This window comes from Lysobacter humi (ex Lee et al. 2017) (assembly GCF_054781815.1).
This window is the reverse complement of record NZ_BAAGTR010000005.1, coordinates 224,727-335,790: the sequence shown is the minus strand read 5'-3', so window position 1 is coordinate 335,790 and position 111,064 is coordinate 224,727. Positions and strand designations below refer to the sequence as shown.

At 71.0% G+C, this 111,064-nt stretch carries 106 protein-coding genes and 1 tRNA gene (2 of these 107 only partly in view); 61 read left to right on the top strand and 46 right to left on the bottom strand.

Annotated features, from left to right (window positions below):
* The 15 genes from ACYVJJ_RS05245 to ACYVJJ_RS05175 all read left to right on the top strand — a co-directional run.
* A protein-coding gene (locus tag ACYVJJ_RS05245) for a biotin--[acetyl-CoA-carboxylase] ligase (RefSeq protein ID WP_460831695.1) crosses the window boundary here: on the top strand, positions 1–241 show its 3' portion. 737 nt of this gene lie to the left of the window's left edge; the window shows 241 of its 978 coding nt (coding positions 738–978); the start codon falls outside the window, past its left edge; its stop codon occupies positions 239–241.
* Entirely contained in the window at positions 238–972 is a 735-nt protein-coding gene (locus ACYVJJ_RS05240; RefSeq protein WP_460831693.1) for a type III pantothenate kinase, read from the top strand. Before ACYVJJ_RS05245 ends, ACYVJJ_RS05240 begins: the two co-directional genes overlap by 4 nt.
* Before the next feature lie 70 nt (positions 973–1,042).
* Complete coding sequence (locus ACYVJJ_RS05235) at positions 1,043–1,693, top strand: hypothetical protein (protein WP_460831692.1); 651 nt, start codon at positions 1,043–1,045, stop codon at positions 1,691–1,693.
* Positions 1,684–1,759, top strand: a tRNA-Thr gene (locus ACYVJJ_RS05230). Before ACYVJJ_RS05235 ends, ACYVJJ_RS05230 begins: the two co-directional genes overlap by 10 nt.
* Positions 1,760–1,838: 79 nt before the next feature.
* The gene (locus ACYVJJ_RS05225; protein WP_460831690.1) at positions 1,839–2,876 is read left to right on the top strand and encodes an ABC transporter substrate-binding protein; all 1,038 of its coding nucleotides are present in this window, start codon (positions 1,839–1,841) and stop codon (positions 2,874–2,876) included.
* Between the two features lie 7 nt (positions 2,877–2,883).
* Positions 2,884–3,483 carry an SCO family protein gene (locus ACYVJJ_RS05220; protein WP_460831689.1) on the top strand — a complete coding sequence of 200 codons (600 nt, stop codon included), beginning with the start codon at positions 2,884–2,886 and terminating at the stop codon, positions 3,481–3,483.
* The gene (locus ACYVJJ_RS05215) at positions 3,480–4,004 is read left to right on the top strand and encodes a cupredoxin domain-containing protein (RefSeq protein ID WP_460831687.1); all 525 of its coding nucleotides are present in this window, start codon (positions 3,480–3,482) and stop codon (positions 4,002–4,004) included. The genes ACYVJJ_RS05220 and ACYVJJ_RS05215 overlap by 4 nt, the downstream gene beginning before the upstream one ends.
* Positions 4,001–4,759: an ABC transporter permease gene (locus ACYVJJ_RS05210; RefSeq protein WP_460831685.1), complete on the top strand. Its 759-nt coding sequence runs from the start codon at positions 4,001–4,003 to the stop codon at positions 4,757–4,759. Before ACYVJJ_RS05215 ends, ACYVJJ_RS05210 begins: the two co-directional genes overlap by 4 nt.
* Complete coding sequence (locus ACYVJJ_RS05205) at positions 4,749–5,528, top strand: ABC transporter ATP-binding protein (protein WP_460831684.1); 780 nt, start codon at positions 4,749–4,751, stop codon at positions 5,526–5,528. Before ACYVJJ_RS05210 ends, ACYVJJ_RS05205 begins: the two co-directional genes overlap by 11 nt.
* Positions 5,529–5,619: 91 nt before the next feature.
* The gene (locus ACYVJJ_RS05200) at positions 5,620–6,381 is read left to right on the top strand and encodes an SIMPL domain-containing protein (protein ID WP_460831682.1); all 762 of its coding nucleotides are present in this window, start codon (positions 5,620–5,622) and stop codon (positions 6,379–6,381) included.
* Positions 6,382–6,450: 69 nt separating this feature from the next.
* Positions 6,451–6,699 carry a hypothetical protein gene (locus ACYVJJ_RS05195; protein ID WP_460831680.1) on the top strand — a complete coding sequence of 83 codons (249 nt, stop codon included), beginning with the start codon at positions 6,451–6,453 and terminating at the stop codon, positions 6,697–6,699.
* A gap of 187 nt (positions 6,700–6,886) precedes the next feature.
* The gene (gene rocF / locus ACYVJJ_RS05190; protein ID WP_460831678.1) at positions 6,887–7,810 is read left to right on the top strand and encodes an arginase; all 924 of its coding nucleotides are present in this window, start codon (positions 6,887–6,889) and stop codon (positions 7,808–7,810) included.
* Positions 7,811–7,907: 97 nt separating this feature from the next.
* Entirely contained in the window at positions 7,908–8,750 is an 843-nt protein-coding gene (locus ACYVJJ_RS05185; RefSeq protein WP_460831676.1) for an ABC transporter ATP-binding protein, read from the top strand.
* A 1-nt stretch (position 8,751) separates the two neighbouring features.
* Positions 8,752–10,005: an ABC transporter permease gene (locus ACYVJJ_RS05180; RefSeq protein ID WP_460831674.1), complete on the top strand. Its 1,254-nt coding sequence runs from the start codon at positions 8,752–8,754 to the stop codon at positions 10,003–10,005.
* Between the two features lie 137 nt (positions 10,006–10,142).
* On the top strand, positions 10,143–10,295 hold the full coding sequence (locus ACYVJJ_RS05175) for an entericidin A/B family lipoprotein (RefSeq protein WP_460831672.1): 153 nt from the start codon (positions 10,143–10,145) through the stop codon (positions 10,293–10,295).
* A gap of 103 nt (positions 10,296–10,398) precedes the next feature.
* Here the strand turns inward: ACYVJJ_RS05175 and ACYVJJ_RS05170 are convergent, their stop codons facing one another.
* Positions 10,399–11,205, bottom strand: coding sequence for a hypothetical protein (locus ACYVJJ_RS05170; RefSeq protein ID WP_460831670.1), 807 nt, complete (start codon positions 11,203–11,205; stop codon positions 10,399–10,401).
* 113 nt (positions 11,206–11,318) lie between these two features.
* Between ACYVJJ_RS05170 and ACYVJJ_RS05165 the strand changes: the two genes are divergently transcribed.
* The 5 genes from ACYVJJ_RS05165 (at position 11,319) to ACYVJJ_RS05145 (ending at position 15,066) form a co-directional block, all read left to right on the top strand.
* A complete protein-coding gene (locus ACYVJJ_RS05165) occupies positions 11,319–12,605 on the top strand; it encodes a tryptophan--tRNA ligase (RefSeq protein WP_460831668.1) in 1,287 nt (428 codons plus the stop codon).
* The gene (locus ACYVJJ_RS05160; protein WP_460831666.1) at positions 12,602–12,919 is read left to right on the top strand and encodes a hypothetical protein; all 318 of its coding nucleotides are present in this window, start codon (positions 12,602–12,604) and stop codon (positions 12,917–12,919) included. Before ACYVJJ_RS05165 ends, ACYVJJ_RS05160 begins: the two co-directional genes overlap by 4 nt.
* Before the next feature lie 61 nt (positions 12,920–12,980).
* On the top strand, positions 12,981–13,742 hold the full coding sequence (gene modA, locus ACYVJJ_RS05155; protein WP_460831664.1) for a molybdate ABC transporter substrate-binding protein: 762 nt from the start codon (positions 12,981–12,983) through the stop codon (positions 13,740–13,742).
* Between the two features lie 2 nt (positions 13,743–13,744).
* On the top strand, positions 13,745–14,431 hold the full coding sequence (gene modB / locus ACYVJJ_RS05150) for a molybdate ABC transporter permease subunit (protein ID WP_460831662.1): 687 nt from the start codon (positions 13,745–13,747) through the stop codon (positions 14,429–14,431).
* A complete protein-coding gene (locus ACYVJJ_RS05145; RefSeq protein ID WP_460831660.1) occupies positions 14,428–15,066 on the top strand; it encodes an ATP-binding cassette domain-containing protein in 639 nt (212 codons plus the stop codon). Before modB ends, ACYVJJ_RS05145 begins: the two co-directional genes overlap by 4 nt.
* Here ACYVJJ_RS05145 and ACYVJJ_RS05140 read toward each other — a convergent pair.
* Complete coding sequence (locus ACYVJJ_RS05140) at positions 15,044–15,541, bottom strand: TspO/MBR family protein (RefSeq protein WP_460831658.1); 498 nt, start codon at positions 15,539–15,541, stop codon at positions 15,044–15,046. The two genes, ACYVJJ_RS05145 and ACYVJJ_RS05140, sit on opposite strands and share 23 nt — an antisense overlap.
* 303 nt (positions 15,542–15,844) lie before the next feature.
* On the opposite strand from ACYVJJ_RS05140, the gene ACYVJJ_RS05135 reads away from it, so the two are divergent.
* Complete coding sequence (locus tag ACYVJJ_RS05135) at positions 15,845–16,072, top strand: DUF378 domain-containing protein (RefSeq protein ID WP_460831657.1); 228 nt, start codon at positions 15,845–15,847, stop codon at positions 16,070–16,072.
* Positions 16,073–16,108: 36 nt separating this feature from the next.
* Here the strand turns inward: ACYVJJ_RS05135 and ACYVJJ_RS05130 are convergent, their stop codons facing one another.
* Together ACYVJJ_RS05130 and ACYVJJ_RS05125 are read right to left on the bottom strand one after the other, a co-directional pair.
* Complete coding sequence (locus tag ACYVJJ_RS05130) at positions 16,109–16,789, bottom strand: Dph6-related ATP pyrophosphatase (RefSeq protein WP_460831656.1); 681 nt, start codon at positions 16,787–16,789, stop codon at positions 16,109–16,111.
* A 48-nt stretch (positions 16,790–16,837) separates the two neighbouring features.
* A complete protein-coding gene (locus ACYVJJ_RS05125) occupies positions 16,838–17,182 on the bottom strand; it encodes a hypothetical protein (protein WP_460831787.1) in 345 nt (114 codons plus the stop codon).
* Between the two features lie 128 nt (positions 17,183–17,310).
* On the opposite strand from ACYVJJ_RS05125, the gene ACYVJJ_RS05120 reads away from it, so the two are divergent.
* Entirely contained in the window at positions 17,311–17,844 is a 534-nt protein-coding gene (locus ACYVJJ_RS05120) for a hypothetical protein (RefSeq protein ID WP_460831655.1), read from the top strand.
* Between the two features lie 63 nt (positions 17,845–17,907).
* Here the strand turns inward: ACYVJJ_RS05120 and ACYVJJ_RS05115 are convergent, their stop codons facing one another.
* From ACYVJJ_RS05115 to ACYVJJ_RS05095, 5 genes are all read right to left on the bottom strand, one after another.
* The gene (locus tag ACYVJJ_RS05115) at positions 17,908–21,315 is read right to left on the bottom strand and encodes an amidohydrolase family protein (RefSeq protein ID WP_460831654.1); all 3,408 of its coding nucleotides are present in this window, start codon (positions 21,313–21,315) and stop codon (positions 17,908–17,910) included.
* A 113-nt stretch (positions 21,316–21,428) separates the two neighbouring features.
* Positions 21,429–22,373, bottom strand: coding sequence for a DegV family protein (locus ACYVJJ_RS05110; protein ID WP_460831652.1), 945 nt, complete (start codon positions 22,371–22,373; stop codon positions 21,429–21,431).
* 104 nt (positions 22,374–22,477) lie between these two features.
* Positions 22,478–23,200, bottom strand: coding sequence for a hypothetical protein (locus ACYVJJ_RS05105; protein WP_460831651.1), 723 nt, complete (start codon positions 23,198–23,200; stop codon positions 22,478–22,480).
* A 61-nt stretch (positions 23,201–23,261) separates the two neighbouring features.
* Complete coding sequence (locus ACYVJJ_RS05100) at positions 23,262–24,554, bottom strand: amidohydrolase family protein (protein WP_460831649.1); 1,293 nt, start codon at positions 24,552–24,554, stop codon at positions 23,262–23,264.
* Positions 24,551–25,999 carry an amidohydrolase gene (locus tag ACYVJJ_RS05095; RefSeq protein WP_460831647.1) on the bottom strand — a complete coding sequence of 483 codons (1,449 nt, stop codon included), beginning with the start codon at positions 25,997–25,999 and terminating at the stop codon, positions 24,551–24,553. Before ACYVJJ_RS05095 ends, ACYVJJ_RS05100 begins: the two co-directional genes overlap by 4 nt.
* A gap of 114 nt (positions 26,000–26,113) precedes the next feature.
* On the opposite strand from ACYVJJ_RS05095, the gene ACYVJJ_RS05090 reads away from it, so the two are divergent.
* From ACYVJJ_RS05090 to ACYVJJ_RS05075, 4 genes are all read left to right on the top strand, one after another.
* A complete protein-coding gene (locus tag ACYVJJ_RS05090) occupies positions 26,114–26,890 on the top strand; it encodes an AMP nucleosidase (RefSeq protein WP_460831645.1) in 777 nt (258 codons plus the stop codon).
* Positions 26,891–27,047: 157 nt separating this feature from the next.
* A complete protein-coding gene (locus ACYVJJ_RS05085) occupies positions 27,048–27,617 on the top strand; it encodes a lysozyme inhibitor LprI family protein (RefSeq protein ID WP_460831643.1) in 570 nt (189 codons plus the stop codon).
* On the top strand, positions 27,610–28,155 hold the full coding sequence (locus ACYVJJ_RS05080; protein ID WP_460831642.1) for a DUF924 family protein: 546 nt from the start codon (positions 27,610–27,612) through the stop codon (positions 28,153–28,155). The genes ACYVJJ_RS05085 and ACYVJJ_RS05080 overlap by 8 nt, the downstream gene beginning before the upstream one ends.
* A 60-nt stretch (positions 28,156–28,215) precedes the next feature.
* Complete coding sequence (locus ACYVJJ_RS05075; protein WP_460831640.1) at positions 28,216–29,964, top strand: tetratricopeptide repeat protein; 1,749 nt, start codon at positions 28,216–28,218, stop codon at positions 29,962–29,964.
* Between the two features lie 21 nt (positions 29,965–29,985).
* Here the strand turns inward: ACYVJJ_RS05075 and grxD are convergent, their stop codons facing one another.
* The gene (gene grxD, locus ACYVJJ_RS05070) at positions 29,986–30,915 is read right to left on the bottom strand and encodes a Grx4 family monothiol glutaredoxin (protein ID WP_460831638.1); all 930 of its coding nucleotides are present in this window, start codon (positions 30,913–30,915) and stop codon (positions 29,986–29,988) included.
* 74 nt (positions 30,916–30,989) lie between these two features.
* Between grxD and ACYVJJ_RS05065 the strand changes: the two genes are divergently transcribed.
* Positions 30,990–31,823, top strand: a complete 834-nt coding sequence (locus ACYVJJ_RS05065) for a polysaccharide deacetylase family protein (protein WP_460831636.1) — start codon at positions 30,990–30,992, stop codon at positions 31,821–31,823.
* A gap of 252 nt (positions 31,824–32,075) precedes the next feature.
* Here ACYVJJ_RS05065 and ACYVJJ_RS05060 read toward each other — a convergent pair whose 3' ends face one another.
* The 4 genes from ACYVJJ_RS05060 to ACYVJJ_RS05045 are packed head-to-tail and all read right to left on the bottom strand — an operon-like array spanning position 32,076 to position 35,095.
* Positions 32,076–32,528, bottom strand: a complete 453-nt coding sequence (locus ACYVJJ_RS05060) for a hypothetical protein (RefSeq protein ID WP_460831635.1) — start codon at positions 32,526–32,528, stop codon at positions 32,076–32,078.
* 13 nt (positions 32,529–32,541) lie between these two features.
* Complete coding sequence (locus ACYVJJ_RS05055; RefSeq protein ID WP_460831633.1) at positions 32,542–33,234, bottom strand: methyltransferase domain-containing protein; 693 nt, start codon at positions 33,232–33,234, stop codon at positions 32,542–32,544.
* Complete coding sequence (locus ACYVJJ_RS05050) at positions 33,231–33,848, bottom strand: SGNH/GDSL hydrolase family protein (protein ID WP_460831631.1); 618 nt, start codon at positions 33,846–33,848, stop codon at positions 33,231–33,233. Before ACYVJJ_RS05050 ends, ACYVJJ_RS05055 begins: the two co-directional genes overlap by 4 nt.
* The gene (locus ACYVJJ_RS05045) at positions 33,848–35,095 is read right to left on the bottom strand and encodes an aminotransferase class I/II-fold pyridoxal phosphate-dependent enzyme (RefSeq protein ID WP_460831630.1); all 1,248 of its coding nucleotides are present in this window, start codon (positions 35,093–35,095) and stop codon (positions 33,848–33,850) included. The genes ACYVJJ_RS05050 and ACYVJJ_RS05045 overlap by 1 nt, the downstream gene beginning before the upstream one ends.
* A 97-nt stretch (positions 35,096–35,192) precedes the next feature.
* Between ACYVJJ_RS05045 and rsgA the strand changes: the two genes are divergently transcribed.
* From rsgA to ACYVJJ_RS05010, 7 genes are all read left to right on the top strand, one after another.
* The gene (gene rsgA, locus ACYVJJ_RS05040) at positions 35,193–36,347 is read left to right on the top strand and encodes a ribosome small subunit-dependent GTPase A (RefSeq protein ID WP_460831628.1); all 1,155 of its coding nucleotides are present in this window, start codon (positions 35,193–35,195) and stop codon (positions 36,345–36,347) included.
* 60 nt (positions 36,348–36,407) lie between these two features.
* Positions 36,408–37,622: a flavohemoglobin expression-modulating QEGLA motif protein gene (locus tag ACYVJJ_RS05035; protein WP_460831786.1), complete on the top strand. Its 1,215-nt coding sequence runs from the start codon at positions 36,408–36,410 to the stop codon at positions 37,620–37,622.
* A 119-nt stretch (positions 37,623–37,741) separates the two neighbouring features.
* Positions 37,742–40,051, top strand: coding sequence for an NADP-dependent malic enzyme (locus ACYVJJ_RS05030; protein WP_460831627.1), 2,310 nt, complete (start codon positions 37,742–37,744; stop codon positions 40,049–40,051).
* Positions 40,048–40,767, top strand: coding sequence for a DapH/DapD/GlmU-related protein (locus ACYVJJ_RS05025; protein WP_460831625.1), 720 nt, complete (start codon positions 40,048–40,050; stop codon positions 40,765–40,767). Before ACYVJJ_RS05030 ends, ACYVJJ_RS05025 begins: the two co-directional genes overlap by 4 nt.
* Complete coding sequence (locus tag ACYVJJ_RS05020) at positions 40,764–41,183, top strand: sugar 3,4-ketoisomerase (protein WP_460831624.1); 420 nt, start codon at positions 40,764–40,766, stop codon at positions 41,181–41,183. The genes ACYVJJ_RS05025 and ACYVJJ_RS05020 overlap by 4 nt, the downstream gene beginning before the upstream one ends.
* Complete coding sequence (locus tag ACYVJJ_RS05015) at positions 41,180–42,304, top strand: DegT/DnrJ/EryC1/StrS family aminotransferase (RefSeq protein WP_460831622.1); 1,125 nt, start codon at positions 41,180–41,182, stop codon at positions 42,302–42,304. The genes ACYVJJ_RS05020 and ACYVJJ_RS05015 overlap by 4 nt, the downstream gene beginning before the upstream one ends.
* The gene (locus tag ACYVJJ_RS05010) at positions 42,301–43,272 is read left to right on the top strand and encodes a glycosyltransferase family 2 protein (protein WP_460831621.1); all 972 of its coding nucleotides are present in this window, start codon (positions 42,301–42,303) and stop codon (positions 43,270–43,272) included. Before ACYVJJ_RS05015 ends, ACYVJJ_RS05010 begins: the two co-directional genes overlap by 4 nt.
* Before the next feature lie 111 nt (positions 43,273–43,383).
* On the opposite strand, the gene ACYVJJ_RS05005 is transcribed toward ACYVJJ_RS05010, so the two are convergent.
* From ACYVJJ_RS05005 to ACYVJJ_RS04990, 4 genes are all read right to left on the bottom strand, one after another.
* Complete coding sequence (locus ACYVJJ_RS05005) at positions 43,384–43,569, bottom strand: hypothetical protein (protein ID WP_460831619.1); 186 nt, start codon at positions 43,567–43,569, stop codon at positions 43,384–43,386.
* Positions 43,570–43,755: 186 nt separating this feature from the next.
* Positions 43,756–44,850, bottom strand: a complete 1,095-nt coding sequence (locus tag ACYVJJ_RS05000) for a S41 family peptidase (protein ID WP_460831618.1) — start codon at positions 44,848–44,850, stop codon at positions 43,756–43,758.
* A 48-nt stretch (positions 44,851–44,898) separates the two neighbouring features.
* On the bottom strand, positions 44,899–46,467 hold the full coding sequence (locus ACYVJJ_RS04995) for a M56 family metallopeptidase (RefSeq protein WP_460831616.1): 1,569 nt from the start codon (positions 46,465–46,467) through the stop codon (positions 44,899–44,901).
* Positions 46,467–46,856 carry a BlaI/MecI/CopY family transcriptional regulator gene (locus ACYVJJ_RS04990; protein ID WP_460831614.1) on the bottom strand — a complete coding sequence of 130 codons (390 nt, stop codon included), beginning with the start codon at positions 46,854–46,856 and terminating at the stop codon, positions 46,467–46,469. The genes ACYVJJ_RS04995 and ACYVJJ_RS04990 overlap by 1 nt, the downstream gene beginning before the upstream one ends.
* A gap of 265 nt (positions 46,857–47,121) precedes the next feature.
* Here ACYVJJ_RS04990 and aceE point away from each other — a divergent pair, with 265 nt between their 5' ends.
* Both aceE and ACYVJJ_RS04980 read left to right on the top strand, forming a co-directional pair.
* Positions 47,122–49,791: a pyruvate dehydrogenase (acetyl-transferring), homodimeric type gene (gene aceE, locus ACYVJJ_RS04985; protein WP_460831784.1), complete on the top strand. Its 2,670-nt coding sequence runs from the start codon at positions 47,122–47,124 to the stop codon at positions 49,789–49,791.
* 106 nt (positions 49,792–49,897) lie between these two features.
* On the top strand, positions 49,898–51,907 hold the full coding sequence (locus ACYVJJ_RS04980) for a DUF2075 domain-containing protein (RefSeq protein ID WP_460831612.1): 2,010 nt from the start codon (positions 49,898–49,900) through the stop codon (positions 51,905–51,907).
* A gap of 52 nt (positions 51,908–51,959) precedes the next feature.
* On the opposite strand, the gene ACYVJJ_RS04975 is transcribed toward ACYVJJ_RS04980, so the two are convergent.
* From ACYVJJ_RS04975 to ACYVJJ_RS04965, 3 genes are all read right to left on the bottom strand, one after another.
* Entirely contained in the window at positions 51,960–52,664 is a 705-nt protein-coding gene (locus ACYVJJ_RS04975; protein WP_460831611.1) for a transposase, read from the bottom strand.
* A gap of 781 nt (positions 52,665–53,445) precedes the next feature.
* Positions 53,446–55,917, bottom strand: coding sequence for a hypothetical protein (locus ACYVJJ_RS04970; protein WP_460831609.1), 2,472 nt, complete (start codon positions 55,915–55,917; stop codon positions 53,446–53,448).
* Positions 55,914–56,252 (bottom strand): hypothetical protein, encoded by a 339-nt coding sequence (locus ACYVJJ_RS04965; RefSeq protein ID WP_460831608.1) that lies wholly within the window; start codon positions 56,250–56,252, stop codon positions 55,914–55,916. The genes ACYVJJ_RS04970 and ACYVJJ_RS04965 overlap by 4 nt, the downstream gene beginning before the upstream one ends.
* A 313-nt stretch (positions 56,253–56,565) precedes the next feature.
* Here ACYVJJ_RS04965 and ACYVJJ_RS04960 point away from each other — a divergent pair, with 313 nt between their 5' ends.
* The 6 genes from ACYVJJ_RS04960 to ACYVJJ_RS04935 all read left to right on the top strand — a co-directional run bounded on the left by ACYVJJ_RS04960 (position 56,566) and on the right by ACYVJJ_RS04935 (position 63,544).
* The gene (locus ACYVJJ_RS04960; RefSeq protein ID WP_460831607.1) at positions 56,566–57,885 is read left to right on the top strand and encodes a M48 family metallopeptidase; all 1,320 of its coding nucleotides are present in this window, start codon (positions 56,566–56,568) and stop codon (positions 57,883–57,885) included.
* A gap of 242 nt (positions 57,886–58,127) precedes the next feature.
* A complete protein-coding gene (locus ACYVJJ_RS04955; RefSeq protein WP_460831605.1) occupies positions 58,128–59,120 on the top strand; it encodes an LLM class flavin-dependent oxidoreductase in 993 nt (330 codons plus the stop codon).
* A gap of 189 nt (positions 59,121–59,309) precedes the next feature.
* Positions 59,310–60,635 carry a hypothetical protein gene (locus ACYVJJ_RS04950; RefSeq protein ID WP_460831603.1) on the top strand — a complete coding sequence of 442 codons (1,326 nt, stop codon included), beginning with the start codon at positions 59,310–59,312 and terminating at the stop codon, positions 60,633–60,635.
* 224 nt (positions 60,636–60,859) lie between these two features.
* On the top strand, positions 60,860–61,591 hold the full coding sequence (gntA, locus tag ACYVJJ_RS04945; RefSeq protein ID WP_460831601.1) for a guanitoxin biosynthesis heme-dependent pre-guanitoxin N-hydroxylase GntA: 732 nt from the start codon (positions 60,860–60,862) through the stop codon (positions 61,589–61,591).
* The gene (locus tag ACYVJJ_RS04940) at positions 61,591–62,211 is read left to right on the top strand and encodes a DUF1989 domain-containing protein (RefSeq protein WP_460831599.1); all 621 of its coding nucleotides are present in this window, start codon (positions 61,591–61,593) and stop codon (positions 62,209–62,211) included. Before gntA ends, ACYVJJ_RS04940 begins: the two co-directional genes overlap by 1 nt.
* 241 nt (positions 62,212–62,452) lie before the next feature.
* On the top strand, positions 62,453–63,544 hold the full coding sequence (locus ACYVJJ_RS04935) for a serine hydrolase domain-containing protein (protein ID WP_460831597.1): 1,092 nt from the start codon (positions 62,453–62,455) through the stop codon (positions 63,542–63,544).
* Positions 63,545–63,618: 74 nt separating this feature from the next.
* Here the strand turns inward: ACYVJJ_RS04935 and ACYVJJ_RS04930 are convergent, their stop codons facing one another.
* From ACYVJJ_RS04930 to ACYVJJ_RS04895, 8 genes are all read right to left on the bottom strand, one after another.
* On the bottom strand, positions 63,619–64,167 hold the full coding sequence (locus ACYVJJ_RS04930; protein WP_460831595.1) for a DUF805 domain-containing protein: 549 nt from the start codon (positions 64,165–64,167) through the stop codon (positions 63,619–63,621).
* A gap of 312 nt (positions 64,168–64,479) precedes the next feature.
* Entirely contained in the window at positions 64,480–65,310 is an 831-nt protein-coding gene (locus ACYVJJ_RS04925; RefSeq protein WP_460831593.1) for an SPFH domain-containing protein, read from the bottom strand.
* A 5-nt stretch (positions 65,311–65,315) separates the two neighbouring features.
* Complete coding sequence (locus ACYVJJ_RS04920) at positions 65,316–65,510, bottom strand: hypothetical protein (RefSeq protein WP_460831592.1); 195 nt, start codon at positions 65,508–65,510, stop codon at positions 65,316–65,318.
* A gap of 243 nt (positions 65,511–65,753) precedes the next feature.
* Positions 65,754–66,473, bottom strand: a complete 720-nt coding sequence (locus tag ACYVJJ_RS04915; RefSeq protein WP_460831591.1) for a helix-turn-helix transcriptional regulator — start codon at positions 66,471–66,473, stop codon at positions 65,754–65,756.
* A gap of 26 nt (positions 66,474–66,499) precedes the next feature.
* The gene (locus ACYVJJ_RS04910) at positions 66,500–67,126 is read right to left on the bottom strand and encodes a glutathione S-transferase family protein (RefSeq protein WP_460831589.1); all 627 of its coding nucleotides are present in this window, start codon (positions 67,124–67,126) and stop codon (positions 66,500–66,502) included.
* A 205-nt stretch (positions 67,127–67,331) separates the two neighbouring features.
* Entirely contained in the window at positions 67,332–68,582 is a 1,251-nt protein-coding gene (locus ACYVJJ_RS04905; RefSeq protein WP_460831587.1) for an NAD(P)/FAD-dependent oxidoreductase, read from the bottom strand.
* Positions 68,583–68,748: 166 nt separating this feature from the next.
* Positions 68,749–69,561 (bottom strand): hypothetical protein, encoded by an 813-nt coding sequence (locus ACYVJJ_RS04900; protein ID WP_460831585.1) that lies wholly within the window; start codon positions 69,559–69,561, stop codon positions 68,749–68,751.
* Between the two features lie 95 nt (positions 69,562–69,656).
* Positions 69,657–70,187: a hypothetical protein gene (locus tag ACYVJJ_RS04895; RefSeq protein WP_460831583.1), complete on the bottom strand. Its 531-nt coding sequence runs from the start codon at positions 70,185–70,187 to the stop codon at positions 69,657–69,659.
* A 217-nt stretch (positions 70,188–70,404) separates the two neighbouring features.
* Here ACYVJJ_RS04895 and ACYVJJ_RS04890 point away from each other — a divergent pair, with 217 nt between their 5' ends.
* Positions 70,405–71,583 (top strand): ATP-binding protein, encoded by a 1,179-nt coding sequence (locus ACYVJJ_RS04890; RefSeq protein ID WP_460831581.1) that lies wholly within the window; start codon positions 70,405–70,407, stop codon positions 71,581–71,583.
* A 98-nt stretch (positions 71,584–71,681) separates the two neighbouring features.
* Here ACYVJJ_RS04890 and ACYVJJ_RS04885 read toward each other — a convergent pair whose 3' ends face one another.
* Positions 71,682–72,974, bottom strand: coding sequence for a diguanylate cyclase domain-containing protein (locus ACYVJJ_RS04885; RefSeq protein WP_460831579.1), 1,293 nt, complete (start codon positions 72,972–72,974; stop codon positions 71,682–71,684).
* Between the two features lie 719 nt (positions 72,975–73,693).
* Between ACYVJJ_RS04885 and ACYVJJ_RS04880 the strand changes: the two genes are divergently transcribed.
* Both ACYVJJ_RS04880 and ACYVJJ_RS04875 read left to right on the top strand, forming a co-directional pair.
* Positions 73,694–73,927: a hypothetical protein gene (locus ACYVJJ_RS04880; RefSeq protein ID WP_460831577.1), complete on the top strand. Its 234-nt coding sequence runs from the start codon at positions 73,694–73,696 to the stop codon at positions 73,925–73,927.
* Positions 73,928–74,269: 342 nt separating this feature from the next.
* Entirely contained in the window at positions 74,270–75,343 is a 1,074-nt protein-coding gene (locus ACYVJJ_RS04875) for a hypothetical protein (RefSeq protein WP_460831575.1), read from the top strand.
* Positions 75,344–75,368: 25 nt separating this feature from the next.
* Here ACYVJJ_RS04875 and ACYVJJ_RS04870 read toward each other — a convergent pair whose 3' ends face one another.
* Together ACYVJJ_RS04870 and ACYVJJ_RS04865 are read right to left on the bottom strand one after the other, a co-directional pair.
* Positions 75,369–76,106: a LytR/AlgR family response regulator transcription factor gene (locus ACYVJJ_RS04870; protein WP_460831573.1), complete on the bottom strand. Its 738-nt coding sequence runs from the start codon at positions 76,104–76,106 to the stop codon at positions 75,369–75,371.
* The gene (locus ACYVJJ_RS04865; protein WP_460831572.1) at positions 76,099–77,166 is read right to left on the bottom strand and encodes a sensor histidine kinase; all 1,068 of its coding nucleotides are present in this window, start codon (positions 77,164–77,166) and stop codon (positions 76,099–76,101) included. Before ACYVJJ_RS04865 ends, ACYVJJ_RS04870 begins: the two co-directional genes overlap by 8 nt.
* A gap of 296 nt (positions 77,167–77,462) precedes the next feature.
* Between ACYVJJ_RS04865 and ACYVJJ_RS04860 the strand changes: the two genes are divergently transcribed.
* The 3 genes from ACYVJJ_RS04860 (at position 77,463) to ACYVJJ_RS04850 (ending at position 81,022) form a co-directional block, all read left to right on the top strand.
* Positions 77,463–79,556 carry a protein-disulfide reductase DsbD family protein gene (locus ACYVJJ_RS04860; protein ID WP_460831570.1) on the top strand — a complete coding sequence of 698 codons (2,094 nt, stop codon included), beginning with the start codon at positions 77,463–77,465 and terminating at the stop codon, positions 79,554–79,556.
* Positions 79,557–79,578: 22 nt separating this feature from the next.
* Entirely contained in the window at positions 79,579–80,199 is a 621-nt protein-coding gene (locus tag ACYVJJ_RS04855) for a thioredoxin family protein (RefSeq protein ID WP_460831568.1), read from the top strand.
* A 532-nt stretch (positions 80,200–80,731) separates the two neighbouring features.
* Complete coding sequence (locus ACYVJJ_RS04850; RefSeq protein ID WP_460831566.1) at positions 80,732–81,022, top strand: hypothetical protein; 291 nt, start codon at positions 80,732–80,734, stop codon at positions 81,020–81,022.
* A gap of 84 nt (positions 81,023–81,106) precedes the next feature.
* Here ACYVJJ_RS04850 and ACYVJJ_RS04845 read toward each other — a convergent pair whose 3' ends face one another.
* The 3 genes from ACYVJJ_RS04845 to ACYVJJ_RS04835 all read right to left on the bottom strand — a co-directional run bounded on the left by ACYVJJ_RS04845 (position 81,107) and on the right by ACYVJJ_RS04835 (position 83,583).
* The gene (locus ACYVJJ_RS04845; protein WP_460831564.1) at positions 81,107–81,985 is read right to left on the bottom strand and encodes an MBL fold metallo-hydrolase; all 879 of its coding nucleotides are present in this window, start codon (positions 81,983–81,985) and stop codon (positions 81,107–81,109) included.
* A 201-nt stretch (positions 81,986–82,186) separates the two neighbouring features.
* Positions 82,187–83,053: a hypothetical protein gene (locus ACYVJJ_RS04840; RefSeq protein ID WP_460831563.1), complete on the bottom strand. Its 867-nt coding sequence runs from the start codon at positions 83,051–83,053 to the stop codon at positions 82,187–82,189.
* Positions 83,054–83,169: 116 nt separating this feature from the next.
* The gene (locus ACYVJJ_RS04835; RefSeq protein ID WP_460831561.1) at positions 83,170–83,583 is read right to left on the bottom strand and encodes a hypothetical protein; all 414 of its coding nucleotides are present in this window, start codon (positions 83,581–83,583) and stop codon (positions 83,170–83,172) included.
* 227 nt (positions 83,584–83,810) lie between these two features.
* Here ACYVJJ_RS04835 and ACYVJJ_RS04830 point away from each other — a divergent pair, with 227 nt between their 5' ends.
* The 3 genes from ACYVJJ_RS04830 (at position 83,811) to ACYVJJ_RS04820 (ending at position 86,458) form a co-directional block, all read left to right on the top strand.
* Positions 83,811–85,004, top strand: a complete 1,194-nt coding sequence (locus ACYVJJ_RS04830; RefSeq protein ID WP_460831560.1) for a S1 family peptidase — start codon at positions 83,811–83,813, stop codon at positions 85,002–85,004.
* A 139-nt stretch (positions 85,005–85,143) separates the two neighbouring features.
* On the top strand, positions 85,144–85,326 hold the full coding sequence (locus tag ACYVJJ_RS04825; RefSeq protein ID WP_460831559.1) for an oxidoreductase-like domain-containing protein: 183 nt from the start codon (positions 85,144–85,146) through the stop codon (positions 85,324–85,326).
* Positions 85,327–85,573: 247 nt separating this feature from the next.
* Complete coding sequence (locus tag ACYVJJ_RS04820) at positions 85,574–86,458, top strand: ATP-grasp domain-containing protein (RefSeq protein ID WP_460831557.1); 885 nt, start codon at positions 85,574–85,576, stop codon at positions 86,456–86,458.
* Positions 86,459–86,650: 192 nt separating this feature from the next.
* On the opposite strand, the gene ACYVJJ_RS04815 is transcribed toward ACYVJJ_RS04820, so the two are convergent.
* Positions 86,651–87,874 (bottom strand): hypothetical protein, encoded by a 1,224-nt coding sequence (locus ACYVJJ_RS04815; protein WP_460831555.1) that lies wholly within the window; start codon positions 87,872–87,874, stop codon positions 86,651–86,653.
* 203 nt (positions 87,875–88,077) lie between these two features.
* Here ACYVJJ_RS04815 and ACYVJJ_RS04810 point away from each other — a divergent pair, with 203 nt between their 5' ends.
* Both ACYVJJ_RS04810 and ACYVJJ_RS04805 read left to right on the top strand, forming a co-directional pair.
* Complete coding sequence (locus ACYVJJ_RS04810; protein ID WP_460831553.1) at positions 88,078–89,949, top strand: DUF885 domain-containing protein; 1,872 nt, start codon at positions 88,078–88,080, stop codon at positions 89,947–89,949.
* A 92-nt stretch (positions 89,950–90,041) separates the two neighbouring features.
* Positions 90,042–90,581 carry a DUF2058 domain-containing protein gene (locus ACYVJJ_RS04805; RefSeq protein WP_460831551.1) on the top strand — a complete coding sequence of 180 codons (540 nt, stop codon included), beginning with the start codon at positions 90,042–90,044 and terminating at the stop codon, positions 90,579–90,581.
* A gap of 21 nt (positions 90,582–90,602) precedes the next feature.
* On the opposite strand, the gene ACYVJJ_RS04800 is transcribed toward ACYVJJ_RS04805, so the two are convergent.
* Complete coding sequence (locus ACYVJJ_RS04800; RefSeq protein WP_460831549.1) at positions 90,603–91,157, bottom strand: hypothetical protein; 555 nt, start codon at positions 91,155–91,157, stop codon at positions 90,603–90,605.
* A 311-nt stretch (positions 91,158–91,468) separates the two neighbouring features.
* Entirely contained in the window at positions 91,469–92,713 is a 1,245-nt protein-coding gene (locus ACYVJJ_RS04795; RefSeq protein ID WP_460831547.1) for a glycoside hydrolase family 1 protein, read from the bottom strand.
* Between the two features lie 158 nt (positions 92,714–92,871).
* On the opposite strand from ACYVJJ_RS04795, the gene ACYVJJ_RS04790 reads away from it, so the two are divergent.
* The 6 genes from ACYVJJ_RS04790 (at position 92,872) to ACYVJJ_RS04765 (ending at position 99,491) form a co-directional block, all read left to right on the top strand.
* Positions 92,872–94,074, top strand: coding sequence for a sensor domain-containing phosphodiesterase (locus ACYVJJ_RS04790; protein WP_460831545.1), 1,203 nt, complete (start codon positions 92,872–92,874; stop codon positions 94,072–94,074).
* Positions 94,075–94,206: 132 nt separating this feature from the next.
* Positions 94,207–94,818 carry a TetR/AcrR family transcriptional regulator gene (locus ACYVJJ_RS04785; RefSeq protein ID WP_460831543.1) on the top strand — a complete coding sequence of 204 codons (612 nt, stop codon included), beginning with the start codon at positions 94,207–94,209 and terminating at the stop codon, positions 94,816–94,818.
* A 64-nt stretch (positions 94,819–94,882) separates the two neighbouring features.
* Entirely contained in the window at positions 94,883–95,755 is an 873-nt protein-coding gene (locus ACYVJJ_RS04780; protein ID WP_460831541.1) for an alpha/beta hydrolase, read from the top strand.
* A gap of 306 nt (positions 95,756–96,061) precedes the next feature.
* Positions 96,062–98,245 (top strand): catalase/peroxidase HPI, encoded by a 2,184-nt coding sequence (gene katG, locus ACYVJJ_RS04775; protein WP_460831540.1) that lies wholly within the window; start codon positions 96,062–96,064, stop codon positions 98,243–98,245.
* A gap of 129 nt (positions 98,246–98,374) precedes the next feature.
* Positions 98,375–98,809: a DUF488 domain-containing protein gene (locus tag ACYVJJ_RS04770; protein ID WP_460831538.1), complete on the top strand. Its 435-nt coding sequence runs from the start codon at positions 98,375–98,377 to the stop codon at positions 98,807–98,809.
* A 130-nt stretch (positions 98,810–98,939) separates the two neighbouring features.
* Positions 98,940–99,491 carry a YaeQ family protein gene (locus ACYVJJ_RS04765; RefSeq protein WP_460831537.1) on the top strand — a complete coding sequence of 184 codons (552 nt, stop codon included), beginning with the start codon at positions 98,940–98,942 and terminating at the stop codon, positions 99,489–99,491.
* Positions 99,492–99,582: 91 nt separating this feature from the next.
* Here ACYVJJ_RS04765 and ACYVJJ_RS04760 read toward each other — a convergent pair whose 3' ends face one another.
* From ACYVJJ_RS04760 to ACYVJJ_RS04745, 4 genes are all read right to left on the bottom strand, one after another.
* Positions 99,583–100,113 (bottom strand): fasciclin domain-containing protein, encoded by a 531-nt coding sequence (locus ACYVJJ_RS04760; protein WP_460831783.1) that lies wholly within the window; start codon positions 100,111–100,113, stop codon positions 99,583–99,585.
* 212 nt (positions 100,114–100,325) lie between these two features.
* Entirely contained in the window at positions 100,326–100,709 is a 384-nt protein-coding gene (locus ACYVJJ_RS04755; RefSeq protein WP_460831536.1) for a hypothetical protein, read from the bottom strand.
* A 58-nt stretch (positions 100,710–100,767) separates the two neighbouring features.
* Entirely contained in the window at positions 100,768–101,382 is a 615-nt protein-coding gene (locus tag ACYVJJ_RS04750; protein WP_460831534.1) for an acyl carrier protein phosphodiesterase, read from the bottom strand.
* A gap of 66 nt (positions 101,383–101,448) precedes the next feature.
* Positions 101,449–104,346: a sensor domain-containing protein gene (locus ACYVJJ_RS04745; RefSeq protein ID WP_460831533.1), complete on the bottom strand. Its 2,898-nt coding sequence runs from the start codon at positions 104,344–104,346 to the stop codon at positions 101,449–101,451.
* Between the two features lie 370 nt (positions 104,347–104,716).
* Here ACYVJJ_RS04745 and ACYVJJ_RS04740 point away from each other — a divergent pair, with 370 nt between their 5' ends.
* The gene (locus ACYVJJ_RS04740) at positions 104,717–105,031 is read left to right on the top strand and encodes a hypothetical protein (protein ID WP_460831531.1); all 315 of its coding nucleotides are present in this window, start codon (positions 104,717–104,719) and stop codon (positions 105,029–105,031) included.
* A gap of 12 nt (positions 105,032–105,043) precedes the next feature.
* Positions 105,044–105,778, top strand: coding sequence for a hypothetical protein (locus ACYVJJ_RS04735; RefSeq protein WP_460831530.1), 735 nt, complete (start codon positions 105,044–105,046; stop codon positions 105,776–105,778).
* 152 nt (positions 105,779–105,930) lie between these two features.
* Here ACYVJJ_RS04735 and prpF read toward each other — a convergent pair whose 3' ends face one another.
* The 4 genes from prpF to ACYVJJ_RS04715 all read right to left on the bottom strand — a co-directional run.
* Positions 105,931–107,133, bottom strand: coding sequence for a 2-methylaconitate cis-trans isomerase PrpF (gene prpF, locus ACYVJJ_RS04730; RefSeq protein WP_460831528.1), 1,203 nt, complete (start codon positions 107,131–107,133; stop codon positions 105,931–105,933).
* 46 nt (positions 107,134–107,179) lie between these two features.
* Positions 107,180–107,626: an SRPBCC family protein gene (locus ACYVJJ_RS04725; protein ID WP_460831526.1), complete on the bottom strand. Its 447-nt coding sequence runs from the start codon at positions 107,624–107,626 to the stop codon at positions 107,180–107,182.
* Between the two features lie 80 nt (positions 107,627–107,706).
* Positions 107,707–110,322 (bottom strand): Fe/S-dependent 2-methylisocitrate dehydratase AcnD, encoded by a 2,616-nt coding sequence (gene acnD / locus ACYVJJ_RS04720; protein WP_460831524.1) that lies wholly within the window; start codon positions 110,320–110,322, stop codon positions 107,707–107,709.
* 383 nt (positions 110,323–110,705) lie between these two features.
* Positions 110,706–111,064: the 3' portion of an ABC transporter ATP-binding protein gene (locus tag ACYVJJ_RS04715; protein WP_460831522.1), read on the bottom strand. Its footprint extends 1,504 nt past the window's final position; the window shows 359 of its 1,863 coding nt (coding positions 1,505–1,863); its start codon lies beyond the right edge, outside the window; the stop codon is at positions 110,706–110,708.

The window sequence follows — 111,064 nt, the reverse complement described above, 5'->3', positions numbered from 1 at the left end:
GCTCGCCGCGCTGCTGCCGGCGCTCGACGCCTTCGATCGCGACGGCTTGGCGCCGGTGCTCGCGCGGTGGCCGGAGTTCGACGCGCTCGCCGGCCGCGCCGTGCACCTCCACGGCGCCGACGGCGTGCACGAGGCGCAGGCGCTCGGCCTCGCCGACGACGGCGCGCTGCGCGTGCGCCATGCCGACGGCCGCGAGGCGGTCGTGCATGCCGGCGAAGTCTCGCTGAGGCCCGCATCGTGAGCGCCTGGCTGTTCGACCTCGGCAACACGCGACTGAAATGCGCGCCGCTCGAAGGCATGCGCCCCGGCCGCGTGCATGCACTGGCGCACGCGACCGGCACGATCGCGGATGCACTCGACGCCGTGCTGCCGCCACGGATCGAGGTCGCGCATGTCGCGAGCGTCGCCGGCGAGGCGCTTCGCGTCGAACTGCTCGACGCGCTCGCACGCCGCTGCGCGCGCATCGAACTCGCCCGCACGCAGGCCGCATGGGCGGGCGTGCGCATCGCCTATGCCGCGCCCGCGCGGCTCGGCGTCGACCGGTTCCTCGCGATGCTCGGCGCACGCGCGCGCATCGACGGCGCGGTGCTGCTCGTCGGCGTCGGCACCGCGGTGACGATCGACCTGCTCGACGCCGATGGCCTGCACCGTGGCGGCCACATCGCACCGTCGCCGGAACTGATGCGCGAGGCCCTGCACGCGCGCGCGCCGCACCTGCCCGCGCAGGGCGGCGCGCGGGTCGACTGGGCGCTCGACACCGACGATGCCCTGGAATCGGGCTGCCATGGCGCGCTGCTCGGCCTGGTCCGCGAATCGCTGGCACGTACCCGCATGCTGCTCGGCGAGGTGACGCTCTGCCTGCACGGTGGTGGCATCGAGCCGCTGCGCGACGCATGGCCGGAGGCGCGGTGCGAGCCGTCGCTGGTGCTGGACGGCCTCGCGCGCTGGGCGACGCCGGACGGCGCGCGATGAGGCGCAGCTCCGCGCATGCACTGCGCGCTGCGGCACGGAGCGCGGCGCGGCCGCCGGCTAGAATCGATCGATGCTGATCCGTGCGCTGCTCGTGCTGCTGCTCGTGCTCAACGCAGGCGTCGCCGCGTGGTGGGCCTGGCACGTCCCGCGCCCGCCGGGCGAGGTTGCCATGGCCACCGGCGTTCCCGCGCTCGACCTCGTCTCGCCACCGCGCGCCACGGTGACGGCGCACGCGGCGCCCTCGCGCTGCTACCGCTACGGCCCCTTCAGCGACCCGGCCGCCTTCGAGGCCGCCCGCACCGCGATCGCGCCGTCGGTGGCCTGGACCGCGACCGCCGAGCAGCCGGTCAGCCCGCCGCGCGCTTGGCGGGTGCTGCTGCCGCAGCCCGACCGCGCCACCGCGCAGGCCACCGCGGCGCGCATCGGGGCCGCCGGGTTCGCGGATTTCCTCGTACTGCCCGACGGCCGACCCGATGCCCACAGCATCGCGCTCGGCCGCTATCGCAGCGAGTCCGCCGCCCGCGAGCGCGTGCGGAGCCTCGCGGCCGCGGGTTTCCCCGCGGTCGCCGAGCCGGTCGGCGGGCGGCGCGTGCTGTGGCTCGACGTGGCCGCCGACGGCCGCTTCGAGCCGGCCTCCCCCGTGCTCGGCCTGACCGGGCAGGCGGTCGACTGCGCGGGCGTGCCCCGCGACGGGCGCTACACTATCGACGCGCCGGCTTAGCTCAGTTGGTAGAGCAACTGATTTGTAATCAGTAGGTCGTCGGTTCGATTCCGACAGCCGGCACCACGAGGGGGTTCGTGGCGTCCGACAGCGACCTGCGCGTACCGACACCGCTTCCGCCGCACCGCCAGGCCGAGATCCGACGATGGACACCGCGTACACCCAGCAGAGGCGCCAGCTCCTCCAGGCCATGATGGCGGCCGCCGTGCCGGCCGCGCTCGCGGGCTGCGGCGGCGGGGACGGCGCGGGCGGCGCCGATGCGCTGGTCGTCGGCGGCCTGCCGGTGACGTGCAACCTCACGCTGCCGGTCGCCTGCGTCGCGCATGCGAAGGCCCAGGCCGCAAGGGCCGCGCCGGGCCGCGGCTTCACCTTCAGCAAGTACAGCGGCTGGCCGGAGATCAAGGAATCGCTGATGGCCGGCCGCATCCAGGCGGCCTACATGCTCGCGCCGCTGGTGATGGACCTCGCCGACAAGAAGATCCCGGTCAAGATCGTCTCGCTCGGGCACCGCTCGGGCGCGGTGATCATGGTGCGCAAGGATTCGCCCTACCAGACCTTCCGGCAGCTCGCCGGCAAGCGCATCGCGATCCCCAGCCGCTTCGCGGTGGACTTCCTGTTCCTGCGCCGCATGCTCAAGCAGGAAGGCATGACGCCCGACGACATCGAGATCATGGAGATGCCGCCGCCGGACATGCCCGCCGCGCTCTATGCGAACGCGGTCGATGCCTACTGCACCGGCGAGCCCTTCGGCGCCGCCGCGCAGCACGCGGGCTATGGGCGCCCCTTGCGCATGACGCGCGACGAATGGCGCAACTACATCTGCTGCTGCCTCACCGTGCGCGAGGAGCTGATTGAGTCCGACCGCCCGCTGGTGCAGGAGCTCGTGAACTACGTGCAGGCCGCGGGCCGGTGGCTCGATGCGCAGCAGGCCAATCGCGAGAAGGCCGTGGCCATCGCCGCGGGGCGCAAGTACTTCAACCAGGATCCCAATATCATCCGCTTCGTCATGGAGAACCCGACGGACCGCGTGACCTACGGCGACCTGCGGATGATCCGCCCCGAGTTCGAGGAGCTCATGCAGCTCTCGATCGAGGCCGGCACGATCAAGAAGCCGATCGCCTACGAGACGTACATGGACGAGAGCTTCGCGCGTGCGGCGAAGCCGGTGTCGATCGCGGTCTGAGGCGGCGATGCACAGCACGATGCTCCGCCGGATCCTGCGCGGCGCGGTCGCCGCGCTGATGGTCGCCGTCTTCGCGACGCCCGTCGCCGCAGGACGGGCGACGCTCAAGGCCGGTGCCTTCGACCCGCCCGCGCCCGCGCCCGAGCTGTCGCTGCTGTCGTCGCAGGGCGGGGCGCTGTCGCTCGCGCGACATCGCGGCAAGGTGGTGCTGCTCGAATTCGGCTTCACGAACTGCCCGCAGGTCTGCCCGATGACGCTCGCCACGCTCGCGCAGGTGCGAAAGAAGCTCGGCGCGCATGCGGCACGGCTGCAGGTGGTGTTCGTCACCGTCGACCCCGAGCGCGACGATGCGGCGCGGCTGCGCGCCTATCTCAAGGGCTTCGATCCGTCGTTCGTCGGCGGCACCGGCACCACCGCGCAACTCGCGGCGGTGCGTGCGCGCTACGGCGCCACCGCGCAGCGCAAGGCGGTGGGCGACAGCTACACCGTCGGTCATTCGTCCTCGGTCTATGTCATCGACACGAAGGGCCGGCTGCGCGGAATGATGCCGTACGGCCGCCCGGCCGAGGATTACGTCCACGACGTGCGGGCGCTGCTGGCCGAATGAGCGCGTCGACCGTTCCCGCCGCGCGCCCCGCGGGGCGCGCCGCACTGCGGCGCCTCCGGGCCGCCGCGCTCGCGCTGCTGCTCGCGCTCGTTGCGATCGCCGGCTGGGCGGCGTTCGCACCGCTGCCACGGCCGGCCACGCGCGAGGCCGCATTCGTCATCCCCGAAGGCACCTGGCGGCGACGCATGGCCGGCGAGCCCGTCGAGATCCTGCCGCAGCGCATCGAGCTCACGCTCGGCCTGAGCGACGTGCTGCGACTGGAAAACCGCGACACCGTGCCGCAGACGTTCGGCCCCGCGCTGCTGATGCCGGGGCAGACCTTCCGCCTGCCGTTCGAGCAGGCCGCGGATTACGAATTCGCCTGCAGCGCGCACGCGAGCGGGCAGATGGTGGTCGCGGTCGCGCCGTTCCCCGGCACGCCGTGGGCGCGGCTGCGCTGGCGCCTGGCGCGCTTTGCCGACGCGTTCGACATCCCACGACAGACACCGGCCTCCACGGCCGTACGAGGCTCCCACGCATGAACAGGCTTCGGCAGTCACTGCCGGGAATCGTCATCATCCTCGCGCTGCTGGCCGCCTGGTGGGCAATGGTGCGGGCGACGCAGAGCGTGATCTTCCCCACGCCGTGGCAGGTCGTCACCGGCACCCTGGAGCTCGCGGCCGACGGCACGCTGTGGGAGCACATCGGCGCCTCGCTGGCCCGCGTGGGCGCCGGCTTCGCGCTCGCGGTGCTCGTCGGCGTGCCGCTCGGGCTGTGGATGGGCTGGGTGCGCGGCGCCTACGCCACGCTCAATCCACTGTTCCAGATCCTGCGCCCGATCTCGCCGATCGCGTGGATCCCAATCGCGATCCTGTGGTTCGGCGTGGGCAATGCCTCGCCGATCTACCTGATCTTCATCTCCTCGGTCTTCCCGATGGTGCTGCAGACGGTGGCGGGCGTGCACACCATCGAGAAACGCTACCTGCGCGCGGCGGAGAACTTCGGCGTCTCGCGGCGCACGCTGTTCACGCGCGTGGTGATCCCCGCCACGCTGCCGCAGATCATCGTCGGCATGCGCATCGGCCTGGGCGTGGCGTGGCTGGTCGTGGTCGCCGCGGAGATGATCGCCCTGCGCTCCGGGCTCGGGTATCTCATCATCGATTCGCGCAATGCCGGCAACCGCTACGACCTGGTGATCGCCGGCATGGTCATCATCGGCCTGATCGGGCTCCTGCTCGATGGCCTCATGCGCCTGCTCGAAGGCGCCAAGATCGTGAGGTGGCGCTATGCGCACTAAGATCGACGCGGTCGCCCTGCGCAAGGGCTTCGCCACCGACAAGGGCCCGCTGCAGGTCGTCGACGACGTCGGCTTCCGGGTTGGTGACGGCGAGTTCGTCGCGATCGTCGGCCCGTCGGGCTGCGGCAAGTCGACGCTGATGCGCATGATCGCCGGCTTCATCACGCCGGATTCGGGCCGCGTGGACATCGACGGCGTCACCCGCCATCGCCCGAGCCCCGAGGGCATCCTCATTTCGCAGCATGGCTCCGTGTTCCCGTGGCTCACCGTCCGGCAGAACCTGATGTTCGGCCTGAACGACGAGAAGCACGCGGGCGACAAGGCCGCGATCGCCGACCACTACGCGGACATCGTCGGCCTCAAGGGGTTCGAGCACAGCTATCCGCACGAGCTCTCGGGCGGCATGCTCAAGCGCGTGGAGATCGCGCGCGCGCTCGCGGTGAAGCCCGACATCCTCTACATGGATGAGCCGTTCTCCGCGCTCGACGCGCTCACCAGCCTGCGCATGCGCAACGAGCTGCTGCGCATCCTCGCCAAGGAGCGCCACACGGTGATCCTGATCACCCACGACGTCGAAGAGGCGATCCACCTCGCCGACCGGATCCTGGTGCTCTCCAACCGCCCCACGCGGATCCAGAAGACGTTCGAGGTCGGGCTCGCGCATCCGCGGCAGCTCACCAGCCCCGAGGTGCAGCAGATGCGCATGGCGATCCTGCGCGAGCTGGGCGTGCATGCGGACGCGCCAGCGCTCGTCGACGCCGGGGGCTGAGGCGCCGGGACGCTGAACGCCGTGCATCGATCGTCGACCCCGGACTCACGCGCCGGGCGTTGAATCACGGGACTTCCGACCCGTGACCGCCATGCCCCCGACCTATCTTTACCGCCCGAGCCGCGTGCTCGCCCCCGTCCTGCTCGGCCTCGCCGCGCTCACTGCAGGCTGCGATCGCGGCGGCGGCGCGCTCGACGCGCCGACCGACGCCACGCTGGTCACCGTCTCGGCGAGTGCCGAAGCGCGGCGCGCGCCCGACATGGCGACCCTGTCCACCGGCGTCGTCTCGCTTGCCTCCGACGCCAACAGCGCGATCCGCCGCAATGCCGAGCAGATGGCCAAGGTGGTCGCGTCGATCCGTGCCGCCGGCATCGAGGCGCGCGACGTGCAGACCAGCGGGGTCAGCCTGAACCCGGACTACCTCTACCAGCAGAACCGCCCGCCGCGCATCAAGGGCTACTACGCCTCGAACAACGTCAACGTGACCGTGCGCGACATCGGCCGGCTCGGCGCGATCCTCGATGCGCTGGTGGCCACCGGCGCGAACCAGATCAACGGGCCGATGTTCGACATCGAGGACAAGGATGCCGTGCTCGACGAGGCCCGCGACAAGGCGATGAAGAAGGCGCGCCAGCGTGCCGACCGCTACGCGCAGCGGCTCGGCCTGCGGGTGCGGCGCATCGTGAGCATCGACGAGACCGGCGGCCGCGGCGGCGGTCCGCGACCGGTGTACGGGCGCGGCGTCGCGGTCGAGCAGGCCTCGGCGGCCGATGCAAGCGCGAACGCACCGATCGCGCCGGGCGAGAACGTGCTCGGGCTGACGCTGGATGTCGTCTACGAGCTCGGCAAGTAGGCGCCCGGCCGCCTTGTCGCACGGCTCACGGTGCGCGTCGCACTGTCGGGGCGACAGCAGGAGACCGACATGGCACGAGACAACCACGACACGGGCGAGACGCTGCGCGGCGGCGACCCGGCGCCCGGCGGCAGCTCGCTCGGGGCATCGCGGCAGGACACGCCCGTCGCCACGCGACAGGCCGTCGAAGGGCGCGAGAACGACGACCTCGCCGCCGCGAGCGAGCAGGAGGCCTTCATCCGCGGCGCACGCAGCACGCCGCCGATGGGCGACGTGCGCAGCGACGACATGGGCGCGCCGAACGGCGAGCCGCTCTGACGCCCCCTCGCGGACCGCGTCGCGCGTGAGCCGGCACGACGGCCGGAGGCCGGTCGTCGTGGCGGCCCGCGGTAGGGCGCGCGCAGGCGGGCAGGCCGGGTCGTCCCGCGCCTGCCGGCTACACTAGGCGGGCCCGGCGACTGCACGGAGCGCGCGATCCCGCGGCGCCGCATCGCGCGGCGATCGCATGTCGAACCGATCCCTTCCCGTCAGCCTCATCGGCGCGCCCACCGACGTCGGCGCCGGCCACCGCGGCGCGCGCCTCGGGCCCGAGGCCCTGCGCATCGCCGGCCTCGGCGAGGCCCTGCTCGCACGCGGCCTCGAGGTGCTCGACCGCGGCAACCTCGAAGGGCCGCGCAATCCCTGGGCCGACGCGGTCGAGGGCTATCGGCACATCGCCGAGGTCACCGAGTGGAACCGCATCGTGATGGAGGCGATGTACACCGAGCTCAGCGGCGGCCGCATGCCGATCATGCTCGGCGGCGACCACTGCCTCGGCCTCGGCTCGATCACCGGCGTCGCGCGCTGGTGCCGCGAGAACGGCAAGAAGCTGCGCGTGCTGTGGCTCGACGCGCACGCCGACTTCAACACGAGCGACGTCACGCCGTCGGGCAACATCCACGGCATGCCCGTCGCCTGCCTGTGCGGCCTCGGGCCCGAGGCGCTCACGCATCTCGGCGGCAGCGCGCCCGCCGTGCGCGCGGAGGACGTGCGCCAGATCGGCATCCGCTCGGTCGACGAGGGCGAGCGCCGGCTGATCCGCCAGTACGGGCTCGACGTCTACGACATGCGCTACATCGACGAGGTCGGCATGCGCACCGCGATGGCCGAGGCACTCGACGGCATGGACGAGGACACGCACCTGCACGTCTCGTTCGACGTCGACTTCCTCGATCCCTCCATCGCGCCCGGTGTCGGCACCACCGTGATGGGCGGCCCGACGTACCGCGAGGCGCAGCTGTGCATGGAGATGATCTGCGACACCGGGCGCATGGGCTCGCTCGACATCGTCGAGCTCAATCCACTGATCGACGACCACAACCGCACCGCGATCCTCGCCGTGGATCTCGTCGAGAGCCTGTTCGGCAAGTCGACGCTGATGCGCGAGTGAGCCGCCGGTCGGCGGTGGCGCCGAAAGTGCCTTCCGGCACCTGACGCCAGCGCGGCGCGCGTCGATCCTTGCGCCCGGGATCGACGGGGAACGCGCCATGCTGGACGTGCAGGACGTACGCAAGGCCTACGGGCCGACCGTCGCGCTCGACGGGCTGTCGCTCGCTGTGCGCGAGGGCGAGATCTTCGGCCTGCTCGGGCCCAACGGCGCAGGCAAGTCGACGCTGATGTCGCTGGTGGCCGGCCTGTTGCGGCCGGACGCCGGGCAGGTGCAGGTCGGCGGCGCCGCGCCGGCCGAGCCCGCCACGCGCCGGCACATCGGCCTCGCCCCGCAGGCGCTCGCGCTCTACGACACGCTCACCGGCCGCGAGAACCTCGAGTTCTTCGGGCGGCTGCACGACCTCGGCGGCGCGCGGCTGCGCGCGCGCGTCGACGCCGCACTGGGCTTCGTCGCGCTTGCCGACCGCCAGCACGATCGCGCGGGCGGCTACTCGGGCGGCATGAAGCGCCGCCTCAACCTCGCTGCCGCGCTGCTGCACGAGCCTGCAATGGTGCTGCTCGACGAGCCGACCGCGGGCGTCGATCCACAGTCGCGCAATGCGCTGTTCGACAACGTCGAGGCGCTGCGCGCGCAGGGGCGCACCGTGGTCTACACCACGCATTACATGGAAGAAGTCGAGCGACTGTGCGACCGCATCGCGATCGTCGATCGCGGGCGCGTGCTCGCGGTGGGCACGCTCGCGGAGCTGCTCGCGGCGCACGGCGGGGCGCCGCAGCTCGTCGTGCGACGTGGCGATCGCGAATGGCGCGAGGCCGTCGACGATCCACTCGCACGCCTGAATGCGATCGCGCAGGACGGCCCGGTCGACGATTTCCGCGTGGAGCGACCGCGCCTGGAGCAGGTCTTCCTGCATCTCACCGGCCGCCAGTTGAGGGACTGACATGCGCATGCTCTGGGCCATCGTCCGCAAGGACTTCCTGCAGCTGCGGCGCGATCCCGCCGCGCTGTTCTTCACGCTCGGCTGGCCGCTGATCGTCGCCGTCGCGTTCGGACTCGTCTTCGGCGGCGGGGGCGCGAGCACGCCGCCGAAGGTCGCGATCGTCGACCTCGACCGCAGCGCCGCCTCGCAGTCGTTCGTGCGCAGCCTGCGTGCGACGCCCGAACTGGCGACCGACCTGCAGGCGCTCGATGCCGCGCGCGATGCGGTGCGGCGCGGGCAACGGGTCGCCGCGGTCGTGCTGCCTGCAGGCTGGGGCGCCTCGCGCGGGCTGGGATTCTCGCCGGGTGCGATGCCCGCGCAGGTCTGGGTCGATCCGAGCCGCAAGGCCGAGCAGGCGATGCTGCAGGGCCTGCTAGTGAAGGCGGCGATGCAGGACCTGATGACCGGGCCGCAGGACGCCGCCGCGCGTGCATCGATGCTGGCACGCTCGAAGGCGCAGCTCGCCGGGGCCGACCCCGCGACGCGTGCGCGCCTGGAGGCCTTCTACGACTCGCTCGACGGCATGCTCGCGGCGTCCTCGCCGGCGCAGGCCCATGCGCCCGCCGACTTCTCGCCGCTGCCGATCGAGACGCACTCGGTCGAGGCACGTCGCAAGGGCCCGGCGAACGCCCATGCGGTGACCTTCCCGCAGGGCATGTTCTGGGCCGTGCTCGGCTGCCTGATGAGCTTCGCGACGTCGCTCGCGACCGAGCGCAGCGAGGGCACGTGGCTGCGCCTGCGCACCGCGCCGGCCGCGCCGTGGCGCCTGCTCGCCGGCAAGGGGCTGGCCTGTGGGCTCGCGATGCTGCTCGCGCTGAACGTGCTCGCGCTGATCGCGGTCGTCGCGTTCGGCATCCGCCCGCACTGGCTGCTGCTGGAGCTCGCCTTCCTCTGCGGCGCGTTCGCCTTCACCGCGATGATGATGCTGTTCGCGCTGCTCGCGCGCAGCGTGCGCGCGGCGAGCGGCGTGGCCTGGGCGATCCTCATGCCGCTCGCGATGGTGGGCGGCGCGATGATCCCGCTGTTCGCGATGCCGGGCTGGATGCAGGCGGCCTCGAACGCGAGCCCGGTGAAGTGGTTGCTGCTCGCGATCGAGGGCGCCGTGTGGCGCGGCTTCAGCCTGCAGGAAATGCTGATGCCGTGTGCGGTGCTCGTCGGCACCGGCGTGCTGCTCCTGCTCGTGGTGCGCCTGCGCGCGCCTGCCGCGCTCGCGTGACGAGATGAATGCATCGTGACGACTCCACGCGTGTGAAGTCGGCCGCTGCACATTCCGTATACGGCGCCTGCCGTGTCATCTCCCCACGGTTTCCCCGAGTCCGCGCCCGTCGCGGCATCCCCCAAGGAGATGACACCATGAAGCGCCTCACCGCCCTGCTCCTGCTCGCCCTGTTCTCGATGGGCACCCTGACCGCGTGCAACACGATGGCCGGCGTCGGCCGCGACGTCGAGAAGGTCGGCGACAAGGTCGAAGACAAGGCCGAGGACTGCAAGGACGGCAAGTGCTGATCCTGCGGCACCCTGCATGAGAAAAGGGCCGGAGCGATCCGGCCCTTTTCTTTCGGGCGCACGTCGGATGCCGCGTGCACGCCCGCGCCGCCCGTCGCGCGTGTTACCAGCCGCGCGGCGGGTCCGGCACGAAGCCACGCGGGAAGGCACGCGGCTCGCGCTCGTAGCGGTCGTAGCGATCGAGGCGCGGCGCGATGCCGCGCGCGGCGAGCGCATGGCCGTCGTCGTAGCGGATCTCGGTGACCTGCACAGGCGCGCCTGCGCGACGGAAACCGGTCTGGCCGACGGGCGAATACTCGCGATAGCCGTGGCCGGTGCCCAGCTCCTGCGCGCGCGAACGCGCCATGGCCGGCGCGGACGGCGCCGAGGCCGCATCGCCCACCACGCCGTCCTCCATGCGTTCGGGCGCCGCCGGCGAATACACGCGCGGCGGCGGAATGCGGCGCGCCTCGTCGAACACGGCGATGCCGATCACGCCGACGTTGCGCGGCCGGCCCGTGCGCGTGGCATAGCTGTCGCCGAAATCGGAGAAATAGAACTGCGCGACATCGCGCATCGACTTGCGCCAGCCCGCGACCTCGGTCGTCTGCCACGGCTCGAGCACGTAGCCGGCCTGCGAGGGATCTGCGGTCTGGCCGGAGACGGCGTTCACGCCATCGACGCTCAGCACCACCAGTACGCGCTCCGGGCTGCGGTTGGTCAGGCGCACGGCATAGCGATGCCCCGGGGTGCCGGGTACCCAGGTCTGGCCGCGATGGCGGTACTCGGGCAGCACGTCGCCCTCGTCGCGATCCACCACGCTCATCTCGACGCGGCCGGCGCCGTAGTAGGACTGGGCCTGCGCGGCGCCGTTGGCGGTCGCGGCGGCGAGCAGGGCGAGGACGACGGCGGAGCGAGCGCGGGTGGCCATGGCGGAAATCCGTGAGTGGTGTGTGAAATCAACGCACGATGCGGCTGAACGGGGTCGCCACGGCCGCCGTCGGGCGCGCGGTAAACTCGCCGCCCCTAGGCATCCGTTCAGCCATGAACCGCACGCGCGTCCTCACCGGCATCACGACCAGCGGCACGCCGCATCTGGGCAACTACGCCGGCGCGATCCGGCCGGCGCTCGCCGCGAGCCGCGATCCGTCGGTGGAGAGCTTCTACTTCCTCGCCGACTACCACGCGCTGATCAAGGTCCAGGACCCGGCGCGCGTGCAGCGCTCCACGCTGGAGATCGCCGCGAGCTGGCTGGCCGCAGGTTTGGATCCGCAGCAGGTCTGGTTCTACCGGCAGAGCGACATCCCCGAGATCCCGGAGCTCACCTGGCTGCTCACGTGCGTGGCGGGCAAGGGCATCCTCAACCGCGCGCATGCCTACAAGGCGGCGGTCGACCGCAACGTCGAGGCGCAGGAGGACCCCGATGCAGGCATCACCGCCGGCCTCTTCATGTACCCGGTGCTGATGGCCGCGGACATCCTCGTCTTCAACGCAGACAAGGTGCCGGTGGGGCGCGACCAGATCCAGCACATCGAGATGGCGCGCGACTTCGGCCAGCGCTTCAATCATCTGTTCGGCGAGCACTTCACGCTGCCGGAGGCCGCGATCGAGGCGCACGTGGCCACGCTGCCCGGGCTGGACGGCCGCAAGATGTCCAAGAGCTACGACAACGTGATCCCGCTGTTCGCGCCGCGCGAGCAGCTGAAGAAGCTGATCTATTCGATCGTGACGGACTCGCGCGCGCCCGGCGAGCCGAAGGATGCCGACGCCTCCAACGTCTTCCAGCTCTACCAGGCGTTCGCCACGCCGGAGCAGGCCGCCGACATGCGCCGCGCGTTCGAATCCGGCATCGCCTGGGGCGAGGCGAAGCAGGCGCTGTTCGAGCGCATCGACGCCGAGATCGCGCCCATGCGCGAGAAGTACGAGACCCTGATCGCCGACCCCGCACACATCGAGGCGGTGCTGCGCGACGGCGCCGCGCGACTGCGCGCGACGTACGCCATGCCGTTGCTCGCGCGCCTGCGCCATGCGGTCGGCCTGCGCGACCTCTCGAGCATCGGCGAGTCGTCAACCTCGGCCGCCGAAAAGCCGGCAGCGGCGACCTTCAAGCAGTACCGCGAGGCCGACGGCCGGTTCTACTTCAAGCTCGTGCGCGGCGAGCGTGTGCTGCTGCAGAGCGGTGGCTTCGACGCGCCGCGTGACGCCGGCCAGCGTGTCGCGGCCCTCAAGCAGGCCGGTCGACTCGACGACGAAGGCGCGTCGCTGCTGGTCGCGGGCGTCGACCGTGCCGAGGTCGACGCCGCGCTCGCGGCCATGGCGGAGGCCTCGTGAACCCGTTCGTCGAGCTGCACCTCGCGCTGATCCTGTTCCTGCCGTGGTTCGCGATCCTCGGCGGCCTGTTCTGGTTCTTCCCGCGCGAGCCGCGCACCCGCGCGCGGCGCCTCTTCGACCTCACGACGTTCGCCGTCGCGATCGTCGCCTTCGTGCTCGCGGTGCGCTGGGGCTATGCGGTCGCGCGCCCGACCGGATCGGCCGGGCAGATCTGGCACCAGGTGGTCGGTACCGCGCTCGGCTACGGCGTCTTCCTCGCCGTGATGACCGTGGCCTGGTTCGTACGCCGGCGCTGGCTGCGCCGCGATCCCTGACACCGGACGCGTCGGCCGCCGCGGCCCTGTTCTGATCGGCGTACGCCCGACGAGGCCCTGCATGCATCGACTGCTCCTCCTGCTCGCGCTGTCCCTCGTCGCGTTCGCGGGAACGGCCCGTGCCGCGCCGCTCACCGTCTTCGCTGCCGCCAGCCTGAAGGACGCGCTCGACGAGGCCGGCGCGGCGTACACGCGCACGACCGGCACCGCGGTGCGCACGTCGTATGCGGCCACGCCGGCGCTCGCACGGCAGATCGGGCAGGGCGCACCGGCGGACGTCTTCATCGCCGCCGACCTCGAGTGGATGGACGCCTTGCAGCGCGATGGGCAGGTCGATGCCGCCTCGCGCCGCGTCGTCGCCGGCAATTCGCTGGTGTTGGTCGCGCGGGCGGCGGGCCGCCTGGGCACGATCGACCTGCGCGATCGGGCATCGCTCACCCGCGTGCTCGGTCGCGACGGTCGCCTCGCGCTCGCCGTCACCGCGACGGTACCCGCGGGCCGCTATGCACGCGCCTCGCTCACGCGGCTCGGATCGTGGGAGGCGGTGCGCCCGCGCGTCGTCGAGACCGAGAACGTGCGCGCGGCGCTGCAGCTCGTCGCGCGCGGCGAAGCGGCGCTCGGCATCGTCTATGCGAGCGACGCACGTGCCGAGCCGCGCGTGCGCGTGGTCGCGGCGTTGCCCGCCGCCACGCATCCGCGCATCCAGTATCCCGCCGCGCGCGTGCAGCGCAGCCGCCACCCGCAGTCCGCGGCGTTCGTGCGCTGGCTGCGTGGCGCGACGGCGCAGGCGATCTTCCGCCGCCACGGCCTCCGCGCGCCCTGACCGTGCTGACGCCGGAGGAAGCCGCCGCCGTCGCGCTGAGCCTGCGCATCGCGACGCTCGCCACGCTCGCCAGCCTCCCGGTGGCGGTGGCGGTCGCCTGGCTGCTCGCGCGCAGGCACTTCCCGGGCAAGGCGATGCTCGATGCCCTGGTGCATGTACCGCTGGTGCTGCCACCCGTGGTCACGGGTTACGCGCTGCTGCTGGCGTTCGGCACACAGGGGCCGGCCGGACGCTGGCTGGAGGCGGCGTTCGGCACCGGCATCGCCTTCCGCTGGACGGGCGCGGCGCTCGCGAGCGCGGTGATGGGGTTTCCGCTGATGGTGCGCGCGATCCGGCTGTCGATCGAAGCCGTCGACGTGCGCCTGGAGAATGCCGCGGCGACGCTCGGCGCGGGCCGCTGGCGCGTCTTCGCCGGCATCACGCTGCCGCTCGCCTGGCCGGGCGTACTCGCGGGGGCGGTGCTGGGCTTCGCGAAGGCGCTCGGCGAGTTCGGCGCGACGATCACGTTCGTCTCCAGCATCCCCGGCGAGACGCGCACGCTGTCGGCGGCGATCTACGAGCTCCTGCAGGTGCCGGGCGGCGAGGCGCGCCTCGGCCGTCTGTGCCTGGTCGCGCTCGCGCTGTCGTTCGCGGCGATGCTGCTGGCCGAGTGGCTCGCGCGCCGTCAGCGCCCGGAGCCGGCGGTATGAGCGCGCGCTTCGACATCGACGTCGACCTGCAGCGCGGCGGCTTCCGGCGCCACGTGCGCATCGCGAGCGATGCACGCGTGCTCGCGCTGGTCGGCACCTCGGGCAGCGGCAAGACCTCGTTGCTGCATGCGATCGCAGGCCTGGTGCGACCGCGCACGGGCCGCATCGCGGTCGACGGCCGCGTGCTGTTCGATGCCGCCGCGCGCGTCGACGTGCCGGTACACCGCCGCGCGATCGGCTACGTCTTCCAGGACGGCCGCCTGTTTCCGCACCTCGACGTACGCGCGAACCTGCTCTACGGGGCGGGCGATACCCGCGATGCGTTCGATTCGACGGTGGCGTTGCTCGGCCTCGAAACGCTGCTCTCGCGGCGCACGCCGACGCTATCGGGTGGCGAGGTGCAACGCGTAGCGCTCGGTCGCGCGCTCCTGGCGCGGCCGCGCCTGCTGCTGCTCGACGAGCCGCTCGCGATGCTCGATCCCGAGCGCCGCGACGAGCTGCTGCCGTACCTCGAGCGCGTGCGCGATGCGAGCGCGGTGCCGATTATCTACGTGAGCCACCAGCGCGCCGAGGTGGAGCGCCTCGCCGACGCCGTGCATCGCGTCGATGCGCTCAGCCCAGCAGGTCCGGATTGAGCCGCCACACGGCCGCGTTCAATGCCGTCGCATAGCTGATCCACAGCAGGTAGGGCACGAGCAGCAGCGCCGCCGCGCGATCGATGCGCGCGAAGGCCGCGATCGTGGCGACGACCAGCACATCGAGCAGCACGATGTCCGCAAGCGCGGGGCCGCCCAGTCGCCAGCCGAAGAACAGCCAGCTCCAGAGCGCATTGACCACGAGCTGCGCGACGAACAGGCCGAGTGCGACGCGTGCGGCTGTGAAACCCGCGCGCCGCCAAACGCGCCAGGCGGCGACCGCCATCAGACCGTAGAGCACCGTCCACACCGGGCCGAACACCGCGGCCGGCGGGGCCCACGGCGGACGACGCAAGTCGGCGTAGAAGGACGCGGCGTCGATCGACGCGAGCGCGCCGATCGCGGCGGTGGCGTAGCAGAGTGCGATCCAGCCGGCGAGGCCGGCGATGCGATGGCGGGGCGCTGGCGTATCCATGGTTCGGCTCCGGGCGGGTCGCCGGCAGCATGCAGCCGGTCGGCTCACGACGGCGCGAGGGCCAGGCGCGCGATGTCATCGTGACTTCACCCGCTGCACGCGTGTACGCACGCAGGCTCCGGACGGGGCGTCGATCCGGTCGACCGGCGATGCCTGCAGTCGCCTCGTTACGGCCGCATCCGCCGCCCGACGCGCCCCGTAGCCATCGAAGACGGCCCGGGGAGCGGGAGGCCACCGCTCCGGCCCGGCATTTCCAGTCGTGCCGGGCACCGGCCGTCACCTTTCCCCCCAAAGGAGATCTCCATGAAAGCGCTCAACATGATCACGCTCGTGCTTCTCATCGTCGGCGGCATCAACTGGGGCCTCGTCGGCGCCTTCCAGTTCGATCTCGTCGCGGCCCTGTTCGGCGGCCAGGATGCGCCGCTCTCGCGCATCGTCTACACGCTGGTCGGCCTGTCGGCGCTGTACCAGATCGGGCCGCTGCTGCGTTCGGCCCGCGTCGGCGAGACCCGCGCCCAGGCGCACCGCTGAGTTCGACCGCGGCCGGCGCGTACGCGCCGGCCGCCCTCAGGCGATGAGGAAGTCGCTGTAGAGGAAGCGCCCGTCGCGCCGCACGCGCTCGCCAGGCCGGACCTCAATTGGCCGCGCGAACATCGGGCCGTCCACCACCAGGGTGTGGAATTCGCCGTTCTCGCCGCAGGGATCGCAGGTGGCGGGAAGGGCATCGAGCAACGCCGCGTCGAAGGGACGCCCCGAGAAGTCGCCATCGAGCTGCTGGGTATCGACGCAGCACAGGTGCGCACGCAGGCCGCCGGCCTGCATCTCGCGCGCGAGCGCCCCGGTGTCGGCGCCAAACAGCGGCGTGAGCACGTCGAAGCCCATGCGTGCGCAGGAGGCGATGCGCCAGTCGCGCACGTCGGCGAGGAACAGGTCACCGAAGGCGAGGGTCGACAGGCCCGGCCAGCGTGCGCGTGCCGTGTCGAGGGCCGCGGCGATCGCGGCCTCGTAGGCGTCGTTGTCGCAGCGCGGCTGGATCACCGCCTCGACGAGCGGCAGGCCGACCGACGCCACCTGCGCGGCGAGCACGTCGCGGCGGATGCCGTGCATCGCGATGCGATCGAAGCCCGCGTTGACGGTGGTGAGCAGGCCGGCGACCTCGACGTCGTCGCGCGCACGCAGCGCGTGCAGGGTCCAGGCCGCGTCCTTGCCGCCGCTCCACGACAGCAGGATCGGCAGGCGGTCGGGCATGGCGCGGCTCGTCGGGTGCGGGCCGCGCAGTCTACCGGGGCGCGGGGCTCAGGCCGCGGTGACGTCCCGCAGCTGCCAGCCGCTGCCCGCGAGCAGGCGCAGGCGGTGGCGGACGACGTCGCCCGGCAGCACGGTGGTGAGCACCAGGTCGATCGCGAGGTCGTTCTGCTCGCCGCGCACCGTGGCGGCGGGATCGGTCGCGCCGAGTGCGGGATCGACCTCGTCGGGCTCGGCCTGCCGGCCGCGCCAGCGCTCGTAGGTGTCCGTCGTGCGCATCGCGTGTTGCAACTGCTCGGCGAACTCCTCGGCGCCGTGCGCGGTGAAGGCGAGCGAGGGCTCGCTGCCGCGGGCGGCGGCACCATCGGGCAGGCGGATGTAATAGCGCGTGGGCATGGGCATCTCCTCTGTCGCGGACATCCTATTCATCCTGCATCCGCATGCGGTGAACAACTCGACGAGTGGGCTGGACGTTCCGCGCGCCACGGCCGAGGATCGGAGCTCCCCTGCGTTGGAGCGCCCCGATGCGCATGTCCCGAGCCGTGCTGCCCGTTCTCCTTCTGATGCCGTTGCTCGCCGGCTGCGGCCGACGCGACGACGACAAGGCCACGGACTCCGCGACGCCGGCCGCCGATGCGGGACCGATCGTCGCGCCGTCCGGTCCCCCGCTCGCCCCGGCAGTGACGGGCGACAGCGCCGCCGGTCCGGTGGACGTGCGTCCGCTCGCGAGCCAGGGCGAGGCCGGCGTACAGGCGCTGCTCGGCGCGCCGTCCGGCTGCGCGGACGTCGCCGGCGGCCGCCGCTGTACGTATCCGCGTGGCAATTCCGAGATCACCTTCATCGACGGCATGGCCGACCACATCGTGATCGCCGACCTCGGTGGCGCGCCGTTCGAGCCCGCGACGATCTCGCGCATCGGGCTCGCCGGCGCCGAGCCGCTCGAGGTGGGCGAGGACGCCATCCGCTGGCAGAACGTGGCCGGCATGCGCGAGATCGTGCTCGAGCGCGGCGCAGACGGCCGCGCCGGGCGCATCGTCATCAAGACGCTCACGCCGTAGCGTCGTGCGGAACGACGACGGCCCGCGCGAGGCGGGCCGTCGAGGCGCAACGATCGCGAGAAATCAGTCCTCGGTGTGCGTCACCGGCTCGGTGCCGCCCTGCCCGAAGCTCAGGCCGTCGGCCTGGCGATGCCAGAAGAATTCCGGCGCCTTCGCATTGAGCCCGCCGACTTCGGCCATGTCCTTCTCCACGTCGAACAGGCGCCCGTCCACCATCACGTAGCGCGTGTCGATGGTGGCGCGGATGTTCTCCAGCGGATTGGAATTGAGCACGACGAGGTCGGCCTGCTTGCCCGGCTCGATCGAGCCGAGCTGCTTCGAGAGGCCGAGGTAGTCGGCACCGTCGATGGTGAAGGCGCGCAGCGCCTCGAACGGGGTGAAGCCGCCCTGCACGAGCGACCAGGCCTCCCAGTTCGGGCTCAGGCCCTGCAGCTGGCCGTGGCCGCCGACCTGGATCTTGATGCCGGCGTCGCGCATCTTCTTGACCGACTTGGCCACCTCGATGTGCCAGTAGTCCCAGTCGGGGGCCGTCTCGCGGCGGATCGAGCGCGCGTCGAGCGTCTCGCGCGGGAAGAAGCGGGCGAGCTTCCTGTCCTCCCAGACATTGTCGCGCGAGTACCACCAGAACTCGCCCGACACGCCGCCGTAGCTCACCACGAGCGTCGGCGTGTTGCGCACGTCGGTCTGCGACCACAGGCCGAGCACGTCCTTGTACAGCGGCGCGATCGGCAGGTTGTGCTCCACGCCGGTGGCGCCGTCGAGCACCATCGTCATGTTGTGGTGGAACGTCGACCCGCCTTCCTCCACCACCAGCAGGCCGAGTTCGCGCGCGGCCTGGTTCATCTGCTGGCGCTGGTCGCGGCGCGGCTGGTTGTAGCTCTTGAGCGAGAACGCACCCGCGGCTTTCATGCGCCGCGCATGGCTGCGCGCGTCGTCGAGCGAGTTGATCACCGCCTTGAAGTCGCCGTCCGCGCCGTAGAGGATCGTGCCGGTCGAGAACAGGCGCGGGCCCACCATCTTGCCGGCCTTCAGCAGCTCGGCCTGCGAGAACACGAACTCGGTGCTCGCGGAAGGATCGTGCATCGTGGTGATGCCGAAGGCGAGGTTCGAGTAGTACGCCCAGTTCTGCTGCGGGACGATGCCGCTGCCGAAGTTCGCCGAATGCGCGTGCGCATCGATGTAGCCCGGGACGATGGTCTTGCCGGTGGCGTCGATCGTCCGCGCGCCGGCCGGCACCTGCACGGCGCCCGCCGGACCGACGGCGACGATCTCGTCGCCACGCACCACGACGGTCCCGTTCTCGATCACCTCCTGCGTGGTCTCCGCATCACGCATGGTCACGATGCGCGCACCGGTGAAGGCGACCGTCTGCTGCGGTGTGTACACCTGCGCCGTCACGCCGACCGGAATGCCGCCCTCGCTCGACGTCGGCTTCGGCAGCACCGACGGCGCGTCAGGCAGGAAGGCGAACGTCTGGTTGAGCGGGCGCGAGAAGTAGCGGTCGCCCACCATCCAGTTGAGCGTCTTCGAGTCCGCGCTCCAGTGCAGGTGGCTGCCCACGTCCGCGGTGACCTGCATGACCGGCATCGCCTTGCTGTCGCGGCTGAGCTCGACGGACTTGCCGGTGACCACGAGCGGCGTCACGTAGGCATTGAACAGCTCGGTGAAGGCGACCCACTTGCCGTCCGGGCTGATGCGCACGTTGTTGGCGTACTTGAGGTCGTAGACCTCGCGCGGCTCCTCGCCGTTGAGGCCGACCGACATCAGCTTCTTCTTCAGGCCGCCGCCGGTGAAATAGTAGATGCGGCTGCCGTCGCTGCTGAAGGACGGCTCGCTGCCCTCGAGCGCCACGCGCACGGGCTTGCCGCCGTTCGCGTCCACGACGTAGATGCCCGGGTCCTGCGTCCACAGCGCGCCGGTCAGGCCGGTGCCGCGCGTCTTCGCGTACGCGATGCGACGGCCGTCGGGCGAGAACGTCGGGCCGTAGTAGTAGCCCTTCTCGGCGGTGATCTTCCGGCCCTGGCCGCCCCCGTTCGCATCACGCAGCCAGATCGCGCCGAGGCCGTCGTCGGACCACGTGGTGTAGAGCAGGCGCGAGCCGTCGCGGCTGAAGCTCGGCTGGTACTCGTAGACGCCGCTCGAATTCGTCAGGCGCTGCGGCGTGCCGTTCGGCAGCGTCTTCCGGTAGAGCTGGCCGAGTGCGTGGAAGACGAGCGTGCGCCCGTCGCGGCTGGTGGCCACGTCGCGGATCATCTTCGGGCTGAACGTGCCCTCGTCGATCGTCTGCGCGAAGCGCAGCGGCTGCGAGACGGTCTGCTCGACCTGCGCGGTGAACGGCACGTTCGTCGCCGCGCCGCTGGTGGTGTCCACGCGCCAGAGCTTGCCCTGCGCCCAGACCACGACGGACTTCGAATCCGGCGTCCAGTCGAAGTTCGAGTACGGGCCGAAGATCGCCCAGGCTTCCTGCTGGTCGTGCGAGAGGCCGTTCCAGACCGGGCGCGTGGCGCCGCTGGCGAGGTCGAGCACATGCAGCACGGTCTTGTCGCGGATGCGCTTCACGTACGCGAGCGACTTGCCGTCGGGCGAGGGTTGCGGACGCACCGCGCCGCCGGGGCCGGAGAGCAGCGTGTCGACGCGCCCGGTCTCGCGGTCGAGGCGCTTGATCGCGTAGATGCCCTCGTGGGGGTTCTTGTTGTACTGGAAGGTCGGTCCGGGAGTGACGTCCTCGCTGAAGTAGACGTAGCGCCCGTCGGGCGAGACGGCGGGCTCGCCGAGGTCCTGCTGGTCGTTCTTCTGCTTGGTCAGCTGCACGCCTGCGCCGCCGGCGCGGTGGTACATCCACAGCTCGCCGGCGCCGAGCGAGCGCTCGCCGGTGAAATGCTTGCGGCCGATCAGGAACTGCCCGTCCGGCGTCCACGCCGGGTTGTTGAGCAGGCGGAAATCCTCCTTGGTCACCTGCACGGCATTCGAGCCATCGGTGCGCATGCGCCAGAGGTTGTTGCCGCCACCGCGGTCGGAGGTGAAGGCGATCTCGGTGCCGTCCGGCGAGAAACGCGGCTGCACGTCCCACGAGAGCCCGCTGGTGATCCGACGCGCGGCGCCGCCGCCGATCGGCAGCAGGTAGATGTCGCCGAGCATCGAGAACGCGACCTGGCGGCCGTCGGGCGAGACGTCGACGTCGAGCCACGTGCCCTCGTCGGTGCTGAAGCTGACGGTCTTGCTCTGGCCGCGCGGGGTGTTGACGTTCCACGTCTTGTCGTCGGCCGCGGCCGGCTTGGCGCCGCCGCGTGCCGCGTCGTTCGCGGTCCGGGCCGGATCGACGCCGGCGGGGGCGAGCGCGTCCTGCTCGAGCTTGGGGTCCTTCTCCGGCGGCGGTGCGTGCTTGCCGTCCTGGGCGGTGGCCGCGGGAGCGAAGGCGATTGCGCTCGCGAGCGCGAGCGCGAGGGAGAGCAGGGAACGTTCGAGGGTCATGGCGTCGATGGGCAGGAGAACCCGTCGACGTTACCGGAGCGCAACGCGGCCCGACTGGGCCGGAAGTCCTGTGCCCAGCGCGGCCGGCGTGACCGGCGTCGCGCTGCGCGGGCTCAATCCCAGGCGGGCGCTTCGGAGGCGAAGCCGAGCGTCAGCGAGCCCTTGCCGACGTTCACCATGCCGGTCAGCGACATCATGCTCTGCAGCAGCTCGACGCCGTTCTTCCTGCAGGTGTCGACCAGCTCCGTGTAGCCCGGCAGGCGCTGCAGCTCGCCCGGCACGCCGCCGAAGCTCACCGCCATCGTCGGCGTCATCAGCTTGCCCTCGCGCACGCGGCGCGCGGCGAAGGTGAAGAGCTTCTCGGCCGCGTTGTCGAAGCCCTTGATCTTCGCGACCGGGCCGGTCTCGCCGCGGTTGCAGTGCAGCACGGGCTTGATGTCGAGCGCGCTGCCCAGCGTGGCCGACAGGAAGCTCACGGAGCGGTCGCCGCGGTGGCGCGTGCGGGCGCGCAGGTACTGCAGGTCGCGGGTGACCATGTAGGCCTGCGTGTTCAGCGCGATGTTCTCGATGCGCGCGCGCATCTTCGGCGCGCCCTCGTCGGTCTCGCGCAGGCGCACGGCCTCCACCGCGCAGATCGCCTGGCCGGCGAACACGCTCTGGGTGTCGATCACGCGCAGGGCGAACGGCGTGGTGATGCCGGCCGCGGTGCGCGGACCCTTGTAGTCGTTGAGGATCGCGAAGCTCGCCTGGTTGGCGTTCTCGTAGACCGGGCTGCGCGTCTTCGTGATCGTCATGCAGAAGACGTAGTCGTAGTCGATCACGAGCTTGCGCAGGAACAGGTCCTGGATCTGCTGCACCGTGAAGGGCTGCGTCTCGGCCTGCGACAGGAGCTCGTCGGACTTGTTCTCGAGGAACTCGAGCGTGGCCTGCTCGTTGCGCTGGTCGGCGAGCACCGCCTCGCCGATCTTGACGGTGATCGGCAGCATGGTGATGCCGTTGTTCTGGATGTACTCGAGCGGCAAGTCACAGGCCGAGTCGACGACGATACCGATACGCATGATTCCGGCCCCCTGTGGCCTGTGGTCGCATGATTACGGGGCGAATTATCGACCGGATGCGGAACGGCTGAAGTGCCGATTTTCCGCACGCATGCGTATGGTGTTCAGCAGCCGACGCTCTCGTAGCCGGCCACGCGCCGTACGAGCTCGCCGTCGCGGGTGCCACCCGAGAGGAACAGGGTGGGGCGGGAGACGTTGTAGTGATCGGTCGTGTCGAGGATCAGGTCCGGCCGTCCGTCGCGGTCGAAGTCGCCGACCTGCAGCAGGACGGGCCCGGCCTCGTCGCCGAAGGCCCATCGGCCATCACCCTGCCGCATGCCGCGCACCGTCTGAAGCACCTGGCGCTCGCGTCCGTTGTCCAGCGCCAGATCGCAGGCTTGCCACGCGGGGGCGTCGTCCGCGGCGGATGCGACCGTGTCGCCGCGCTCCGGGCAGCGGGCCCGCAGGCGCCAGGTCGTGCCGCGGAAGACGAAGGCCGCGATGGCCTCCGGGCCCGCATCGTCCGGGCGGTCGAGGACGCGGCCGGCTTCGATCGCGCCGGGCCGCAGGCGCGGGCCCCTCAGCAGCATCGCGGTTTCCGCGTGCGGGTCGACGTCCACGGCGGTGACCTCGAGCCCGGTCGCGGGGCCGTCGTCGGCATCGGCGATCGGATCGTGTACGCGGTGCACCTGCACGCTTGTGGCGACCAGCGCCGGGCGGCCCGCCGTGTCGTCGACCAGCGCGAGCCAGCGCTCGCCGTCGCGCGCGACCGGCTCGTCCGCATGGAACGTGCCGGTGGGCTGCAGGGCGAAGCCCGCGGCGAGCGCGGCGGTGGCGAGGAGAGGCATGGGTCGGGCGGTCGGTCCGGTCGCTGCAGCCTACAGCGACCGGACCGGGCCGATGCGCCGCTCAGCGGCGACGGTCGGGGACGTCGTAGGCGCGCGGGAGCGCGCCCGGGGGCGCGAGGTAGCGATCGCGCAGCTCCGTCTGGCGGCTGCGCATCTCGATCGCCCGGCCACCGAACCACACCTGCTGCGCGACGGTGTTCACCTCGAGCGGATCGCCGCTCCACAGCACGAGGTCCGCGCGCTGGCCCACGGCGATGCGGCCGGCGTCGGCGAGGCCGAACGTCTCCGCTGGCACGCGCGTGAGCGCGGCGAGGCCGTCCTCCCAGGGCAGGCCGTAGGACACGGCATTGCCCGCGAGCTGGCGGACCTTGCGCGCATTGTGGGAGGCATCACCCGACTGCACGATGCCGACCTGCACGCCCGCGGCACGCAGCAGCGCAGCATTGTCCATGCGCGCGCCGAGGCGGTCGAAGTCGGCCGGCAGGTTCGCCAGCGGATCGACGAACACCGGCACCTTCGCCCGGGCGAGTTCGGGCGCGAGCTTCCAGGCTTCCACACCGCCGGAGATCGCGATGCGCAGGCCGTGCTTGGCGGAGAAGCGCAGCAGCCGGCGGATGTCGGCGGCCCGGTCGACCTTGAACACTACCCGCCCATTGCCCGCGAGAAAGCGCGACAGCACCGCGCGCCCGGCCGGCGTGAGCATCGCCATCGGCGAGGTGGCCGGGATACGGCCACGGGCCTCGTCGAAGAACTGCTCCAGCAGCATCCACTGCGCCGCGCGGGACTGGCCGGTCAGGCCGGAGGCGTCGTTGCCCAGCGCGACGAACAGCACCTTCGGGCCGGCCGGATCCGGCGAGCCGTCGAGGCGCACGACGGCGCCCTGGCCCGCGATGATCGAGCCGCCCTCGCCGGTGCCCGGACCGAGCAGCGTCCAGCCCAGGCCCTCGACGCGGTTCACGCCGAGCAGCGAGGACTCGGGATTGAACGCGAGCGTGACGTCGAACTCGGGACGCACCGTCATCTCGCGCGTCGGCTTGCCGAGCGTGAGCGTGTTGTCGACGGTGGTCTGCTCGCCCGACACTTCCTCGATGCCCATCGCGGTGATGCCGCCGAACAGCGTCGGCGTGACCGGGCGGCCGCCCGCGTCGACGCTCGGCACGCCGGCAGGCGCCGACAGGCCGGTGCCGATCGCGGCGACTTTGCCGCCGCGCACCAGCACGTCGGCGCCCTGCAGCGTGCCGCGCTCGGTCGCGGTGTGCACCGTGGCATTGCGGATCAGCATGTCCTGCGCGGACGCGATCGGCGCGAGCGCGAGCAGCACCGCGCCCGCGAGGATCTTCAGACGGGCGCTCATCGCGCACCTCCCGTGTTGAGCGCGGTGGGTTGGCCGATCACGAAGTCCGAAACCGGCTGGCGCGACGGGTCGGCACGGTCGTACACGCGCGCGCCGTCGATGTAGACCTGCTCGGCCTTGGCGTAGACGCTGAAGGGATTGCCGTTCCACAGCACCACGTCGGCCATCTTCCCGGCCTCGAGCGTGCCCGTCTTGTCGAGCACGCCGAGCGACTTGGCCGCATTGCTGGTGAGCCAGCGGATCGCGCGCTCCGGCGCGATCTCCATGCCCGCGCGCTTCGCGCTCGCGATCACCTTCGCCGCCTCCTGGTTGAGGCGCTGGATGCCCTCCTCGGAATCGGAATGCACGATCGCGCAGCCGCCCGGGCGGCTGTCGACGATCGCGATGTTCTCCTGGATGCCGTCGTAGGCCTCCATCTTGAAGCCCCACCAGTCGGCCCACAGCGCGCCGCAGACGCCGTCCTGTGCGAGCCGGTCGGCGATCTTGTAGGCCTCCACGCCGTGGTGGAAGGCCGCGACCTTGAAGTCGAATTCCTTGGCCAGATCCAGCATCACCGCCATCTCGTCGGCGCGGTAGCAATGGATGTGCACCTGGATGTCGCCGTTGATCGCGCCGGCGAGCGTGTCCATCTTGAGGTCGCGCTTGCCGCCGGTGTCCTGCTGGCTGTCGACGCTGCCGCCGCCCTGCCACCACGAACGCTTCTTCGGTGGCTTGGGCATGTTCTTGCGGCGGTACTCGCTCGCGTCGATGAAGGCCGCGCGGTAGCCCGCCACGTTGCCCATGCGCGTGCTTGGTCCGCCCTTCTGGCCGTAGACGCGCTTGGGGTTCTCGCCGCAGGCCATCTTCAGGCCCCATGGCGCACCCGGGAACTTCATGCCCTGATAGGTGGTGGACGGCACGTTCTTGAGCGTGACGCCGCGGCCGCCGACAAGGTTGGCCGAGCCCGGCAGGATCTGCATCGCGGTGATGCCGCCGGCAAGCGCGGTGTGGAAGCCCGGGTCCTGCGGCCAGATCGAGTGCTCGGCCCAGACGTTCGCGGTGACCGGGCTGGTCGCCTCGTTGCCGTCCTGGTGCGACTGCGTGCCCGGGCTCGCGTAGACGCCGAGGTGCGAATGCACGTCGATGATGCCCGGCGTGACCCACTTGCCGGTGCCGTCGACGATGGTGGTGCCGGCCGCCGCCTCGAGCCCGCGGCCGACCTGCGCGATCTTCCCGTCGCGCATGAGCACGTCGGCGCCATCGAGGCGCTCGCCGGTGCCGGTGAGCACGATGGCATTGCGGATCAGCACCGGGCCGCTCGGCAGCGCACGGTAGGTGCTGGGATACGGGTCCTGCACGAAGCGCGAGGGCGACTTGCCGGCGGGCTGCGCGGCATCCGCGGCGGGCGCCGCGAGCGGCGCGGCGACGAGCACCGTGCACAGCAGGGAGAGGAGGGTTCGGGACATGGCGGGCCGCAGGGCGAGGGGACCCGCGACCGTAACCGGCGCGGAGGCCGGACGTCACCATGACCTTTGTCACGGGGGGTGCCACAATCGGGCAAAAAACATGAACGAGTTCAAATGAAAGACAAGCAGGACATCGTCGCCAACTGGCTGCCGCGCTACACCGGCGTCGCCCTCGGCGACTTCGGCGAGCACATCCTCCTCACCAACTTCGGCGGCTACCTGCAGACGTTCGCGCGACTGACCGGCGCGCCGATCGTCGGCCTCGACAAGCCGATGCCCAGCGCCACGAGCGACGGCATCACGATGATCAACTTCGGCATGGGCAGCCCGAACGCGGCCACGCTCATGGACCTGCTCTCGGCGATCTGCCCGAAGGCGGTGCTGTTCCTCGGCAAGTGCGGCGGCCTCAAGAAGCGCAACAAGCTCGGCGACCTGGTGCTGCCGATCGCCGCGATCCGCGGCGAGGGCACGTCGAACGACTACATGCCACCCGAGGTGCCCGCGCTGCCCGCGTTCGCCCTGCAGCGCGCCGTCTCCACGATGATCCGCGACCTCGGCCACGACTACTGGACCGGTACCGTCTACACGACGAACCGTCGCGTCTGGGAGCACGACGAGGCGTTCAAGGACTACCTGCGGCGCCTGCGCTGCATGGCGATCGACATGGAGACGGCGACGGTGTTCGCCGCGGGCTTCGCCAATCGCATTCCGTGCGGCGCGCTCCTGCTCGTGTCGGATGCGCCGATGACGCCCGAAGGCGTGAAGACCGCCGAATCCGACCTGCGCGTGACCGCCGACTTCGTCGACAACCACATCCAGATCGGCATCGAGGCGCTGCGCCTGATCCGCCGCCACGGCAAGTCGGTGCGGCACCTGCGCTTCGACGAGTGACGCCGGTCACGCCGCGACGGCATGGCGTGAAGCACCTGCGAAAACCCCGGGAAATCCCGGGGTTTTCCGCATTCGGCGGTCGGCGACGAACGGCCGCCCACGTCGCGACGCCTGAGATGCCCGACCCGCAGACTGTCGCACCAGACAGGAGCGGAACATGGAACAGGCCCTCTTGGTGGTCCTCGGTGCGGCGTTGACGTGGGCCTTCTATTTCATCCAGCGCCGCGTGGAACGCCGGCAGACGTCCGAGGCGATCGAGCGCAGCCAGAAGCTCCTCGCGCTCAAGCAGACGCTCGAGGGCAGCGGCACCAGCCTCGGCGACCTGCAGCGCTTCGAGACCGGGCTCGTCGGCAAGGCGCAGACCGCGGTCGAGCTCGCCGACGGGCACGTGGCACGCGCCGAGGAAGTCATCGAGCGCGGCGCGATCGAGGTGCTGCAGGACGACGAGTTCACCGCGCAGGCGCGCGAGCGCCTTCTCTTCGCCGACGCCCGCATGCGGCGTGTCGTCGCGCAGGTGCGCGGGCAGCTCGATGGCGAGGGCGAGCTCGCCTTCGACCGCGCGCAGGCGGCCTGGCTCGCCTTCCGCGACCGCCATGCGATCTTCATCGCGCAGTGCTATTCCCGGGGTCCGATCCGCGCGCTGATCCAGGCCGTCACACTCGAGAGCCTGACCGCTGCGTGGACCGCCGAACTCGAGACCCAGCTGGGGAGCACGCAGGATGACTGAGCACGAGGATGCGCGGGCGCTGATCGATTTCTGGCGCGAGGCCGGACCCGCGCGCTGGTTCGCGCGCGATGCCGGCTTCGACGCCGCGTGCGCCGCATGGCTGCCCGCACACCATCGCGCCGCACGGCGCGAGCTGGACGCCTGGGCCGCCACGCCGGACGGCGCGCTCGCGCTGCTGCTCCTGCTCGACCAGATCCCGCGCAACGTCTTCCGCGGCAGCGCGCATGCGTACGCGACCGACCCGCTCGCCCGGCACTTTGCACGGGGCGCCATCGATGCGGGCTTCGACCTGCAGGTCGAGCCGGCGCTGCGCGTGTTCTGCTACCTGCCGTTCGAGCATTCGGAGGCGATCGACGAGCAGCGCCTGTCGCTCGAGCTGCATGCACGCCTGCAGGGCGAGGACGCCGACCGCTGGGCGCGGCTGCACCTCGACATCATCGAGCGCTTCGGGCGCTTCCCGCATCGCAATGCCGCGCTGGGCCGGGCCACGACCGCGGCCGAGCAGGCCTTTCTCGAGGCCGGCGGCTTCGCGGGCTGAGGCTTAAACCCGGCGGGCGGTTCGCGCATCCCAGGGGGAATCCGACTGCCCCGGCCCGCCATGCGCCTGCTCGTCCCGAGTCTCCTTCTCGCCTCGCTGCTGGCGCCCGACGCGACCGCGGCCCCGCCCGCGCCGTATCCGGCGCCCTACGCGGCGGTGCTGCATGCGCCGGCCGACCCGCTGGCGTACCACGCCGACTTCGCCCTCGCGCGGCAGGCACTGGACGCACGTCGCTGGAGCGAGGCCGCCGAGCGTTTCGCTCGGCTCGTCGAGGCCTACCCGCTCGATCGCGAGAGCTGGACAGGTCTCGGCACGGCACGCCGTCAGCTCGGCGATGCCGCCGGCTCGATCGCCGCCTACGAGCGCTCGATCGCACTGATCGGCCCGACACCGGGCAGCGCGCGCTACTGGATCGCCGCGCAGCAGGCCGCGCTCGGCCAGCACGACGCGGCGATCGAGACCCTGCGCCACTTGATCGAGGAGGATCGTGATCTCGACCGCCCCGGCCTGCTCGCGGATCCCGCCTTCGCCGCGCTGCGTACGCATCCGCGCTGGACCGCGCTCGATGCGCCGGTGCCGGTCGCCACGGAGGACCGCGTCGCCGGCTGGCGGGGTGACCTCGACTGGCTGCTGGCCGAGATCCGCCGCCTCGCGCCCGCCTACCGCGACGCGCCGCTCCCCGCGGCCACGCGCGAGGCCGCCGAGCGCCTGCGGGCCGACATCCCGCGCCTGTCCGACGACGCCGTCTATGCACGGCTCGGCGAGCTCGTCGCCACGCTCGGCCTCGGCCACACGCTGCTGTGGGGCGCGACGCCCGACGGCCCACTGCCCGGCGCGCGCCTGCGCTACGGCTGGATGCCGGTGCAGCTCTATGCCTTCCCCGACGGCCTGCATGTCGTGCAGGCCGATCCCGCGCATGCCGGGCTCGTCGGCCGACGCCTCGTGGCGGTCGACGGCGTACCCGCCGCGACGGTCCTCCAGCGCGTGCTCGGCACGATCTCGCATGCCTCCCCTGCGGAAGGCGTCTGGACCGCGCCGATGCGGCTTACCGACATGACACTGCTGCACGGGCTCGGTATCGCGCGCGATCCCAGGCGCGTGACCTTGACGCTCGCCGATGCCGCAGGGCGCGCCACCGACGTCACGCTCGACGCCGCCACCGCGCCGCGGCGACCGCGCCTTCCGGCCGCGCCGGGGGTCGCGCCACCCGCATGGCTCGCGCGTACCGGCGAGTCGCACTGGCTCGAGGACTGGCCGGGCCTGTCGACCACCTACGTGCAGTTCAACCAGGTCGCGCCGGATCCGGACGAGGACCTCGCCGCCTTCGGCCTGCGTCTTCGAAAGCACCTCGCGTCGAACGGCGCGCGCAATGTCGTGGTCGACCTCCGCCACAACAACGGCGGCAACACGTTCACCTACACCGAGCTGCTGCGCACGCTCGTCGCGCATTCGGCCGGCGACGGCCGCCGCGTGTATGCGCTGATCGGCCGCAACGTCTACTCGGCCGCGGCGAATTTCTCGACGGATCTCGAGCGCCTCGCCAAGCCCGTTTTCGTCGGTGAACCGACCGGCATGACCGGCAACCAGGACGGCGACGAGGCCCGCATCGTGCTGCCGTGGAGCCGCGCGGCCGCGACCGTCTCCGGCGTGCGCTGGCAGCTCTCGCATCCGTGGGACCGGCGTGGCTCGATCGCGCCGCACGTGCCCGTCGTGCTCACGGCCGACGACTGGCGCGCCGGCCGCGATCCGGTCGTCGAGACGGTGCGCGCGCTGATCGCGCGCGAGGCCTCGACGACGGCGAGCCGCTGAAGGATCGCCGTCGCAGACCGATCAGTAGCGCGCGACGCCCGGATCGACCGTCTGCGCCCAGGCGTCGATGCCGCCTTCGACGTTGTAGAGGTCGGTAAAGCCCAGGCGGCGGAAATGCTCCGCGGCCTCCGCACTGCGACGGCCGTGGTGGCACAGGAAGGCGATCGGCGTGTCCTTGGGCAGCGCCTCGATCTCGGCCGACGCGCCGCCGTCGAGCACCGAGAACGGCACGCGCACCGAGGCGATCGCGCGCTCCTCCACCGGGCGCACGTCGACCAGCGTCAGGCCGCCGTCGGCGAGCTTCTGCGCCGCGTCGATCGCGCTGATGGTCTTCACCGCGGCCGGCGCGTTCGGGTTTTCCACGACCAGCCCGCGGCCGCGCTCGTCGTCCACCCAGTCGATCCGCAGGCCCTTGGCGCGCTGCGCGCTCGCGAGGTCGAACTGCACGCGGATGCCCTCGGCCTCGGTCGCGATCGCATCCGGATCCATCGGGCCGAGCTGGAGCTGCGTGCGGAACTGCGCGTCCACCGCGACCTGCAGCGCGTACCCGGCGCCGGCGCCGGCGATCGCATCGCGGAGCATCGCCGCGGCGGCGGAGGTGATCTCGATCGACGGCGGCGTGCGGTCCGGCGCATCGACGCCGAGCACGGTATGCAGCTCGCCCGACTTCACCATCTGCAGGATGATGTCGCTGCCTCCGACGAGTTCGCCGTCGATGTAGAGCTGCGGGATCGTCGGCCAGTCGCCATAGGCCTTGATGCCCTCGCGGATCTCGGGATCGCTCAGCACGTCGACATGCGCGTACTCGACGCCCAGGCCATCGAGCGCGCCCGCGGCCTTCGCCGAGAACCCGCACTGCGGCATGCGCGGCTCGCCCTTCATGAACAGGACGACGCGGTTCGCCTGCAGCAGCGAATCGATGCGGGCGCGCAGGGCGGGATCGAGCGACATGGGGTGCATCCTTCGGAGTGAAGCGCTCATTTTAGGCCCCAGGGCCCGTGCACGCCGCGTGGCATCATGAACGCATGTCCACCGAGTCCATCGCCCTCCCGCACCGGCCGCCGCGCCATCCGCAGGCCTGGTGGGCCGCGCTGCTGCTCTCGCAGGCGGCCGTGGCCGTGCTGTGGTGGCGCTTCGGCACGGTCGTCGGCCTGCCGGCGATGCTCGCCTCGCACCTGGCGTTCTGGTGGGGCACGCTGCGCTTCGACTCCGCGATGTTCGGCCCCGTCGTGCGGCGCCTGCCCACCGAAGCGAAGGTCGTCTGGCTGACGATCGACGACGGCCCGTCGGCCGAGACGCCCGCCATTCTCGACCTGCTCGACCGCCACGGCGCCCGCGCGACGTTCTTCGTGATCGGCCGGCACGTGGCGGCGCGGCCCGACCTCGCGCGCGAGATCCTGCGACGCGGCCACGAGCTCGGAAACCACAGCGAATCCCATCCCGAGAAATGGTTCTGGGCCCTCGGGCCGTCGCGCATGCGCGGCGAGATCGAGGCCGCGCAGGCCGCGATCGCGCGCGTGACGGGCGTGGCGCCGGTGTGGTTCCGCGCGGTGGTCGGCATGGCGAATCCGTTCGTCTCCGCACCGCTAAAGCGGCTGGGGCTCGCCCGCGTCGGCTGGAACGCGCGCGGCTTCGACGGCGTGGCGGGTGATCCTGCGGCCGTCGTCGCACGCGTGGAGCGCCAGCTCGCACCGGGCGCGATCGTGCTCATGCACGAGGGCGCGCCGCACGGGCGCAACGTCGAGATGCTCGAGCGCCTGCTGCAGCGCCTCGATGCGCTCGGCTACCGCTGCGTGCTGCCGGTGCCGCAGCGCGACGGCGCGGTCGCGCCGACCGTGGAGCACGTCGCGGCCGACTGAGGCCACCTGCGCGCAGGGCGACGCAGGTCCGCCTTCAAGAAGGCCCGCGCTCGCGATGGGCGCAGCGCGCGAGGGTTTCGACGAGGGCTCGCGAACGCGCGCCGTGGAGCACGGCCCACGCGTCGCACCCGCTGCATCCGCACGGCTCGCCCCGTGACCCCCCCGGTGCATCGGCAAATCCGTCGTCTCGATCCCGCCAGCACGCGTTGGTGACATGCCGGAAGCCGCGCGTCCCCTGTCTCGCCCAATGCCTCAGGCCACCGCCGCGCGAGCAGGAAGCCGCAGTCGACGGCGCAGCACCCACGCCGGCGGCAGCATGAGGGCGAGCGTCGCGAACGCAGTGGTCAGGATGTCCCCCGCCGAGTGGTAGCGCTGGTGGAGCATCAGCGGCACGTAGAGGGCGAACGTCGCCAGAGTGAACGCACCGGCCACGCGCGATGCGAACGCGAACCACGTGATCATCGCCACGGCGACCGCGACATGCGTGCTCGCGTCCAGCCCGGCGCGACCCCACAGCCCGGTCGCCGTGTCGATTGCCATCAGGCCGTAGGCGACGACGAGCGCGACCGCTCCCGCGGCGATCCGGGCGAGCGCAACGGGCCCGGCACGGCGCAAGAGCGCCTGCACGAGCAGCGCGGCCCAGACGAGGCCGAGCATCGGATTGTGCGCGTCGGCGATGGCGTCGAGCGTGGCGTAGTCGGGCATTCCGGTCGCAGGCTCAGTTCCGCTCGGCGACGATCCGCCAGTTGTTGAACGGCGTATCGCCGTACAGCGGCACGAAGTCCGCGTGCAGGCCGGCAGCGGCGAGTCGCGCCTCGAGCGCGGCGCGCTGCGGATACACGCGCGGCGCCGAATACATCCATCCCGTCAGGCGCCCGACGACGTCGGCGAAGTGTGTGAAGCGCGCCCGGCCGCCGCCGTCCGCGAGGCCGGTGCGGATCACCAGCCGCGCGCCGGGCACGATCATCGCCGCGGCCGCGTCGACGAGCCGGTCCTGCGCCTCGGGCGGGAGGTACTGCAGCACGTCGAGCAGCGCGACGCTGCCGGCATGCGCGGGGATCATGCGCGCGAGGTCGACCGCCTCGAAGTCCACGTCCGCGAGCTGCGCGCGCGACGCGGCGATGCGCGCCTTGTCGATCTTGGCGGCATCGACGTCCACGCCCCGATAGGCGAGCGCGATTCCATCAGCGCGCAGCGTATGCGCGAGCAGGCCGAGCCCGCAGCCGAGGTCGAGCAGCGGCGCGGACGTGCCGCGCAGTGCATCGGCGACGCCCGGATACAACGGGTCGCTGCGCAGCTTGCCCTGCGTGTAGTGGTAGTTCCAGCGATTGCCGAGCTTCGACGCCGGCAGGAAGGCGCGCGCGATCGTGCGCGCGGTCGCCGCGTCGAGCGGGCGCGTGGCGGCGCTCACGTCGCGTCCGCCAGCAGGCGGTGCGCCGTCGGCAGCACTGCGTCGACCCAGCGCGCGTACATCGCGGCCGACGGATGCAGGCCGTCGCCCGTGAGCATCGCGTCGGCATCGCCGCGGTCGCGGCTGATCGGCGTGATGTCGACGAACGGGATTCGCCGGGCCGCGCAGAGATCGCCCGCGAGTGTGTTGAATTCGTCGATCTCGTTCGCGACGCGCGCGGCATCTCGGCCTTCGGCGCGCGCGAAGCGCGTCACGCCCCAGTCCGGGATCGAGACCATGAAGAAGCGGCCACCGTCGCCGGCCAGATGCGCGACGGTGTCGAGCAGGTCGACGAGGCCGGTGCGGTAGTCGGACGGGCTGTGCCCGCGGTACTGGTCGTTGACGCCGATGCCCAGCGAGACGACGTCCCAGTGCCCGAGCGGCTGCGCGGCGGCGATGCCCGCGGCGAGCTCGTCGACGGTCCAGCCGGTGGTCGCGACGATGCGCGGCGGGGCGAGGTCGATCCCCGCATCGCGCAGGCGCGACGCGAGTTGTACGGGCCAGCGGCCGGCCTCGTCGACGCCCTCACCGATGGTGTAGCTGTCGCCGAGCGCGAGGTAGCGCAGCGCGCCCATCAGGCGACCTGCGCGCGGGCGTCCTGCGCCTGTGCGGCGCGCCGGTCGAGCACGCGCTCCACGCGCGCGAACACCTCGCGCAGCTGGTCGGGCTCGGGCAGCAGCGTCACCCGGAAGGCATTGCGCTCGCGCAGGTTGAAGCTCGTGCCCGGCACGATCAGCACGCCCTCGGTCTCGAGCATCTCGAGCGCGAAGCCCTGGTCGTCGAAGCCCTCGGCGGCGTCGCCGACCACCTGCGGGAAGCCGTACAGCGCGCCGCCCGGGGTGGTCATCTCGAGGTGGCGATTGGCGGCCACGCTCTCGATCACCGCGCGGCGCGCCTCGTACAGGCGGCCGCCGGGCCGGGTGAGTTCGTGGATGGTCGCGGTGCCCGAGAGCGCGGCCTCGATCGCGAACTGGCCGGGCACGTTGGCGCACAGGCGCAGCGCGCCGAGCAGGTCCATCGCGTGGTGGAAGTCGCCGATCGCGAGCGGGTCGCCGGAGAGCACGGCCCAGCCGATGCGCCAGCCGCAGGCGCGGTAGACCTTCGACAGGCCGCCGAACGACAGGCAGGGCACGTCGCCGGCGAGCGGCGCGAGCGGCTGGAACGTGGCGCCGTCGTAGACGATCTCGTCGTAGATCTCGTCGCTCATCAACAGCAGCCGGTGCTTCGCCGCGATCGCGACGATGCGCTCGAGCAGCTCGCGCGGGTACACCGCGCCGGTCGGATTGTTCGGGTTGATCACCACGATCGCGCGCGTGCGCGGCGTCACCAGCCGCTCGATCTCGTCGGGATCGGGCAGGTAGCCGGCCTCGGGGCGGCAGGGGTAGTGCACCGCGGCGCCGTCGTTGAGGATCGTCGCGGCGGTCCACAGCGGGTAGTCGGGCGAGGGCACGAGCACCTCGTCGCCGGGATTGAGCAGGGCGCGCAGCGAGAGGTCGATCAGCTCGCTCACGCCGTTGCCGATGAAGACGCGCTCGGGCGACGCGTTCGGCGTGCCGCGGGCGCGGTGGTAGCCGGCGAGCGCCTCGCGCGCGGCCGGCAGGCCCTGCTGGTGGGTGTAGGGATCGGTCTCGTGGATGCGGTCGGCGATCGCGCGCTGCAGGTGGTCGGGGGCGCGGAAGCCGAACGCGCCGGGGTTGCCGATGTTGAGCTTGATCAGCGTACGGCCCTGGCCCTCGAGTTCCCGGGCCCGTCGCGCGAGTTCGCCGCGGATCTCGTAGCGGACTTCGGACAGGCGTTCGCGGGTCTTGAGGACGTGGGACATGGAAGCGGCGGCAGGCACGGAAAATGGCGGCCAGCCTAACGGAAAATCGACGGGCCCCGCTGACCGGCCGCGGACCGGCTCTGGCTAGAATCGGGCGATGAACGAGGCCCCGACCGTCCTGCCCGCCGACCCCGCCCGCCTGCAGGCGATCGGTTGGCCGTTCACGGCGTCGGAGGCCTGGAGCGACTGGGCCGCGCTCCTGGCGGCGCATCCCGGGGCCCGCCCGGCGCGCGCGATCGAGCAGCACCGCACCGGCTACATCGTCGCCGAGGGGCCCGGCGACGGTTACGGCGTGGAGTCGCTGCCCGACTGGGCACGCCCGGCCGGCTACCGGACGGGACGCACCGATCCCACCGAGCGGCCGGCCGTGGGCGACTGGCTGCTCGTCGAGGGCACCGGCGCCTCGGCCAAGGCGGTGGCCCTGCTGCCCCGGCGCAGTGCGATCAAGCGCGCCGCGGCGGGCGAGCACTACAAGCAGCAGCTGATCGCCGCCAATATCGACGTGGTCTTCGTCGTGTCCGGCCTCGACGGCGATTTCAACCCCCGCCGGATCGAGCGCTACCTGCTGCTGGTGCACGGCAGCGGCGCGACGCCCGTCATCGTGCTGACCAAGGCCGACGTCGCCGGCGCCGCAACGATCGACGAGGCGCGCGAGGCCCTCACGACCGCTGCCGACGCGGGGGTGGAGGTCGTCGTCGTGAATGCGCGCGACACCGCCGACGCCGCGCGGCTCGGCCGCTGGCTGGGCCCCGGGCGCACCGGCGTGCTCGTGGGCAGCTCGGGCGCGGGCAAGTCCACGCTCACCAATTCCCTGCTCGGGCTCGAGCGGATGAAGACCGCAAGTGTCCGCGACAACGACTCCCGCGGCCGGCACACGACCACCCATCGCGCACTGCTCCCGCTGCCGCTCGGCGGCTGCCTGATCGACACGCCCGGCATGCGTGAGCTCAAACCCACGGGCGAAGAGGCGGTGGCGGACACCTTCGCCGACGTCGAGGCCCTCGCCGCCGAATGCCGCTTCCGCGACTGCGCGCACGAGAAGGAGCCCGGCTGCGCGGTCCGCGCCGCGCTCGACGACGGCCGCCTCGGCCCGGAGCGCCTGGCGAACTACCGCAAGCTCTCCGTCGAAGTGGCCGGCGCGGCGAGTAGCCTCGCCCATCGCCGCGCGCAGCAGGCGGACCCGAAGGCGAAGTCGCCACCGCCGGGCAAACCGCCGGGGCGCCGGCCGCACGGCACGTCCGGGCGTCGCTGAGTGGCCACGCCGGCCGCGTATCCCCCCGACATCGCGCATCACGCCGCGCTCGACGCGCGCATGGTGCGCGTAGCCCGCGACATCCGCGTGCTCGCGCTGGTCAGCTGGCCGGCGGGCATGGAGGCCGACTTCCTCACCGCTTTCGCGCGTGGCGCGGCGCGGCCGCCGGTGGTCGACTACCCGCGCAGCGACTTCCGCGAAGCGCGCGCCGAGCTCGAGGCGATCGTGCGCGAGGCCGATCCGTCGCATCCGCTCGGCCAGTACCTGATCGACTCCGCGCGCAGCTGGGCCACCGCCGCGCGCATGTGCGAAGTGCTCGGCAGCCGGCACGTCGTCGCCTTCTCGACCGAGCTCTACGGCGCACCCAACGAGGCGCTGCCCGGCGACGGCCCCACCACCCGCGAGGCCGCGCGGCACTTCATCTCCATCGCCGACGAGCTCGACAACGGCCTGCTCGCGCCGAGCGAGACGATCCGCATCTCGGCCACCGCCCTGCGCCTGCAGTTGCAGGGGGATCTCGACGACTACTTCAACGGGCGCGTGATCGACGTCGTGCTCGATCCCGACCTGATCGCCAAGGCCGCCGCGGGCGCCACGCGGATCCGCCTGCGCGCGGGCGCCGGTTTCTCCGACTACGACCGCCAGCAACTGCTGCAGCACGAGGCCTTCGTGCATTCGCTGACCGCCCTCAACGGCCGCGAGCAGCCGGTGCTGCCGAGCCTGTCGCTGTCCTCGCCGCGCTCGACGGCCACGCAGGAGGGCCTGGCGACGTTCGCCGAGCAGATCACCGGCTCGATCGACATCGGCCGCATGAAGCGCATCTCACTGCGCATCGAGGCGGTGGCGATGGCGCTCGATGGCGCCGATTTCATCGACATCTTCCGCTATTTCCTCGACGCCGGCCAGACCGAGCACGAGAGCTTCGCCTCGGCCCAGCGCATCTTCCGTGGCGTTCCCACCACCGGCGGCTGCGCCTTCACCAAGGACACCGTCTACGTGCGCGGCCTGGTCGGCGTGCACACGTTCTTCCGCTGGGCCCTGCGCCAGCGCAAGCTCGCCCTCTGCCGCTACCTGTTCTCCGGGAAGATGACGCTCGCCGACGTGCAGCGCTTCGAGCCGCTGTGGGAGGCCGGCATCCTGCTGCCCCCGCGCTGGCTCCCGCCGTGGCTGACCCGCATCAACGGCCTGGCCGGGATGCTGGCGTTCTCGCTGTTCGCCAACCGCATCCGGCTCGACAGCGTGGCCACCGACGGCGGCTTCCTGCTCGACTTCTGACGCGGCCGCACGGCCTGCGCCCGCCCTCCCCGCGACCGGCCCCCGGGGCCGCCGTTCCGCCACCGGGCCCCACCGGCCCCCGCGGGTAGAATCGGGGGCCCGTCCCGTCCCGCGATCCGATGACCCAGTCCAGTTCCGACGAACTCAAGCAGGCCGCGCTCGACTACCACCGCGCCGATCCGCCCGGAAAGATCCGGGTCGCGCCGACCAAGGCGCTGGTGACGCAGCGGGACCTCGCGCTGGCCTACTCGCCGGGCGTGGCCTACGCCTGCGAGGCGATCGTCGCGGACCCGAACGCCGCCTCCGAACTCACCGCGCGCGGCAACCTCGTTGCGGTGATCTCCAACGGCACCGCGGTGCTGGGCCTGGGCGACATCGGCCCGCTCGCCGGCAAGCCGGTGATGGAAGGCAAAGGCGTCCTGTTCCAGAAGTTCGCCGGAATCGACGTCTTCGACATCGAGGTCGACGAGCGCGATCCCGACAAGCTGGTCGACATCATCGCCAGCCTCGAGCCGACCTTCGGCGGCATCAACCTCGAGGACATCAAGGCCCCCGAGTGCTTCATCGTCGAGCGCAAGCTGCGCGAGCGGATGAACATCCCGGTCTTCCACGACGACCAGCACGGCACCGCGATCATCGTCGGCGCCGCAGTGCTCAATGCGCTGGAAGTCGTCGGCAAGAAGATCGAGGACGTGAAGCTCGCCACTGCCGGCGCCGGGGCCGCGGGCATCGCCTGCCTCGACATGCTGGTCGCGCTGGGCATGCGGGCGGAGAACATCCTCGCGGTCGACCGCGACGGCGTGCTCTACACCGGCCGCGAGAACCTCGACCCCGACAAGGCGCGCTACGCGCGCGACACCGACAAGCGCAGCCTCGCCGACATCTGCGTCGGTGCCGACATCTTCCTCGGCCTTTCGGCCGGCGGCGTGCTCAAGCCCGAGATGGTCGCGTCCATGGCCGAGCGCCCGATCATCCTCGCGCTCGCCAATCCGTACCCTGAGATCCTCCCCGAGGATGCAAAGGCCGTCCGCCCGGACTGCATCATCGCGACCGGCCGCTCGGACTATCCGAACCAGGTCAACAACGCGCTCTGCTTCCCCTACATCTTCCGCGGCGCGCTCGACGTGGGCGCGCGCGAGATCAACGAAGCGATGAAGCTCGCCTGCGTGCGCGCGATCGCGCAGCTCGCGCGCATGGAGGCCGGCGACCTCGCCAGCGCCTACGGCGGCGACATCCCGAAATTCGGTGCCGACTACCTGATCCCGCGCCCGTTCGACCCGCGCCTGCTGGTGATGCTCGCGCCGGCCGTGGCGCGCGCGGCGATGGACTCGGGCATGGCCACGCGCCCGATCCTCGACATGCGCGCCTACGAGGAGAAGCTCGGCCAGTTCATCTACCGCACGGGCCTGCTGATGAAGCCCGTCTACGACCGCGCGCGCAGCGACCTCAAGCGCGTGGTGTACGCCGAAGGCGAGGAAGAGACGGTTCTGCGCGCCGTGCAGACAGTGATCGACGAGGGCCTCGCCAAGCCGATCCTGATCGGCCGCCCGGACATCATCGGCAAGCGCATCGAGCGCCTCGGCCTGCGCATGCAGCCGGGCGTCGACTTCGAGCTGACCAACGTCAATTCCGACCCGCGCTTCGACGAGTACTGGCAGCAGTACCACGCGCTCACCGAGCGCCGCGGCGTCACGCCGGCCGCCGCCAAGAACCTGCTGCGCTCGCGCACCACGCTCATTGCCGCGTTGATGGTCGAGCGCGGCGAGGCCGACGCGATGATCTGCGGCATCGTCGGCCGATTCCACAAGAAGCTCGGCTACCTGCGCAGCGTCTTCAGCTTCGACCGAGGCGTGAGCGGAACGGCGGCGATGACCGCCGTCATCAACAACCTCGGCGCCTGGTTCTTCCTCGACACCCACGTGCAGGTCGACCCGTGCCCGGAACAGATCGCCGAGGCCACGCTGCAGGCGACCTACCGCCTCAAGTTGTTCGGCATCGAGCCCAAGGTCGCGCTGCTCTCGCACTCCAACTTCGGCAGCCACGACAACGCCTCCGCGCAGAAGATGCGCCGCACGCTCGAGATCCTGCGCGAGCGCGCGCCCAAGCTCGAGATCGAAGGCGAGATGCAGGCCGACACCGCCTGGGACGACGAGCTGCGTCACCGCATGTTCCCCAACTCGAAGCTCAAGGGCCGCGCGAACCTGTTCGTGATGCCGAACCTCGACGCGGCGAACATCGTCTACAACATGGTCCGCGTGATGACCGACGGCGTGGCGATCGGCCCGATCCTGATGGGCCTCGACAAGCCGGCGCACATCCTCACCCCGGCCTCGACGCCGCGTCGCGTGGTGAACATGACCGCGATCGCCGCCGTCGATGCGCAGATCCGCGCGGCGCGCGAGCCGGGGCGGCGCGGGAACGGCGCGTGAGCGGCATCCATCGGCTCGCGTTCTGCGAATCGGCCGAAGTCGGCGAGGGCAGCCGTATCGATGCGTTCGCGGTCGTGCGCGCGGGTGCGCGCCTCGGGCGCGGCGTGATCGTTCATCCGCATGTGGTGATCGAGGCGGGCGTCGTGATCGGAGACGGCGTGGAGATCTTCCCCGGCGCCGTGATCGGCAAGCCCGCGCGCGCGAGCGCGGCGATCTCGCGCGAGGTCGGCGCGGGTGGTGAAACACGCATCGGCGCGGGCAGCGTGATCGGCCCGCATGCGGTGATCTACTACGACGTGGTGCTCGGCGAGAACTGCCTCGTCGGCGATGCCGCCTCGATCCGCGAGGCCTGCCGCATCGGCGAGCGCGTGATCGTGGGCCGGCACGTCACGCTCAACTACGCGGTCACGCTCGGCGACGGCGTGAAGCTCATGGACCATGCGTGGCTGTGCGGCAACCAGACGGTGGGCGAGGGCGCCTTCGTCTCCGGCCATGTCGGCACAGCGAACGACAATGCGATGGGACGCGACGGCTATGTCGAAGGCGACATCCGCGGTCCGGAGATCGGCGCGCATGCGCGCATCGGGCTCGGCGCACTCCTGCTGCCGCGCGTGCGAATCGGCGCGGGCGCGACGGTCGCTGCCGGCGCGGTGGTAACGCGCGACGTCCCCGACGCCGCGACCGTACGCGGCATGCCCGCGAGGACGATCGAGTGAGCGAATCCTCGCGCTGGCGGCTGGTCGACCTGCCGAAGATCTCCGACCCGCGCGGCAACCTCACGTTCGTCGAAGGCGGCCGGCACGTGCCGTTCGACATCCAGCGCGTCTACTACCTCTACGACGTGCCTGGCGGCGCCGAGCGCGGCGGGCATGCGCACAAGCAGTTGCGCCAGCTGATCATCGCGATGGCCGGCAGCTTCGACGTCGTGCTCGACGACGGCCGACGCAAGGAGCGCGTGCACCTCAACCGCTCGTACTACGGCCTGCTCGTCGACACCATGGTCTGGCGCGAGCTCGACAATTTCTCCTCCGGATCGGTGTGCATGGTGCTCGCCTCGACCGTCTACGAGGAATCCGACTACTACCGCGATTACGGCGAGTTCATCGCCGCGCTGGACGGCCCGACCGCATGACTCGTGTTCCCTTCCTCGACCTCGCCGCGGCACGCAACGAGCTCGCCGCCGAGCTCGACGCCGCCGCCCTGCGCGTACTCGCCTCCGGCCATTACATCCTGGGCCCCGAGACCGAGGCCTTCGAGGCCGAGTTCGCCGCCTACTGCGGCGTGAAGCACGCGATCGGCGTCGGCAACGGGCTCGATGCGCTGGTGCTGATCCTGCGTGCGCTCGGCATCGGCGCGGGCGACGAGGTGATCGTGCCGGCGAACACCTTCATCGCGACCTGGCTCGCCGTGAGCCTCGCCGGCGCGCGCCCCGTCCCGGTCGAGCCCCGCGCCGACACTGCGAACATCGACCCCGGGCGCGTCGAGGCGGCGATCACGCCCCGGACGCGCGCGATCATGCCGGTGCACCTGTACGGCCAGTGCGCGGACATGGCGGCGCTCGCGGCGATCGCGCAGCGCCATGGGCTGCACGTCATCGAGGATGCCGCGCAGGCACAGGGCGCGACCTGGGCCGGCCGCCGCGCCGGCGGGCTCGGCGTCGCGGCGGGTTTCAGCTTCTACCCGGGCAAGAACCTCGGTGCGTTCGGCGACGCGGGCGCCGTCACCACTGACGACGCGTCACTCGCCGGGGCGGTCCGCCGGCTGCGCAACTACGGCTCCTCGCGAAAGTACGTGCACGAGGTCGCGGGTGTGAACTCGCGCCTGGACGAGATGCAGTCGGCGCTGCTGCGCGTGAAACTCGCACGGCTCGACGAGTGGAACGCCCGCCGCCGTGCGCGCGCAGCGTTCTACGATGCGGCGCTCGCCAGCCTCGGCCTCGTGCTGCCGACCGTCGCCGACGGCGCGGAGCCCGTGTGGCACCTCTACGTGGTGCAGGTACGCGACCGCGACGGGCTGCAGGCCTATCTGCGCGAGCGCGGCGTCGACACCCTGGTGCATTACCCGATTCCGGCATACCGCCAGGGCGCGTACGCGGACGCCGGCTACGACGTCGACGCCTTCCCCATCAGTGATCGCCTTCACGAGCAGGTGCTGAGCCTGCCGATGGGCCCGCACCTCACCGACGAGCAGGCGCAGGCCGTGGTCGACGCGCTGCGCGCCGCCGCCGATGCGGGACTGATCGCCGCCGCATGAGCGCGCCTCGCGTCACGATCGCGCTGATCGCCTACAAGGCGGCCGACACCGTCCGCGAGGCGATCGACGGCGCCCTTGCGCAGGACGTGCCTTGCGAGATCATCGTTTCGGACGATGCCTCGCCCGACGACACCTACGACGTCGCCTGCGCCCACGTCGCCGGCTACGACGGCCCGCATCGCGTGGTGGTGCGCCGCAACGAGGTCAACCAGGGCGTCACCGCGCATCTGAACACCCTGTTCGCAATGGCGAGCGGCGAGGTGGTCGTGATCATGGCGGGCGACGACATCAGCCGTCCGCAGCGCGTGCGTCGCCTACTCGAAGCCTTCGATGCCGATCCCGGCTGCTTCGTGATGGGCAGTGCCGTCGACGAGATCGGCCCGCAGCGCGAACCGCTCAAGCAGGGCGTGCAGGGCATGCCCGACCGCTTCGACCTGCACTACTTCGTGCGCGTCGGGCGGCTGGCCACGCTGCTCGGCGCCACGATGGCCTTCCGTCGCGAAGTCATCGACCGCTTCGGTCCGCTGCGCGGGCGCGCGGAGGACAACATCCTCACCCTACGCGGCGTGCTGCTGGGCCACGGGCGTTGCCTGCCCGACGTGCTCGTTGACTACCGCCAGCTGCCCGACAGCCTCGGCAACTGGCTGTTCGCGCGCGGCGATAAGGGCCCGGATGCGATGCGCCGCCGCTACGAGCGCACGATCGTGATGTACCGCGCGATCGCCGACGACCTCGAACATGCGCTCGGCGTGCTCACGGACCTGGAGCCGGGCCGCGCGAAGGAAGCACGCCTCATCGCGGAGATGTACCGCATCGAGGCCGATGCCCGGGAGGCGATCCTCGACCGGCCGCGTCGCGACTGGATCGGGCCGATCTGGCGCGGGCTCCGGCATCCGGGCATGCGCCGCAAGAGCGCCGAGCGCGCGATCAAGCTGCTGCTGCCGAAGCGGGTCTTCGGGCTGCGGTAAACGTGGTCGACCGGCGTTCGGCACGTTCGCGGCGATGCGGGCGAGGTGCGGGCAACCTCGATGGACGGCTGGAGCCGACGCCTGCTGCGGCCGCAGTCGGCCCTGCTGCCCTCAGCTGAAACGCAGGCGCTGCGTCCCGCCACCCGAGGTGTAACGCGTCGACGCCGCATAGCCGCTGCTGGAACCGTAGCCGATGCCGAAATCGCGCTCGCGGCGGAGCGGGCGCGCGTCGACGGGCAGTGGGCGGCTCGTCGGGCGCGGGATGGAAGTCGAGAAGAGGGAGGTCAGGGCGTTCATGGCGAGGTCCGGGGGCGTGGTGGGCTGGTGTGTTGGTAAAGTATAACACCGAGACGGCACCGCCAATGGCCCATAAGTCATGCCCGGGGCATCGCGCCGCACGCGCGGATCCGGCTGTCCACGGCAGGGACCCCTGACCCGGACCGGCTCGAGGGCGGGGCCGGGCGCCGGCCCCGCCGCCCGCCGTTAGCGCGGCGGCGTGTAGGTCGGCACGTCGACCACGCCCGACTCGACCTTTGCGAGCACCTCGCGCAGTTCCGCGGTCGCCGCCTCGTCCTTCGATGCCTTGATCAGCTCGCGCAGGATCGTCGCGTGCGCCACCTTCCGCGCGTCCGCCGCGGCCACCGCGATGTCGGGCTTGACGCCGACGTGCTCCCAGTTCGTCTTGGTGATCGGATTGATCGCGCGGCCGTTCGGGATGAAGGCCACGAACCCCTCCCCGAGGCTGTAGGGATCACCGGGATTGGCGCCGCCGCCGGTGGTCTCGCCGACGATCACGCCGCGCTTCTGCGTCTGCATGTCGTAGGCGAATTCCTCGCCGCCGGAGAAGGTGCGGGCCGATGTCAGCACGTAGACCGGCTTGGAATAGCGCAGCCGCACCGAGGGATCGGTCCAGTACTGGCGCGTGCTGTCGTCGGGGCGGGTGTAGATGTCGTTGAGGTGGCGGACGTCGCCGAGCGGGAAGAAGTGGCTCATCAGGTGGGCCACCGTGCTCGGCTCGCCACCGCCGTTGCGGCGCAGGTCGATGATCAGCGCGTCGGTGCCGGCGAGCACCGTCATCGCCGCGGTCAACGCCTCGCCGACGAGCTCGGTCGGCCCGAAGCCGCGCAGTTCGAGGTAGCCGACGTTGCCCGGCAGGCGCGCCAGGTTGTCGAGGCCATAGCCGTAGCGCGACACCGCGGCGCGTCCCTCCTCGACCTCCTCCAAGCTCGGCGGCTGGCGCGGGCCGCCCGGGCGCTGGCGGAATTCGGGATCGAAATTCACGTCGAAGTGGCCGTCGCGGCCAAGCTCGCGCATGTCCTTCGAGAGCGCCTCGGCGAAGGCGCGCGTGTCCTTCGCGCTCGCATATGCGCCGGCGGCCTCGCGCTTGCGCAGCTCGGCAGCGAGGTTGCGCGCGACGTCCGGGAACACGTAGTGCGACTGCAGCTGCGTATCGAGCGTCGCAATCACCGCCTGGCGCTGCGCGGCGGTGACGGGACGCGGATCCGGTGCACCGCGTGCATGCGCGGACAGCAGCGGGGCGAGGCACAGCACGAGCGGGAGCAAGCGGAGCAGGGACATGGCGGTTCCTTTGTCTACGAAAGAGTTAGTAGTTGCGGGCGAAAGAACTCACGGGCGACCGAGCAGGCGCACCTCCGGCGTGGACCATCGGCCGTCGACCATGTTGGCGTCGACCGCGACGCGCGCCGCGCCCTTGGGCCCGCGCAGCTGCATGCGGACGTCGGCCTCGCCATCGGGCCGCGCGCCGTCGCCGAACTCGATCGCACCGTGCACCTGCGCGTCGCGGACGACCTCGATCGGCGAGCCGATCGCGGCGACCACCTGCGGATCCGCAGCCACGCGCGCGACGAGCGACTGGAACAGCGCGCTGTCGACGATGCTCGGTGGTGCAGGCGGGGTGGGCGGTTCGCCCGGACGCAGCGGCTCGGGCGGCAGCGGCGGCTTGGGTGGCACGGGCGGCTTCGGCGGCACGCTCAGGCGCACGACCTCGGCGACCCAGCGACGCACCCCCGCATCGACCGGCCGCACTTCGCCGTCGACCTTGTACGTCTCGCTGCGCCGGCCCTGCGCATCGAGGCTCTCGCGGTAGTAGCGCTCGCCCCCCACGCCGCGCGCGGTGATCTCGCGGGTGTCGCCGGGGCCGAGCGGGCCGTCGGTGGTGGCTTGGATGCGGATGCCGCGGCCGGTGCCGGTCGCGCCGACCTGCAGGGCGAGCAGCGTGCCGACGCCGAGCACGACGCCCAGGGCGGCGACGGCCCCCCAGCGTCCGCGCGTGGGCGGGGAAGACAGCAATCGGGTGATGCGTTGCATGAGCGGGCCTCCTTGGGCGGCCAGGACGAGGCGGGGAACGGCATGCCGGTCGCGCTCGAGATGCACGAGTGCCTCGGCAAGTGCGATGGCGTCCCCACCCGCCGCCACCGCCAGGTCGTCGCAGGCGTGCTCGCGCTCGGCGCGGATGCGCCGGCCCAGCCACCATGCGGCGGGATGGAAGAACAGCAGCGCCTCGATCACGCACTGCAGCCCGTTCCACAGCCAGTCGAGCCGCGCGACGTGCGCGAGCTCGTGCGCGACGAGCGCCACGACCTGCTCGCGCGGCAGGCCCGTCACGAGCGAGAGCGGCAGCCACACCACCGGGCGCAGCAGGCGCGCGGTGAACGGCGCGAGCACCTCGGCCGAGACGCGCACCGCGACGTCGCGCGTGATGCCCATCGCCGCGCGCAGCGTCGCGAGGCGCGCGTCCCAGTCGGGCGGCAGCGGCTGCGCGGCGAGCCGGTCGAGCGCGCTCACGAAGCGCCAGCCGGCCAGGCGTTGCACGAGCATCAGCGCGACGCCGACCAGCCAGCCGAGCACCAGCAGCGCGGCGATCGGATTCGCTTCCTGGACGTAGGTGCCCGTCGCCGCGTCCAGCCGCGGCAGGCCGATCGCGGGGACGAAGCCCGTGCGCAGGCCCACCGCCGGCTGCGCCCAGAAGCGCAGCGCCGTCAGCATGGGCAGCGCCACCATCGCCACCAGCATCGCCATGCCGACCGCATGCCGCGCCGCCGCGCTCACGCGGGGCATCGCCGCGAACGCGAGCCACGCCACGCCGGCCAGCAGCGCGACCTGCCACAGCGAGTGCAGCAGCGCCGAGGCGAGCGCCGCGGGCAGGCCCAGCTGGAGGGCGGCGAGCGCGTCCATCAGCGGCCGCGCCTCTTCTTCGCCTCGGCGATCATCTTCGCGATCGCGTCGAGGTCCTCGGCGCTCGCCACGTCGTCGTCGATCGCGCGCTGCACGAGCGTGGCGGCTGAACCTGAAAATGCCTTGCGCATCAGGTCCTTCAGCAGCGAGCCCTGCACCACCGGCTCGGCGTACACCGCCACGTAGGTGTGGCTGCGCTCGCTCTCGTCGCGGCGCACCAGGCCCTTGTCGGCCATGATCGTGAGCATCTTCAGCACCGTCGTATAGGCGGTGTCCTTCGCCTTCGACAGCTCGCCGTGCACCTCGCGCACGGTCATCGCCTCGCGGCGCGACCACAGCACGCGCAGGATCGCCAGCTCGCCTTCGGTGGGGGTGGGGGATGCGGTCATCGGGGCCTCGGATCGGTCTACGGCCGTATTAGTACTACGGTCTTAGTAGATCGCCAACGGGCCGGAAGTCATGGGTCGCGACGTCAACACCGCGACCACCCGCCGCAGAGCCACCGGCCGTACGCCGCCGCATCGCCCGCATTCGTTTGCAGCGCGGAAGGCCGCCTGCGCGCCATTGCTAGAATCGACCCTTCCCCTGCACACACATCAGCGGCCAAGGGGCCGCAGACGCATGATCGGCAACCTCGCCCACGCCATCTCCGAAATGCTGCACGACGACCCGGATCCGTCCGAGAGTCGCGAGTGGCTGGAATCGATCTCCGCGGTCATCGACCGCGACGGCCCGCAGCGCGCCCACCAGCTGCTCGAGGGCATGGTCGAGGTCACGCGCCGCGCCGGCGCCCACCTGCCGTTCAATCCGACCACCGAATACATCAACACCATCCCGCCGCACCTCGAGGCCAAGAGCCCGGGGGACGCCGCGATGGAGTGGCGCATCCGCTCGATCCTGCGCTGGAACGCGATGGCGATGGTGGTGCGCGCCAACCGCAAGCCGGGCGACCTGGGCGGCCACATCTCGTCCTTCGCCTCGGCCGCCACGCTCTACGACGTCGGCTTCAACCACTTCTGGCGCGCTCCGAGCGAAGGGCACCCGGGCGACCTCATCGGCATCCAGGGCCACAGCTCGCCGGGCGTCTACGCCCGCAGCTTCCTCGAAGGCCGCCTGACCGAGGACCAGCTCGACCACTTCCGCATGGAAGTCGACGGCCGCGGCATCAGCTCCTATCCGCATCCGTGGCTGATGCCGGACTACTGGCAGTTCCCCACCGTCTCCATGGGCCTCGGCCCCATCGGCGCGATCTACCAGGCACGCAACTGGAAGTACCTCGAAGGCCGCGGCCTGATGCCCAAGTCCGACCGCAAGGTCTGGTGCTTCCTGGGCGACGGCGAGACCGACGAGCCCGAGAGCCTCGGCGCGATCTCGGTGGCGGGGCGCGAAGGCCTCGACAACCTCGTCTTCGTCGTCAACTGCAACCTGCAGCGCCTCGACGGCCCGGTGCGCGGCAACGGCAAGATCATCCAGGAGCTGGAAGGCCAGTTCCGCGGCGCCGGCTGGAACGTCATCAAGCTCGTCTGGGGCAGCTACTGGGATCCGCTGCTCGCGCGCGACACCACCGGCCGCCTGCGCCAGCTGATGATGGAGACCGTCGACGGCGAGTACCAGAACTGCAAGGCCTTCGGCGGCAAGTACACGCGCGAGAACTTCTTCGGCAAGTACGCCGAGACCGCGCAGCTCGTCGCGTCCATGAGTGATGACGACATCTGGCGCCTCAACCGCGGCGGCCACGATCCGCACAAGGTCTACGCCGCCTACGACCTCGCCACCAAGACCAAGGGCATGCCCACCGTCATCCTCGCCAAGACGGTGAAGGGCTACGGCATGGGCGCGGCGGGCGAGTCGCTCAATCCCACGCACCAGACCAAGAAGCTCGACGACGAGGCCGTGCGCGCCTACCGCGACCGCTTCCAGGTGCCGATCCCGGACAGCGCCTTCGCCGATGGCGCCGTGCCGTTCTACCACCCGGGCGAGAAGAGCCCGGAAGTCGAGTACATGCTCGAGCGCCGCCGCGCGCTAGGCGGCTTCCTGCCGCAGCGCCGCCGCAAGGCCACGCAGTCGCTCGAAGCGCCCAAGCTCGAAGCCTTCGACCGCCTGCTCAAGTCGTCGGGCGAGCGCGAGATCTCCACCACCATGTCGTTCGTGCAGGCGCTCAACATCATCCTGCGCGACAAGCAGGTGGGCCCGCGCTGCGTGCCGATCGTGGCCGATGAAGCGCGCACCTTCGGCATGGAAGGCCTTTTCCGCCAGCTCGGCATCTACGCGCCGCACGGCCAGAAGTACAAGCCGGTCGACCGCGACCAGCTCATGTACTACCGCGAGGACGCGGCCGGGCAGGTGCTGGAGGAAGGCATCACCGAGGCGGGCGCGTTCTCCAGCTGGATGGCCTCGGCCACCAGCTACTCCACGAACGACCTGCAGATGCTGCCGTTCTACATCTTCTATTCGATGTTTGGCTTCCAGCGCATCGGCGATTCCGCCTGGCAGGCCGCCGACATGCGCGCGCGTGGCTTCCTGCTCGGCGCCACCGCCGGCCGCACCACGCTCAACGGCGAAGGCCTGCAGCACGAGGACGGCCATTCGCACCTGCTCGCCGGCGCGATCCCCAACTGCCGCGCGTTTGATCCCACCTTCGGCTTCGAGGTCGCGGTGATCCTGCAGCACGGCATGCAGCGCATGCTCACCGAGCAGCGGGACGAGTACTACTACCTCACCCTGATGAACGAGAACTACGCCCATCCGGACATGCCGGAAGGCGCGGCCGACGGCATCATCAAGGGCATGTACCTGCTGCGGGGCGGCGCCAAGCCGAAGAAGGGCGAAGTGCGCGTGCAGCTGATGGGCTCGGGCACCATCCTGCGCGAAGTCATCGCCGCCGCCGAACTACTCGACAAGGACTTCGGCGTCACCGCCGACATCTGGTCCTGCCCCAGCTTCACCGAGCTCGCGCGTGACGGCGTGGACTGCGAGCGCTGGAACCGCCTGCACCCCGAGGACACCCAGCGCGTCCCGTACATCACCTCACTGCTGCAGGGCCGCCCCGGCCCGGCCATCGCCGCCACCGACTACGTGCGCGCCTTCGCCAACCAGGTCCGCGAGTACGTGCCGATGCGCTACACCGTGCTCGGCACCGACGGCTTCGGCCGCTCCGACACCCGCGCCAACCTGCGCCGGCACTTCGAGGTGGATCGGTTCCACATCGCGCACGCCGCCATCGCGGCGCTGGCGGCGGAGGGGAAGATGACGGGGAAGGATGTGGCGCGGGCGATCAAGCAGTATAGGTTGGATGTGGATAAGCCGAATCCGCTGAGCGTCTGACCAAGAAGCCCCGCTTAGGCGGGGCTTTTCTTTTGGGGGGGCGTGGGGCCAGCTCCGGACATCTATAGGCGGTGCGCCTCCGATATCCTGGAGACAAGGGGGCGCCATGACAGAGCAGCAACAGGGACCAACCCGCCGGCTTCGGCGGTACGGCTATGGCGCGACAATCGCGACGTTTCTCAATGACCCCACCAACGAGGTGGTCGGCCGCCTGACGAGAAGTGCCGCCTTCTCCGTTGAGCAGCCACAGGTGCTGGCCTGGGAGGTGTCCATCGAATCACTGCGGGGAGCGCTAGGTCGGCTAAAGCAGCCGGGTCATGTCTATCTGGAGTTCGACATTCCTCGCCTCGGGCGCCGTGTGGACGCGGTTGCCATCATCGGCCACGTTATTTTCGTCATCGAGTTCAAGGTAGGGGCCGCTGCCTTCCTGCGGGCAGACCTCGACCAGGTCGTGGACTACGCGCTCGACCTGAAGCATTTCCACGAGTCCAGTCATCACGCGCCCCTCGTTCCGATCCTGATCGCCACAGATGCGGCGACCGGCGAGCTGTGCATTGCGCCCGACCCCGCAGCCGACGGCCTGTTCTCGCCGGTCTGTTGTGCCGACGACGAGCTGGAGACCGTTCTGGCGCAAGCCCTCGTGTTCGCCGAGGGCCCGGCGATCGTTGCAGAGGCTTGGGTAGAGGGGCGCTACCGCCCCACGCCGACCATCGTTGAAGCTGCAATGGCGCTCTACGCCCGTCACTCGGTCACCGACATCTCCCGCAACGATGCGGCCAATCTTGGCGAGACCTCCGCCTACTTGAACGGCGTCATCGCCAAGGCGCGCTCTAGTGGTACAAAAGCCATCTGTCTGGTGACGGGAGTGCCGGGCGCCGGGAAGACCCTAGTAGGGCTCGACGTTGCCACCCACAGTACGGATGCGGCTCGTGAGCTACATGCGGTGTATCTGTCGGGCAACGACCCGCTCGTCCGCGTCTTACAGGAAGCCCTTGCACGGGACCGCGTGCGCCGCGAGAGCGACCTGCGGATCGGCAAGGCGCGCCGAGAAGTGAAGTCCTTCGTTCAAAACGTTCACCACTTTCGGGACGAGGCCCTCCGGTCGGCTGAGCCCCCGTATGACCATGTCGCCATTTTCGACGAGGCGCAGCGCGCGTGGGACGCGGAAATGACCGCCGACTTCATGAAGCGAAAGAAGGGACTGGCGGGATTCGATCAGTCCGAGCCGGAATTTCTGATCTCCTACCTGGATCGCCACCCAGACTCGGCAACGGTCATCTGTCTCGTGGGGACTGGGCAGGAGATCAATCGCGGTGAAGCAGGTATCAGTGAGTGGATGGCATCACTCAATCGGCGATTCCAGAATTGGAACGTGCACGTTTCCCCCGAGCTGGTTGCAAACTCGGGTGGCGCGGCAAAGGCGCTCGAAGCCATCGGCGCCCGCGGGCGCCTGCATGCTGCTCCGGCCCTGCATCTCAGGGCGTCGCTCCGGTCTTTTCGGTCAGAACGGCTGAGCGACTTCGTCAACCGCCTGATCGATCTTGATGTGGATGGCGCAAGGGCCCTAGCCCCTGAAGTCCTGGAGCGTTTCCCGATGTGCCTTACGCGGAATCTCTCGGATGCCAAGCGCTGGTTGCGACACCGTGCACGGGGCACCGAGCGATACGGCATGGTGGTCTCATCGCAGGCCCAGCGCCTGAAGCCGCACGCCATCGACGTACGCGTGAAAGTCGATCCAGTGCACTGGTTCCTCGCCGGCAAGGACGACACGAGATCCTCTTACTATCTCGAAGACGTGGCCACCGAGTTTCAGGTGCAAGGACTGGAACTGGATTGGACATGCGTCGTCTGGGATGGCGACCTTCGGGTGAATGACGGCAAGTGGGCTCATTTCAGCTTCAAGGGCGAGCGGTGGGAACGGATCAATAAGCGCGAGCGGCAGGCATACCTGGAGAACGCCTACCGCGTGCTCCTGACGCGGGCCCGTCAGGGCACCGTGCTGGTGGTGCCCGAAGGCGACCAACTCGATCCGACCCGTGCGCCATCCACCTACGACCCGATCTACGACCTTCTCCAGCGCGTGGGCCTTCGAGAGCTCTCTCCGTCAACGGCCTAGGCCGCGTCGCAGGCTTCCGCTCGTACTACCCGACACTACACATGCGTCAGGTTCATTTTTCCCGTAGGCCCACGGGCTTGGCAGGCCGGCCACGCGGCCTGACCTCGGTGGCGCGGCCCGTGAGTGCTTCGATCTCGCGCCGGAAGCGTTCGCGTCCCCAGGGCTCCTGCTGGCGGGTGTGGAGGGCGAGGTCGTTCGCCTCCTCGTCGGACACGCCGAGCCGGACCAGTTCACGGTAGGCGGTGCGGCGGCTGTCATCGTCCGGGCCGAGTTCCAGCCATGCGCGATGCGGACGGATGCGGGACTCGTGCTTTCCCTCTGCATTGCAGGCGTAGCTGCTCCAGGGATAGTCGGCAGGCTGCGTGACGATGGCCGCGCGCACGGGGTTGAGTTCGATGTAGCGATGGCAGGCGAGTACGTAGCGCTCGCTGTCGACGAGGGCCGACGTGAAGCGGCCTTCCCAGAGCGTCCCGGTGCGGCGGTAGCGGGCGTTGAAGCAGGCGACGTAGCGGCGGCCGATGGCCTGCATCATGCGGGAGACGCCGCCAAGCTCCGACGGTGTCACCAGCACATGCACGTGGTTGGTCATGAGCACGTAGGCGTGGACATCGCATGCGTGCTTGCGCGCCGCCTCGCCGAGCTCCTGGTGGTACTGCAGGTAGTCGTCGTCGTGGGCAAAGCAGGGCTGGCGATCGTTTCCGCGTTGCACCACGTGCTGCGGTATGCCCGGGAGGTCGAGGCGGGGAAGGCGGGCCATCCGTGGGCTCCGATGGGCGCTCCAGGATCGCCGGCACAGCTAGACAGCGCCGTCGGGTAAGCCACTCGCATGGTGTCGGAGAAACGAACCTGACCCCTTACTCGTAATGCGACGAGCGGAGCTGCAGGGCACGCGTGCGGGGCTAGGATCGACAATCAGAAGGAGAATCGCCATGCGACCGCTCAACCTCTATGCGCTTTCCATCGTCCTGTTCTCTACGGCCACGCTCGCGCGTGCCCATCCGCCTTCCTCGAGTGATGCGTCTCCAGCGCCCGCGGCGCGCGTGGCGCCGTGCCCGAGCCCTGCCGCATCGACGAAGGCCGGCGTAGAGGTGGCGCCCCATGGGACACGGGGGACGGGTGCCGACGGAGCGGTGCCGCCCCCGTCATCGAGTGCGGCGGGAATCTTTGCGGGTAGGAAGGGCTACGACAAATACAAGGAGATGGCGACCGAACGGACGGCAGCGAACCCTCAGCCCGCGCAGTCCGACCGCGGTTGTTCACCGCCTGCCTCGTGATGTGAGACATCGCGAGGGGGGCGCACGCCCCTGCGCCGGGATGTGTGCGGACCGGTCGACCTCGGGAGGAATGGTGTGCCTGCTGCCCGTCGCTCGCCGAAGTAGCGGGGTCAGGTTCACTCTGAAGCCCGCGCGAGTTGCAGGCCGACGCAGCCTGGGCTGAAGCGGACGGAGCAGTTACGCCGAGCTAACTGCCTCGTCGCTTCTCGACTAGGGCCTCTGTGCGGTCGCTCGGGCCATACGTTCCTCCAGCTGAGCGCGTCGTTACCTGACGTGTACGGCTCCCGCGCGCGCCTGCTCCTGGGTCTGCTGCACGGACTGCTGCTGGCTACGCTCCTGCGTGATCCGCTCGGCCTGCTCCAGGTTCTGCTGTGCCGGCTGTAGGGATGCGATGCGTCCGTCCACTCGGGCGTGGAAGATAGGCTCCTTGTCACCGTGCGGCGCGTACACCGCGAATGCGTTCTGCGCGCCATCGCGCCCTAGGCCGCCCACCACGCGATCCACGCGTCGCACCAACGGGTCGTCCGCCTGCGCGCGGTAGAGCGCTGCCGCGACATTGAGGCTCCGCTCATCGTCCCACTGGCCCGTGCCCCGTACCCAGGTGTGGATGCGGTCGAACGTCGCATGGTCGCCGTGGGCCGGGTCATTGGCGAGGCGCTGACGCGTGGCATGCGCGCCCGCGTCCTCCTCCGCGCGTGCGGGCGTCCCTCGGTTCGATGCAGGGCCGCTCGGGGATGCACGCTCCGGCAACGCGGGCGCCTGACCGGCGGAGCGCTCGGCATCGATGTGCGCACTGCCAACGGCGGTCGTCGCCGCCAGTCGATAGGTGCGGCCGTCCGGCTCCAGGCGCAGGCTCTCGATAGGGCTGTCGAGACCGACATGCCCGCCCGATGACGACACGCGGAGCGCCGTCGTGTCGGCACTCAGTCCGTGTGTTCGCCATGTCTCAGCGATCGCTGCAGCCCGCGAGTCGAGCTGGGCGGCGGAAAGCTCGAGTCCCGCGTTGCGATGGGCCCCGACGATCGTGTCACGCAGGCGCTCGTCGGCCGAGATGGCCGGTGCAACGGGCTGCTGCGTCGGGGCGGGCAGTCGGGAAGCGAGCAGCGTGCGCGTCGCGTCGAGCTCCTCGCGGAGGTTCCCGGTCGCCGTGCTGTCCATCAGCATGCCGTCGCTGACCCACTGCCCGTCCTGCCGGCGGACGTAGGTATCGCCGTTCGACGCGACGAGGCGATCGAGATCGGTGCGGGCCTGCCGCACGGCATCGGGCATCGGACCGAAACGCGCCCAGCCTTGCGCGGCATACGCGTCCTCGAAGCGTGCGGCGATGACGGGCGCGCTGTTCTCGGCGTTCTGGACGATGGTGCGCGCTGCGGCCTGGTCCAGCTGCGCTGCGCGTTCCGGCGTGGCCAGTTCGGTGCGTGTGGGTGCCAGGCCGCGCTCGGCATAGGCGAGCGTCACGGTGCGCTCCCATCCGCCATCAGCGGTACGTACCCACGGTGCGGGCACGACACTCGCCGTGTCCGAAGTGCCCGACGGCTGCCGGAACGGATCGCGTGGGACCGGCGGGCTGCCCAGGACAAGTTCCGCGGACCGGCGTGTGGCCTGCAAGTTGAGCTCGCTCTCAAGCAGGGGCGACGCACGCAGCGACTCGCGGCGTGCGTTGTCGATCCCGTCCTGCGTGCCGTCCACCGGTGCGCGACGTCGCCAACCGAGATCGCGTCGCTCGGGGTCGAGCGTCCACTCGTTCCCCTGCCGGTCGGTCTGGTTGTAGATCGACCGGTCGTCGATCCATGCCGCGACCTTGTCGCCGGCCACCGCGCCGGCAATACCGCCGACGGTCGCGGTGACCAACATGCCCGGTCCGGTCTCGACGCCCGCGACGGCGCCGGCCGCAACGCCGAGGCCTGCTCCTGCAAGACCGCCCACGGTGCGGCCGCCGAAATGGATGGCTTCGGATTCCGCTGCGGTGGCATTGCCACGGTCGAGGTGCCCGCGGATCCTGAAGCCGGTGTCCGCGGCGTCGAAGGCGGCCAATGCTGCGCCGGCGACGCCGAGTGCCGTGCCGGGTCGCAGCCGCGCGCCATGGACCGAGGGTGGATCGAGGGCTCGGGAAATCGACGAGGCTGGTAACGCGAGGCGATACGACTGCCCGGGCGCCAGACGATTGTCGATCGTTCCCACCAGCTCCGGTGCTCGAAACTGACCTCGATCGGGCACCAGTGCTTGGATACCTTGGCCGCTCCGGCGGACCAGGCCACCGAGTTCCTGCGTCGGTGCCACTTCGCTGATGAAGACCTCTGCGCGCGATTTGGCCTGCATGGCATACGCGTCATAGGTCGGCGCCTCGCTCGCGATCGGGAGCGCCAAGCGTTCGTTGAATGGTTGCCCGGAACTCGCGAGGCGCTCCATCTCGCTCTGCGTGATGAAGAACGGCGAGTAGGGCGAAACCGACGATCCCTTCGGAACGAGCTTGATCAGCGGCTCATCGACGATGTGCAGCGTCGGAACATCCTTCCCCGACATCACCTGCTGCACTGCTCGGCGAAGGATCTCCTCGTTCGAAGCCAGCGCATCCGCCCTTCGCAGATGGCTGAGGTACTTCTCGCCGATTTCCGTCTCCAGAAATTCAAGCGCGCGTGGCTTCGATACGCCCTGTGGCTCGAACGTGGACACCGCCGCAATTTCCGTCGCGTGACGAATACGCAGCTGCTCCGGCGTCAGTTCCTCGCCGCTCACGGCTGATCGCCCCGTCCAAGCCGCGCGAGCTTCGCGAGCAGCCGCTTTTCCTGGTCGGACCATCCACCCTGCAATGCGGTGGATAGATCTCCATAGGCCTGCTCGACATTGGGATCCCGAAGTTCGCGGAACGTGCCTTCGGCGAGATGCCAACCCCCGGGAATGTCCCCAGCGTCCAGCGGCTGCAGAATGAGGCCCGCCCTCGCATCCCGCAGAAGTGGGCGAAGTACGTCGAGGAGCGCCTGCACCGACGCGACGTCGGCATATTGGGCGGCGACCCATTCGAAGCGGTCTGCAGCAGACCGAAGCTGCTCCTGGTCGATCGATTGATTCATTGCACCCTCGTTCCATGTGGGGGATACGCAGTCTACTTCGGCGGTTATCAGCTGGGTCGGGCGGATATCCCGGCAGGCGAAGCAGGGGCGGTCGAAGCTGGGTACGGGTAGATGCGCCAGAGCAGGGGTCGGTGTCGAAGTTCGTAAGAGTCCCACGAACAGGGTTGTGTCCATCTACAAGACTCCGAGTCCGCGCTCACCTGCAGGTTTCTGTACGAACGCGCGCGCAGCCGCCCACGATGGCTCGGCGTAAGGAACGGTTGACGCCACGGCCGCTTCAGCTAGAGTCGCCCCGCCAAACGGGGGAAACGGAATGTCCAAGACGACGGCCAGCATGATGCTCGTGGGTGCGCTGCTGCTAGGAGGCATGGCGACGGGGCACGCGGGGGACGCGATGTCCACGGTCGCCGCGGCGTCGGGGAGCTTCGACGTGCAGGCGGCGAGCGAGGCCTACATGGCCCAGATTCCCGCCGCCAAGCGCGCCAGCTCCGATGCCTACTTCGAGGGCGGTTACTGGTTGCTGCTGTGGAACGTGCTGATCGCGGTCGGTGTCGCCTGGCTGCTACTCGGCACGCGGCTTTCGGCGCGCATGCGTGATTTCGCCGAGCGGCGCACGCGCTTCAGGTGGCTGCAGACGGTCCTCTACGCGATGCAGTACTTCGTGCTGACCGCGCTTCTCACGGCGCCGTGGGCCTACTACGAGGGCTTCGTGCGCGAGCACCAGTACGGGCTGTCCACGCAGGACGTGGCCGGCTGGGTCAGCGACCAGGTGACGTCGCTGCTGGTGACGGTGGTGCTCGGCAGCCTGCTGCTCGCAGTGATCTATGCCGTGATCCGGCGCTTCCCGCGCGCGTGGTGGCTGTGGGGCGCGGGCGTCTCGGTGGCGTTCGTGGTGTTCCTGGGCACGATCGCGCCGGTGTTCCTCGCGCCGCTGTTCAACACCTACAAGCCGCTCGACGACTCGCCGCTGAAGACGGAGATCCTCTCGATGGCGAAGACCCACGGGATCCCGGCGGAGAACGTGTACTGGTTCGACGCATCGCGCCAGAGCAACCGCATCAGCGCGAACGTCAGCGGCATGTTCGGCACGACGCGCATCAGCCTCAACGACAACCTGCTGGAGCGCACGTCGCCGGAGACGGTCAAGGCCGTGCTCGGACACGAGATGGGGCACTACGTGCTGAGCCACATGTATACGCAGGTGGCGTTCCTCGCGGTGATGCTGTTCCTCGGCTTCGCCTTCGTGCGCTGGGCGTTCGGCCGCGTGCTCGCGCGATTCGGCGAGCGCTGGTCGGTGCACGGCATCGGCGACGTCGCCGGCCTGCCGCTGGTCATCGCCTTGTTCTCGGTCTTCAGCTTCGCCGTCACGCCGATCGACAACACCATGACGCGCATCGCCGAGGAGCAGGCGGACGCCTTCGGACTCGACGCCGCGCGCGAGCCCGACGGCTTCGCGCAGGCCGCCGTGCTGCTCGCCGAATACCGCAAGATGCGGCCGGGTCCGGTGGAGGAAGCGCTGTTCCATGACCATCCAAGCGGGTGGAACCGGATCTATCGCTCGATGGAGTGGAAGGCACGCCACCCGGAGGCCACGGCGGCCAGCGACGCTGCGCAGACCGCGACAAGTCCCTGAAGCGAGGGCGCACCCATATGACGTCTTCCACCGGCGGCGTCTCCAATGCGGGAGACGCCGCCGCGTGGCATTAATCGACACAAGGGGCATTGCGCTGTTTCCGCGAGGAAGCGATCAGCTCGGCTTTCGGCTGCCGCCTGCACGATCCAGCGCACCTCGCTCGAACGGTCCGATCCACTGCCGTTGACCCGCGCCTTCTTCCGCGCGTGGACACTGTCCGCAGTTCACCCCGTCGAGCGCCCATGATCCCCCTCTCCGTCCTCGACCTCGCCCCCGTGGGGGAGGGTCGCGACGTCGCCCAGGCCTTCGCGCACATGCGCGACCTGGCGCGTCATGCCGAGTGGCTCGGCTACCGCCGCTACTGGCTCGCCGAGCACCACAACATGCCGGGGATCGCGAGCGCGGCCACCGCGGTGCTGATCGGGCACGTGGCGGGCGCGACGTCGACGATCCGCGTCGGCTCCGGCGGCGTGATGCTGCCGAACCATGCACCGCTGCAGGTCGCCGAGCAGTTCGGCACGCTCGCCACCCTGTACCCGGGCCGCATCGACCTCGGCCTGGGGCGCGCGCCGGGCACGGACATGGCGGCCACGCGCGCGCTGCGCCGCTACTACGCGGGCGCGGACGAGTTCCCGGCCGACGTCGCCGAGCTGCTGGGCTACTTCGAGGAGGTCGAGCCGGGGCAGGCCGTGCAGGCGGTGCCGGGCAGCGGCGTGGTGGTCGAGCCGTGGATCCTCGGATCGAGCCTGTTCGGCGCGCAGCTCGCCGCACGGCTCGGCCTGCGCTACGCCTTCGCCTCGCACTTCGCCCCCGCCGCGCTCGAGGACGCGCTGCACGTCTACCGCACGCGCTTCGAGCCCTCGCGCACGCTGGCGTCGCCGCACGTGATGCTGGCGATCAACATCGTCTGCGCCGATACAGATGACGAGGCACGCCGCCTGTTCACCACGCAGCAGCAGGCCTTCATCAACCTGCGCCGCGGCCGCCCCGGCCTCGTACCCCCGCCGCTGGCCTCGGCGGACGCCCTCGACACCTTCTGCAGCCCGATGGAGAAGGCAGGCATCGACCAGGCGCTGGCGTGCTCGGCCGTCGGCTCGCCGGCCACGGTCGCCGCGTGGGTGGCGAAGTTCGTCGAGCGCCATCGGCCGGATGAGCTGATCGTGACCGCGAACATCCACGATCCCGACGCGCGGCTGCGGTCGTATGCGTTGGCGATGGAGGCGTTGTGGGGTTGAGGTGGCGAACGCGATGGCTGAGCGTGTGCAACGTTGTGGGGTACGTCGTCCCGAAGGGCCTTCCGCTGAAGCTCGCTGACCGTTGCGGATAAAAAGGTCGTCGGGGTGCAGCCCTTGCACGCCGCGTCGTCCAACCCCCTTCGGGACAGATAGGCGTTGTAATGCTCGTCGACCTCTCGTGAGCGCCCCATGTATCGACATGCGCTGAAGCTGCTCGCCCTGTTGTGCATTGCGCTTGCGACGCCGGCGCGTGCGGACAGCTGGCTGCCTCCCTCCGAGCGGACATACACCTCGCCGGGCGGCCTCTACCGACTGACCGTCGTCCCGCGGCCGCTCGCAGGCGCGCTGCCGTATTTCGCCGACAAGGTGGGCGGACGGGAGCCCGCAGGGAAACCCTCGGGATCGACGCAGCGGCATCCGGTCGGCCGGCTCGAATGGTCCACCGCGCGCGGTTGGTCGACGGTATGGCAGGGCCCTCTGGTGAACGACGTGGCCCCCGTGGAGGCGGTGGTGTCGGACGGCGGTCGCTTCGCGACGTTCGACAACTGGCACAGCCTGGGATATGGGGACGATGCCGTGGTCGTGTACGACCGCACGGGAAAGCCGGTTCGCCGCGTCGGCCTGGACGCTCTCCTGCCGGCCGCATGGATCGCGTCCCTGCCGCGCACCGTCAGTTCGATGCACTGGCGCCAGGATGTGGTGGTCGAGGATGGCGTCGTCGTGATCCAGATCTTGGCCCCGGGGCAGTCCCTCATGGCGGATGAACCGCCGACCGTCGACCTGCGGTTGGGACTCGACGATGGCCTGCCACTCGCGGTGCAGTCCACCGCATGGCGTGACGCACTCGCGAAGGCGGCGAAGCTCGACGATGCCCGGCGTCATTACTGGGCGGCGTTGCGTGAGATGCGGGCGCGCCTGCTCGTGGCCCCCGCAGAGCCCGGACACGCAAAGTGGCGAACCTACATGGAGGAGCTGCGCGAACGGCTCAACCTGCGGGCGGGGCGCTTGCATGCCGGGGTGGTCCTGCCCGTCGAAGGCGAGGGGCATTACCCGGACAGCGCGGATGGCGTTGCCGACCTGCTGGAATCAGCGCCCGAAGAAGAGAACTACGGTGTCACCGGCCTGCTGCTGGTATCGCCCAATCCGCGTAGGCTGGTGGATGTAGTCGCGGCGCAGTTGGCTGCAATGGATGCGGGCGCATTGAGCGGTGTTCACCTGACAGTGGTCGTGCCGGTGGCGGATGCGGCGCGCCTCGACGATGCGGCGAAGCGCTCGGGTCTGCGGCTGACCGTGCTCGACCCGGCCGCGCCGGTCGCGGGCGTGGCCATGCCTGCCGCCATGCCGCAGGACTTCATTGCCGAGCCGGACCGCCCGATGCCCGAGACCCGATCGATCGACGCGCCGTCGGCCGACCGGCGGCCGTTCGACCGCGGGACACTGGCGATGGCGCTGGCCGGGGTATTCGCACTGCCGGTCCTTGGGATCGCATTCGTGCGTCACGGGGCATCACGTTGAGCTGGACCAGCATGCGAATGCGCTTCGTCCACCAGGGTCGGGCTTCCAAAAGCCCATCGGCGAGATTGTGGGCGTCGCGGATGAAGCAAAAGTACCGGCTGACGAGGCTGGGCCCCATCCAATGACCACACTGTCCCCACATCCATGAACGACTACGCGAGGCGTGCACGCCGTCATGCCGCGCCGGTGGCGACGCTTCGCACATCGAACTCACGGCCGCTTTCATGGATCTATCGCCGCTTACTTATGAATCCACGGCCGACACCGGCCTGGGCTTCGTGGCCGACTCGCTGTCGACGCGCTTCCTCGCCCATGTCGAGCACGCCGCGTTCCCGTGCGTCGGCGCCAAGGCGGCCCTGGCGCGCGGTGCCATCCGCTCGCTCGAGCTGGCTTCGCTCGACTGCCCGCATTCGGCCGTGCGACTGCTGGACGAGTTGCATGACTTCGGCGCCTTCATCGATGCGCAGGATCCGTCGGACACCACGGTGTATTCGCTCGTCGCGCTGTTCCAGGCGCCGCGTCATCTCGACGAGCTGCAGTTCGAGCGGCGACTGTGGGCGTTGCTGCAGCGCCTGCACGATGCCGACCATGCGCGCGGCACGCCGTGGGCGGAGGATGTCGGCCGCGATCCGGACGATGCACGCTTCAGCCTGAGCCTGGGCGGGCATCCGTTCTTCGTGATCGGCCTGCACCCGGGGGCGTCGCGCATGGCGCGTCGCTTCGAGGCACCGGCGCTGGTCTTCAATTCGCACCGCCAGTTCGACCGGCTGCGTGCCGACGGACGCTACGCGAAGATGCAGGCCGCCACACGCCAGCGCGACCTCGCGCTGCAGGGCAGCCTCAATCCGAACCTGGCCGACTTCGGAACCGCGCCCGAAACGCGCCAGTACAGCGGCCGCGCCGTCGAGGCCGACTGGCGTTGCCCCTTCCATGCGCGCAGCGGGAAGCCGCACTGATGACCGAGACGCATCGCATTCCGCCCTGTTCCGCGCATGCGGTCGAGCTCGAGGCCGGCGACGAGCTCGTGGTGATCGATCCCGAAGGCCAGCAGGTGAGCGACCTCACGGCCTTCAACCGCGACGACCTGCGCGAATACCTGTCATCGGGCCGCTCGATCGACTATGCCTCGCGCATGTTCCTCACCACGGGCGACGTGCTGTATTCCAACCGCAGCCGTCCGATGTTCGACATCGTGGAAGACACCTGCGGCCGGCACGACTTCACGCTCACGCCGTGCTCGAAGGAAACGTTCTCGATCATCTACGGCGAGACCGAAGCCCGTCCGGGCTGCGAGGGCAACCTCGTGGCCGCGCTGGCCCCCTGGGACATCGGCGTGGACCGCATCCCGATCGCCTTCAACGTCTTCATGCATGTCGACGTCGACGCGCAGAGTGGCGTGATCCGCGTGCTGCCACCGCGCAGCGGCCCGGGCGACCTCATCCGCCTGCGCGCGCGCATGCCGCTGGTGGTGGGCATGACAGCGTGCTCGGCCGGGCAGTCGAACAACTTCCGCTACAAGCCGATCGATTACCGCGTGATCCGGCGCACGGAGCCCGGCGCCCGGCACGACGCCTGACAGCCGGGCCGCGACCGATAACGCGGGGCGGAGCCGTGCGTGGCCCGGCACTCGTCGGGTTGCAAGTGGTGCGCGCTTCTTCAGGGCGCCAGCTCGACCGCATCCTCCGGGGCTGGGGCCGGGGTGCTCGCAGCATTTCGCGTAACCTCCTTCGGTGGCAGTCGCCGAATCGCGCCACGTCGTGCGGGAATCGCGCGCGATGTCGTGGCAGCGCTGCATCCGGACCGAAGGAGCGCTCTGCATGAAGGTTTATGTCGCCGCCCTCGCTGCATGCCTGTCGATCGGTTGCTCCACGGTGCGAGACGCAGCTCCCGTGGCGGAAGCGTCGGCCGAAGTCGTCGCTGCGCTGGAGGCGCGTGCCCGCCGTGCAGGCTTCGACGGCGTACTGCTCGTCGACACCGGCGCCGGGCGCCCGACGATCCTCCCGATTGGGGACGAGCCGGTTGCTCCCGACGCGGTCTGGCGCTGGGCGTCGATCACCAAGCAGCTCGCGGCGGTGATCGCGATGCAGGAGGTCGAGCGTGGGCGCCTGGACCTCGACGCGCCCGTCAGCCGTTACTGGCCGGACTGGCGCGCACCACATGCGTCGCGCATCCGCATCCGCGACCTGCTCGCCCACAACAGCGGCCTGCCGCAGCCGGACGCGAGCCCGGCCGATGATGACGGCGTGCGAGCGTTCTACCGCGCTGCCGCGAAGCCGCCCGCCGAGAGTGCGGCGGGCTTCTGTGCGGGTCCGCCGCGCGCCGTCCCGCCGGCGGGGTTCGACTACAACAATTGCGACACGATCGTGCTGGCCGAGGTGCTGGCGCGCATCACCGGCATGCCGTTCGATGCGCTGCTGCGTGCGCGCATCACCGGGCCACTCGGGATGGAAAGCGTCGGCCTGTTCGCACCGGGCGCGCGAACGCCCCATGTGCAGCCGATCGGCGAGGCCCGGGAGGTCGACGCGCTGATCGACCTGGGGGTGAACGGCGCCTCGGCCGGCGCCTACGGCACGGTCGAGGACCTGTGGCGATTCGACCGTGCCCTCCTCGACGGCCGCTTGCTTTCGCCGGCATCACGCAAGGCGATGTGGACCACGCGCCGTGCGAATGGCTTCCTCGACTTCTTCCAGTGGACGTACCCCGCGCCGCTGGCCGGGTGCGCGGGCCCCGTGCGGATCGTCGAGCGACAGGGGCTGGTGGGCGGGATCGAGAACCGCAACTGGCTGCTGCCGGACTCGGGGCGGATCCTGATCCTGCTCAGCCGCAAGCGCCCGACCAACTTGGGCGACCCGTGGGAGGGCAAGGGTTTCGCCTTCGACCTGCTCTCGACCGTCGCGTGCGGCACGTAGCGCGAACGGCTCCCGAGGCGGCGCCGCCGGCCGGGTCGGGTCGCCGCGGACGGCGACCGCCCTGTGCGATCGGGTCAGCCCGCGCGCGCCGCCACGGCGACATCGGCGCGGCTCGGGAACGTGAGCAGGTAGAGCAGCACCAGGATCCCCGCCACCGGGGCGAGGCTGATCAGTTGCCACCATGGGCTGAAGCCGGCGTCGCGCAGGCGGCGCGTGCAGGCGGCGACCCACGGGACGAGCACCACAAGTGAGGCGAGTTGCAGCGGCAGCGGTCCGGCGCTCTGCGCGAGGACCTGGCCGAGGGCCACCACCATCGCCACGGCGAGCGCGAACCACCAGAAGTCCGGGCGCGGCGTGACGCCGGCGAAGTCGAGGCCGCGCAGCACGCCCTCGCGCATGGCTTCGAGCGCGGGCGGGCGCGGCACTGTCCCGCGCGCCAGCAGGCTGTCTGCCGGGACCTCGAACACGGCGGCCAGTGCGCGCAGGGATTCCATCGACACCCTCGCGCCCGCCTCGAGCCGTTGCACGGTGCGCAGGTTCAACCCGCTCAGCTGGGCCAGCTGCTCCTGCGACCACTGTCGCGCCGTGCGCAGCTCACGCAGGCGGTTGCTGTCGATGTTCATTCGCGCGTCCTCCGCACGGCTGTTCCGGGCTCCGCATCATGCGCCGCGCCCGCGGCGAGCGCCCCGGCACGGACCCGACACCGGGACGACACGCTTGCGCCACGGGCCGGCGCACCCGGGCAAAGCTGGCGCGCCGGTCGATGCGAAGCGTCAGGGTGGCGCGCCGTCAGTGCGTGCTACCGCCACCACCTGCTCGGGCGGACAGGTGATCCGCTGGCGGCGCGGAGCGTGCGGAACGACCGCGGCAACGGAACCCACCCGGCGGTCACGGCCGCGGTTGCCATGCTTCCGGGCACCCGCGCCCCGCCCGGATCACCGCGCCGGCAGCGTCATCACCGGCTGCACGCCGCTGATCACGGTGTTGCCCGCCTTCGCCGAGTTCACGATCGTGTCGCGCTCGATCTCCGCCATGCGGATCTGCATCAGCTCAGGGGTCAGCGACCGCGCGAGGATCGTGTTCGCGTCCGCCTCGCCCTGCGCCTTCGCGCGCGCGACTTCGGCCTGCGCGTTCGCCAGCTCGACCTCCTTCTGCGCGCGGGCGATCTCCTGGTCGGTCTGCACCTGCCGGCGGATGGCGTCCTCGATCGCCTGGTCGGTGAGCAGGTTGCGCACGTTGATCGACGTGACCACGAAGGCACCCTTGTCGGACTCGTCGAGCTCCTTCTGGAGCAGGCGGCGGATCTCCTCCGAGATCTCCGGGCGCTTGGTGTGCATGGTGGTGGCCGGGAACTTCGAGATCGCGTTGTAGACGGCCTCGCGCGAGGCGCGCAGCACGCGGTTGTAACCCACGACGTTGACGTCCTGCCCGCCCTGGATGATCTCGTCGTGCTGGACGATGTCGCCCTGGTACTTCACGAACAGGTTGCGCACCGCACCGGGCGCGGTCTTGAAGTAGATGTCGACGTCGAGGTCCTGCAGGGTCAGGTTGTCGAGGCTCTTGGGCCGCAGGTCGTTGACCTGGAAGTTCACTTCCTTGGTTGTGACCTCGTAGACGGTGTCCGCGATCGTCAGGTAGTTGCCCGGCTCGAGCGCCTTCTCGGAGACCTTGCCGAAGGATTTCTCGATACCGACGTTGCCCGTGTCGACGGTGGTGCACGCGGTGAGCGTGCAGAGGATCAGGAGCGGCAGCAGCTTCTTGGCCATAGCGGTCACTTCAGGATGGGAAGGGCAGGCAGGTAGAACGAGCCCACGATGATGGCGAGCAGGGCGAGGCCCGCGAGGGCGAGCCACAGCGCATTGCGCCGGAAATGGCCCGCGATGCGCGTACGGTAGCCCGAAGGCATGAGCTGGACGACGGCGACCAGCGCCACCACCGCGAGCAGCAGCAGGATCAGGTGTCTCATCGGGCCCCCGTTCGAGTGGCGACATCGGCGTAGCGAAAGCCGCGGCGATGCCCTGCGTGCGCCCGGATTCCCCACGGTCCGGCGCGCCGCGGCACCATTTTCCCGCACTTCGGGGTCGCCGGTGCAACCGGGCGCGGTGCGGCGGGGTGGCGAACCGGACGCGTCGGGCGAGCATGGGAACCGGGATCGGCATAGTCCCCGCCCAGAACCCCGCGCCTTACGTGCGGAGGCTTCTCGCGGCGGTCACGTCGTCGCCTCGCAGGCCTCCGCACGTGCCCGCGCGTCGAGCGCCCGCACCAGCGCGTCGAAGTTGCGCGCGGGGTCGACGCGATAGACCTCGCCGGTGGGGGCGCAGTCGAGCATGCGATCGAGGCGGAACTGGCGGAAATCGCCGCGCAGCCGGCACCAGCCGGCTAGCGTCCACGAGCCGCCCCAGAACAGCACGCAGAGGGGCTCGACCTCGCGTTCGCTCGCGCCACCGTCCGCGGCCACGTAACGCAGGCGCAGCACACGGCGCCCGGCGATCGCGACGTTGAGCCGGTCGAGGCGTTCGCCGAACTCGCTAGTGCGCTCGCCGCGGCCACCGGGCGCGAGGATCGCCACGCCGCTCGCGCGTGCATAGGTGTCGGGCGGCACCACGGCTTCGACCTTCAGCCTTGCACGCATCGATGCGGCGCCCAGCCGCGTGCCCGCGAACGCGCGCGCGAAGCGCAGCCCGACGATGAGCGCCTCGAGCTCCTCGGCATCGAAGGCGAGCGGCGGCAGGTCGGCGCCTTTGCGCAGCACGTAGCCGACGCCGGGCTCGCCCTCGATGGGGATGCCCGAGCGCTGCAGGTCGGCCACGTCGCGGTAGACCGTACGCAGCGAGACGGCGAGGTCGTCGGCCAGCACGCGCGCGGGGACGGCACGCCGCCGCCCGCGCAGGGCGTTCACCAGGAGGAAGAGCCGGTCGGCGCGTCGCATCGCCGGAGTCTAGCCAGCCGCCGCGCTCATGCCGCCTGCCGCGCGGCGTGGGCGGCATCCAGTGCGGCCGCGCGCGAGACGGCGGGCACGGCGGCCACGCGCGCCGCGTAGTCGCGGAACACAGCACGATCGGGCACCAGCCCGAACTGCAGCGTCCACTGCAGCGCGGTGCCCCACAACACGTCCGCCGCGGTGAAGCGCTCGCCGAGCAGCCACGGGCCCCCTTCGAGCTGCTGCGCGAGGGTGTCCATCACGCGGTCGTAGCTGCCGTAACCCGAACTGCTGGGCTCGCCCGCGTCGCGACCGAGCGAGCGGTCGGTGATGGCGGGCTCGAAGCAACCGCCGTAGAAGGCGAGCCAACGCAGGTAGGGGCCGCGCAGGGCGTCATCGAGCGCGGGCGCCAGGCCGCGGTCGGCGTACAGGTCGGCGAGGTAGGCCACGACGGCGACCTGCTCGGTCACCACCGCGTCGCCGTGCCGGATCGCGGGCACCTTGCCCATCGGATTGACCGCGATGTAGCCGGCGCTGCGCTGCGTGCCCGCCCGGAGGTCGAGCAGGTGGATGTCGTAATCGGCCTCCAGCGCCTCCAGCACGGCGAGCGTGCCGGTGGCGCGGGACTGGGGGGCATAGAAGAACGTGATGTGCCGGTCCATGGAGCGTCCTGTCGCTGCGGCGCGTGCCGCGGGACGGGCAGTCTCGACCCGGGATGCTGACAGCGTGGTGGCAGCAGTCGCCGCCACCCGGTGCGGGGGATCGGCCGGCGGACGCGTGCAGGCCAGAACGGGAACGCGCGATGCGCGTGAATCCGCCGCGGCCGCCGCCCAGGCGCCGGACGCACCGTGCAGGCGGCGGCATGCATCAGCGCTCGGCGTCGTCCCGCAGGATGATCCGTGCGTGCCGCTGGTAGCTCCAGTACGACCACGCCCAGTTGATCAGCACGATCACGCGGTTGCGGAAGCCGATCAGGAAGAAGACGTGCGCGACCAGCCAGAACCACCAGGCGAGGAGGCCGGAGAGCTTCAGGCCGTGCAGGTCGACGACGCCCGCCATGCGGCCGATGGTGGCGAGGTTGCCGTAGTCGCGATAGCGGAACGTCGGCGCGGGCAGGCCGCGCAGGCGTGCACGGACCGCGCGCGCGACGTGGCTGCCCATCTGCTTCGCGGCCGGCGCCACGCCGGGTACCGCGCGACCGTCCTGCTGCACGCTCGCGAGGTCGCCGGCGACGAAGACGTCGGGATGGGCCGGCACGCTCAGGTCGGGTGCCACGGGCACGCGTCCGACGCGGTCGGTGCCGACGCCCAGCATCCGGCCCAGCGGTGACGCGGCCACGCCCGCGGCCCACAGCACGGTGCGCGACGCGATGAAGTCGTCGCCCAGTCGGTAGCCCGCCTCGGTGATCGCGGTGACGGGCCGCCCGGTCACGACCTCCACGCCGAGGCGCTCGAGCTGCGCGCGTGCCTTGGCCGAGAGGTCCTCGGGAAATGCGGCGAGCACGCGGGGGCCCGCCTCGATGAGGCGCACGCGCGCACGTGCCGGATCGATATGGCGGAACTCGTCGCGCAGCGTGTGCCGCGCGATCTCGGCGAGCGTGCCGGCCAGTTCCACGCCGGTGGGCCCGCCGCCGACGACGGCGAAGTCGAGCCAGGCATCGCGTTCGGCGCCGTCCGTGGCGGCTTCGGCGCGCTCGAACGCCGTCAGCACGCGACGGCGGATGGCGAGCGCATCGTCGAGCGTCTTGAGCCCCGGCGCGACGGCGGCCCACTCGTCGTGCCCGAAGTAGGCATGCGTCGCACCACTGGCGAGTACGAGCGTGTCGTAGGCCAGCGTGCGGCCGTCGGCGAGCGCGATCCGATGCGCGCCCGTGTCGATGCCGGTGACCTCGGCGAGCAGCACGTCGACGTTCGCCTGCCGGCGCAGGATGTGGCGCAGCGGCGCGGCGATGTCCGGCGCGGAGAGGCCCGCGGTTGCGACCTGGTAGAGCAGGGGCTGGAAGAGATGGTGGTTGCGCCGATCGACCAGCGTGATGCGCACCGGGTCGCGCGCGAGCGCGCGCACCGTCCACAGGCCTGCGAATCCACCCCCGACGACCACGACATGCGGCTTGTGCACGCTCCGTCTCCTTTCGGCTCGTGCCTATTGTCGGGCATGACACGCGCGGGCGACTTGCGGATGACGGTGCATCGTCGGGCGCATCCCGATGAAGGCCGCGCCGCGCGTATCTACGCGTGAGCCACGCCGCGCACCGGGTGCCGCGCTCGACGCACCTTGCAGCGCGCTAGTTCCGCTCGCGCTCCAGGCGCACCGTCGACGGCCCGTCACCCAATGCGACGCCGCGCTCGAGCAGCGCGAGCGCTGCCGCGCGATCGCCCTCGCCATTGCGCTCCAGCCGCATGAGGGCGGCGTTGTAGGCGGCGATCGCACTGCCCTTCGCCGCCGCGCGCTCGAAGCCGGCGAGTGCCTTGTCGGGGCACAGGAAGAAGACGTCGTAGCCGGCCGCCGCGCGCATCAGCAGTTCGGCGCTCGGATCGGCCACGAGGTCCACAACGTACGCGGGCCAGCCGCTCGCGAGCGAGACCAGCACGTCGGCGCCCTCGGGCACGAGGTAGGCGCCCGCGCCGTCGCGCGTGGTGAACGCCTGCCGCGTGGTGCGGCGCGTGCCGTCGCTGGCGAACCAGAGAAAGCCGTCTTCCCCGCGCACCGGCAGGCCATCGAGCGCCTTCGACAGGCGTTCGGCGAGCGACGGCACGCCGGGCGCGGGCGCGACGCCGGTCCACGAGCCCATCAGGTCGACGCGTTGCTCTCCGGGGTCGCGGCTCGCACGCACCTTCGCCGCCACGTCCTCGACCGTGAGGATGCGCATGTCGCCGTCGTAGAGGCGCCACGGGCTCGCGTGCAGGCCGATCGCCATCACGGCCGGATCGTCCGGCATCGCGTTCATGGCGCGATGCACCACCTCCGCCGCGCCGCGGCAGTTCGCCGACTCGCGGGGGCAGGTGGGCACGTGCACGGTGCCGGATAGCTCGACATGCGTCTCGCAGGCGTGCGCGGCGGGGCCGAGCAGGCAGAGCGCAAACAGGAGGTTTCTCATGGATCGGTTTCCGGAGATCGGAGGACATGCACCGGTCGGCCAGGGCGCGACATGCAGCCTGCGCCCTGGCCCGGCACCGCGGTGTCCTCGCGGCTTCAGCGCTTCGCGCAGGCGGCGAGTGCCGCGATGTGCTTGTCCGCGCCCGCGGTATCACCGAGGAACACGGTCTTCTCGCCCGCCCCGATGATGACGAGGTCGAAGCCGGTCGGGTAGGTGTCCGCGATGTCCTGCATCTCCAGCGGCAGCAGGTAGGCGCTGTCCTCGCGGGAGACGACGACCTCGCGCGTCGCGCGCCGGATCGGTCCGCCGCCCGCGGGCCGGATCGCGAGGTCGAGCGACCGCGTCTCGCCGTCCTCGCCTTCGAGCGGCTGGTCGATCATGCGCAGCTGCACCCGCGCGGTCGGGCTCCACGAGGGATCGACCTCGATGCCGATGCGGTCGTTGAAGCTGAAGAGTGAGCACTTCGACCCGTTGCGTCGCAGGTACCAGCCGTTGCTCTCCTCGCCGAGGTCGAGCCCGGGCATCGGCGTATCGGGCAGGTCATCGAGCGAGACCTCCTGGGCCCGGGTGACGGATGGCGCGTGGAGCGCGAGCAGCAGCGCCGCGACGGCGAGTCGACGTGTCATGCGGTGGATCCCCCTGGTGATGCCGTCATTCTGCAACGCCGTCGTGCGCGCCGACAGGCCTGCCCGGTGGACCGTCCCGCGCTCGCCGAAGGCCCCGACCACCTGCGCCAAGCGGCCGGGCGCGTGTGCCGGGGCAGCCGACGCGCTACTCTGGCCGCGCAAATCCATGCGCCGTCCCAGCGGCCCTCCCACCGAGACATCACCGGAAGAGGGATCCATGCGGCTCGCCGCCTTCATCCGATCCGACCTCGAGCGCGTCCTCGCCGAGTGGGATCGCTTCGCCCGGCAGAACGCGCCGGCCGACCCCCTGCTCACCGACCTCGTGCTGCGCGACCACGCGAAGGAGATGCTCCTCGCGGTGGCCGACGACATCGAGACTGCACAGACCGACGCGGAGCAGCTGCGCAAGTCGGAAGGGCGGGGCGCCGAAGGCGTGTCGCGCAGCGCGGCCACCGTCCACGGACGCCTTCGCCATCGCCACGATTTCTCGCTCGCGCAGCTCGGCGCCGAGTTCCGCGCGCTGCGCTCCACGGTGCTGCGCCTGTGGCTGCCGCACGTGGAGACGATGTCGGAGACGACCGTGCACGAGGTGGTGCGATTCAACGAGGCGATCGACCAGGCCCTCGCCGAATCGATGGCGGCGTATTCCGATGCGACGGCGCAGGCGCAGCAGCTGCTGCTCGCGGTGCTCGGCCACGACCTGCGCGCACCACTCGCCAACGTCGCGATGTGCGGCGAAATGCTGGCGCGCGGCGAGCTGGGCGGCAACCCGCAGGTACTCGCGCAGACTGTCCAGCGCAGCGCGAAGCTCATGCGCGGCATGGTCGACGATCTTCTCGGTTACACGAGCACGCAGCTCGGCCGCGGGCTGCCGATCGAGAAGGCCTGGTGCGACCTCGGCGAGGTGCTGGACGCGGCGGTCGCCGATGCGCGCGCCACGCACCCCGCCACGCGCTACGAGCTGCATGTGACCGGCGTGCTCTCCGCGTGTCACGACCCGACGCGCCTGCACCAGCTCTTCGTCAACCTGCTGGTCAACGCCGCGCAGCACGGTGCCACCGCGCATCCGGTGATGGTGGAGGCCGCCGCCGGTGCGGCGGGGAGCACCGTGCGCATCACCAACTACGGCAGCACGATCCCGGACGCGGCGCTGCGTTCGATCTTCAAGCCACTCGTGCAACTAGAGGCCGACACGCCGTCGGACACGCGAGCCCATACGAGCCTCGGCCTCGGCCTCTACATCGCGCGCGAGATCGCGGAGGGCCACGGCGGCAGCGTCGGCGTGACGTCGAGCGATGCGCACGGGACGACATTCACCGTGGAGCTGCCGCGGGATCTCTCATGCCGCGCCGGCGACGGTTCGCCACACGCGGATGCGCGGGCTCCTGCAACCTGAAGGCGGTGTCCGGTGCGCCGCCGGGCGATGCGGTGACCGGCGGCGTGCGGTAAGCGACGCCGGCATGGTCCCGGGCGTTCCGTGGCGCCGGACCGACCTCAATGCAGCAGGTGCGCCTCGACGCGGTTGCGGCCCTTGGCCTTGGCCACGTAGCAGGCGACGTCCGCCGCATGCAGGACCCGCTCGATCGAGCCGGCATCGCCATCGACGAGCGTCATGCCGATGCTGACGCCGACCTCGAGCGGTAAGCCTTCGTGCTCGAACGCGATCCCGCGCGCGGCCGCGATGAGCTTGCGTGCCACGGACAGCGCCTCCTCATGGCCGCAGTTCTCGACGATCAGCGCGAACTCGTCGCCGCCGATGCGCGCGAGCGTGTCGCGCGTCCGCACCGTCTGCAGGAAGGTCCGTGCGATCGCCTGCAGCAGGCGATCGCCGCAGTCGTGGCCGCAGGTGTCGTTGACGGCCTTGAACCCGTCGAGGTCGAGGAAGAGCAGGGCGCTCATGGCGCTGCCGCCGGCGGCATGGTCGAGCGTGCACTGCAGGCGCCGCTCGAACTCGCTGCGGTTGACGAGGCCGGTCAAGCCGTCGTGCGCCGCGCGATGGGACACCGCACGCAGCCGCTCGCGCGAGGCGGTGACGTCGCGGAACACGACGACCGCGCCGGCGGCCGCGCCGTCGGTGGCCGGGATCGGGGCGACGCGTTGTTCGACGGTCCGCCGCCGCCCGTCGCGCCCCTCGAGAACGCCGTGCTCGCCGTCGGCCGCCGCGGCGGCGCTCGCGAACTCCGCATCGCCGGCGTCGGCCACCATGTGCAGGACATCCGACAGGCGCCGGCCGCCCGCATCCTGCTCGGTCCAGCCGGTGAGCGCCTCGGCCTGCGCATTCATCACCTCGACGCGTCCACGCCCGTCGACCGCGATCACGCCGTCGGCGATCGCGCGGAGCGTGACCGCGGCGCGATCCCGCTCCCGCTGGAGTTCGACCTCCAGCCGGCGGCGTCCGGTGAGGTCGTAGGTGATCTTGCAGAAACCGCACGGCGTGCCGTCGTCGCCGGAAAGCGCGATCAGCTCGACCAGTGCCCAGAAGCGCGTGCCGTCGCTGCGGATCCGCCACGTCTCTTCGCGGTGCGCCCCGCACTGCGCGGCCATCTCGAGATTGTGCTCGGCGTGACCGGCGGCACGTGCTTCAGCCGGATAGAGGATGCGCAGGTGCTGGCCGATGGCCTGGTCCGCCGTGAAGCCCTTGAGGCGGTGCGCCCCCTCGTTCCAGGTGGCGATGCGTCCGTCGCGGGTGACCAGGAAGATCGCATAGTCGCGCACCCGGTCGACCGTGCAGGCGAAGTATTCGCCGAGTTCGCCGCGAGTGAGGCCGCCGGGTTCGATCTCGCGCACGGGGATCCTCGTCGTCGCTGCGCCCGGGCCCGCGGCCGGTCATCCATCGGTTCTGCGCCCCTCGCCGTGAACGCGGTGGGAAACACGGTACCGCCGGTCGGCGCGTGCGGCGCAGCGCGGGCGCAGGACTGCTGCCAGGCGACAGCAGACCTCACCGTGCAGTCGCGGTTCGCCCCGCGCTCACGCCGGAGTGGTCCGCACGCACGGCTGTGCGAGCACCCCGCGTGCGGCGCGGTCGTGGCGGCGAAACGCTGCGCTCGGTGTCACGCGGTCGTCTTCCGTCCGCGCGCAACGTGACCCGGCACCGATTCGCCAGCAACGTTCCCGGTGGCACCCACCGACCTGCCTTTCCGCCTCTGGATCATTCGCTTGCCTGTAGGAAGCCCCGGCTTCGGCCTTACGGTCCACGACATCCACCGGGAATCACCATGAAGCGCAGCGACAGCACCTCGAACCGTCCCGCCCGTTCCCCCACGTCGCCGACCATCGTCGAATCGGATGCCTCATCCCGACAGGCATCGTCCGGCAAATCGGCCGCTCGCGCCGAGCCGCAATCGGGCGCGCCGATCGACAATGCATCACCGCAGCGCAGGACACCTCGCAGCCCCGAGGGGTCGGGCCGTGGCTCGCAACGCTGAGCCGATTCGCGCGGCCTACCGGAGCGGAACTTCAGCCCCGCGACCTGCTTCGGTGGGCCGTCATCCCTCCGGAGAGAAACCATGTACCGCGTGCCGCCTCCGCCCGAGCCGTATCTCGCCGATGCGCGAAGCGACGAGGCCCAGTGGCAGCGCGCGACCAACGAGGGCTGGCCGGAGCGCGATGAAGGGCGATCAGCCTTGCCGCCGGGCGCGATCGCACCTGCCGCCGCGCTCGCGCTCGCGGGCAATGTCGTCGACTTCGAGGTATGGCGCACCACTCGCGGTTCGTCGAAACGCGCGGCGAAGTCGCGCTGAGCGTTTGAACATCGTGTCCCCGCGATGGCTGCACCGGATCGCAACTCGGCCTCAGGCAGACCGAGCGCAGGATGCCTAGTCGCGTGCGTGTCCTTCGCTCGCGTTGAAATCGCGGGCTCGAAGGCGTTCGCATGCGCGTCGATCGAAGTACGCCCGCGGGCGTTGAAGCGGCGCGATGCATCGCGGCCCACGTACGGGGATCGCCCATCGTGCACCCCCATCGTGCAACGTCGAGCGCGGCCGCGGTCGGCGGGCGCGCTGTGGCAGAATCGCGCCGCCCGGCGCAGGCCGGAACCGCGCCGGGGTCTGGCGCCCGGTACTTTCCACGGAAGGAATACGACCATGACGAACCCGCTCCGACCGCACGCGCTGCGCGCGTGCATGCTGTTCACCGGCCTCGTGGCCTGGCCTGCGGCGAGCGCGGCCGCCGGCACCTGCACCGGCAACTTCAAGGAAGTGAGGGCGCCCGACGGCGCGACGTTCTACATGACCAGCAGCGCGTACCCCGCGCTCGACGCGCGCAAGGCGCTGGACGACTACAAGGCGATCGCGACCGGGGCGGGCTACATGGTCTTCAGCCCGCCCGACCATCGCGCGGCGCAGCCGAGCATGGGCATCGGCAAGCCGCCGTCGCCCCATCCGGTGTCGATCATGGTCGACAAGCAGGCCTCGACGATCACGCTCACGACGATCGTCGCGCCCGGTGAGCGTGCGAGCGCGACCGAGGAGCGCGCGCGCCTGTGCGACCTGGTCGCGGAGTTCGACGCGCGCCGGCCGGGTGCCGCGCCGCGCCTGTCCGCCGAGCAACGGCAGATGCAGGCACGCACCTCCTTGCCGGAGCCGGTCGCGAGCGTCCGCATGCTCGAGCCGACCGTGCCCTTCGATCGCGCCGCGGCGAAAGCCGCGCTGCAGCCGGGGCGATCGGTGATCCGCGGCCAGGCCTGCGGCCACTGGAACGGCGCGATGGCGTATGCCGCCGGGTCGACCGTCGCGCTCTACCCGGCCACGCCGCACCTGGAGCAGCTGATCCAGCTGTCGAAGAAGGCCAAGCCCGGGCGCGACCAGGTGGTGCCCGATCCGGCGGTACTGGAGACACGCATGGAAGCCACCGCGAACGAGCGCGGCGAATTCCAGTTCTCGCAGATGAAGCCGGGCCGCTACCTGCTGGTGACGCGCCTCGACGCCATGTTCTCCGGCGACCGCGACGTCTATGCCGGCCGCGTCGAGAGCGGCTCGGCCTCGGCGAACGTCTATCGCACGGAGGGCTATACGTTCAGTGCGGCCGACGAGCTGAGCAAGTTCGTCGAGATCGGCCGCGACGGCGAGGTGGTCAAGGTGACGTTGCAGCCGTCGGTGTCCGCGAATCCGTTCCGGCGCGGGATGGGCGGGTCGATCCTCGGCTGCCGCCAGTTGTGACCGTGCACGCCCGCGGAGCTGGGCCCTAGGGCCCGCGCAGCCGAAAGGCTTGGCGTACCCGCTCGCGATACGAGGGGCCGCTCCCCAGCCGCGCGCCCGAGGCGAGCCGCAGCACGTACTGCCCGGATTCGAGCGTCTCGATGTCGGTGACCGCCGCGATGCGCACGATGCGCGAGCGGTGGATGCGGATGAAATGGCGCGGGTCGAGCTGGGCCTCCATCGCTGCCATGGTTTCGCGCAACACCATGCGCTCGGCGCCCGCGTGCAGCTCGACGTAGTTCAGCTGGGCGACCACGCAGTCGATCGACTGCACCGGAACCATGCGCAGGCGATGTCCCACCGGCACGGCCAGGCGCTCCGGGTACGCGGGCACCGCGTCGGCGGTCGCGCGCTGGCGCTGCGCACGCGCCCGGTCCAGCGCCAGGCGCAGTCGTTCCCGCGAATAGGGCTTGAGCAGGTAGTCCACCGCACCGTGCTCGAACGCATCGACCGCATGCTCGCTGAAGGCGGTGACGAAGACCACGCCCGGTCGCCACGCCGGTGCGGCGCGATGCAGCGCGCCGAAGCCGTCCATGCCCGGCATCTGGATGTCGAGGAAGACGAGGTCCGGCTTCAGGTCCGCGAGCGCCTGCGCGGCGCTCGCACCCGTATCGCATTCGCCGACGACCTCCACGCCGTGCTCGCCGCCGAGCATGCGCAGCAGTCGCGCGCGGGCCATCGGCTCGTCATCCACCACGAGCACGCGCAGGTCGGCCTCAGGCATTGGCGGCGGCGTGATGCAGGGGCAGCGAGACGGCCACGCGCGTGCCGCCGTTCGGCAGCGTCGTGATCGCGAGCGACTGGTCAGCGCCGTACAGGCATTCGAGCCGGCCGCGCGTGTTCGCGAGGCCCACGCCGAAGCCCGCGCGCCCGGGCGCACCCGGGCCGTCATCGAGCACCTCGACCAGGAGCCGCCCGTCGCGCAGCGCGGCGCGCACGGTGACCTCGCTCGGTGACGCGCGCAGCGCGGCGGCGTGGGTCACCGCGTTCTCGACCAGCGGCAACAGCATCAGGCGCGGGACGCGTGCATGCAGCGCGTCCCGCTCCACGTCGCGGCGGAAGCGGAGCCGCCCACCGAGGCGCACCTGTTCGATGCCGATGTAGCCGTCGATCGCCTCGAGCTCGTCCTGCAGCGAGGTGAGCTGCTCGCGGCTCGATTCCAGGCTGTAGCGCAGGATGCCGCCGAGCTGCACGAGCATGCGGTCGGCGGCATCGACGTCGTGATGCACCATCTCGGCGATCGAGTTGAGCGCATTGAACAGGAAGTGCGGGTTCAGCTGCGCCGACAGCGCATCGAGTCGCGCCTGTGTCAGTCGCTCCTGCAGCTCGCGCGCCTGCCGCTCCTGCATGCGGGCGCGCTGCGCATAGACCAACGCATGCCCGACGCCGATGATCAGGCCGCCGCGCAGCATGTCCTTGACGACGTTGCCGATGAAGATCTCGTCCCACTGGGGCGGCGCGTTGTACGGACCGACCCACGGATGCAGCAGGAGCACGCCCGACGCCCGGAACGCGCCGGCGACGAATGCGGCGGCGACGAGGATGGCGAGCGAGCCGAGCCAGCGCTCGCGCTCGAACGGACGGCGCGCGGTGCACCACAGCAGCCAGAGCGTGGCGGGCACCCACAGCAGCGCGCTGCCCATCTCCGACACCAGCACGCCGTCGACGCTCGCGGGCCGGCCGCGCGCCTCGAGGATCGCGAGCATCTGCACGGTCGAGATGAGCCCGTTGAGGACCCACCAGCCGAGCACGCCGACGACGATGAGCCAGGGAAAGGTCCGCATCGTGCAGCAGGCTAGACCTCGCCCCGGGGGCCCGCAACGGCCCGTCGGTGCTTCGTCCCGGGAAACCGTGGATTCGTCCCGGCGATCGTCGCGCGGCACGCCTGCGATGCACGATGGCGTCCGAGCCGGTGCCGGATGATGCGGTGCGGCCCGTTCGAGTCCCCGCCGATGCAGCGATCGATGGAACCCGACTGACCATGCGCGATACCCGACGACTCCGCCCTGCGACCGTGAGCGTGCGCATGTGGCATGCCGCCGCGTTCCGCAGCCGATTCGGGGGCGCCGGTGCGGTTCGCATGCTCGCGCTGCTCGTGCTCGCCTTCGGGCTGCTGGCCGCTCCGAGCGCGATGGCCGCGTCACCGGCGGTGCGCACGGACCACCTGCAATCGCGCCTGGTCGCCGAGGCCGACGCCGCGGTGCCCGGCACCCGCCTCACGCTGGGCCTGTTGCTCGAGCACGATCCGCACTGGCACACCTACTGGCGCAACCCCGGCGACTCGGGCCTGCCCACCGAGATCGAGCTCGATCTTCCCGACGGCGTGGTCGCCCAACCGATCGACTGGCCGCGGCCGCAGCGTTTCGTGCTTTCGGAGATCGTGAACTTCGGCTACGCCGGCCGCCGCCTGCTGCCGGTGACGATCTGGATCCCCGCCGGCTACGCGGCACCGACCCTGCCGGTGCGCGCCGCGGCGAACTGGTTGATCTGCGAGGTCGAGTGCATTCCCGGCAAGGCGACGTACGCGCTGGAACTGCCGATCGCCGCGGAGGCGAGCGCCGACGCGCGCTGGCGCGACGATTTCGCCGCGGCCCGCGCGGACCTGCCGCGTCCCGCGCCCGGCACGCTCACGGTCGCGACGCAGGGCGATGCGATCGACCTCGTGCTCCGCGGCGTCGAGGGCGATCCTTCGCGCTGGCAGTGGTTTCCGGAGACGGCGGAAGTCGCCGCCAATGGCGCGACCCCGGCCTGGCGCCGCACGGGCGACGGGTGGGCGGCCCGCTGGCCGAAGAGCGAATACTTCAGCGCGATGCCGGCCGAGGTCGCGCTGGTCGCGGTCGACGGACCCCGCGCCTGGCGCTTCACGGCGCGTGCGGTGGGCACCACGGCGCGCGGGGCCGCGGTGACACCGCGCGAGGAGGGTGCGGGCCGCGCGGCGGTCGAGCCACTCACGCTCCTGCCCGCGCTGCTGCTCGCTTTCGTCGGCGGGCTGATCCTCAACCTGATGCCCTGCGTCTTTCCCGTGCTCTCGATCAAGGCGATGGGCGCGCTCGGCTCGGCCGATGACCGTGCGGAACTGCGTCGGCACGGCGTCTGGTATGCCCTCGGCGTGGTCGTGACGTTCCTCGTGCTCGCCGGCGTGCTGCTCGCCCTGCGCGCGGGCGGCCAGGAGCTGGGCTGGGGCTTCCAGCTGCAGGACCCGCGGTTCGTCGCCGCCGTCGCGCTCCTGCTGTTCGCGATGGGCCTGTCGTTCTCGGGGGTGTGGGAACTGGGTGGGCGCTTCATGGGCGTGGGCCAGCGCCTGACCGAGGGCCACGGCGCACGCGCCTCGTTCTTTACCGGCGCGCTCGCCGTCGTCGTCGCGAGCCCCTGCACGGCGCCCTTCATGGGAACGGCGCTCGGCTGGGCACTCGCGCAGCCAGCCGCCGCCGCGCTCGCGGTGTTCGTGGCGCTCGGGCTCGGGCTCGCCGCGCCGATGCTGCTGCTGGGCTTCGTTCCGGCGCTCGCGCGTGCGCTGCCGCGTTCGGGGCCGTGGCTCGAAGGCTTCCGCCAGCTGCTCGCCTTTCCGCTCTATCTCACCGTCGTCTGGCTGCTGTGGGTATATGGCGAGCAGACGTCGGCACTCGGCATGGCCCGGCTGCTCGCCGCACTCATCGCGCTGGCCTTCGCACTGTGGATCCACGGGCGTCGCCCGGCGCTGCGCTCACCGCGGCTGCGCGCCGCCGCGGCCCTTGTCGTCGTCGCCACGCTCGCGACGGCGATCGCCCTGCCGCTCACCGCCGCCGCACCGGCCGCGGCCGATGCCGCCGGCACGGCGCGCAGTGGGAAAGAGACCGGCGCGGAGCCGTGGAGCGAGGCGCGCCTCGCCGAGCTGCGCGCCGCAGGACGCCCCGTCCTGGTCAACATGACCGCAGCCTGGTGCATCACGTGCCTGGCGAACGAGCGGGTCGCGCTGTCGAGCGATGTCGTGCGCGAGGCGCTCGCCGCGCACGACGTCGCCTACCTCAAGGGCGACTGGACCCGCCAGGACGAGGCGATCACCCGCTACCTGCAGCGCTACGGCCGCACCGGCGTGCCGCTCTACGTGCTGTATCCGCGCGGTGGCGGCGAACCGCGCGTGCTGCCGCAACTGCTCACCGCCGACGGCGTCGCCGACGCCATCCGTTCGATGTGACGTTCCCACCAGGAGACCGACCATGAAAGCCAAGCTCATCGCCACCGCGCTTGCCATCGCCGCCGCCGCGGCCCTGATGCTGACCTCCTCGCCCGACGTCGCCGCCGCGACCGTGGACGAACCGGCGCCCGCCTTCAAGCTCGTCGACTCGAAGGGCAAGACGCGCTCGCTCGCCGAGTTCAAGGGCAAGACCGTCGTGCTCGAATGGACGAACCACGAATGCCCGTTCGTGAAGAAGCACTACGGCTCGGGGAACATGCAGTCGCAGCAGCGCGCCGCGACCGGCAACGGCGTCGTCTGGCTGAGCATCAACTCCTCCGCGCCCGGCAAGCAGGGCCACACCGACGCCGCGGGGGCCGAGCGCGTTCGAACGCAGGCCCGCGCAGCGCAGACGGCCTACCTGCTCGACCCCACCGGCGCGACCGGTCGCGCCTACGGGGCGAAGACCACGCCGCACATGTATGTCATCGATGCGAAGGGCGTGCTGCGCTATGCGGGTGGCATCGACAGCATTCCGAGCCCGGATCCCTCGGACATCGCCAAGGCGACGCAGTTCGTGCCGCAGGCGCTCGCGGAGCTGGCGGCGGGCAAGCCGGTCAGCGTCAAGGTGTCGCGGCCGTACGGTTGCTCGGTGAAGTACTGAGCAGCACTGCGGTCGCGAGCGTGACCGGGCCGGAATCGCGCGGGGAGGACCGCCGATTGAACCGCGACGCGCAGTGCTTCGCATAGCGGGTGTGTTGCGCGTAACAGATCGCACCGTCATTCACCGGGCAGCGGGATTTCACGCTGACACCGCGCGCATCGATGGCTACGATCGACCCGACGTCCACTCGAAAGGAGGTGATCCGTGAAGTTCGGCAAGGTTCTGACCGGTGTCGCGCTGTTTTCGGCTGCATTCGCCGCCTGGGCTGCCTCGGGATGCCCTCTCGGCTGCTGCTGACGCCGCCGGCAGACGGAAAGCCCCGCTTCGGCGGGGCTTTTTTGTTGGCACTCGCTGCACGGGCACCACGCGCGCGGGTCGCTCGAGTGGGTTCGTTTCGCCGGCGTGCATGACCATGCGGCATCCACGAGGGCACGATGTGCGCGGCATCGAGCGTCAATGCGTTGCCCCCGTTCCGCGTGGAGACAGCCGCGATGGACGATGCTGCGGCGTCACCACGAAACAGGAGGTCGTAATGTCCGCCGACACCAAGACACCGTTCGATCATGTGAACGACACGCTCACGCAGCTCAAGGAGATGCGCCACTACTCCAGGAACAACGTCGAGCGCCTGTCCACGCAGTGGCTGCTCTTCGACGGCGAGCTCAAGAAGCTCAAGCAGGCCGAGCGCATCGAGGACCTAATGGTGCGTGCCGGCGAGCTGCACGAGGCGATCGAGGCGGAGATCGCCGAGCTCGAGGAACTCTCGCTGACGCTGAAGCCTGTTGCTGACGATGCCGCGCCGATGGCCGCGACGAAGCACTGATCCCTGCGTCATCCGCCCCGCAGAAGGCCCCGTCATGGGGCCTTCTGCGTGTGCAGACCGACAGCGCGTCGCCGCGGCGGTGCCTCAGAGGCTGTTGTAGATCGATGTCACCAGCTGGTCCGGCTTGATGAAGGCCTTGCCGAGCGCTTCGTCGGTGGCGGCGGTCGGCCGCGCGGCGATCACCTGCTGCAGCGACTTGCCCTCGCGCTTCATCGCGGCGATGGCATCGCGATAGCGCTGCAGCATGTCACCGTAGGCGATGAGCTCGGCGCGATTGCTGACCGGCCCGTGCCCGGGCACGACGAGCGTGGCCTCGTCCGCCATCGCGACGCCCGCGCGGATCGCCGCGAGGAAGCCATCGATGCTGCCGCCGGACTCGAGGTCGATGAAGGGGTAGAGCCCGTTGAAGTAGACGTCGCCCATGTGCAGCACGTTGGCCTTCTCGAACTTCACGAGCACGTCGCCGTCGGTATGGGCATGCGCGACGTGGCGCGCCTGCACATGGTCGCCATTGAGGTGCAGGCTGACGCCATCGTCGAAAGTCACGACGGGCAGCGCGCCGCCGGGCGCCGCGTCACGCTTCTCACCGCGGAACGTGCCCGCGGTCCCCATGCGCGTGCGGACATTGTGGTGCGCCATCACCACCGCGCCGGACTTGCCCATCGCCTCGTTTCCACCCGTGTGGTCCGCATGCCAGTGCGTGTTGATCACGAAGCGCAGCGGCCTGTCGCCGAGCACCTTGAGGGCGGCGAGGATCTTGTCGGACATCGGCGCGTACTGGTCGTCGACGATCCAGGCGCCGTCACTGCCGACGCTCGCAACGATGTTGCCGCCGGCGCCCGTGAGCAGGTGCGTGCCACCGCGCAGCGCCGTGGCCTTGATCTGCGCTTTCGAGAAATCCTGGGCGGCGGCGGACGCCGCGGCCAGCATGAGCGGAATGACGAGCCAGCGAAGGGGACGCATGGGGAACTCCGGGGAGAGAGAGGGCGGTGAGACTCTAAGCGCGATGGCACTGCGACCGGCGCGGCGCCGCATGCCGGCCGTCGGATCGCCTTGTGAACGTGGCGCGTGGCTTGCGGCCGATGCCGGTGTAGTCGCCGCGTAGCCTTCGGAGCACGCGCGGTCTGCCCAGCGCGACAGCCTCGTGCGGACGACGCCGGCGGATCAGCGCGCGACCTCGGAGGCGGGCCGCGCCGCCGCGCCGCGGAATCCCGATGCGTCGCTCACGTCCTCCAGCGACCAGCCCCGGTCGAGGTCGATCGCGGTCACGCGCCAGGCATGCGCCTTGAGCCGCAAGGGGCCGCGCACGCGCTCGAGGAACTGCACGGGGAATACATAGGGGCCGACCTGGCGGTAGTCGAGGAACGTCGTGTCGACATGGGCGCCCATGGTGGTCGGAAATCCGTTGAGCGTCTGGTGGATGCGATAGAGCCGGGACGTCCCGGCATCGATCCACAGCACCGCTTGGTCGCTTGCGGCCTCGCCGAAGCCCGGGCGCAGCGTGGCGAGCAGGCGGTGGTAGCGACGCCCGTCCTCGCGCGCGTCGGCCAGGCGCTCGAGCGACGTCGCGCGGTCGATGAAGTAGGACGGGCCGAAGTGGAACATGCGGAAGGCATCGTTCGTCATCGCCGTGGCGGTGCGCTTGTCGGCATCGGTCGTCTCGCGGCCGTGATAGGCCACGCGCAGGCCCGCCGGCGAGCGCAGTACGTGCTTGATGCCATCCGGCCCCGCGTGGCGCACCGCATAGATGCCGTCGGCCGGGCGATACCGCTCCTCGGAGGTGATGCGGTAGCGCGCGTCCGTCACCACCGGCTGGATGCGCTGGATCAGGCCGTACCAGCGGCCGTCCGTGGACAGGTTGATGTCGCCGCGATGCCGGTGCAGGTCGCCGCCGTGCGCCGCGAGGCTGCGCGCGAAGATCGCCTGCGCCGTGAGGCCGTCGCCGGGCGGCGGTGCGTCGTCGGCCGTCGGGAAGCCGGCGCAGGCGGTGAGCGCGAGGCAGGCGAGCAGGGCAATGAGAACGCGGCGCATCGGCAGGCTCCTGGGCGGGCGCGGCGTCACCGCGCGTCGGTGAGGCACTACGCGTGCAGCGGCCGTCCGGAGGCAGGCGTGGTGGCCACGGTCGACAGGCGACCCGGCGCGCCGCGTCAGAGTGCATTACGGCGCGCGGCGAGCGGCTTCAGCGCCACCTCGAAGCTGGGCGTGCTCGCATCCGCGAGCGTCGCACCGTCGGGTCGGGTGATGGCCCTGCGGAACCCGGACGCAGAGCCCGAGGCGAGCCGCGCAACGTCCAACACGACCAGACAGCCACCCGACTCGCGCGATGGGGTCGCGCCGGCGTCGACTGTGGAGGTGCGCGAGCCCGGCTGCAGTTCGTGCACCGTGATGGTCGCCAGAGTAAAGATGGCGAAGGCTTCGGCTTCGGGTGCCGCGGGAGTACGCCACGCGCCGACGCCGCATTCGCCGCCGTATTGCGCTGCTAGAACGCGAAGCAATGCGTGTACCGGCCGCGCGATCCCATCGTGCAGTGCAACGAGAACGGCCTTTGCTGCAGTGCACATCGCGCTGCACTTCGGATCTACAGCCGCTTGCCGCGGCTCGATACGCCGGAATCGCGCGTGTTGTGACCGGCGTACATGACAAGTGCGACGTGCAGCACGTTTTCACGGGTGCGGCCTTCGCTTGACTCCGCCGGCCCGGCACGACGGACGCGCCGCGCCGGGCGTTCCCCATGGATGTATCCCCCGAGCCGTAACCATCCCCCGAACGCTCCAAGGAGTTTCAACGCATGTACGCATCGCCCCGCACCCGTTCCACCGTCCGCACCGCCGCGACCGCGCTGGCCATGACCACGGCCACGCTGCTCTCCGCCGGCGTCGCCTCGGCGCAGGACTCGTTCGACCCGCAGCTGCAGTTCGCCATGCAGCGCGACCTCGGCATCTTCCCGCAGCAGGTCGCGCAGTACCTGCGCACCGAGCGCCTCGCCGCCACGCAGGACGGCGTGGCGCGTCGCCAGTTCGGCGCGAACTACGCCGGCAGCTGGATCGAGCGCGCCGATGACGGCAGCTTCCGCTACGTCGTGGCGAGCACGCGCGCCGGCGCTGCGGTCCCGGGCGCGCAGATGCGCCAGGTCCGCTTCTCGATGCAGCAGCTCGACCATGCCAAGGGCCGCCTCGACGACCTGCAGCGCCTCGCCGCGAACCGCGCACAGATGCTGCGCGGCGTGCAGTCCTGGCACGTCGATCCGGTCACCAACAGTGTGGTCGTGAACGTGGCGCCGGGCGGCACCGACAATGCGGTCGACTTCGTCGCCGCCAGCGGCATCGACGCGGCCACCGTGCGCTTCAACACCGTGCCGGGCACCGTCGAGCCGATGGCGAACATCGTCGGCGGCCTCGAGTACCGCATCAACGGCTCGTCGCTGTGCTCGATCGGCTTCTCAGTCACGCGCAGCGGCACGCGCGGCTTCGCGACTGCCGGCCACTGCGGCAGCGCCGGCGCAAGCGTGACGGTGAGCGGGCAGTCCGTGGGCACGTTCCAGGCCTCGCGCTTCCCGACCAACGACCGCGCATGGGTGAGCGTGAGCAGCAGCCATAGCTTGTACGGCCTCGTCTACAACTACAGCACGGGCGCCTACGTGCCGGTGCGCGGCAGCAGCGAGGCGGCGATCGGCGCGGCACTGTGCCGCTCGGGCCGCACCACGGGCTGGAAGTGCGGCTCGATCACCGCGAAGAACGTCACGGTGAACTACTCGGTCGGCCCGGTGTACGGGCTCACGCAGACGAACGTCTGCACGGGCCGCGGCGACTCGGGCGGCTCGTGGATCACCGGCAGCAACCAGGCGCAGGGCTTGACCTCGGGCGGCAACCTGCCGGCCGGTAGCAACGACAACTGCAGCCTGTCGAGCTCGCAGCGGCAGACGTACTTCGAGCGCATTAACCCGGTACTCAGCGCCTATGGCCTGAGCCTCGTGCTCGGCTGATCCATCCACCGCGCGAAAGGACGCCCCGGTCTTCCGGGGCGTCTTCTCTTGGACGGATGGACGCGGCAATGCATCGCGCGGCGGGAGGCCTGCGGTCCGCGCCCTTGAAAGCGTCCGCGCACGACCGGATCTACCGACCGTGGACCTCGCCTGCGACCCGCCGCCGCGCCCGCCTGAAAAACCCCTGCCGGGCGACTGCTGCGGCAGCGGCTGTACGGTCTGCGTCAACGACGCGTACGAGGAGGAACTCGAGCACTACCGCGCGCAGCTGGCGGCTTGGCAGCGGCGGCAGGACGATGCGCGGACGGCCGGGTCCGACTGACGTCTGCGCGTCATCGGGAATATCGGATTCGATGGCGCCCATTGCGGGTATCGGGACGGCCCGCACGTGGTCGCTGCGCAGCGGCCCGCCACGCCGCGCACACCGGCGAGCAGAGCTCATGCGAGATACCGGGGCATGTGCGTGTCACCGCGCGGCATGCATGGGAGACGTCGCGGGCATGGGGCAGCGGCCTGTGCCACGCAAGGCCGCCGGCCTAGACTCGCGCTCCCGTTCGCCGGAAATGCCCATGGCTCGCGTTGCCGTCCTCACGCCCGATCCCGCCGATGCCTCCTTCGCCGACGTCTGGCCGGGCGTGCTCGAGCGCCTGCGCGTGGCGCTCGCCGCCGACGGCATCGACGCGGTGCCGACGCCCTGGACCGCGCACGTCGACGATGCCGAAGGCCTTCGCGGCTACGCGCTGGTCCTGCCGCTGCTCGCCTGGGGCTATCACGCCGACCCGGCGCGCTGGCAACGCGCATGTCGCTCGTGGGCGGAGGCCGCGCTGCCGGTCGCCAATCCGCCGCGGGTGCTCGGCTGGAATTCCGACAAGCGCTACCTCGAGCGACTGGCCGCGCGCGGCATCGCGATTCCGCCCACGACCTGGACCGACGCTGTCACGCAGGACCAGGTCGACGCGGCATTCAACGCGACCGGCGCGACGCAGCTGATCGTCAAGCCGACGATCTCGGCCGGCGCGTGGAAGACGCTGCGACTGAGTCGCGGGGAGGCGCTCGTCGACGCACCGATCGGCGCCGCGATGATCCAGCCCTATCTGGCCACGATCGAGCAGGCCGGCGAGACCTCGCTGCTGTTCTTCGGCGGTCGGCTCAGCCATGTCGTCGTCAAGCGCCCCGTGGCGGGCGACTTCCGCATCCAGGTCCAGTTCGGCGGCACCTATACGCTGCTCGATGCGCCGCCCGCGGGCGCGCTCGAGCTCGCCGAGCGCACGCTCGCGGCGATCGATGAGCCGCTGCTGTACGCGCGCGTCGATGCGGTTCCCGACGCCGAAGGGCGATGGATGCTGATGGAAGTCGAGCTCATCGAGCCGGACTTCTACCTCGGCGTCGATCCGCGGCGGGGGGCCGGGTTCGCCGAGGCGGTGCGGGCGTGGCTGCACACGACGGCGGTCTGATCACGCGCGACCAGGGCCCGCAGGCGGCAGGTGCTCCGCAGGCCTGCGTCGATCGCGAAGGACAGCCAGCGACGGGCATCCGTCACGTGGTGCGCCGAACCCCGGATGTCCACCGCGGCTGATCCGCAGTAGCGCGCAGCGTGCCCTGGATGGCAGGGGTTGCCTTCCAGGGTCGCCGCGCCGTCGGATCGCTCAGCTTCCGCAGCGCCCCGAAAGCTCGTCGGCGGCTGGCGTATCGGCGAGCAGCGCGTCGAGGATCTTCGGCCAGTCCTCGCGCAGTACATAGGCGGTCATCGCATGGTCCTCGCGAAACCCGAGCTTCGGGCTGGAGGTCCCGTTCGCGGAGCGCGACATGTCGAAGCCGAGCACCTGCATGCCGGGCGACAGCCGACGCAGGTGCCTGCGCGTCGAGCAGAACGCGTCGAGCTGGACAGCCAGGCAGGTGTCACCGCCTTTCGCGCAACCGAGCCCGGCCTTGGTCACCGCGTAGTCGCGCTCGTTCTGTCCGATGATGAGCCGCTGCGGCAGCGTCGAGACGCCGGCCGAGAAACGCGAGAACGTATTCGGCGCACCTGCCGGCACGATCATCGCGATTCGCAGGTCGCGTCGCTGGCCCGGCGCGTACGGTCCGGTGCGTGCGCCCGCGCGCTCGAAATAGCGTTCGTGGCGCTCGGCGTCCGCGTCCTGTCCTGCGAGGAATGGGGCGGACGCATCGCCGAGCGCATTGGCGACCGCCGGGCCGCCGGAGCTGTGCGAGATGATGCGTAGCGGCGTTTCGGGTGCGATGTCGCGGATGATGCGTCGAAGCGAAAGGCCCGCGAAGCGGAAGTTGTTCTGCCCGACCCACCACACGGGCGCCGCGAAGGGATGGGTGCCGCCGTCCCACAGCACCTCGATGATCACGGCATCGGGCTGGCGCGCGAGCACGTCGCGGCGCACGCGGCGATACCAGTCGTGCGCTTCGAGGAACGTGTTGTTGAAGCCCTGGACGAGCAGGAAGACGGGGCGCCGCGCGGGACCGCTCAGCGCATCGATGCGCCCCACGGCCCGCGCACGCAGGCGATCCTGGACATGCGTCCAGGTCGTATCGAAGCCCCCTGGCGCCTCGGCGACGCCGACGCTCGCCAGCAGCGCGCGCCACGTCGCACGCCCGGCCGCGGCCTCGCGCCGGTAGTAACCCTTGAGGCTCAGCGTCTCGTACGGGTTTTCGGCCTCGACCTGCAGGTCTTCGACGGGGATCTCGACGTCCGCGTCGGGATACAGGTCGCCATTTCGATCGAGGAATACGGCACCCGGCGGGGCGAGGTCACGCTCCGTCGTGCTGTAGAGGACGTTGTCCGCCCGGCAGGGCAGCGGCGCGAGGGCGAGTGAGAGCGCAACGGCTGCGCAGCGCGCGACGAAGGACGACATAGGCATGCGGTGGAAATCCCTTCCCCGCCGACAGGCTCGGCGCATCGATTCAAGTCGATGCCGGGGATGGACGCAACGACCGCTCGTCGCGTCGCCGGTGGGCCGGCCGGCGCGATCGGCGCGCGCCGTCCCCGGCACGGCCCTGCCGCGCAACATCCTTGTTGCGTCATGATCGGCCCTTCCGCGAAAGCCCTCGTGTCGGAGTCCCCATGGTCCGCCTGCTCGCCCTTTCCACCCTCACGCTCGCGCTGTGCAGCGCGTGCGCGCATGTCGCCCCGAGCGACACCGCGTCCAACCCGCCGGCGGTATCTCGGAGCGCGACGCCGCCGCTCGCCAGCGAGGACGTGCGCCTCAACGCTTGGTTCGAGCGCAAGTACGAGGAGCAACTGCAGCTCAGCCCGATGGCGATGACCATGCAGGGGCGCAAGGACCGCTACGGCGAGCTCGACGACATGTCGCGCGAGGCGGCGCAGAAGCAGCTCGCCTGGCAGCAGGCCGCGCTCGCGGAGATGAAGGCCTCGTTCGCCTACGACCGCCTAGGCCCGGAAACGAAACTTTCGTGGGACATCTTCGAATACCAGGTCGGCAACGCCCAGCGCGCCGACCGCTTCCGCGACCACGGCTATCCGTTCGAGCAAATGGGCGGCGTGCAGTCGTTCCTGCCGACGTTCCTCATCAACTTCCACAAGGTCGAGACCGAGGCCGACTACGTGGCCTACGTCGGCCGCCTGCGCGAGGTGCGCCGCGCGTTCGACCAGCTGATGGTGCAGGTGCGGCGCTCGGCGGCCGCGGGCATCCGGCCGCCGCGCTTCACGCACGACGGCGTGATCGAGCAGGCCGGCAACGTGATCACCGGCGCGCCGTTCACCACGGGCAAGGACAGCGCGCTGTGGGCCGACGCGCAGGCCAAGGCCGACGCGCTCGTCAAGGCGGGCACGATCGATGCCGCGCGCGCCACGCAACTCAAGGCCGAGGCGCGCGCCGCGCTGCTCGAATCGGTGAAGCCGGCATTCGCAGGCGTGGTCGACTGGTTCCGCGCGGACCGTGCGAAGGCGGCGGTGAATCCGTCGGGCGTCGGCACGCGCCATCCCGACGGAGCCGCGTACTACGCCGATCGCCTGCGCGCCTCGACGACCACCGACCTCACGCCCGAGCAGGTGCACCGCATCGGCCTCGACGAGGTCGCGCGCATCCGCGGCGAGATGGAGGCACTCAAGGACAAGGTCGGCTTCAAGGGTGACCTGAAGGCGTTCTTCAGGTTCGTCGACACGGACAAGCGCTTCAAGTTCCCGAACACCGATGCGGGCCGGCAGGCCTATCTCGACGCCTCGACGAAGGCCATCGCGACGATCAAGGCGCAGCTGCCCAACTATTTCGGCCTGCTGCCGAAGGCGGACCTGGTGGTCAAGCGCGTCGAGCCTTTCCGCGAGGTCGCCGGCGCCGCGCAGCACTACTACCCGAGCACGCCGGACGGCTCGCGCCCGGGCGTCTACTACGCGCACCTGTCCGACATGGGCGCGATGCCGATTCCGCAGCTCGAGGCGATCGCCTACCACGAGGCGCTGCCCGGGCATCACATGCAGATCGCGATCGCGCAGGAGCTGCAGGGCGTGCCCGAGTTCCGCAAGCAGGCCGACTTCAATGCCTATGCCGAGGGCTGGGGCCTGTACGCGGAGTGGCTCGCGCGCGAGATGCCGGGCACGTACACCGATCCCTACTCCGAGTACGGCCGGCTCACGTCGGAAATGTGGCGCGCGATCCGCCTCGTCGTCGATACGGGCCTGCATGCCAAGGGCTGGACGCAGAAGCAGGCGGTCGACTACATGGCGGCGAACAGCTCGATCCCGCTGCCGGCGATCGAGGCCGAAGTGCGCCGTTACATCGTCTGGCCGGGCCAGGCGACCGGCTACAAGATCGGCATGCTCAAGATCCAGGAGCTGCGCCGGAAGGCCGAGGCCGAGCTGGGCCCGCGCTTCGACATCCGCGGCTTCCACGATGCCGTGCTCGGCGGCGGCGCGATGCCGCTCACGCTGCTCGAGCGTCGCGTGCAGACGTGGATCGACGCGCGCAAGCGCGGCTGAGCGGCGCGACGCCGGCCGGGGGCTTGCATCGCTCCGGCCGGTGCGCCGCGCGGATTCAGGGCGGGTCGGCGCCGGTCCACTAGACTGGCGCGATGAAGAATCTCTTGCAGGACCAGCTGCTCAAGGCGGGGCTGGTCAAGAAGTCGCAGGTCGCGCAGGCCGCGCGCGAGCAGGCCAAGCAGCGCCAGGGCAAGGCGCCGCCTGCACCGTCCGAGCAGCAGATCGAGGCCGAGCGCGCGCGGGCCGAGCGCGTGGAGCGCGACCGGGCGCTCGCCGCCGAGCGCAATGCGCAGGCCCAGGCGCGCGAGCAGCGCGCGCAGGCCCGTCAGATCATCGACACGCAGCAGGTGCGCGGCGCGGGCGAGATCGAGTATCGCTTCGTCGACGGCCCGGCGATCCGTTGCGTGCTGGTCGACGCCGCGCAGCGCACGCAGCTCGCCAGCGGCGCGCTGGTGGTCGCGCGTCTCGACGACCGCCACGTCCTGCTGCCGCGTGCGGCCGCCGAGAAGGTGCGCACACGCGATGCGGGCCTGATCGTGGTCGACCACGCCGCCGATCCTGCGCCGGCCCCGTCCAGCGAGGACGATGCCTACTACGCGAAATTCGAAGTGCCGGACGACCTGATCTGGTGAGTCCAGCGATGCGGTGCGCCGTCAGCGTCGCAGCATCCGCCACACGCGCGTGAGCCCCGGCCGCAGCACGAACGCCGAGGCGGCTGACACGAGCGCGAGGATGCTGCCGATGAGCACCGGCAGGATGCCGCCGAACGTGTAGGTCATGCCGAGCGCGAAGCCGAGCAGGTACTCGACGCGGTAGGCGCGCACGACCAGTGCGGCGATGGCGGTGGCGACGAGCACACCGCCGGCGAGGTCCTCGCGACCCGCGAGGAATGCAGCCGATAGCGCCAGCCCCGCGAGCGCAGCACCGAGCAGCCCGGCTGCGACGCGTCCGTCCGGCCCGCGACGACCGTTCGGGCCGAACAGCCGGCGCGAGGCCATCCACGCCAGGGCCGGCAGCAGCACCAGGCCCCAGCCGTTCCAGATCGCCGGGAGCGTCGGATCGTTGAGCAGGTGGTGGCTCACGATTCCGCCGTGAGTGTGTTCCCACCCCAGGTGCACGGCTTCGAGCGCCGCGACGAGCAGCGTGAAGCCCGCACGGCGCGGCGTGGCCGGGGTGCGCGTCGGAAGTTCGTGCGCGACGGAATGCATGCGGACCTCGGAGGGCGGCGCGACCGGCCGCGCTGGAATCTCCGTTGTACGCACGCCGCGAGGGCGGGGCGCATGCCATTCGTCGCGGTGCCGGTCGACCTGCAGGCATTGTCTGCGGCCTGTGCTCGATCAGAGGCAGTGCATGCCCGGAACCCCGTCGGTCGAGCGGACGCCGCGGCCGCGAGGCCATGGGACGCGCGGCGCATCAGCGAGGCGTGTCGCCCCGACGTCGCCCCGCGTGTCTCGTCGACTGCTTCTCACCCGCTGCCCGCCACAGCGCTGCAACGCGTAACGACGGTCGGGCATCGGGCTCAGTGCCAGTCCCGATCGGCCTGCACGTTCAGGCGCCTTGCAGCATCGATGACGTCCTGCAACTCCACCGGATCGCTGAAGGGATCCTCGTCGAGCTCGGTCACGCGATTGAGCAGCCTCTGCCACCGGCGCAGCTCGTCGACATACGGCGCGAACGGCATGCGCCGCAGGCGCCCGTCGACATCCTCGAGGTCGCAGATACCGTTATGCAGCCATTCGCCGGTGTGCCAGTCGGGCATGTCGACGGCGGGAAACAGGCAGATGCCGTGCAGGGTGATGCCGCGGTTCACCGCAGCCATCGATTCCTCCATCACGTCCTTGAGCCAGGCCGGGCGGCCCTCGCGCAGGCCGCTGGTCTCCGACACCAGCATCGGCCGCCGGTAGCGCGTCCAGACGCGCTCGAGCAGGTCGCACAACGGCCGGATGCGCTCGTCCTGCGGCTCCAGGGCCATGTGCGGGCCCTGCTCGCGATACTCCATCTGGCCGAACGAATAGGCATTGGCACCGATGATGTCGAGCACCTCCGGTGCGCCGCCGAGCTCGGGATGCTTCGCGCCGAACAACACGTCCCACGCGAAGCAGGCATCGGCAATCATCTCGTGCTCGGCCTCGTCGGCGAGGTCCGGGCGATCCTTCGGCGGCACGACCTGGATGAGGGGCTCCACGTGCACCATGCGCGCGTCCGGGGCGACCTCGCGGATGGCATGCACGCCGGCGACGGCGGCCTCGCAGAGGATCTTCCGGAAGCGCAGGCGCGTCGCGCGGTCCTGGCCGAACGGCGCCGCCCAGCCCCACTCGCCACCGCAGAAGCCCCAGAAGGTGATCTCGTTGATCGGCGTGAAGAAGTGCGGCCCGCGCACGCGCGGCGTCACGTAGCCCGCCGCGGCGCGGCAGTAGCGCGCGAACCGCTCGACGAAGTCGCCATGGAACGGGTCGGCGTCGTCGGGGTAGCCGTAGTGGCACAGGTCCCAGATCGGCAGCACCTGCGATGCGTTCATCGCGTCGATGAAGGGATCGATGCAGGAGAAGTCGTAGACGCCGCCGCGATCGGCCTTCGGCCAGGGAATGCCTTCGCGCGCGACGGCGATGCCCAGGCGTCGCAGCAGGGCATAGTCCTCGTGCGCATGCTCGCGGTGCTGGGTCTCGTCGACGAGGTCGCGGCGCCCGCGCCCCTTCCACTCGAAGGTCGAGCATTCGAAGCCCGAGAGGAAAAACGTGGGGAACAGGCCGGGACGGCGCGTCATCGTCGGATCTCGTCGGGTCGCCTGCCCGTTCTAGGCGCCAGGCCGTCATGGCGAGGCCAATGCGCAGGCCGCCGGGCAGGGCGCCCCGTGCGGAAAAACGCGGCACAGGGCCTTCTCCCCGCCGTGCGCGGGTCGGGCTATGGTGGGCGCGAGTCCCGGTGAACCCGAGGATCGCGATGGATCCGCAACCGACCGTCACGCAGTTCGACGCCGAGTCCCATGCCTTCATCCGCCGCGTGCTCGCGACGGCGCGTGGCTATCTCGGCGGCAGCCTGAGCTTCATGGCCGAGATCGTCGGCGCGGAGAAGGTGGTCCGCGACGTCGACGCCGCCTCGCCGGATGCACCGCTGCGGCCGGGCATGCGCTTCCCGCGCGAGGACTCCTACTGCCACCACCTGCTGTGCGGGCAGATCCCCGAGGCGGTCTACGACGCGCGCCATGATCCGCGCACCCGTGCCCTTGCGCTCACCGCCTCGCTCGACATCGACGCCTACATGGGCGTGCCGGTGCGGCTGCCCGGTGGCCGCGCGCTCGGCACGCTGTGCTGCATCAACTTCGCGCCGCAGCCGGAGCATCGCGAACGCGATGTCGCGTTCCTGCGCTTCCTCGCCGAGCTCATCGGCGAGCAGCTGCAGACCAGCACCCGCGCGAACGAGGACCACCGCGCGCGCATCGGCGCGATGCGCGCGCTGATCGACCGCGGCGAGCCGCGCATCGTCTACCAGCGGATCGTCGCGCTCGACGGCGCCGGCATGACCGGTGTCGAGGCGCTCGCCCGCTTTCCCACCGCGGAAGGTTCGCCCGAGCCATGGTTCCGCGAGGCCTGGTCGCTCGGGCTTGGGGTCGAAGTCGAGCTCGCGGCGATCCGCAGCGCGCTCGCGGGGCTCGCGCAGCTGCCGGCCGGCGCTTACCTGTCGGTGAACGCGTCGCCCGCAACGGTGGCGGCCGGCGGCTTCGGCGCCCTGTTCGATGGCCTGCCGCTCGAACGCATCGTGGTGGAGATCACCGAGCACGACGCGGTCGACGACTACGCGCGCCTGCTCGAGGCGACGCAGGCGCTGCGTGCGCAGGGGCTGCGCATCGCGATCGACGACGTCGGTGCGGGTTATGCGAGCCTGCGGCACGTGCTGCTCACCGATCCGCACATCGTCAAGCTCGACATGTCGCTCACGCGCGGGATCGATGCCGACATCGCCAAGCAGGCCCTCGTGCGCGGGATGGTCGCCTTCGCCGCGCATACGGGCATCACGCTGGTGGCCGAGGGCGTGGAGACCGTCGCCGAAGCGGAGGCGATGCGCGCGATCGGCGTCACGCATGCGCAGGGCTACCTGTTCCACCGCCCCGGCGCGATCGCCGACTGACGCGACGAACGCCCGGCGCCACTGGCCGATCCCGGTGACGGCCCCGCCTGCCGCTCCTCGTCCTGCCGGGGCCATGCACGCCGTCCGTCCGAAGGCGGTCGAAAAATAGAACGGTCGTGCTATGTTCGGCCGATGAGCAGCAGCCGCACCGTCACCAAGGGCGCCGCGACCCGGGAACTGATCCTGGATCGCGCCTACGGGCTCGCGTGCCGGGCGGGGCTCGAGGGCATCTCCATCGGCGGCCTCGCGGGCGAGGTGGGCATGTCCAAGAGCGGGGTGTTCGCGCACTTCGGCTCGCGCGAGGACCTGCAGCTCGCCGTGCTCGACGACGCCGGCCGGCGCTTCGTGGAGCACGTGCTGGCGCCTGCGCTGCGGGCGCCGCGCGGCGTGGCCCGGCTGCGCGCGATCATGGACCGCTGGTTCGACTGGGCGCAGCACAAGGACGACGGCGGCTGTATCTTCCTCGGCGCGACCGCCGAGTACGACGACCGCCCCGGGCCGCTGCGCGATCGCGTCATCGCGCAGGTGGCGCGCTGGCGCGTGGAGCTCGCGCGCGCGGCGCGGCTGGCGGTGGACACCGGCGAGCTCGCGTCGGGCACTGACGTCGACCAGCTCGCCTTCGAGCTCTACGCGCTCGCACTGGTCGTTCACCACGACGCCGGCCTGCACGGCTATGCACCCGCCTATCACCGCGGCATGACGGCCTTCGACCGGCTCGTCCGCGCCAACGCCCCGACCCCCTGACCGCCGAGGACCCGCCATGGCCGTGCGCTCGCCCCGAATTAGCACGATCGTTCGAAACAGGATGATGCTCGCCTCGGTGCGCCTCTACTTCGCGGCGGTGCGACGCCTCTCGCCGCGTCGCGCCGTGCGGCGCGCGGCCGCGATGTTCTGCACGCCGCATCCGCACGGCCGCGACCGGCGCGTCCCGGCCGAGGGTGCGCATCGGGTGCAGATCCACGCCTGCGGCCACCGGCTGGCGGGCTATGTCTGGGGCGATCCCGCAGCGCAGCCCTATGTGCTGTTCGCGCATGGCTGGGCGAGCAGCGGCGCGCGCATCGCCGCCTGGGTGCCGGCCCTGCGCGAGTCCGGCTTCGCGGTCGTCGCCTTCGACCAGATCGCGCACGGCGCGAGCCCCGGCGATCGCACCACGCTGCCCGAGTTCACCGACGTGCTGGTGAGCGTCGGCGCGCAGTTCGGCCCCGCACACGCCGTCATCGGGCATTCGCTGGGCGGTGCGGCCGCGATGCTCGCGCTCGTGCGTGGCCTGAGTGCCGAGCGCGCGGTGCTCGTCGCGCCGGCGGCGGATCCGGTCGCGGCGGCGCATCGGTTCGCGCGCACCGTCGGGCTGGGGCGCGCCTTGTGCGAGCGGATGATGGCCGGCTTCCAGTCGCGGCTCGGCATCGCCTTCGACGAGCAGCAGGCGCAGCGGGTGGTCCCGGCGATCGCGCGGCCCGCGCTGATCGTGCACGACGTCGCCGATCCGGTGGTGCCGTGGGAAGAGGGCGAACGCTATGCGCGGCACTGGCCGCAGGCGCGCCTGCTCAGCACGCAGGGCCTCGGGCACAGCCGCGTGCTCAGCGAGCCGGCGGTGATCGAGGCGGCGCTGCGCTTCCTGCGTGGCGAAGCCGTGGGCGAGCGGGTGGTGTCGTCGCCAAACCTGCCGCTGGGCGTGGCCTGAGTCGGTCGCGCGTCGGCGGGCGTTGAACGACGCCTCGTCGCCGGCCATCTACCGCCGGTGCTGGATGACCCCAGTGCGGAGCCGACAGGCCGCGTGCCAAAGGTCCGTGCGCCGTGCCTTGGGCACTGTTGGTCGATAGGCATCGCCTATTCCGATGATCCAAACGTTCGATTTTCAAGATCGGCCGCGGGCGCCTACGGTAGCCGTGACCGGTCGTCGACCGCCTGCCCGTGATCCTCGCGCAGCAGCCCGATGCCCGCCCCGCAGCCGCGCCGTCTCGATCGGCGTCCACAGGAGATCGACCGCATGAACGCCGAATCCAAGTGCCCCGTCGCGCACGGCGCGAAGCCGAAGCAGACGCGCACCAATGCCCATTGGTGGCCGGACCAGCTCAACCTCGGGATGCTCCACCAGCACTCGGGCCTCGGCGATCCGATGCTCGAGGACTTCGACTACCGCGCTGAATTCCGCACGCTCGATCTCGATGCGGTGCAGCGCGACCTGCACGCGCTGATGACGGATTCGCAGGACTGGTGGCCGGCCGACTACGGCCACTACGGCCCGTTCTTCATCCGCATGGCCTGGCATGCCGCCGGCACCTACCGCATCTTCGACGGCCGCGGTGGCGCGCGCTCGGGCGAACAGCGCTTCGCCCCGCTCAATTCCTGGCCCGACAACGGCAACCTCGACAAGGCGCGCCGCCTGCTGTGGCCGATCAAGCAGAAGTACGGCAGGAAGCTGTCGTGGGCCGACCTGATGATCCTCGCCGGCAACGTCGCCATCGAATCGATGGGGCTCAAGCCCTTCGGTTTCGGCGGCGGCCGCGAGGATGTCTGGGAGCCGCAGCCGATCGACTGGGGCCCGGAGTCCACATGGCTCGGCGACGAGCGCTACAGCGGCGAGCGCGAACTCTCGCGCCCGCTCGCGGCGGTGCAGATGGGCCTGATCTACGTGAACCCCGAAGGCCCGAACGGCGTGCCCGATCCCGTCGCCTCCGCGCGCGACATCCGCGATACGTTCGGCCGGATGGCGATGGACGATGCCGAGACCGTCGCGCTGATCGCCGGCGGCCACACGTTCGGCAAGTGCCACGGCGCGGGCCCCGCGCACCACGTTGGCAGCGAGCCGGAAGGCTCGAACATCGAGGAGCTCGGCTTCGGCTGGAAGAGCGCCTATGAGAGCGGCATCGGCGAGCACACCATCACCAGCGGGCTGGAAGGCGCGTGGACGCCCACGCCCACGAAGTGGGACATGACGTACCTGGAGACGCTGTTCGGCTTCGACTGGGAGCTCACCACCAGCCCGGCCGGCGCGCACCAGTGGAAGCCGGTCGGCGACGCGGGCCGCAACGTGCCCGACGCGCACGTGCCCGGCCGGTTCCACCAGCCGATGATGACCACCGCCGACCTCGCGCTGCGCTTCGACCCGGTCTACGAGCAGATTTCGCGCGACTACCTCGCGAATCCCGACAAGTTCGCCGACGCCTTCGCGCGCGCCTGGTTCAAGCTCACGCATCGCGACATGGGCCCGAAGTCGCGCTACATCGGCCCGCTGGTGCCGGCCGAGGACCTGATCTGGCAGGACCCGGTGCCGCCGGTCGACCACGCACTGGTCGATGCGCAGGACGTCGAGGCACTGAAGGCGCGCATCCTCGGCGCCGGGCTCTCGATCCCGCAGCTGGTGAAGGCCGCGTGGGCCTCGGCGTCGACGTTCCGCGGGAGCGACCTGCGCGGCGGCGCCAACGGCGCGCGCATCCGCCTGGAGCCGCAGAAGGACTGGGAAGCGAACGATCCGGCCGAGCTCGCGCAGGTGCTCGTCGCACTCGAGCGCATCCAGCAGGACTTCAACGGCGCGCAGGCCGGCGGCAAGCGCGTCTCGCTCGCCGACCTGATCGTGCTCGGCGGTGGCGCCGCGATCGAAGCGGCGGCGCGCGCGGCAGGCCATGACATCGTCGTGCCGTTCACCCCGGGCCGCACCGATGCGACGGCCGAGCAGACCGATGCCGAGTCGTTCATGGTGCTCGAGCCGGTCGCCGACGGCTTCCGCAACTACGTGCGCCGTGGCGCGGAAGGGCATGTCGCCACGGCCCTGATCGACCGCGCGAGCCTGCTCACGCTCACCGCGCCGGAGATGACCGCGCTCATCGGCGGGTTGCGCAGCCTTGCGGCGAACGCCGGCAACACGGCGCACGGCGTGTTCACCGATCGTCCCGGCACGCTGAGCCCGGACTTCTTCCGCAACCTGCTCGACATGCGCACGGCGTGGCAGAAGTCGGAATCGGCGGAGGGTGTCTTCGAGGGTCGCGACCGCGCGAGCGGCGAGGTGCGCTGGACGGCCACCATCGCCGACCTGATCTTCGGCTCCAATGCGCAGCTGCGCGCACTCTCGGAGGTCTATGCCGCCAACGATGGCGAGGCCCACTTCGTGAGTGACTTCGTCGCCGCCTGGACGAAGGTGATGGAGCTCGACCGCTTCGATCTGCGCAGCTGACCCGCCGGCGGGCGTGTCCGTCGCCCGCCGCGACCTTTCCCGTGGGTGGAACGCCCGGCTCCGGCCGGGCTTTTTTTGTGCGACACCCCGTCGACGCCGGCGCCGCTACGGTCGACCCACGGAGGCGTTATGCAACTGGCCACGATCGGTTTCACCCGCAGCAGCGCCGCGCACTTCTTCGGTCGCCTGCGCGAGGCCGGCGTGCAGCGGGTCGTCGACGTGCGCCTGCACAAGAGCTCGCAGCTCGCCGGCTTCGCCAAGCAGCCGGATCTCGCGTATTTCCTCGACGCGCTCGGCGGGATCGGCTACGTCGACATGCCGGACCTCGCGCCGACGCCGGAGCTGCTCGCGCGCTACCGCCAGCGTGCCATCGATTGGGACACGTACGCGGCGGCCTATCTCGACCTGATCGACACCCGCCGCGTGCACGCGCACCTCGATCCGCACCTGTTCGACGGCGGCTGCCTGCTCTGCAGCGAGCACGTGGCGGACCGCTGCCATCGGCGGCTGGCGGCGGACTACCTCGCCGAACGCTGGGGCGGGATGCGGATCGCGCACCTGTGAGCGGCGGAGCGGGGAGGTCGCCGTCGCCGTTCATCCGTCGGGCGCCGGCCACGGCGCCACGGGATCCGGCGGCGCAGCGCGGCACGGCGCGTCGCCTAGAATGCGCGTCCTCCCATCCGCCGGCGCCACGATGTCCCCGAAATCCACCGTGGTGAAGATCGAGCTGCAGGTCAGCGACATGGACCGGCACTACTACGCGCTGCATCCGCTCACGCTCGCTCAGCATCCGTCGGAGACCGACCTGCGCCTGCTTGTGCGCCTGATCGCGTTCGCGCTGCATGCCGACGAGCGCCTGGAGTTCGGCCGCGGGCTCGGCGACGAGGACGAGCCCGCGCTCTGGCGTCGGGATTACACCGGCGCGATCGAGCAGTGGATCGAGCTCGGGCAACCCGACGAGACGCGCCTTCGGCGTGCCGCCGGGCGCGCGGCGGAGATCGTGGTGATCGCCTACGGCGGGCAGGCCACGGGCACGTGGTGGAACAAGAATGCGGCGGCGCTCTCGCGCCTCAACGCATTGACCGTGATCGAGCTGGACCCTGCCCAGCTCGAAGCGGCGCAGCCGCTGCTCGGGCGCGGCGCGCGCCTGACCGCGATGATCCAGGATGGCGAACTGCAGCTCATGGACGCCGAGCGCAGCGTTGCGCTGCGGCCGGTGGTGCTGAAGGCCGCAGGCTCGCGCTAGGCGAGGTGGGGCGGAGGACCGTCCTCCGCCCCGCGGGCCGGCGACCGACGAAGAAATCGCCGGCCCGTAACGCGAACGGCCTCGTGCCGGCTTACGGCATGAGCACGCGGTCGACGACGTGGATCACGCCGTTCTTCTGCATCACGTCGGCGGTGCTCACGCGCGCTTGGCCGCCCTTCGCATCGACGACCACCAGGCCACCGGCGCCGTCGTCCTTCGCGGTGAGCGTGGCGCCTTGAACCGTCTTGAGCGTGGCGCTGCCGCCGCCCGCGGTGACCTGCTCGCGCAGCGCCGCACTGTCGAGCTTGCCGGCGACGACGTGGTAGGTGAGCACCGAAGTCAGGTCGGCCTTTTTCTCGGGCTTGAGCAGGCCCTCGACCGCGCCGGCGGGGAGCTGCTCGAACGCCGCATTGGTCGGTGCGAAGACGGTGAACGGGCCCGGGCCCTTGAGCGTCTCGACCAGGCCCGCGGCCTTCACGGCGGCGACGAGCGTGGTGTGGTCCTTCGAATTGACGGCGTTGTCGACGATGTCCTTGTCGGCATACATCGGCGCGCCGCCGACCATCGGGTTCGTGCCCGGCGCAGCGGCGTCGGCGGCCGGGGCCATGGCCGGGTCGGGCATCGGCTCGGCGGCGGGTGCCGCGGCATCGGCCGGGGCTGCGGTGTCGGCGGTGGCGGCCTCGTCGGCCGGGCGGCTGCAGGCGGCCAGGCCGAGGGTGGACAGCAGGGCGATCGAGAGCAGTGCGTGCTTCATGCGAGTCTCCGCGAGTGGGGTGCGGAGGGTTCTACGGCGCATCCGAGGCGCCGGATGCACCCGGGATGCGCCGTGCCGCGTCAGTCCGCCGAGCCGATGAACAGCTCGCCGTCGCGCTCGTGGAAGTCGTAGGTGGCACCTTCGCCCTCGCAGTCCTCGGTGTCGGCCGCATAGACCGACAGGTCGGTCACCACGCGATGCACGTCGTCGCCGAGGTCGTCGTCGTAGCGTACCTGCGGTGTCGGTGCACGGGTGTCCTCGTCGGTGTAGGGCCACGTCGCCAGCTTCCAGCCGCCGGGCGCGACGCTCGTCGCCTCCCAGTCGCCGCCTTCCCAGCGGAAGTCGAAATTCACCGGGTAATCGGTGACGGTGCCGATGCAGACCAGCGCGAAGCGCGGCTCGTCGGCCTGCGCGGGCAGGACGGTCGCGAGCAGGGCGGCGAGGAGGATCGATCGTGTACGCATGCGGGTTCCCGGGTTCTCGTCTGCCGACGGCATCGGCCGCACCGCCGCTTCCTTGAGCTCAGGCCCCGGCCGCGGAGCGCAGGCGCGCCACGTGCCCGATCAGTGCAGGGAAGAAGCGCTCGAAGGCGGCTTCGGCGTCCGGTTCGATGCCGCGCAGGTCGTCCAGGCAGGCCACCAGGGCATCGCCATTGCGCGACAGGCGGGTGGCGATGCGCGTCACCGCACGGTCGACGTTCGCGCGGTGCCGGTAGCCGCCGAGCCAGTCGTTCGCGGCCATGGCAGGCGCGATCGCCTGCAGCCGCGGCGGCAGTTCGTCGATGCGGCGCTGCAGCAGTGCGTAGGCGCGCGCGGTGAATGCGTCGAGCGACACCGCGCCCCTGCCGTCGGCGGCTGTCCAGCGCGTCCAGTCGCGCGCGAGCAGGTGGTCGAAGTAGACGTCGAGCGCGATGCCCGCGTAGCGCCGGCGACCGTCGGCGAACCGTGCGCGCAGCGCCGTCACCTCGGCATGCGTGTCGGTGAAGCGGTCGATGCGACGGTGCAGCACGATCTCGTCGTGCTCGGTCGCGCCGAAGCGATCGAGGCCCGTGCGGCCGAAGGCGAAGTCGCCGAGCAGCGCGCCGAGCATCGCCGCGTCGTCGTGGCGGGCGAGGTAGAGGTGCGCGAGCCAGTTCATGCCGCAGGCAGTGTAGGCGCGAACGGTATGCAGCCCCAGGCGCGCAGGCGCATGCCGTCGGCGGGCCTAGTCGCGCACCGGGCCGCGGGGCGCGTCCTGCGCCGCGACCAGCGCAGGCAGCAGCGCCTCGAACTGCTGCGGGCGACCGAGCAGGTAGCCCTGCAGCTCGCCGCAGCCGTGCTCGCGCAGCCAGCGCGCCTGGCAGCGCGTCTCCACGCCTTCGGCGACCGCCGCGATGCCGAGCGAACGCGCGAGGTCGATGATCGTGCGGCAGATCGCCGCGTCCTGCGTATCGCCCTCGAGGTCCTGCACGAACGAGCGATCGATCTTCAGGCGGTCGATCGGAAAGCGCTTGAGGTAGGCGAGGCTTGAGTAGCCGGTGCCGAAGTCGTCGATCGAGAAGCGCACGCCGAGCCCGGCGAGCCGGTGCATCAGTGCGATCGCGCGCTCGGGGCAGTCCATCAGCACGCTCTCGGTGAGCTCGAGCTCGAGCGCGCCCGGCGGCAGTTCGAGCTCGCGCACGAGGCGCTCGACGTCGTGGTAGAGGTCGTCGTTGAACTGCGCCGCCGAGACGTTCACCGCGATGCGCAGGCCGGGCAGCCCGGCGTCGACCAGTTGGCGGTGGTGGCGCGCGGCCTCGCCTAGCACGCGGCGGCCGAGCTCGACGATCAGGCCACTGTCCTCGCAGGCGCCGATGAATTCCGCCGGCGGCAGCATGCCGCGGACGGGGTGCCGCCAGCGGACCAGCGCCTCGACGGCGAGCGGGCGTCCGTCGGCCGCGTACTGGGGCTGGAAGACGACCACGAACTCGCCCTTCTCCAGCGCCTCGCGCAGGTGGCTCACCAGCAGCAGGCGCTGCGAGGCCTGCGTGTCGAACTCGTTGCGGTACGCGACCGCCCGGTTCCGGCCGCTGACCTTCGCCTGGTACATCGCGAGGTCCGCATGGCGCAGCAGTGTCTGCACGTCGGTGCCGTCGGCCGGATGGCAGCAGTAGCCCACGCTCGCGGTGACCATGTGCTGCACGTCGCCGAGGTCCACCGGGCGCGCGAGCGCGTCCATGATGCGGTCGATGATCTCGGTCGGCCGGTCGCCGGGCTGCGGCGAGCTGAGGACGGCGACGAACTCGTCGCCGCCGAAGCGGCTCACCGTGTCCGTCTCGCGCACCACGTCCAGCAGTCGCTGCGCGACTTCCTTGAGCAACCGGTCACCGGCGTCGTGGCCGAGCGAGTCGTTGACGATCTTGAAGTCGTCGAGGTCGATGAAGACCACCGCGGTGCCGGTGCCGTAGCGGTCGGCCGTGTGCAGGGCCTGCTGCAGGCGGTCCTCCAGCAGGACGCGGTTGGGCAGGCCGGTGAGCTCGTCGTGCGTGGCGCGGTGCGCGAGCTGCTCCTCGTAGCGATGGCGCTCGCTGACGTCGTGGAGGATGCCCACGAAATGCGTGAGCAGCCCCTGCTCGTCGCGCACCGGCGCGATGAAGATCTCGTTCCAGAAAGCGCTGCCGTCCTTGCGGTAGTTGCGAAGCAGCGTGCGCACGTCGCGCGCCTCGCGCAGCGCATGGCGGATCGCATCGATACCCGGCTGGTCGCGGTCGCCCCGCTGCAGCACGCGGCAGTTGCGCCCGAGGATCTCGCCCTGCGCGTAGCCGGTGATGCGCTCGAAGGCGGGATTCGCGTAGACCACGGGCAGGTCGGGCTGCCGTGCGTCGGCGATCAGCACGCCGTTGTCGGTCGACTCGACCGCGCGCCGCAGCAGCCGCAGGTCCGCTTCCTGGCGGCGCCGTTCGGTCTCGTCGACCAGCCCGCCCACCATCCGCATCGCGCGCCCGCGCGGTCCGCGCGCGATCAGGCCGCGCTCGCTGACCTGCGCATAGCGGCCGTCGCTCCGGCGCAGCCGATAGGTCTCGCGCCATTCCTGTGCGCCCGAGGCGAGCGCGTCCTCCATGCTCGCGGTGACGCGCTCGAGGTCCTCGGGATGGACCAGCAGGCTCCAGCCGGCGTGCGTGAGGTCGACGCTGCCGCGTGCATGCCCGAACAGCGTGTAGAACGAATCGCTCCACCACATCACGCCGGTGTCGAGGTCGAAGTCGTAGACGGCGTCGCTCGTGGCGCGCGCGATCATCGAGAAGCGTGCCTCCACGCGCTCCCGCTCCGTCACGTCCTGGGCGACGACGAGCCGCGCCTCGCGGCCGTCGAAGCCGATGTCGTGCATCGACAGCGCGAGCCGCAGCAGGCTCCCGTCGCGGCGCCCGCAGGTGGACACGGCACCGGGATCGCGCGATCCGCCCCAATCGACCGGTGGCGCGACCGCAGCGTCGCGGCAGTCGAGCGCACCGACCGCCGTCCCGCGCATCGTTCCCGCGCGGAAGCCGAACAGCTGCTCGGCCGCCGCGTTGGCCGCGAGCACGACGTGCAGCTCACGGTCGAAGATCCACATCGGCACCGGCGCGTCGTCGAACAGCGTGCGGTACTGCGCTTCGGCCTCGCGCAGGCGGTGACGCACGGCCTCCAGCTCGGAGACGTCCTTCATGAAGCCGAGCACGCGGCGCTCGCCGCGCTCGACCGATAGCTCGCCGGTGGTGACGATGCGGCGGATGCCGCCGTCGGGGCGGACGATGCGGATCGACATCTCCGGTCGGTGCTCGCCGGCGAGCACCGCGGCGGTGGCGGCGAGCGCATCGCGGCGATCCTCGGGATGCACCGCGCCGACTACGCGGTCGAGGTCGATCCCGCGGCCCGGGTCGAGCCCGAAGATCCGGTAGCAGCACGGCGACCACCACAGCGCGCCCGTATCGGCATTCCAGACGTACTCGCCGACCCCGGCGATCCGCTCGATCTTCTGCAGCCGCTTGACGCGCGCACGCAGGCCCGAAAGGCGCCGCAGCAGCACGCGCACGCGCCGCACGCGATCGCCCCGGCCGGACGCAAGGGCCCCTAGGGCGGCCATCCCGGCGGAGGCCACGGCCATCAGAGCTGCACCCGACAGTGCGGGCCCGGTCATTGGTCCACCGCTGGAGACGACCGCCGATCAATACCGGTGCGAATGTCACGTCCGTGTCATGCCGGTCGCGCCGTACTCGCGGGCGAGGCGATCCGAAGGTCGCCCTGCGGACGCCTGCGACCGAGCATGGCCGTCCGGAGTCCTATCTTCCGGCAGACTCGGCGGTAGCGTCTGGGTGGCTGTGCGCGCGCGGGGCGCAGCACGGACACGCTCGTCGCCGCGCCGCGCCGCGCCGCGCCGCGCCGCGCGACGCGCCGGCGACGCCGCGTCGCAGGTGCCTTCGTCCGTCGCTCACGCGGCAGGCGCCACGATCGGGCACCCCCGGACGGAGTGGACCGTGAGCCCACGCGCGAGCAAACGATCGAGCGACGACCGCGGCCGCCACGGCGGGCGCCGCCTGCATGGCGTGACCGTCGACCACTACGGCCTCGCCGTGCGGGACGCCGCAGGCGAGTTCGTCGGCGACCGCGCCAGCGAGACGGGCTTCTTCCGCATCCTCGACCGCATCCGCACCCGCGAGCGCACCGGCCCGGATCCGTTCGGCCCCGCGCGCGGGCCCAAGACGAACAAGGACGCGCTCGACCGCGTGCTGCGCGGCGGCGATCCAGATGCCGCGCACCTCGTGCACTTGGCGATCGAGGCCTATGCATAGGGGTTCGCGGACGTGATCGGCTTCCTGCTCGCGCAGCCCGAATGGGAGGGCGTGGAGCGGATCGTGATCGGCGGCGGCTTTCCCGACAAGGACGTGGGCGCGTTCGCGATCCGTCGCACCGAGCGTCTGTTGAAGTTGCGCCGCATCTCCGTCGCCCTGCAGGTGCTCGACCAGGATGCCGACGAAGGCGCGCTGGTCGGCTGGGTGCACGCGATGCCGCCGACGGTGCTTCGCGGCTCGGACGCGTTCCTCGCGGTCGACATCGGCGGCACGCACGTGCGCTGCGGCATCGTCGAGCACCGCATGCGGCGCGCGGCGGACGGCTCGCGCGCCTGCGTGACCGATCGCATGCAATGGCGCCACGGCGACGACGAGCCGGATCGCGAGACGCTCGTCACGCGCATCGCCGCGATGCTCAACGGCCTCGCCGCCGAGGCGCGCACGCTCGGGCTCCGGCTGGCGCCGGTGGTGGGGATCGCCTGCCCCGGCGAGGTCACCGACGACGGGGGACTCGCCGCCGGCACGCAGAACCTGCCCGGCGACTGGTCGCCGCCGTTCCACCTGCCACGCGCGATCGAATCGATGCTCGACGCGATCGGCGGACGCCGGCCGCAGCTGCTGCTGCACAACGACGCGGTCCTGCAGGGCCTCGGTGATGCGCACCTCGTGCGCGATACACGCCGTTGGGGCGTGCTCACGATCGGCACGGGGCTCGGCAACGCGAGTTACACCAACCGGACGCGGTGAGCCCTGGGCGCGTCCCGACACCCCGAAGGACGACGAACGCAGCGGGCTCGGCGTTCCTCGCGCGACGGGCTTACGCGGCGCTGACGCCCATCCACCGAGCGTGGGAGGGGCGCGATCGTGCATCCGCCCGCGCCGACGAAGGCCCTCGCAGGCTAGTTCGGCGGGGCGCCCTCGAACGTGTCGGCCGGCACGCGGACATGTCCCTCCATCAGCACGCGCGCGCTGCGGCTCATCACCGCGCGTGTCACGCTCCAGCGGCCGTCCGCCTGCGCGACCTCCGCGCCCACGCGCAACGTGCCGGACGCATGCCCGAACCGCACGACGCTGCGCGCGCCGCCCCCGGCGGCCTCGCTGACCAGCGTGCCCGGCACCGCGGCGGCGGTCGCGATCGCGACGGAGGCCGTGCCCATCATCGCGTGGTGGAGCTTGCCCATCGACAGTGCACGCACGAGCAGGTCGACGTCCGCCACGCCGAGCGCCTTGCCGCTCGACGTGGCGTGCGCCTTCGGCGGCGCCACGAAGGCGACTTTCGGCGTGTGCTGGCGCGTGGCGGCCTGCGCGACGTCCGCGATCAGGCCCATGCGCACCGCGCCGTGCGCGCGGATCGCCTCGAACTTCCGCAGCAGGGCGGGATCGCCGTTGATCGCGTCCTGCAGCTCGGTGCCGTCGAAGCCGAGATCGGCCGCGCGCAGGAAGATGGTGGGGATGCCCGCATTAATCATCGTGGCATCGAACGTACCCACGCCGGGCACGTCGAGGGTGTCGACGAGGTTGCCCGTGGGGAACATCGCGCCACCGTCGCCGTCATCGGAGGGGTCGACAAACTCGAGCTGGATCTCGGCGGCCGGGAACGCCACGCCGTCGAGCTCGAAATCGCCGATCTCCTGGACCTCGCCGTCGGCCATCGGCACGTGCGCGATGATCGTCTTGCCGATGTTCGCCTGCCAGATGCGCACGGTGCACAGCCCGTCGCGCGGCACGCGCGCGGGATCGATCAGCCCGTTGGCGATCGCGAACGGGCCGACCGCCGACGAGAGGTTGCCGCAGTTGCCGCTCCAGTCGACGAATGCGCTGTCGATGGCGACCTGCCCGTAGAGGTAGTCGACGTCATGCCCCGGCACCTCCGACTTCGCGATGATCACGCACTTGCTCGTGCTGCTCGTCGCGCCGCCCATGCCGTCGGTGTGCTTGCCGTAGGGATCGGGTGAGCCGATCACGCGCATCAGCAGCGCATCGCGGGCGGCGCCGGGCACGCGTGCGACTTCGGGCAGGTCGTCAAGGCGGAAGAACACGCCCTTCGACGTGCCGCCGCGCATGTAGGTGGCGGGAATACGGAGCTGGGGACGAGGGCTCATGGATCTCGCGGGGGTCGGGTCGGAAGGCGGCGCCTGGGCGCCGGGCTCACTGGTCGGGAATGTTCGGCTCGACGAGTCGCGCGAGCTGCTCGAGCGACTCCTGCCAGCCGAGCACGCACATGTCCACCGGGATCGCGTCAGGGATGCCCGACTGCTCGATGCGCAGCTCGGTGCCGCCCGTCACCTCGCGCAGCTCGACGCGCATCTGCATCTGGCCCGGCAGCTCCGGCGTCTCGAAGGCGTCGGTGTAGCGCAACAGGCGATCCGGCACGAGCTCCTCGTAGCGCCCGCCGAAGGCATGCGAGGCGCCGGTACCGAAGTTGGTGAACGACATGCGGTAGCCGCCGCCGACGCGTGCATCCATCGCATGCACTTCGGCGGTGAAGCCGTAGGGCGCCATCCAGCGCACCAGCGCGGCAGGCTCCAGGAAGGCGCGGTAGACGCGCGATGCGGGCGCGCGGAGGACGCGGTGCAGGTGGACGGTGCCGGGCATGGACGATCTCCGTGGGCGGATCGCGAGCATCGCGCGAAGGTGGCGCGGCGTCGATCCGAGGACCGACACCGCGCGGGGGCTCAGGCCGCGGCCTGGGCCGACTCGAGGAAATCGTTGGCGAAGCGCTGCAGCACGCCGCCGGCCTCGTAGATGGAAGCCTCCTCGGCGGTGTCGAGGCGGCAGGTGACGGGCACCTCCAGCGTCTCGCCGCTGCGGCGATGGATGCGCAGCGTGAGCGTCGTACGCGGCGTGCGCTCGCCGACGACGTCGAACGCCTCCGTGCCGTCGATGCCGAGCGTCAGGCGGTTCGTGCCCGCCTCGAACTCCAGCGGCAGCACGCCCATGCCGATCAGGTTGGTGCGGTGGATGCGCTCGAAGCCTTCCGCGACGATCGCCTCCACGCCCGCGAGCCGCACGCCCTTGGCCGCCCAGTCGCGCGAGCTGCCCTGGCCGTAGTCGGCGCCGGCGATGATGATCAGCGGCTGGCGGCGCTCCATGTAGGTCTCGATCGCTTCCCACATGCGCGTAACCGTACCTTCGGGCTCGATGCGGGCGAGCGAACCCTGTCGCACCGTGCCATCGTCGTTACGCACCATCTCGTTGAGCAGCTTCGGATTGGCGAACGTGGCGCGCTGCGCGGTGAGGTGGTCGCCGCGGTGCGTGGCGTAGGAATTGAAGTCCTCCTCCGGCACGCCCATCTTCGCGAGGTACTCGCCGGCCGCCGAGTTGAGCAGGATCGCGTTCGACGGCGAGAGGTGATCGGTGGTGATGTTGTCGCCGAGCACCGCGAGCGGGCGCATGCCGGCAAGCCGCCGCTCGCCGGCGAGCGCGCCCTCCCAGTACGGCGGGCGGCGGATGTACGTCGACTGCGGGCGCCAGTCGTAGAGCGGGCTCACCGGCTCGCCGTGCTCCACGCGCACGTTGAACATCGGCCCGTAGACGCGGCGGAACTGCTCCGGCTTCACGTGCTCGCGCACGATCTCGTCGATCGCCTCGTCGGTGGGCCACAGGTCGCGCAGCGTGATCGCATTGCCGTCGGCATCGAAGCCGAGCGTGTCCTTCTCGATGTCGAAACGGATCGTGCCGGCGATCGCGTAAGCGACCACCAGTGGCGGAGAGGCGAGGAAGGCCTGCTTGGCGTAGGGATGGATGCGGCCGTCGAAGTTGCGGTTGCCGCTCAGCACGGCGGTGGCGTAGAGGTCGCGTTCGATGACCTCCTGCTGGACCGCCGGGTCGAGCGCGCCGGACATGCCGTTGCAGGTAGTGCAGGCGAAGCCGACGATGCCGAAGCCGAGCGCTTCCAGCGGCGCGAGCAGGCCCGAGGCCTGCAGGTACAGCTCGACCGCCTTCGAGCCCGGTGCGAGCGAGGTCTTCACCCACGGCTTGCGCACGAGGCCGAGCTCGACCGCACGCTGGGCGAGCAGGCCGGCGGCGATCACGTTGCGCGGGTTCGACGTGTTCGTGCAGCTGGTGATCGCGGCGATGATCACCGCGCCGTCCGGCATCAGGCCGGCGGCTTCCTGCGCGCGGGCGGTGTCGAGCGGCTGCGCGATGCCGCGCTCGGCGAGCGCGCTCGTGGGCAGGCGCCGGTGCGGATTCGACGGGCCGGCCATGTTGCGCACCACGCTGGACAGGTCGAACGTGAGCGTGCGCTCGTACTCGGCGTCGACCAGCGCATCGGCCCACAGGCCGGCGGCCTTCGCATACGTCTCCACCAGCGCGATCTGCGCTTCCTCGCGGCCGGTCAAGCGCAGGTACTCGAGCGTGTTCGCATCGATGTAGAACATCGCGGCGGTCGCGCCGTACTCGGGCGCCATGTTGGAGATCGTCGCGCGGTCGCCCAGGGTGAGCGCACGTGCGCCCTCGCCACGGAACTCGAGGTAGCTGCCCACCACCTTCGACTGGCGCAGGAACTCGGTGAGCGCGAGCACGATGTCGGTCGCGGTGATGCCCTCCTGCGGCCGGCCAGTGAGCTCGACGCCGACGATCTCCGGCAGGCGCATCCACGAGGCGCGCCCGAGCATCACGCTCTCGGCCTCGAGGCCGCCGACGCCGATCGCGATCACGCCGAGCGCGTCGACGTGCGGGGTGTGCGAGTCGGTGCCCACGCAGGTGTCCGGGAAAGCCACGCCGTCCTGCGCATGGATCACCGGGCTCATCTTCTCCAGGTTGATCTGATGCATGATCCCGTTGCCCGGCGGGATCACGTCGACGTTGTGGAACGCCTTCTTCGTCCACTCGATGAAGTGGAAGCGGTCCTCGTTGCGGCGATCCTCGATCGCGCGATTCTTGGCGAAGGCATCGGGATCGAAGCCGCCGCATTCGACGGCGAGCGAGTGGTCGACGATCAGCTGCGTCGGCACCACCGGATTGATCTGGGCCGGGTCGCCGCCGCGCTCGGCGATCGCATCGCGCAGGCCGGCGAGGTCGACCAGCGCGGTCTGGCCGAGGATGTCGTGGCAGACCACGCGTGCCGGGAACCACGGGAAGTCGAGGTCGCGGCGACGCTCGACGAGCTGGCGCAGGTAGTCGCCGATGCAGTGCGGCTCGGCGCGACGCACGATGTTCTCGGCATGCACGCGCGACGTGTACGGCAGCCCGGCCCACGCGCCGGGGCGGATCGCATCGACGGCCTCGCGGGCGTCGAACCAGTCGAGGGCGGTGCCGGGCAGGGGCTTGCGGTGGGCGGTGTTCATCGGGGCGGGCGCTCGCGGCGGCGTCCGGCGCTGCCGGTGCACGCCGATTCGCGGGCACCGGCTCCGCCGGGCGCGGAATCGGGTGGGCCGGGCACGACGCCCGGGACCCGAATTATCCCGCACATGCTCCGGCCGCGCCTGCGCCCGGAGCCAACGGCTCGCGGACGTTCAGGCCGCGCCGTGCGCGCCCGCAGCGACGTGGCGCGGGCCGCTGCCGAGGCGCAGGCGCGCAGCGGGCCGGCCGGGGCGCCGGGACCCGCGCAAGTCCGTGCAGGTGTGAGACGTGCGGATCGGGTCGAGGCGCCACGGTCGCAACCGCCGTGTGCCGAGCTCGAGCGATGCCCGCGGTGCAGCACTGTGCCAGTCGACCGCCGGTATCCGGCTCAGCGATACCCCGCCGCCTGCAGCTCGAACAGCTCCGCATAGCGCCCACGCTGTGCCATGAGCTCGTCGTGCGTGCCCGAGGCCTCGACCCGCCCACCGCCGAGCACGAGGATGCGGTCGGCCATGCGCACGCTCGAGAAGCGGTGGGAGATCAGCACCGAGGTGCGCCCCGCCCCGAGCTCCTTGAAGCGCTGGAAGACCTCGAATTCCGCGCGCGCGTCGAGCGCGGCGGTGGGCTCGTCGAGGATCATCACCTGCGCGTCGCGCATGTAGGCGCGCGCGATGGCGATCTTCTGCCATTGCCCACCGGAGAGGTCGACGCCGGTGTTGAAGCGCCGGCCGATCACCTGGTCGTAGC

Bases quoted from the DNA above. Each gene is read 5' to 3' on its own strand.
- ACYVJJ_RS05235 (WP_460831692.1), top strand. From the start codon at position 1,043: ATGCTGATCCGTGCGCTGCTCGTGCTGCTGCTCGTGCTCAACGCAGGC.
- ACYVJJ_RS05225 (WP_460831690.1), top strand. From the start codon at position 1,839: ATGGACACCGCGTACACCCAGCAGAGGCGCCAGCTCCTCCAGGCCATG.
- ACYVJJ_RS05220 (WP_460831689.1), top strand. From the start codon at position 2,884: ATGCACAGCACGATGCTCCGCCGGATCCTGCGCGGCGCGGTCGCCGCG.
- ACYVJJ_RS05215 (WP_460831687.1), top strand. From the start codon at position 3,480: ATGAGCGCGTCGACCGTTCCCGCCGCGCGCCCCGCGGGGCGCGCCGCA.
- ACYVJJ_RS05210 (WP_460831685.1), top strand. From the start codon at position 4,001: ATGAACAGGCTTCGGCAGTCACTGCCGGGAATCGTCATCATCCTCGCG.
- ACYVJJ_RS05205 (WP_460831684.1), top strand. From the start codon at position 4,749: ATGCGCACTAAGATCGACGCGGTCGCCCTGCGCAAGGGCTTCGCCACC.
- ACYVJJ_RS05200 (WP_460831682.1), top strand. From the start codon at position 5,620: ATGCCCCCGACCTATCTTTACCGCCCGAGCCGCGTGCTCGCCCCCGTC.
- ACYVJJ_RS05195 (WP_460831680.1), top strand. From the start codon at position 6,451: ATGGCACGAGACAACCACGACACGGGCGAGACGCTGCGCGGCGGCGAC.
- rocF (WP_460831678.1), top strand. From the start codon at position 6,887: ATGTCGAACCGATCCCTTCCCGTCAGCCTCATCGGCGCGCCCACCGAC.
- ACYVJJ_RS05185 (WP_460831676.1), top strand. From the start codon at position 7,908: ATGCTGGACGTGCAGGACGTACGCAAGGCCTACGGGCCGACCGTCGCG.
- ACYVJJ_RS05180 (WP_460831674.1), top strand. From the start codon at position 8,752: ATGCGCATGCTCTGGGCCATCGTCCGCAAGGACTTCCTGCAGCTGCGG.
- ACYVJJ_RS05175 (WP_460831672.1), top strand. From the start codon at position 10,143: ATGAAGCGCCTCACCGCCCTGCTCCTGCTCGCCCTGTTCTCGATGGGC.
- ACYVJJ_RS05170 (WP_460831670.1), bottom strand. From the start codon at position 11,205: ATGGCCACCCGCGCTCGCTCCGCCGTCGTCCTCGCCCTGCTCGCCGCC.
- ACYVJJ_RS05165 (WP_460831668.1), top strand. From the start codon at position 11,319: ATGAACCGCACGCGCGTCCTCACCGGCATCACGACCAGCGGCACGCCG.
- modA (WP_460831664.1), top strand. From the start codon at position 12,981: ATGCATCGACTGCTCCTCCTGCTCGCGCTGTCCCTCGTCGCGTTCGCG.
- ACYVJJ_RS05145 (WP_460831660.1), top strand. From the start codon at position 14,428: ATGAGCGCGCGCTTCGACATCGACGTCGACCTGCAGCGCGGCGGCTTC.
- ACYVJJ_RS05140 (WP_460831658.1), bottom strand. From the start codon at position 15,541: ATGGATACGCCAGCGCCCCGCCATCGCATCGCCGGCCTCGCCGGCTGG.
- ACYVJJ_RS05135 (WP_460831657.1), top strand. From the start codon at position 15,845: ATGAAAGCGCTCAACATGATCACGCTCGTGCTTCTCATCGTCGGCGGC.
- ACYVJJ_RS05130 (WP_460831656.1), bottom strand. From the start codon at position 16,789: ATGCCCGACCGCCTGCCGATCCTGCTGTCGTGGAGCGGCGGCAAGGAC.
- ACYVJJ_RS05125 (WP_460831787.1), bottom strand. From the start codon at position 17,182: ATGCCCACGCGCTATTACATCCGCCTGCCCGATGGTGCCGCCGCCCGC.
- ACYVJJ_RS05120 (WP_460831655.1), top strand. From the start codon at position 17,311: ATGCGCATGTCCCGAGCCGTGCTGCCCGTTCTCCTTCTGATGCCGTTG.
- ACYVJJ_RS05115 (WP_460831654.1), bottom strand. From the start codon at position 21,315: ATGACCCTCGAACGTTCCCTGCTCTCCCTCGCGCTCGCGCTCGCGAGC.
- ACYVJJ_RS05110 (WP_460831652.1), bottom strand. From the start codon at position 22,373: ATGCGTATCGGTATCGTCGTCGACTCGGCCTGTGACTTGCCGCTCGAG.
- ACYVJJ_RS05105 (WP_460831651.1), bottom strand. From the start codon at position 23,200: ATGCCTCTCCTCGCCACCGCCGCGCTCGCCGCGGGCTTCGCCCTGCAG.
- ACYVJJ_RS05100 (WP_460831649.1), bottom strand. From the start codon at position 24,554: ATGAGCGCCCGTCTGAAGATCCTCGCGGGCGCGGTGCTGCTCGCGCTC.
- ACYVJJ_RS05095 (WP_460831647.1), bottom strand. From the start codon at position 25,999: ATGTCCCGAACCCTCCTCTCCCTGCTGTGCACGGTGCTCGTCGCCGCG.
- ACYVJJ_RS05090 (WP_460831645.1), top strand. From the start codon at position 26,114: ATGAAAGACAAGCAGGACATCGTCGCCAACTGGCTGCCGCGCTACACC.
- ACYVJJ_RS05085 (WP_460831643.1), top strand. From the start codon at position 27,048: ATGGAACAGGCCCTCTTGGTGGTCCTCGGTGCGGCGTTGACGTGGGCC.
- ACYVJJ_RS05080 (WP_460831642.1), top strand. From the start codon at position 27,610: ATGACTGAGCACGAGGATGCGCGGGCGCTGATCGATTTCTGGCGCGAG.
- ACYVJJ_RS05075 (WP_460831640.1), top strand. From the start codon at position 28,216: ATGCGCCTGCTCGTCCCGAGTCTCCTTCTCGCCTCGCTGCTGGCGCCC.
- grxD (WP_460831638.1), bottom strand. From the start codon at position 30,915: ATGTCGCTCGATCCCGCCCTGCGCGCCCGCATCGATTCGCTGCTGCAG.
- ACYVJJ_RS05065 (WP_460831636.1), top strand. From the start codon at position 30,990: ATGTCCACCGAGTCCATCGCCCTCCCGCACCGGCCGCCGCGCCATCCG.
- ACYVJJ_RS05060 (WP_460831635.1), bottom strand. From the start codon at position 32,528: ATGCCCGACTACGCCACGCTCGACGCCATCGCCGACGCGCACAATCCG.
- ACYVJJ_RS05050 (WP_460831631.1), bottom strand. From the start codon at position 33,848: ATGGGCGCGCTGCGCTACCTCGCGCTCGGCGACAGCTACACCATCGGT.
- ACYVJJ_RS05045 (WP_460831630.1), bottom strand. From the start codon at position 35,095: ATGTCCCACGTCCTCAAGACCCGCGAACGCCTGTCCGAAGTCCGCTAC.
- rsgA (WP_460831628.1), top strand. From the start codon at position 35,193: ATGAACGAGGCCCCGACCGTCCTGCCCGCCGACCCCGCCCGCCTGCAG.
- ACYVJJ_RS05035 (WP_460831786.1), top strand. From the start codon at position 36,408: ATGGTGCGCGTAGCCCGCGACATCCGCGTGCTCGCGCTGGTCAGCTGG.
- ACYVJJ_RS05030 (WP_460831627.1), top strand. From the start codon at position 37,742: ATGACCCAGTCCAGTTCCGACGAACTCAAGCAGGCCGCGCTCGACTAC.
- ACYVJJ_RS05015 (WP_460831622.1), top strand. From the start codon at position 41,180: ATGACTCGTGTTCCCTTCCTCGACCTCGCCGCGGCACGCAACGAGCTC.
- ACYVJJ_RS05010 (WP_460831621.1), top strand. From the start codon at position 42,301: ATGAGCGCGCCTCGCGTCACGATCGCGCTGATCGCCTACAAGGCGGCC.
- ACYVJJ_RS05005 (WP_460831619.1), bottom strand. From the start codon at position 43,569: ATGAACGCCCTGACCTCCCTCTTCTCGACTTCCATCCCGCGCCCGACG.
- ACYVJJ_RS05000 (WP_460831618.1), bottom strand. From the start codon at position 44,850: ATGTCCCTGCTCCGCTTGCTCCCGCTCGTGCTGTGCCTCGCCCCGCTG.
- ACYVJJ_RS04995 (WP_460831616.1), bottom strand. From the start codon at position 46,467: ATGGACGCGCTCGCCGCCCTCCAGCTGGGCCTGCCCGCGGCGCTCGCC.
- ACYVJJ_RS04990 (WP_460831614.1), bottom strand. From the start codon at position 46,856: ATGACCGCATCCCCCACCCCCACCGAAGGCGAGCTGGCGATCCTGCGC.
- aceE (WP_460831784.1), top strand. From the start codon at position 47,122: ATGCTGCACGACGACCCGGATCCGTCCGAGAGTCGCGAGTGGCTGGAA.
- ACYVJJ_RS04980 (WP_460831612.1), top strand. From the start codon at position 49,898: ATGACAGAGCAGCAACAGGGACCAACCCGCCGGCTTCGGCGGTACGGC.
- ACYVJJ_RS04975 (WP_460831611.1), bottom strand. From the start codon at position 52,664: ATGGCCCGCCTTCCCCGCCTCGACCTCCCGGGCATACCGCAGCACGTG.
- ACYVJJ_RS04965 (WP_460831608.1), bottom strand. From the start codon at position 56,252: ATGAATCAATCGATCGACCAGGAGCAGCTTCGGTCTGCTGCAGACCGC.
- ACYVJJ_RS04960 (WP_460831607.1), top strand. From the start codon at position 56,566: ATGTCCAAGACGACGGCCAGCATGATGCTCGTGGGTGCGCTGCTGCTA.
- ACYVJJ_RS04955 (WP_460831605.1), top strand. From the start codon at position 58,128: ATGATCCCCCTCTCCGTCCTCGACCTCGCCCCCGTGGGGGAGGGTCGC.
- ACYVJJ_RS04950 (WP_460831603.1), top strand. From the start codon at position 59,310: ATGTATCGACATGCGCTGAAGCTGCTCGCCCTGTTGTGCATTGCGCTT.
- gntA (WP_460831601.1), top strand. From the start codon at position 60,860: ATGGATCTATCGCCGCTTACTTATGAATCCACGGCCGACACCGGCCTG.
- ACYVJJ_RS04940 (WP_460831599.1), top strand. From the start codon at position 61,591: ATGACCGAGACGCATCGCATTCCGCCCTGTTCCGCGCATGCGGTCGAG.
- ACYVJJ_RS04935 (WP_460831597.1), top strand. From the start codon at position 62,453: ATGAAGGTTTATGTCGCCGCCCTCGCTGCATGCCTGTCGATCGGTTGC.
- ACYVJJ_RS04930 (WP_460831595.1), bottom strand. From the start codon at position 64,167: ATGAACATCGACAGCAACCGCCTGCGTGAGCTGCGCACGGCGCGACAG.
- ACYVJJ_RS04925 (WP_460831593.1), bottom strand. From the start codon at position 65,310: ATGGCCAAGAAGCTGCTGCCGCTCCTGATCCTCTGCACGCTCACCGCG.
- ACYVJJ_RS04920 (WP_460831592.1), bottom strand. From the start codon at position 65,510: ATGAGACACCTGATCCTGCTGCTGCTCGCGGTGGTGGCGCTGGTCGCC.
- ACYVJJ_RS04915 (WP_460831591.1), bottom strand. From the start codon at position 66,473: ATGCGACGCGCCGACCGGCTCTTCCTCCTGGTGAACGCCCTGCGCGGG.
- ACYVJJ_RS04910 (WP_460831589.1), bottom strand. From the start codon at position 67,126: ATGGACCGGCACATCACGTTCTTCTATGCCCCCCAGTCCCGCGCCACC.
- ACYVJJ_RS04900 (WP_460831585.1), bottom strand. From the start codon at position 69,561: ATGAGAAACCTCCTGTTTGCGCTCTGCCTGCTCGGCCCCGCCGCGCAC.
- ACYVJJ_RS04895 (WP_460831583.1), bottom strand. From the start codon at position 70,187: ATGACACGTCGACTCGCCGTCGCGGCGCTGCTGCTCGCGCTCCACGCG.
- ACYVJJ_RS04890 (WP_460831581.1), top strand. From the start codon at position 70,405: ATGCGGCTCGCCGCCTTCATCCGATCCGACCTCGAGCGCGTCCTCGCC.
- ACYVJJ_RS04880 (WP_460831577.1), top strand. From the start codon at position 73,694: ATGTACCGCGTGCCGCCTCCGCCCGAGCCGTATCTCGCCGATGCGCGA.
- ACYVJJ_RS04875 (WP_460831575.1), top strand. From the start codon at position 74,270: ATGACGAACCCGCTCCGACCGCACGCGCTGCGCGCGTGCATGCTGTTC.
- ACYVJJ_RS04870 (WP_460831573.1), bottom strand. From the start codon at position 76,106: ATGCCTGAGGCCGACCTGCGCGTGCTCGTGGTGGATGACGAGCCGATG.
- ACYVJJ_RS04865 (WP_460831572.1), bottom strand. From the start codon at position 77,166: ATGCGGACCTTTCCCTGGCTCATCGTCGTCGGCGTGCTCGGCTGGTGG.
- ACYVJJ_RS04860 (WP_460831570.1), top strand. From the start codon at position 77,463: ATGCTCGCGCTGCTCGTGCTCGCCTTCGGGCTGCTGGCCGCTCCGAGC.
- ACYVJJ_RS04855 (WP_460831568.1), top strand. From the start codon at position 79,579: ATGAAAGCCAAGCTCATCGCCACCGCGCTTGCCATCGCCGCCGCCGCG.
- ACYVJJ_RS04850 (WP_460831566.1), top strand. From the start codon at position 80,732: ATGTCCGCCGACACCAAGACACCGTTCGATCATGTGAACGACACGCTC.
- ACYVJJ_RS04845 (WP_460831564.1), bottom strand. From the start codon at position 81,985: ATGCGTCCCCTTCGCTGGCTCGTCATTCCGCTCATGCTGGCCGCGGCG.
- ACYVJJ_RS04840 (WP_460831563.1), bottom strand. From the start codon at position 83,053: ATGCGCCGCGTTCTCATTGCCCTGCTCGCCTGCCTCGCGCTCACCGCC.
- ACYVJJ_RS04835 (WP_460831561.1), bottom strand. From the start codon at position 83,583: ATGTGCACTGCAGCAAAGGCCGTTCTCGTTGCACTGCACGATGGGATC.
- ACYVJJ_RS04830 (WP_460831560.1), top strand. From the start codon at position 83,811: ATGTACGCATCGCCCCGCACCCGTTCCACCGTCCGCACCGCCGCGACC.
- ACYVJJ_RS04820 (WP_460831557.1), top strand. From the start codon at position 85,574: ATGGCTCGCGTTGCCGTCCTCACGCCCGATCCCGCCGATGCCTCCTTC.
- ACYVJJ_RS04815 (WP_460831555.1), bottom strand. From the start codon at position 87,874: ATGCCTATGTCGTCCTTCGTCGCGCGCTGCGCAGCCGTTGCGCTCTCA.
- ACYVJJ_RS04810 (WP_460831553.1), top strand. From the start codon at position 88,078: ATGGTCCGCCTGCTCGCCCTTTCCACCCTCACGCTCGCGCTGTGCAGC.
- ACYVJJ_RS04805 (WP_460831551.1), top strand. From the start codon at position 90,042: ATGAAGAATCTCTTGCAGGACCAGCTGCTCAAGGCGGGGCTGGTCAAG.
- ACYVJJ_RS04800 (WP_460831549.1), bottom strand. From the start codon at position 91,157: ATGCATTCCGTCGCGCACGAACTTCCGACGCGCACCCCGGCCACGCCG.
- ACYVJJ_RS04795 (WP_460831547.1), bottom strand. From the start codon at position 92,713: ATGACGCGCCGTCCCGGCCTGTTCCCCACGTTTTTCCTCTCGGGCTTC.
- ACYVJJ_RS04785 (WP_460831543.1), top strand. From the start codon at position 94,207: ATGAGCAGCAGCCGCACCGTCACCAAGGGCGCCGCGACCCGGGAACTG.
- ACYVJJ_RS04780 (WP_460831541.1), top strand. From the start codon at position 94,883: ATGCTCGCCTCGGTGCGCCTCTACTTCGCGGCGGTGCGACGCCTCTCG.
- katG (WP_460831540.1), top strand. From the start codon at position 96,062: ATGAACGCCGAATCCAAGTGCCCCGTCGCGCACGGCGCGAAGCCGAAG.
- ACYVJJ_RS04770 (WP_460831538.1), top strand. From the start codon at position 98,375: ATGCAACTGGCCACGATCGGTTTCACCCGCAGCAGCGCCGCGCACTTC.
- ACYVJJ_RS04765 (WP_460831537.1), top strand. From the start codon at position 98,940: ATGTCCCCGAAATCCACCGTGGTGAAGATCGAGCTGCAGGTCAGCGAC.
- ACYVJJ_RS04760 (WP_460831783.1), bottom strand. From the start codon at position 100,113: ATGCCCGACCCGGCCATGGCCCCGGCCGCCGACGCCGCTGCGCCGGGC.
- ACYVJJ_RS04755 (WP_460831536.1), bottom strand. From the start codon at position 100,709: ATGCGTACACGATCGATCCTCCTCGCCGCCCTGCTCGCGACCGTCCTG.
- ACYVJJ_RS04750 (WP_460831534.1), bottom strand. From the start codon at position 101,382: ATGAACTGGCTCGCGCACCTCTACCTCGCCCGCCACGACGACGCGGCG.
- ACYVJJ_RS04745 (WP_460831533.1), bottom strand. From the start codon at position 104,346: ATGGCCGTGGCCTCCGCCGGGATGGCCGCCCTAGGGGCCCTTGCGTCC.
- prpF (WP_460831528.1), bottom strand. From the start codon at position 107,133: ATGAGCCCTCGTCCCCAGCTCCGTATTCCCGCCACCTACATGCGCGGC.
- ACYVJJ_RS04725 (WP_460831526.1), bottom strand. From the start codon at position 107,626: ATGCCCGGCACCGTCCACCTGCACCGCGTCCTCCGCGCGCCCGCATCG.
- acnD (WP_460831524.1), bottom strand. From the start codon at position 110,322: ATGAACACCGCCCACCGCAAGCCCCTGCCCGGCACCGCCCTCGACTGG.